The organism is Skermanella stibiiresistens SB22 (assembly GCF_000576635.1).
GTDB classification, from domain to species: domain Bacteria; phylum Pseudomonadota; class Alphaproteobacteria; order Azospirillales; family Azospirillaceae; genus Skermanella; species Skermanella stibiiresistens.
Genome location: NZ_AVFL01000026.1, coordinates 1 through 112826 on the forward strand (window position 1 = coordinate 1; position 112826 = coordinate 112826).

The window sequence follows — 112826 nt, forward strand, 5'->3', positions numbered from 1 at the left end:
GGCTTCGGATCAAGGACGCGACACGACGACAAACACCGTCACAAGTTCTCACAGTCGAAACCCGTCGGGGCCGTCCAGTTTTCTGGACGGCCCCGACGCTATTTCCAGTTCAAGAACCGTGTCGGTACGCGTTGCTCGGTCTAGTCCTCGATCTTCGACATCGCCGCACCAGCTTTCCTCAGGTTCTCGCCAGTCTCATCCGTCAAGTTCAGTCCGGCGCCGATGCTGCAGGTCAACGCGCTGATCTGCTTGACCGTGTCACCCGCGACCTTCGTCGATACCTCGGAAATCCGCAAGTTGCCGTGGTGCAGGGTTTCGATCCCGTTTCTCAGGATGCCGCTCTGGCAGGACAGTAGGGAATCGACCGACCGGCACCGCATGAGCTCCTCGAAAGCGCTCATGTTCTTCTGAGCCGTCGCGCGCGATGTGAGGAGCCACTCCTGAAAAATCGTTTGCCACCCCTCCGTGAGGATGGATCCGCATTTCATCATGACATCCATGTTGCGGGCGACCTGTTTTGTCGCTTGCTCCGAAGCCCGGAGCGAAAATTCAAGCATGCCGCCGAACTGGGCCGATGATTGTTCGACGATCCCAGCCGCCAAACCCGCTGCCGCAGCATCAGCTTTTTTCAAGGAATCGAGGGTCTCCTTGGATGCCTCGATCATTCTCCGCTGCTCGGCTTCCGTGATGTTCACAGCGCCCTCACTGTTCACAGCCATCTCCTCGCTCCTCACTGAATTGTTTAATGAATGATTTTTGGTTCAGCCGTCTCGGCACGCCCGCTTCCGACCTCCGACTGGTTGACGATCACAAGGTAACATGTCCAAAGGAAAGCGGCGGAAGGATTGAACCAGTGACCGTGTGACAAATCAGGTTCAAATGTTAATATATAAATTTGTATCAACCCGCGGATTTGATGTTGAAAACTCAAAATGGCGAGATTTCAACCATATTACTCACGTAATGTCGGGCTTCCAACCAGTCAAATGAGAGGATTAATTACCAATATTTGATTCGATCGATCGCGAGTGCTTTTCCGATCCCACCACCTGAATCACCTGGTTGGCGTCGCCCGTCCGAGCGGGTAGTTTGAGAGGGTCACTCCGCCAAAGGTCCACACCATGTCGACGCGCCGCCCGAGACGTTCCTCCGATCCTGATCAACTGGATCTGCTCGACATTCCCGAGGCGACGGCGGTCATGCTGACATATTCCGGCCGGACGCTGGACCTGGAACTCCCGGATTTCAGCCGCTTCGAGATCGAGGACATCGCCCGGCCCCTGGCGTATCAGTGCCGTTTCGTCGGCAACACCCGCGCGTTCTACAGCGTGGCCCAGCATTGCGTCCTGGCGAGCGAACTGGCGTCCGAAGGTTTTGCCTATGAGGCCCTAATGCACGACAGCGAGGAGGCGTTCACGGGGGATTGGCCCACTCCGTGGAAGGTCAGGATCGGCCGCGATGTCATCAAGGCCGCCATCGAACCGCTCAAGGTGGCGCTCGCGGCGCGTTTTGGCTTCAGCCATCCCCAGCATGACGCTGTCAAACTTGCCGACCAGCGGAGCCTCGCCACCGAGCTGCGGGACCTCTGCGCTCCCCATCGGGTCAACTGGCGCGACCTGCCGGCCCCGGCGCCGGAACCGATCGTTCCACTCGGACCGGATGACGCCATGGCCGCCTTCATCCAGCGATATCACGACCTGCGCTAATCCCAGCATCATAAAACTTGAAGCTTTGGAGACGGAGGAAACAAATCCGGCCCCGTTCCGTTCTTGCCGTTGGTCCGAGCATTGTTGATGACACGAGGAACAAAGGCATGCAGGTGGTGCGGGTTGTGGAACATACCCAGGGACTTGAGAGCCATGGATTGGACCGCTTCAGCGCGGCATACGAGGAAAGGTTGGAGGAGGTCCTGAAAGGGCTGTTCTCCGCCTGCCCCGACTGTTCGAGCGATGCGTGGGAGGAACTGGCCGACGATTTCGACAGGCGGATCGGGCGGTCCGGAGTTGTCGAGTTTTGCCTGGAACGCGGCTACGATGTCCGGCGCCATGGCGACGCCAAACCAGCCGACGCCAGCAAGACTGGTAACGCCAAATCCGGTAATGCCAAGGATGACTTGGTCGGGTGCTGGCGCGACATTGGCATCATGGTGCTCGCCAGGGATCGTGGATTGATCAACGGCTGATGGCGCGCCAACCAACGGGGGAGGGGACGGACCGGCATGAAAATCGACGGCAAACCGTATCGGACGATCTGGCTGGCCAATGATGGCTGGTCGGTGGAAATCATCGACCAGACACTCCTCCCCCATGATTTCGCCATCGCCCGCTTGCGGACGGTGGAGGAGGCGGCCCACGCGATCAGGGCCATGCTGGTGCGGGGCGCGCCCCTGATCGGCGCGGCCGCCGCCTATGGCATGGCGCTGGCGGTTCGCCAGGAGCAGGATGATCAGGCGCTATCGCGCGCCCATGATCTCCTGCTCGCCACCCGCCCGACCGCCATCAACCTGCGTTGGGCCTTGGAGCGGATGCGCCGGCGCCTGATCGAGCTGCCGCCGTCCGAGCGGGCGGCCGCGGCCTATGCCGAGGCCGCCGCACTGTGCGACGAGGATGTCGCGATCAACGAAGCGATCGGCGAGCATGGCGCCGGCTTGATCCGGCGTGCCGCCACCAATCGCGGTGGCGGGACGGTCAACATCCTGACCCACTGCAACGCCGGTTGGCTCGCGACGGTCGATTGGGGAACGGCCCTGTCGCCCATCTACAAGGCGTTCGAGGAGGGCGTCGATCTCCATGTCTGGGTCGACGAGACACGGCCGCGCAACCAGGGCGCCAGCCTGACCGCCTGGGAACTGAACCATCATGGCGTGCCGCACACCATCATCGCCGACAATGTCGGTGGGCATCTTATGCAGCATGGCATGGTCGATCTCTGCATCACCGGCACCGACAGGACGACCGCGACCGGTGATGTCTGCAACAAGATCGGCACCTACCTCAAGGCCTTGGCGGCACACGACAATGGCGTGCCGTTCTACGTCGCGTTGCCATCGCCGACCATCGATTGGACCCTTGAGGATGGGGTGGGGGAGATCCCGATCGAGCAACGCGACGGCGCCGAGGTCTCCGCCCTGACCGGCCGCACGGCCGACGGACGGATTGAAACCGTGACCGTGATCCCGAAGGGTAGCCCGGTCGCCAATTACGCCTTCGACGTGACGCCAGCCCGGCTGATCACGGGCCTGATCACCGAACGCGGCGTTTGTGCCGCCTCCCGCGAGGGCTTGCGCACGCTGTTTTCCGACCGATGAGGACCTGAACCGGGAAGCCGGACGGAGCTTCAGTTGCGGGTGATCGGTCCAAGGTGCTTGGCGGCGGTGTTCAGCGTCGTCTTCACCGTCATCGGCGAATAGGGCTTGTCCATGAAGCCCAGCGGCTGGGCCCCTTCGGCCCGCTCCCGCGTCACCGGGTCGTTGTTGGCGGTCATGAAGATCGAGCCGATGCCGAAGCGCGCCCGGATCTCGCTGGCGGCGGTGATGCCGTCCATTTCGCCGGCCAGCCGGATGTCCATCAGGATGACGTCGGGCAAGACCTCTCCGGCCAAGCGGATCGCGTCCTCCGCCGTCGCGGTCATCGCGCAGACCACATGGCCCAGCCGGCCTACCAGCCGCTTCAACGCCAGGGCGGATATCGCCTCATCCTCCACCACGAGAAGGTTGAGTTTCCGCCGCACGGCCGCGCCCTCGCCGCCGTCATCGTCCCGCCCGGTCACGGAAGGAGGAGCGTCGCCGCCTTGGCCGCTCAATCCGCTGACCAGATAGTGGGTCGTTGACCGCATCACTCAAACCCCCGCGTAAAGCGTGTGGTTGTCAGAAAGGATTTCTTTACCATGTCAGGCCGGTGGCAGGGAAACGGCAAATCGAGCGCCGCCCCGTGTTCCGTTCTTCACCGGTCCATTCGCACCATACGCGAAATTCGCCGACAATTGAAGGCATAGGGAAGTGACAATGGTCATCCCCAAGCCGCCATTCAAGGGCTGGAACCCAGCGGGCAGCCCAACGCCGTCGTCGGCGACGACCAGCAGGTATCCACCATTCTCCTGACGGGTGAACGAGACCTGGATGGTGCCCTCGGCACCCGGCGGGTAGGCGTATTTGAAGGCGTTGGTCACCAGTTCATTGACGATCAAGGCCAGCGGGATCGCCCGATCGGTCGACAACTCGGCCGGATCGGCGGTGACCTCGATCGTGTACTCCTCGCCTTCCGACAGCATGAACTCCGACAGGTCGTCGCACAGCCCGTGCAGATACTGGTCGAACTCGACGCTTTGCAGCTTGTCCGTCTGATATAGGCGCTGATGAAGCTGCGCCACCGTCGACACCCTGTTGTGGGCGTCGGCGAACTGGCGCCGGGTCTCCGGATCATCGATGCCGTCCCCCTGGAGCGACAGCAGGCTGGCGATCATGTGCAGGCTGTTCTTGACGCGGTGGTTGACCTCCCGCATCAGCATGTCCTTCTGGACCAGCAGCACGTCCTTTTCGACCGCCAGTGCCTCGATCTCGCGCAGCTTGCCATTCAGCTCGGCCAACTTCCGCTGATGGCGGACGATAACCTCGTCGATCGCGTGCGCCAGGCTATGGGCGATCTCCAGGGTCCAGGACGGCCACGGCCGCGAATAGCCGCGCATCCGCTCGGTCCAGCGTTCGAACGAGCGGCGCGGCAGGATGCGGGTGCCACCCGCCTCGATGCTGACCGGCTTGTTCGGGTCGCCGCCCCAGGAGATGGTCCGCGTCACCTCCGGCCGGAACCAGATCAGCGCGTCCCGGTGATCCGGGCCGAAGAACACCGCCAGCGCGCCGCTGGCCAAGCCGGAGTGCCCGGCGAATCCCAGCGAGACTCCGGCGAGGTGATCGGTCGCCACGGGGTGACCGCCATCGACCTTCTGGCGCAGGGCCGCCACCATCTCCATGACATCCCCCGCCGACGGGGTTTCGCCGACGAGGTGGACGGAGCCGCCGCGGATCACGGCGGCGCCCCCCGCGTCGAACAGGCCGGCCAGGGTCACCGGACCCCGCGTCAAGGCCCCGACGAAATCATCGGCCCCGGCCATCTGCTCCAGCAATCGGGCGTGGATGTCGACATGTTCCTGCCGTTCGTCCCAGTCCGCCGTGGTTTCCACCTCGGTCAGGCGCATGGCGAAGGCGTCCACCATCAGCGTGACCGCCGTCCGGACACCGGGCGGCACCAGCAAGGGTTCACGGTGATGGCCGATCACCAGTCCCCAAAGCCGGCCATGCTTCATCACCGACACCGACATGGAGCCGTTGACGTTGAGATTCCGGTGGTATTCCAGATGGACCGGGGAGAGCGCCCGCAGCCGGGCGAAGGTCAGGTCGAGCGGCGGCGCCTCGCCGCGCGAACCGAAAGCCATCGCCACCAACGGCACCCGCTCCGCGTCGCGGTCCGGGACGAAACGGCTGTGGTTGCGGGCGTAAAGCTCGCGCGCTTGGCGGGGAATGTCGGACTGGGGGAAATGGAGCCCCAGCAAGGCCGGCTCCAGGTCGGCCAGCTTGTCCTCGGCGATCGCCTCGCCATTCCATTCCGGATCGAAGCGGTAGATCAGCACCCGCTCGTACCCCGTCAGGTGCCGGATCGCCTCGACCGTCAGCCGGCCCAGTTCCGCCAGGGAATCGGCGTCACGCAGCCGCACCATGGTTCGCGGCAGCATGGCGGGCAGGCTTTCCGGCGCGTCGGCGGGCTCGGCCTCGACGATGATCAAACCGCCGTGGCGATGGACAGCGTAATCCAGGCATGAGCCGTTTCCCGGTGCCTCGCCGATGGCGCGGAGCGGGTTGGCGCCGTCCAGATCGTCGGCCTTGGCCGCCTCGCGGATCCGCTCGACCAAGGCGTCGCCCACCAGCTGGCCGAGCGTCCGGCCTCGCAGGTCCCCAAGCGGGATCCCAAGCAGGCCCGGCGCATTGCCGCTGTGGATCACGACCGACAGGGACTCCGGATCGAGTGCCAGCAGAGCTCCATGGGGCTGGGTGGCACCAGGGATATGGATTGGTTCCAACTCGCACGGTGTCAGATCGGCGCCTTGGGAGGATGCCAGCCGCTCCACCAGGGTACGTGCCTGGTCCCGGTTGATCTCGGGGGACGGCTGGCTGGTGGAACCGGAGGCTTCAGTGCGGTGGGGAGAGTACATGCTCGACCGGACAGGGTTGGACGCGATTTACATTAACACGCCCACTAGTACGATGTTCAAGTCCCCCTCACAGTCGAACCAAAGTCCTATGACTCGTATTTGCGTAAATCCTCGATCACCTTGCCATCATTGGTCAGACTGCCCGGCGGCACGATCTCGACTTGGCCCTTGAGCTTGGTGACCGCGACGAGACTGGCCGCCAGCGCCTCCGACAGACCCGCGGCTGGTTCGCTCTCCACCCTCAGCGTCATGCGGTCGGCGCCATCGGCACGGTCGACCACCAGACGGCCGCGCGCGCATTCCGGATGCCGCTTCAGCACCTCGGCGATTTGGCCGGCATGCACGAACATGCCCTTGACCTTGGTCGTCTGGTCGGCCCGGCCCAGCCAACCCCGGATGCGCCGATTGGTCCGTCCGCAGGGGCTGGTGCCGGGCATGAAGGCCGACAGATCGCCGGTGGCGAACCGCACCAGCGGATAATCGCGGTTGAGGATGGTGACGACGATCTCCCCGACTTCCCCCTCCGCGACCGGGTCGCCGGTGCCGGGACGGACGATCTCGACAATCACATGTTCGTCCAGGATCAACCCCTCGCGGGCGGCGCTCTCATAAGCGACGAGACCCAGGTCGGCGGTGCCATAGCTCTGGAACACCTCCAGCCCACGGTCGCGGTAGAAGCTCTTGACGTCCGGCATGAAGGCGCCGCCGGTGACGTGGCCGAACCTCAGGAACGACAGGTCGACGCCCTGCTCGTCGGCCTTTTCCAGGATCACCTTCAGGTAATCGGGTGTTCCGGCGTAGCCCGCCGGTCGGACGCCAGCCATGGCCTGGACCTGCAATTCGGTGTTGCCGGTGCCAGCGGGAAACACGGCGCAGCCCAGCGCCTGGGCCCCACTCTCGAACATCGAGCCCGCTGGGGTGAAGTGGTACGAGAAGCAGTTGTGCAGCACGTCGCCGGCGCGGAAGCCGGTCGCGAACAGCGCCCGCGCGAACCGCCAGTAGTCGCCCCTTCGGGCTTCCGGATCGAAGATCGGCCCCGGCGACGCGAAGATCCGCGCCAGTTCCCCCGGCGCCACCGCGCTGAACCCGCCGAACGGCGGATGCCGTCCCTGCAACTCGGTCAGATCCGCCTTGCGGGTGACCGGAAGGGCGGCCAGGGCTTCCCAGGTGGTCACCGCCATGGCGTCGATGCCGCCCAGGATGCGACCATATGCTGGAGCCCGCCGCTGGGCCAGGTGGATCTGTTCCGGCAAGGCCGCCAGCAGCGACGCCTCCCGTTCGTCCATCGAACGGGTTTCCAGGCTGTCGTAAAACCTGTCTGCCATCGCATTCATCCCTCGTTGGCCGCATCATGTTCACACCGACCGAGCCAGCCGCCGCCCGGCTCCGGGCTGGCACGCTAAAGCCAGCGCTTCCGCCGCTTGTAGCTCTTCAGGTTCTTGAAGCTCCGCCGCTCCTCGCCGCCGCCGCCGAGGTAGAATTCCTTGACGTCCTCGTTGTTCGCCAGTTCCTCGGCGGTGCCGTCCAGCACGACCTTGCCGGACTCCATGATATAGCCATAGCTGGCCGCCTGGAGCGCCATGCGGGCGTTCTGTTCGACCAGCAGGATGGTGACGCCGAGGTCGCGGTTGATCTGACGGATGATCGAGAAGACCTCCTTCACCAGCAGCGGCGACAAGCCCATGGAGGGCTCGTCCATCAGGATCAGCTTGGGCCGGGCCATCAGCGCGCGCCCGATCGCCAGCATCTGCTGCTCGCCGCCCGACAGGTAGCCGGCCAGTCCCGTCCGCTCCTTCAGGCGCGGGAAGTACTCGTAGACCATCTCGATGTCCTGGCGGACTTGATTGTCGCGTCGCGTGAAGGCGCCCAGGCGCAGGTTCTCCAGGCAGGTCATGTCGGAGATGATGCGTCGGCCTTCCATCACCTGGAAGATGCCGCGCCGGACGATCTTGTCCGGATCGATGCCGTTGATCCGCTCGCCGTCGAAGCTGATGTCGCCGCGCGTGACGGCGCCGTCCTCCGTCTTCAGCAGGCCGGAGATCGCCTTCAGGGTGGTCGACTTGCCGGCGCCATTGGCGCCCAGCAGGGCCACGATCTCGCCCTTGGGCACCGTCAGGCTGAGGCCGCGCAGCACCAGGATCACGTCGTTGTAGACGACCTCGATGTTGTTGACCGACAGCAGCGCCGGCTTGGCCGCGGTCGCCGGGGAAGCGGCGTTGGGGGAGGGGGTGTCGATGACGGCGGTCATGGCTTCCATGTCTTCCTTGGTGTCGGAACGGCCGGGGCGGCGGGACCGCCCCGGCGTCGGCCGCTTACCAGCCGAGCCATTCCTTCTTGCGTGGCAGGTCGATGCTGGTGACCTTCTCCAGCTTGATCGTCCCGGCCTTGACCAGATCGTCGACCGAGGCTTCGGTCGCCCCGCCGACCCTGGCGCGGTAGATCGCGACGGTGGTGGTGCCGCGATGGTCGTCCGGCGTCCAGGTCGAGGGAACACAGACGCCTTCCAGCCCGGCCGGCACCCAGTCCTTCTTCTGGTACATGCCCTGCTTGATCCTGGAGCCCGCGATGCCACCGTTCTTCGCCGCCCAGTCCATCGCCTCCTTCATGAAGAAGGCGGAGCAGATGCCGCTGATGTAGTGGACCGGGCGATAGGCCGTGCCGGTGGCGTCGGAGATCTTGGAAACCTCCTTCACCGTTTGCATGCCCGGCGCCTCGCCGCCCCAGACCACTCCCGTGCGGACCGGGAAGACCACGCCATCCGCCGCCTTGCCGGCCGCCTTCATGGCGTTCTCGTCCATGCCCCAGACATTGCCCATGAACTGGACCTTGGCGCCGACCGTGTCGCAGGCCCGCAGCACCGAGATGTTGGACCCCGCCGTATTGCCGAGATAGGCGTAGTTGGCGCCGCTGTCCTTCAGCGTCAGGCATTGCGCGGTGTAGTCGCCGGGCGTCAGCGCGAACTGGACGGCGGGCAGCACGTCGAAGCCCAGCTCCTTCGCCAGCTCCTCGCCGGCCTCCTTGGGCGCGTTGGGGTAGGGGTGGTTGGCGCCCATGTGGACGTATTTCGGCTTGCCCGAGGCGCCCTTGGTCTTCCAGTCCTCGGCCGCCCATTGCAGCATCGCCCGCAGCGAGTCGGAATACGACGGGCCGTAGAAGAAGTTGAACGGCGCCGCCTTGGTCGACTTCTCGCCCGACCCGTTGGGATCGGTCAGCTGGCCGGCGTAGGAGCCGGAGAAATAGGGGATCTCGTCCTTCGCGATGAAGGTGATCAGCGCCTCGGTGTCCGCCGTTCCCCAGCCCTGGATCGCCACCACCTTGTCGCGGCCCGACCACTTCTTGTACTGCGAGATCGCGCGCGGCACCTGATAGCCATAGTCGAAGGTCTCGACCGCCATCTGCGACCCGCCGGCGCCGCCGGTCTTGTTGATATAGGCCAGAGCGTCCGCCACACCCTGGCCGAACGGAACGCCGACATCCGACGTGGCGCCGCTATAATCGGCCAGATGTCCGACCGGCACCTTGGTTTGGGCCAAGGCCCCGCCGCCCATCGCCAGAACCGCCGCAGCGGCCAGCAGCGCGCCCTTCACACTTCTAGAATTCGGACCCATGGGGTTTGCCTCCTCATACTCTTCTTGTGATTGATTTTTCGTTCAGTGGGAGAACGGGTAGAGTTTCCAGTACGCCTTGACCTGCCGCCACCGGTGGGCGAGCCCGTCCGGTTCGAAGATCAAGAACAGGATGATGACGGCGCCGATCGCCATCTCGCGCAGGAACGCCAAGCTGTTGCGGAGGTCCAGCGCCCGGTCGATGGCGCCGCCCGCCAGAGCGTCGGTCAGCCACTGCATGCTTTCCGGCAGCAGCACCATGAAGGCCGTCCCCATCAGCGAGCCCATGATGGAGCCCAAGCCGCCGATGATGATCATGCCGAGGAACTGGATCGAGAACAGGATCGTGAAGCCCTCGACCGAGACGAACTGGAGATAGTGGGCGTAGAGCGCTCCGCCGATGCCGGCGTAGAACGCCGCGATGCCGAACGACAGCGTCCTGTACTTGGTCAGGTTGATGCCCATCATCTCCGCCGACAGGTAGTGGTCGCGCACCGCCACCAGCGCCCGGCCATCGCGGGTCCGCATCAGGTTGGTGCCCAGCACGTACATCACCACGACATAGGCCAGCACGACGTAGAAATACCGCTCGTCGGTGTCGAAGACGAAGCCGAACATCGAGAAGGATTCGGTCAGCGTTCCCGCCACCCCGCCCGAGAACCACGAGGCCCGCGCGAAGAAGTCCTGGAGGATCACCTGCGCCGCCAGCGTCGCGATGGCGAGATAAAGCCCCTTCAGCCGGGCGGCCGGCAAGCCGAACACCATGCCGACCGCCGTGGTCATGACGCCGGCCAGGGGGATCGCGAAGAACACCGGGACGTGGAGGTTCGACACCAGCCAGGCCGAGCTGAACGCGCCGAACCCGAAGAACGCCGCGTGCCCGATCGAGATCTGGCCGGTGAACCCGACCAGGATGTTCAGGCCCAGCGCCGCGATGCCGAGATAGCCGATCTGGATCAGCAGGCTCAGGGGATACTTGTCCATCACCAGCGGCGCCAGGCACAGCGCCACGATGCCGACGATCACCATGTTGCGGCTGGTCGTGGTCGGAAAGATCGTGGTGTCGGCGGAGTAGCCGGTCTTGAAGTCGCCGCAGGGTATCAGCGTGGTCATGGCTTGGCCGCTCCGCTCAGACGCGTTCGATGTCCTTGGTGCCGAACAGCCCGTAGGGCTTCAGCATCAGGATGATGATCAGGACGTAGAAGGGGGCGATCTCGTACATGTTTCCCCAATTGAGGAACTGGCTGTCGAAGAAGTGCGCCACGTTCTCCAGCAGTCCGACGATCAGCCCGCCGACCACCGCGCCGACGATGCTGTCCAATCCTCCCAGGATGACGGCGGGAAAGACCTTGATGCCGAAGAACGACAGGGCGGACGACACGCCGTTGACCGTCCCAACCACCACGCCGGCCACCGCCGACACCATCGCGGAGATCGCCCAGCTCAGCGCGAAGACGGTGCGGACGGAGATGCCGAGCGACTGCGCCACCTGCTGGTCGAAGGCGGTCGCCCGCATCGCCAGCCCCATTTTCGAAAATTTGAAGAACCAGCCGAAGCCCGCCATGATGATCACCGAGATGATCAGGCTCATCAGGTAGACGCTTTGCACCTGGAGCCCGAGGACGCTGACCGTCTGCGTCTCGAAGATCGGCGGGAAGGGCTTGGCGAAGACGCCGAACATCCACTTCATCATCGCCTGGAAGAAGATCGACAGCCCGATCGTGACCATGATCACGGAAATGACCGGCTCGCCGATCATCGGCCGCAGCACGACGATCTGGAGGATCACGCCGAACGCCATCATGAAGGCCAGCGTGATAAGGAAGCCCCAGATGAACGGGATCTGGTAGGTCGTCAGCAGCCACCAGCAAGCCCAGGCGCCGATCAGCAGGAACTCGCCCTGGGCGAAGTTGACCACTTGGCTCGCCTTGTAGATCAGCACGAACGACATGGCGACGACGCCGTACAAGGCGCCGACGATGATGCCATTGACGACGAGCTGGAACAGCAGGTTCCAATTCATGGCGTGTTCGCCTCCCAGGACCGATCTTTGTTGCCGGATTTCTTATTCACGCACGCGAGCGGATATGCCTGCGACACTATCGTCGCGAGAGGCGCATCGGAGAATTCCATCGTATGGGGTATGGTCCGGGTCGCCGGCCGGGGATCAACCCGACCGGCTAACTCAGGAGAGAACGGATGCGAAAGCCATCCATTCTCCTGTGGCTTGAGTTCACGGTCCGGCGAATTTCCGTTCGTCTGACCATTACTCGGGCCTAGGAGGCGCCGGAGGGTGACTGCAACACTCTCCGGCAGCCTCTTTCTACCCCATCCCACCCGAAATCGCAATCCTGTCCCCATCACGCCGCCCGCTTCGGCGAGGCCGGCGCCGTGTTGCCCGGAGCGAGGTCGACCACGGTCAGGACCGTCCGGATGCGCTGCTTGGTGCCGTCCTGGAACGCTATCGTGGTGTCCACGTCGATGCTGGAGCGGTCGGAGTAGAGGGCGTCGATGATCGTCCCGTACTTCTCCGCGACCACGCCGCGGCGGACCTTGCGCGTCCGCGTCAATTCGCCGTCGTCGGCGTCCAGTTCCTTGTAGAGCAGGAGGAATTTTCGGATGCGCTGCGCTTCCGGCAGCGTTTTGTTGACCGTCTCCACTTCGCGCTTGAGTAGCTCGTAGACCTCCGGCCGGCTCGCCAGATCGGTGTAGGTCGTGAAGGAGATGCGGTTCTTCTCGGCGAACTTCGAGACGATGGGAAAGCGGATGCAGATCATCGCCGCCAAGTGTTCGCGCTGATCCCCCAGGATCACCGCTTCGGCGACATAGGGGCTGAACTTCAACTTGTTCTCGATGTATTGCGGCGAGAAGCGGTCGCCTCGGCTGGTGGTCGCGATGTCCTTGATGCGGTCGATCACCACCAGATGCCCGCGCTTGTCGAAGTATCCGGCGTCGCCGGTCCGCATCCAGCCGTCGGTCAGGTCGGCGGATCCGGCTGCCTCGCCTCCGAAATATCCGACGAACATGTTGGGATGGCGGGTGACGATCTCGCCGACGCCGTTATGGTCGGGGTTGTCGATCCGGACTTCGACCCCCGCGTCGAACGGCTTGCCGACGGTGTCGAAATCGACCTCGTCCGCCGTGTGGATGGTATAGGCGCCGAGCGTCTCGGTCTGCCCATAGAGCTGCCGCAGCGGCACGCCCATCGCCATGAAGAAGCGGAAGGTGTCGGGTCCCAACGCGGCGCCGCCGGTCGCCGCCGACCGCAGCCGGGAAAAGCCCAGACGGTCCCTCAGCGCCCGGAACAGCAGCAGGTCGGCCAGCCACGACCGCTTGCCCTTGTCCAGAGCCTCCAGCCCCAGCCTCATCCCCAATTCATAAAGCCGCCGCTTGAGCGGCGAGGCGTCCATGATCCGGGCGCGGACGTCGGCGGCGATCTGCTCCCAGACGCGCGGCGCGAACAGCACGAAGGTCGGCCCGATCTCGCGGAAGTCGTTCATCATCGTCTCGGGTTCCTCGACGAAGTTGACCGTCATCCGGCTCAGCAGCGCCTTTCCCAACACATAGACCTGTTCCATGATCCACGGCAGCGGCAGCACCGAGACATACTCGTCGCGCGGCCCCTTGGCGTCGACGCGGAGATAGCTGGCGCAGTGCCGGATGACGCGGCCAGCCGGCAGCATCGCCAGCTTCGGGTTGGCGGTGGTGCCCGAGGTGGTGCAGAGCACGGCGACATCCTCGCCGCGTCCCGACGCCACCAGCTCGTCCCACAGCGCCGGGAACTCCAGCGCCATCGCGTCGCCGTGGTGGATCAGCTCGGTCACCGAGATCAGCCGGGGGTCGTCGTGTTTCCGCATCCCGCGCGGGTCACTGTAGACGATCAGCCGGACGGAGGCGACGCGCTCACCCAGCCCCAGCAGCTTGTCGACCTGCTCCTCGTCCTCCGCGAACACGGCCTTGGCGTTGGCGTGGTTGATGAGATAGGCCACCTCGTCGTCCAGCGCGTCGCGGTACATGCCCAGGCTCATGGCGCCCAGCGCGTGGGCCGCGATCTCGCCGCAGACCCAGTCCGGCCGGTTGTCGCCGATCAGCCCGACGACGTCGCCGCGCCCGATACCGTAGCGGCGAAGCCCCAACGCGAAGGCCTTGACGCGCGCCAGATACCCAGACCAGGTCAGGCTATGCCAGATGCCCAGGTCCTTGACCCGCAGCGCCACCTCGTCCGGGTGGTTCCGCGCGTTGAGCGCCAGCAGCTTGGGGAACGTGTCGAAGCGCGACAGGTCGGGCGATTGGTTGGAAGTTCCGTCGACGATGCCGGCCGCCATCACGCCACCTTGCCTGTCTTGGCCTCGACGGCGGCCGCCTCGTCATCCTCGTCCATCACGACGTCATCGGCCTCGCCCAGATAGGCGCGCCGGACATGCGCGTTGGCCAGGACCTCCTCCGGGTCGCCCTCGGCGATCTTCTTGCCGAAATCCAGCACCATGATCCGGTGCGAGATGTCCATGACCACGCCCATGTCGTGCTCGATCATCACGACGGTCATGCCGTATTCCTCGTTGAGGTCGACGATGTAGCGGGCCATGTCCTCCTTCTCCTCGAGGTTCATGCCCGCCATCGGCTCGTCCAGCAGGATCAGGTCCGGCTTCAGCGCCATGGCGCGCGCCAGTTCGACGCGTTTCCGCAAGCCATAGGAGAGGGTGCCGGCGATCGACTTCCGGACGTGCTGGATGTCGAGGAAGTCTATGATCTCCTCGATCTCGCGGCGGTGGGCCAGCTCCTCCGTCCGCGCGCCGGTGAACCAGTACAGCGCGCCGCTCAGGAAGTTGTTCCTCATCAGGTGGTGGCGCCCGACCATGATGTTGTCGAGCACGGTCATGTGGCCGAACAGCGCCAAGTTTTGAAAGGTTCGGCCGATGCCGATCTCCGCCCGATGATTGGGCGTCATCCGCGTGACGTCCCGCCCCTTGAACAGGATGCGCCCCTCGGTCGGGCTGTAGCGGCCCGAAACGCAGTTGACCATGGACGTCTTGCCGGCGCCATTCGGACCGATGATCGAGAACAGCTCGCCTTTATCGATGCTGAAGCTCACATCCGTCAACGCGCGCACGCCGCCGAACCTCAGGGATACGTGGCTGGCTTCGAAAATGGGCGTATCGGCTTTCACCGTGCGTCCTCCCCTGAACTTTTATTGTCGGCCATACCATTTTCGCGGTAAGCCCTTGGGCACCAAGGTGCGTCATAAAGTGTTTAAATTCAAGACGAATAGGCCGCAATCAAATTCGCCACACCCGGACGTGGAGTTATGACGCGAGTGCGAAGAGCCAAGCTCCCACAGTCTATGGTGCGCCGCCGCATCGGTTGTCATGCGACGGGTGGAACAACTTGGCCCGGTCTCGCGCCATGCCGCGAAACCTTTGAAAACCATTCGGTTGGTATGACCACTTGCATGATGCGCGTGTTTGCCTACATGCCGATTCTGCGCTACACCACGACGCCATAAGGTTTCGGTCACCTCGCGATCCAAACCTCCGCTGGTTGCAAAGCAATGGAGGAGTCCCCGTGACAACGTTCACCGGTCATGACACGCTCAAGACTCGCCGCACGCTCGACGTGGGCGGCAAGTCGTATGATTACTTCAGCCTCAAGGCGGCCGAACAGGCCGGCCTCGGCGATGTGTCCACGCTGCCGTTCTCGTTGAAGGTCCTGCTGGAAAACCTGCTGCGCTTCGAGGATGGGCGCACGGTCTCGGTGGGCGATGTCAAGGCGCTGGGCCAGTGGCTGAAGGACCGCAAGAGCGACACCGAGATCGCGTACCGTCCCGCCCGCGTCCTGATGCAGGACTTCACCGGCGTTCCCGCCGTGGCCGATCTGGCGGCGATGCGCGAGGCCGTCAAGTCGCTGGGCGGCGAGGTGTCCCGGATCAACCCGCTCTGCGCGGTCGACCTCGTGATCGACCACTCGGTGATGGTTGACGAGTTCGGCACCGGCACCGCCTTCAAGAGGAACGTCGACCTGGAGTTCGAGCGCAACCAGGAACGCTACGCCTTTCTGCGCTGGGGACAGACCGCCTTCAACAACTTCCGCGTCGTGCCGCCCGGCACCGGCATCTGCCATCAGGTCAACGTCGAGTATCTGGCCCAGACCGTTTGGACCGACACCGACCAGGCCACCGGCAAGACGATCGCCTACCCCGACACGCTGGTCGGCACCGACAGCCACACCACCATGGTCAACGGTTTGGCCGTGCTGGGCTGGGGCGTCGGCGGCATCGAGGCGGAGGCGGCCATGCTCGGCCAGCCGATCTCCATGCTGATACCGGAAGTCGTCGGCTTCAAGCTGATCGGCGCGCTGAAGGAAGGCACCACGGCGACCGACCTCGTGCTGACCGTCACCCAGATGCTGCGGAAGCGCGGCGTGGTTGGCAAGTTCGTCGAGTTCTTCGGCCCCGGTCTGGCGGCCCTGCCGCTGGCCGACCGTTCGACCATCGCCAACATGGCCCCGGAATACGGCGCCACCTGCGGCATCTTCCCGATCGACGCCGAGACCATCAAGTTCCTGACCTTCACCGGCCGTGACGCCGAGCGCGTCGCGCTGGTGGAAGCCTACGCCAAGGCCCAGGGCATGTGGGCCGAGCCGGGCTCGCCCGAGCCGGTCTTCACCGACGTGCTGGAACTGGACCTGTCCACGGTCGAGCCCTCGCTCGCCGGCCCGAAGCGCCCGCAGGACAAGGTCCTGCTGTCGGCGATGTCGAGCACCTTCACCAGCGACCTCACCGCCTCGTTCAAGGTTCCGACCGGCGACGAGAGCAAGGAGACCCCAGTCAAGGGCGCCGGCTACAGCCTGAAGCAGGGCGACGTCGTGATCGCCGCGATCACGTCGTGCACCAACACCTCTAACCCCAGCGTGCTGGTGGCGGCCGGCCTCGTCGCCAAGAAGGCGGTCGAGAAGGGCCTGACCTCCAAGCCGTGGGTCAAGACCTCGCTGGCTCCGGGCAGCCAGGTGGTGACCGACTATCTGGCCGCCGCTGGCCTGGACACCTACCTGGACAAGCTGGGCTTCAACCTGGTCGGCTATGGCTGCACCACCTGCATCGGCAACTCCGGCCCGCTGCCGGAGGCGATCTCCGCCGCCGTGGAGGAGGGTGACCTCGTGGTCGCCGCCGTCCTGTCGGGCAACCGGAACTTCGAAGGCCGGGTCAACCCGCACACCCGCGCCAACTACCTCGCGTCGCCGCCGCTCTGCGTCGCCTACGCGCTGGCCGGCAACGTCAAGGTCGATCTGGTCAACGATCCGATCGGCATGGGCAGCGACGGCCAGCCGGTGTTCCTGAAGGACATCTGGCCGAGCAACCAGGAGATCGCCGACACGATCCAGGCGTCCCTGACTCCCGCCATGTTCCGCCAGCGCTACGGCAACGTCTTCGCCGGACCCCCGGAGTGGCAGTCGATCGAGACCGCGACCGGCGACACCTACAAGTGGGTCGACGGCTCGACCTACGTCAAGCTGCCGCCGCTGTTCGAGGACATGAAGCCGGAGCCGGAGGCGGTCTCCGACGTCCATGGCGCCCGCTCGCTGGCGATCCTGGGCGACTCGATCACGACCGACCACATCTCCCCGGCCGGTTCGATCAAGAAGACCAGCCCGGCCGGCGAGTACCTGATGGGCTATCAGGTCCGCCCGGAAGACTTCAACTCCTATGGTGCCCGCCGCGGCAACCATGAGGTCATGATGCGCGGCACCTTCGCCAACATCCGCATCAAGAACGAGATGGTCCCCGGCACCGAGGGCGGCGTCACCAAGCACATCCCGTCGGGCGAGGTGCTGCCGATCTACACCGCCGCCATGCGCTACGCCGACGAGGGCACCCCCCTGGTCATCATCGCCGGCAAGGAGTACGGCACGGGGTCGTCCCGTGACTGGGCCGCCAAGGGCACCCGCCTGCTGGGCGTCAAGGCGGTCCTGGCCGAGAGCTTCGAGCGAATCCACCGCTCCAACCTGATCGGCATGGGCATCCTGGCGCTCCAGTTCAAGGACGGCATGACCCGCCAGTCCCTCAAGCTGGACGGCACGGAAACATTCGACGTCACCGGCGTCGAGTCCGGCCTGACCCCGCGCAAGGACATCGACGTCAGGATCACCCGCGCCGACGGCTCGTCGGAGACGATCAAGGTGATGTTGCGCATCGATACCCTCGACGAGGTCGAGTACTACAAGAACGGCGGCATCCTCCAATACGTGCTTCGCAGCATGATGAAGTCCGCCGCGTGACCCTTCGGCTGAAGCCGAAGCCAGCCTGACCGACCAAGCCCCGCGGTGACGAACCGCGGGGCTTTTTTCGCGTCCGACCCAGTCGAGCCGGGGAACACGGCACACGCGAATTGTCAGGATTGGACAATGGGAGGCACGACCGAGAAATCAGGCGGTGATCGAAGATGCCGCATTGATTCTCCATGAGACGCCCAGCAAAAAACCGGGAGACCAACACACCGCGAACCAGGAGCGACGGTCATGGCCATTCTCGACGGTATGCCGGCGGAGGAGAAGCGCCGCCGCTTCGCCGAAATGATCTCCCAGATGACCGCCGAGCGTTTTCCCGACGCGGAGGACCTTCCCTTCGCCATCGCCGCCGTCGGCGCGCTGTCCGGCAGCCGTTTCTTCGGTGTCCGCTACAAGGCCGAAGCCGCCGGAGCCCGCGCCTGGGTCGCCCGTCCCCATGGCCCCGAGCGCACCGAGGTGTGGGACCTCTCCGCTCCCGACTTCACCTGGAACTACTCCGACACGCTCCCCGGCGGCGCCGCGGCCTTCACTTCCGACGAGGCCGGCATGAAGCGCCTCCACGCGCTGTTCGACGCCAAGGGCACCGCGCTGACGGCGCTTGGCCGCCGCATCCACGCCCTGCTGACCGGAACCGAACCGGACGACGATTGACACCGCTTTATCGTTCCCCATCCTTTGATCGACATGGCATCGAGGTGTCGGCAAGCGGTCAAGGTCGAGGGGAGGAGGGTGAATGGCGGTTCAGCGTGATTTGCCCGGCATCGCGGCGGGCTTGATGATCCTGGCATGGGGATGTTTCGCCCCGGTTGCGGCGGCGCTGGCGGCGAACCCCTCCTTCTCCTGCGCCAAAGCGGCGCCGGGCGGTATCGAAGCGATGATCTGTGGCGATGATGCGTTGTCGAAACTCGACCGCGACTTGGCCGATGCCTATGCCAAAGCCTCCTCGAAGGCGCGGGATCAGCATCCGCCGGTGTTGAAGGTGGAGCAGCGTGGCTGGATCAAGGGGCGTGACGACTGCTGGAAAAGCGACGACAAGCGCCAATGCGTAGCCGACGCCTACCGAACGCGGATCGCCGAGCTGCGAGCGACCTATCGCTTGGTCGTCGGCAACGGACCTGTGGTCTTCAACTGCGATGGCGACCCGGCCAACGAACTGGTCGCCACGTTCTTTGAAACCGACCCACCCACCCTGATCGCGGAGCGCGGCGACAGCGTCTCGCTGATGTATCTTCAGCCATCGGCCTCCGGAGCCCGGTACCAAGGTCGCAACGAGACTTTCTGGGAGCACCACGGTGAAGCCATGGTGACCTGGGGCTACGGCGCCCCCGAGATGCGTTGCGTGAAAGCGGGTTGAATGGGCGGTCGTCATTTTCGATTTGAAGGCAAGAACTGGAGTTCCACGCCGGCTTCCATGGTTCAACTTAGCGGTCATGAAGGCTGATCGCCTGCCGGTGACAGCCAAATCGAACCCACCATCCGGGAGCGACAATGATGACCATGACCTTGGACCCTCCAATGACCGATACCGCCACGGCCACCGTCAACGACCCACGCTGGGCCCGCGTCGTCGCCCGCGACAAGTCCGCCGATGGCGAGTTCTGGTATTCGGTAATGACCACGGGCGTCTACTGCCGCCCATCCTGCCCCTCCCGCGGAGCCAACCCGAGGAACGTCGCGTTCCATGACAGCCTGGAAGCGGCCAAGGCGACCGGCTTCCGGCCCTGCAAGCGGTGCGATCCGGACGGCACCTCGCGGGATGCCGGAAACGCAGAATTGATCGCGAAGGCCTGCCGCCTGATCGAGCGGAGCGAGGACGCGCCGTCGCTGGAAACCCTGGCCGAGGCGGTCGGTCTCAGCGTCAGCCACTTCCACCGGTCGTTCAAGACCCTGACCGGCCTGACACCGAAAGGCTACTCGGCGGCCCATCGGGCGTCCCGCCTCCGCGAGCGCTTGGCGGAGGTTCCCACGGTGACCGAGGCGATTTTTGACGCCGGTTTCAATTCCAGCGGCCGGTTCTACGAGAACTCCGATGGCATCCTTGGCATGAGCCCCACCCGCTATCGCGCCGGCGGAGCCAACGAGGAGATCCGCTTCGCCATCGGCCAGTCCTCGCTTGGAGCCATCCTCGTGGCGTCCAGCGCCAAGGGCGTGGTGGCGATCCTGATCGGCGACGATCCTGGTCGCCTCGCCCGCGATCTCCAGGACCGCTTCCCGAAAGCGCGACTGGTGGGCGGCGACCACGACTACGAGACGCTGGTGGCGTCCGTGGTCGGCCTCGTCGAGGCGCCGGCCCGAGGTCACGACCTGCCGCTCGATATCCGGGGAACCGCCTTCCAGGAGCGCGTCTGGCAGGCGTTGCGCCGCATTCCCGCCGGAACGACGGCTTCCTACGCGGACATCGCGGCCCAACTTGGTCAGCCCAAGGCGGTACGGGCGGTCGCTGGCGCTTGTGCCGCCAACAACATCGCCGTGGCGATCCCCTGTCACCGCGTCGTGCGGAGCGACGGCGCGCTCTCTGGTTATGCCTGGGGCGTCGAGCGCAAGCGGCGGCTGCTCCAGTCGGAGGCCGACGCTTGACCACCGCGCCCGTTGAAGACATCACGGCGCGCATCGCCGCCGTCGACTGGGAAGCGGTCGCCGCCGATCTCGACCAGCAGGGATGGGCGGTGATCCCCGGACTGTTCGCCGGTCCGGAATGCGACGTCATCGCCCGCCTCTACGCCGCGGGTGGCGCCGCTGGCGGCGGAGAGACGTTCCGCAGCCATGTCATCATGGCGCGGCACGGTTTCGGGCAGGGAGAATACTGCTACTTCGCCTATCCCTTGCCGGCCCTGATCCAGGACGCGCGCACCGCGATCTACCCGCGGCTGGCGCCGATCGCCAACCGCTGGAACGAGCGCATGGGCGCCGAGCCGAGGTTCCCCGACAGCCACGCCGAATTCCTCGACCGCTGCCACGCCGCCGGCCAGAAACGGCCGACGCCTCTCCTGCTCCAGTACGGCGCCGGCGATTATAATTGCCTCCACCAGGACCTTTACGGCGAACACGTGTTTCCCTTGCAGGTGGCGGTGCTTCTGTCCCAGCCGAGGGAGGACTTCGACGGCGGCGAGTTCGTGATGACCGAGCAGCGGCCGCGCATGCAGACCCGCCCCATGGTCGTGCCGCTGAACAAGGGCGACGCGGTGGTGTTCGCGGTCAACAGCCGGCCGCACAGGGGCACGCGCGGCGATTATCGCGTCACGCTCCGCCACGGCGTCAGCAAGCTTCGGGAAGGGCGGCGCCATACGCTGGGGATCATCTTCCACGACGCCACTTGAGACGGACATGCCAGGCGACTTCTTCGACGACCAACCCCATGATCAGTCGCTCGCACCCGGCGCGATCATCCTCAGCGGCTTCGCCCGGCCGATCGACAGCGGCCTGCTCACCGCCGTGGCGGAGGTCGCTGAGGCCGCGCCGTTCCGCAACATGACGACTCCCGGTGGTTGGCGGATGTCCGTGGCGATGACCAATTGCGGCGAAGCCGGCTGGGTGACCGACCGGAGCGGCTATCGCTACGACCCGCGCGATCCCGAAACGAAGACACCCTGGCCCGCGATGCCGGCGGTCTTCCGCGATCTGGCGGCGCGGGCGGCCGACCGGGCCGGGTTCCCCGGCTTCCAGCCCGACGCCTGCCTGATCAACCGCTACGCTCCCGGAGCGAAGCTGTCGCTCCACCAGGACAAGGACGAGGCGGATTTCGGCCAGCCGATCGTCTCCGTCTCGCTCGGCCTCCCCGCGACATTCCTCTGGGGCGGCACCACCCGGTCCGAACGCCCCCGTCGCATCCGCCTCACCCATGGCGACATCGCGGTCTGGGGCGGCCCGGCGCGCCTGACCTTCCACGGCGTCGACACGCTCCGCGACGGTGACCACCCCGCGACCGGTCCGTTCCGCTACAATCTGACGTTCAGGCGCGCGCGCTGAAGCGTGCCGAGGCTCGGCATCAAGTGTCGGGAAACCGGAGGCCGGCGCGGTTGGCGATTCGCTGTGCCAGTGCCGCGAACACGTGGTGGGTTTCTTGCGCCGCACGTTGATGGCCGCCAAACGTGCCATCCGCGGGACGCAGATGGAACATCGGTTTATGGGCTTCGCGCGCCATCTCCACGAGAGACTGGTAGTTCTTGATCTGCCCAAGACAGTTCGCGCCATCCGCGAGAGGCCTCCCGCTGGTCACGTGCTCGACGTAGGCCGCCTCGATGGCATCGGCCGTGGACTGGTCATTTGCCGCCGGTCGGTTCCCATACATTGAAATGGGTGACAGCACATAGCCGATGGGACGCGTCTCCCCGCGCGGCATCTCGTTGGCCGGCAATGAAGCCGCGAAGTCATCCGCCATGCCTTTCCATGCCATGCGCCAATCCTTCAAGGCTGGGCCCATGCTTCGCAATCCGAGAACGGAATTGAAATCCGGAATCAACGGAAAGACCACGTCATCCATCGCGGTCAATGCCGCCTGATTGATCGCTCCAAGGTTCGGTGCCAGATCGACCAACGCCACATCCACCTCATAGTGCTGGGCGTGAAGCTGGATCATTCTGTTCATGGCATTCATCCGGTGGAACGCCGATGGATCTGGTGGCTGGGACACGTGGCGGTGCCAAGCGTTCCACAGCAGATTGTCGTATTGAGAAAGACCCAAGTCCCCGGGCAGCAGCACGATGCGTTCCGAGAGGCGTTCACCAATGATCGGCATCGCGTCGTTTCCGTGTTCCTGGACCAGAGGGGCCAGGGCCGACGAAATGGTGGGCGGCGTGGCCTGATGCAGGAGATCCTGGACGCGCTCTTTCCCAAGCGACCAAACGGTCAAGTCCGCCTGCGGGTCCAGGTCAACCATCATCACTCGAAGCCCACGCTCCGCCATCATCCAAGCGAGATGATAGACGAGGGTCGTCTTACCCGTTCTTCCCTGGATACCGAAGAACGCGATTGTCTTCATGGCCGCTGCCGGACGGTGACGTTGACGCCGGTCGCTTGAGCCGAGAACTCGGCCGGTGGGTTGCCGTTCTTCGCCAAGGCCTGCCGGACGATTGCCAGACCGACGCCGAATTTCTCGACATAGCTCAGGTTTTTCAACGCCTCGGCCAGCGTCGGGTTGCGATAGTCGGTGATGCCCGGCGTGCCGAAATTCCCCAGGGTGACTTGGCCGTAGGGGCCGCCGGGGCTCTGGATCTCGATCCGATCGTCGTACCAAGTCAGCCGCACGGGGGCGTTGGACCCCTCATAGGTCCGATGGAGAAGCGCGTTTCGCACGAGTTGCCGCAACGCCGATTCCGGATAGGTTGGCGATGTCTCGCGAACCGGTCCACCGACCACCGCCGGGCGCTCGGTCCACAGTTTCACCAACTCGTCGAGTTGGCGGATCTGATCGGGAACGGTTCCGTCGATGCGTCGCTGATCCCGGATCGGATCGGTCAACTCGGTTCCGCCGATCCGTAGCGCCTGGACAGAGGCACCGGGCAGCCACGCTTGAGGCTCCTTGCCCACGACCAGCAAGGCCGTGGCCGTCGGCCGCCCCTGGGGATCGATCAATCGCAAGGCGCGAAGTTGCTCCTCCCGCGTTAGGCCATTCTCCGCCAAAACGTCCGGGGCCACCGCCGACGGCAGATACTCCAGAACGAAGCGGACAAGGTCCAGATCATCCAGTGCGGCACCACCCACTCCCTTGGCATCGAAAGGCAACGTGCTCCACCGCCGCTTTTCCACCAGGCGCCGCTCCTCGTCGGCCGTGGCGACACGGGTGCTGCGCCCAACGCGCACATAGGTGCGGCCATCCATTCGGACCGGAGGATTATCGTGGGGAGCGACCGCGATGGCGATCAACTCGCAGCCGGAGATAGTCCGAACCTCGACATTGATGATCGGGAACGGCAGGATTGTCCCATCGCCGCGAAGGTTGGTGAGTTGTTCGACGAGCTTATCATCGAGTTTCAGATCACCACAGCTCTTGTCTTCGGCCTGACCCACGAAGAGCAACCCAGGTCGACCGGTTCCCGAGAGATCGTTGGCGAGCGCGCAAATGGCCTTGCGGAGCGCATCCAGATCGGACGCGCTCCTCTTGCGTTCGAGACGGTCTCCCTCGTCCTCCTGGAATCGGTTCTCCACCTCCTCGAAGTCGATCACCGGCGTGTCCTCTCCCGCGTTACGAGGATGATGATTAACCCGGTGGCCCCTCTTTGCCAGAACCTTGCGCCGCCCACCGAGAAGCTGGACAGGGCTTCGCCCTGTTCGATCGATGCTCTTCTCGGGGCGACCATCCGCTCTCCTCGCCCGGCGGCTCCGAAGGCCGCTGAAGCGTTGAGGCGGAAAGCTCGTCGCCTCTAAACGGCTTATGGCTGAAGCTGACCCATCGTGGAACTAATTGCCCCATACCTTCCGCCAAGCGGAGAATTCCGATGGCCTGACACGGTAGCGAGCAAAATTTCCCTCGTGGAGGCTGAGGATTTCTCGTTCCGAAATCTCGCGAAATTGCTCCTGATCCGCTGGGCTGATGTTCGCTTTGGTCCACTCGGCGATATAGTCGACAGCGATCTTTCTGCCCATCTTGCCACGCATGATTTCAGCCATGACGTGACGCAGGTTATCCCGATGCTTCATTCGGAATGGGTCTGGCTCTCCAAGAGACTGTCGCATCGCGGCATAGTGCAGAGCGGAACGCTCGTATGCCCATATGAAAACTTCTTTCAGCAAATCGACTTCGTTGAGTTCGTAGATGCTCAGCATGGCATCGGTATAGTCGGATTTCGGTACATCCGTGAAGGCCAACGGACAAAGGTTTTTCTTGATGAACGGGATGTTGGCGCCCAGCCTGGACACTCTCTTATTCACATCATCGAACGGCTGTAGATACGGCAACTGGATCATCGCGAACAATGACTGCTCGAATGGATCGTCGATGGCTGATGCCGTCGCCAGGATTTGGTCGAAGCATTCCTCGACGATTTGTGGCGCCGCCAGGGGGTGAAAAACAGATCCGTCTATGCCAACGGAAATGCGCCTTAGCCGCCCGACCGCCGCTTCATCTGGAAGAAGGTTGTTCGCGAGCATTCCATGAAGATTCAGGACTGTGTGCCGATTGAAGCCAATCAATTCCGCCTCGTTCACGAGAAATTCGATCGCATCCTTATGGTTCAGGATCATCTGGGCTTCGAGACGATTCCTTCCTTCGGGCTCATCGCCAAACTCGATCAGGCGTCTTGTGTCCAGCAGCGAGTAGGTGTTGCCCTCGAGACGACTGGAATTCCACGATAGATCGATCAGAAGACGGCTCATGATTTGTTTCGCGTAGGTGCCCGCTGGCTGATCCGCGATATCGGGTCGGCCAATCCCGGCAAGATGCCGTCTTTCCGTTTCGGTTAGGTAATAAGTGACGTTGGGTCGGTACTTCTCCAGGAAGTCACGCTTGTAACCCACTGGAGTCCTGGCCGCGATTGGCGCGAGAACGCGGTTGCGGATGCCTGCAGCATGCGGGGAGATCGGGATACTGAACTCGCCGGCACTCGGGGTGAGCGTCTTGGTGAGACTGGGTGAGGTTGATCTCTCGGGTTGGACGCCGTCCGCCGATGGCAGCCTATATCTTGCCCAGCGCCGATCTCCCTCTTTCAAGATACGGCCAGTGTCCGTCAGTTGCTTGAGACGATACTGGAGCGTGCGCATCGGCGGCGCTTTGGAATGAAGGGCGGCGATCTGCTGTACCGTAGCTCCGTCAGGATGGCCGCGCAGGATGTCTTCGATCTCCGCTCGCCCTGCTTCGGAAGCTGTCTTTGGCATGGGAGCCTCTCTACGCAACGGTGTTGTCGCACTCGAACCCTATGCGCAAAGAAATATATTCCATACGCCAAATTTGGCTCTATGCGCAATAAAAACAGACTGTATGCGCAAATGCGGTCACCCATGCGCAAGTCCTTTCACACGTCATCAGCCACGGGAATTCGAACTGGATTGAAAGCGCCCAGTGGCACCGGTCCGCGCCGTCCAGGGCAGCCATGCGGCTGAGGCCAATTGGTAATTTCGTCCGCGCCGTCTATAACAGCCGCATGCCTTCCAATCCCCGCCCCGGTTTCCCAGCCCCAGGTCTCGCCACCCCAGGTTTCGCAGCCATGACGCTGCTGCTCACCGCGATCACGGCGCTGGGCACGTTGACCATGTCCATGTACGCGCCGTCGATGCCCAACATCGCGAGGGCGCTCTCCACCACGCCGGGCATGGTGCAATTGACCTGGAGCGTCTACCTGATCGGCTTCGCGATCGGGCAGTTGGTCTACGGACCGCTCTCCGACCGTTTCGGCCGGCGCCGGGTGCTGATCGCCGGGTTGGTCGTCTTCATCGCCGGATCGGTCGGCTGCGGTCTCGCCAACGACATCGAAAGCCTGATCGGCGCGCGGCTGGTCCAGGCGCTGGGCGCCGCCGTCGGGCCGGTCCTGGGCCGCGCCATGGTGCGCGACATCCACACGCGCGAACAGGCGGCGCGGGTGCTCTCGTTCATCGGCATGGCGCTGGCGGTGGCCCCAGCGGTGGCGCCGGTGCTGGGCGGCTATCTCCAGGTCTGGTTCGACTGGCACGCGATCTTCGCCGTGCTCGGCGGCTTCGGGCTGACGCTGCTGGTGGTGGTCGCATGGCGCCTGCCCGAGACGAACGCCGCCCCCGACCACGACGCGTTGCGCCCGTCCCGGATCCTCGCCAATTACGGTCAGCTGTTCCGGAATCCCGGCTATGTCGGCTACATGGCGATCGGCTCGGTGGCGCTGGGCGGCTTGTTCACCTTCCACGCGGCGGCGCCCTTCGTCTTCATCGGCCTGATCGGACTGACGCCGGAGCAATACGGCTGGACAAGCGGCGTCACCGTCCTGGGATATCTGATCGGCGGCATCTTCGCCAACCGGCTGGTCGAGCGGCTGGGGCTCGACCGCATGATCCTGATCAGCACAACCCTGCTGTTCGGCGGGGCGGTGCTGATGCTGGCTTTCAGCCTCAACCACATCGTCACCATCGCCAGCGTGATCGGTCCGATGGCGCTGTGGACCATGGGCATGGGTATCGCCTTGCCCAACTCCATGGCGGGAGCGCTCAGCCCGTTTCCCCACATCGCCGGAGCGGCGTCCGCCTTGATGGGGTTCATGCAGATGGCGGTCGGGACCGTCGGCAGCGTCATCGTCGCCAATACCGGGGACGGCAGCATGGTGACGCCCGCCGCCATGCTGCTGATCCTCGCCCTGGCCGGGACGACGCTCTACTGGCGGCTAGTCTGGTGCCGGCGTGGCGTGGTGATGCCATGATCAGGACCAAGGTCGCCGCCGCGGCTCCCGCCACCCGCGCCCGTCCCCTGGTGGTCACCGGCCTGCCGGCCGCGGCGCTGGAGATCCGCGAGAGCGCCCGGGCGACCCGCCTGACGCTGCGCGTCGATCCCGGTCGCGACGTGATCCAGGTCGTGGTGCCCTTGGGTGTCAGCGAGACCGAGGCCGCGCGCTTCGTCACCCGTCACGCCGAATGGGTTCGGGGCCGTCTGGCCGCCATGCCGCCGCGCCGGCCCTTCATCGAGGGGGCCGTGGTGCCGGTGCTCGGCGTCGATCACGTGATCCGCCACGCCGCCGGCTATCGGGGTGCTACGCACAGGGCTTCGGGCGAGATCCGGGTCGGCGGCGAGGCCGAGTTCGTCGCCCGCCGGGTCCGCGACTTCCTGATCCAGGAGGCGCGGACGGAACTTGCCATGCGGTCCCGCGCCAAGGCGGCGACGATCGGCAAGCGGGTCGCCGCGGTCAGCGTGCGCGACACACGCAGCCGCTGGGGCAGCTGCGCCTCGTCCGGACGGCTGTCGTTCTCCTGGCGGCTGATCCTGACGCCCGAAGCCGTGTTCGACTATGTCGTGGCCCACGAGGTCGCCCATCTGGTGGAGATGAACCATGGTGGCCGTTTCTGGGCGCTGGTCGCCACCCTGACGCCGCGGGTCGAGGCGCCGCGCGCCTGGCTCAAGGCCAATGGCGCCAGCCTGCTGCGTTTCGGCTGACGCCGCTCCGTCAAAAGTTCAAGGATTCCGGTGAGAAAACCCACCATGCCCCGATCCGATAGCCGTGTGATCGCCGTCCTATTGACCGCGCTGGTCGCCTTCGGGCCGTTGTCCACCGACATCTACCTGCCGTCGCTGCCGACGCTGGTCCGCGTGTTCGACAGCGACATCGCGACCGTCCAGCTGACGCTCAGCGTCTATCTCGTCGGCTTCGCCGTGTCCCAGCTGGTCTATGGGCCGCTGTCCGACCGCTTCGGCCGCCGGCCCATCCTGCTGGTCGGCATCGCGATCTTCGCGGTCGCCAGCGCCGCCTGCGCGATGGCGGGAACGATCGAACAGTTGATCGTGGCGCGCTTCTTCCAGGCCCTGGGGTCGTGCTGCGGTCCCGTGCTGGGCCGTGCCGTCGTCCGCGACGTCCATGGCCGGGAGCGGGCGGCGCAGGTGCTGGCCTACATGGCGATGGCAATGGCGCTGGCTCCGGCGATCGGTCCCGCGATCGGCGGCTACCTGACCGTGCTGTTCGGCTGGCGCGTCACCTTCCTGTTCCTGACCTGCTTCGGCGTCGTGATCCTGGCCGCCGTCTGGCTGATGCTGGCGGAGACCAACCGCCAGCGTGACGCCCTGGCGCTGATGCCCCGGCGGCTCGTCTCCAACTACGCGTCGCTCCTGCGCAGCCGTGCCTTCACCGGCTACACCCTGTGCCTCGCCGCGATCTACAGCGCCATGTTCGCCTTCCTCTCCGGCTCGGCCTTCGTGCTGATCGACCAGTTCGGGCTGACGCCGGAGCGCTACGGCATGGCGTTCGGCGTCATCGTCGTGGGTTATATGATCGGCACCTTCGCCGCCGGAAAGCTGACCCGCAAACTGGGGATCGACCGCCTGATCGGCGTCGGCTCGACGCTGGCGGGCCTGTGCGGCGTCGCCGGGCTGGCGCTGGCCATCGCCAGGGTCGATCACACCGCCGCGATCCTGGCGCCGATGTTCGGCCTGATGATCGGGGCCGGCCTGCTGATGCCCAACGCCCAGGCCGGCGGCTTGGGACCCTTCGCGACCATGGCCGGGGCGGCGTCGGCGATGATGGGCTTCATCCAGATGGGCTTCGCCGCCGCGGCCGGCATCCTGGTCGGCCATCTCCAGGGTGGCACCCAGATCCCGATGATGGCGGTGGTCTGCGCCGGCGCCCTGGCCGCCGCCGCGTCCCATCGCCTGCTGATCGCGCGGCGGACCACTCCGACCGCTTGATCCGACACGGTGGCGTTCCACCCGTCCGATTGGCTACACTGCCGCCCGCCGAACCCCACAGCTATGGAAGACGACGTCATGAGGAAAACCTTGGCCGCCGGCCTGTTCGCCCTCGCCCTGTCCGTTCCGGTGATGGCGGCGCCGGCCGGCGCGCAGACATTGCTGTTCCAGGCGCAGCCGATCATCAAGGCGGCGGTCGAGAACAACTACGACACCATGCGCTCCCTGCTGGTCAAGGGCACCAGCGCCAACACCTCCGACGGCAACGGCAAGACACCCCTGATGTACGCGGCCGCCGCGGCCAACCCCGACATCGTCCAACTGCTGCTGGAGAACAAGGGCAACCCCAACCAGGTCGACCGGAACGGCAATGGTCCGCTGTTCTGGGCCGCCGGACAGGGTGACGCCACGGTGATCGAACTCCTGGTCAAGGGCGGCGCCAAGATCGACATGGAGAACCGGCAGGGCGCCACCGCGCTGATGGAGGCCGCGCGCAGCGGCAAGCTGGAGGCGGTGCAGAAGCTGATCGCCTTGGGTTCCAAGGTGGACAGGCTCGACTATACCGGCCGGAGCGCGCTGGATTGGGCGCTGGAAGGCCGCAGCCAGCGCATCATCGCGGCGCTCAAGCAGGCCGGCGGCTGACGGACTTCGCCGACGACATCCAGCGGAAGACCCGACCCCATGCCGTTCCCGTGGCCCGGCGGCGCCGACCCGCTGCTCCTGCTGCCCCTGGCGCTGGCCCTCGCGGCGCTGGTCGGCGACTTGCCGGTGCTGAACCGGGTGCTCGATTTGCCGCGCAGGCTGGTGCTCCGGGCCGCCGCCTGGTTCGATCGTCGGCTCAACCGCTTCAACCGCGGCGCCACCGTCCGGATGGTCCGGGGAACGATCGTCACCCTGCTGTTCGCCACGCTGGCGCTGGTCGCGGGGTTCGTCCTGACGCTGGCTCTCCCCCCATCGGGGCAGGGCAAGCTGGTGGAACTGCTGATCGTCGTCGGCGCGCTAGCGGTGCGCCGGCCGTGGAACCAGCTTCGCGCCACACTGCGGGCGCTGGAGGGGACCGGTCTCGCCGCCGGACGCGAGGCGGTCGCCGGCTTGACCGAGCGTCAGGCCGACACCCTGGACGAGCACGGCGTCGTCCGCGCCGCGATCGAGGGAGCCGCCCGAGCGCTCGACCGCCATGTCGTGGCGCCCGCCTTCTGGTACGCGCTGGCGGGTCCGCCGGGCATCCTGCTGTGGATCGTGGCGGAAGCGCTGGACCGCGCCATCGGCGACCGGGGTCCCCGGCATGACCGGTTCGGACTGGCGGCGGCCCGGCTCCTCGCGGTGCTCGGCTGGGTGCCCTCGCGCTTGACCGGCGTGCTGATCGTGTTGGCCACGCCGTTCGTACCCCGGACCCAGACGGTGGAGGCGATCCGTACCCTCGCCACGGCGGGACCACCGGCGGAGGCGGCCATGGCGGGCGCGCTCGGCCTGTCGCTGGGCGGTCCCCGGCGCGAGGGCGCCGTGATCATCCGGGCACCCTGGATCGGCGAGGGACGGGCCCGCGCGGTTCCCGCCGACATCAAGCCTGCCCTGGTGATCCATCCCGTCGTCTGCCTGATGCTGGCGGGCTTGGCGGCGGCCGGCGCCATCGGCCTCCGATACCTCTGAGATCCCACATTCAATAGCCGTCTGGCTGGGTCGGAGGCAGGTTGACGCCCATGATCCGCCAGACCGGCCGCTCTCCCGCCACGGGGATGTGGTCGATCCGGGTCACCGACAGCGGGTCGATCTGGAAAGCCAGCGCCGCCGCCGGATCGATGCCGAGCGCCACCGCCAGCGCCGCCCGGATCGAGCCGCCGTGGCAGACCGCCACGATGCCCCGGCCGGCGAACTCCGCCGACCGACGCCCCAGCGTCTCGGCGACCCTGTTCACCACATCGGCGAAACTCTCGCCGCCGGGAGGCCGCGCCGTCGCCGGTGTTCGCCAGAACTCCGCCACGCGACCATCGCCGGACGCCGCCAGCGCGTCATGGCTGAAGCCTTGCCAATCACCGAAATGCTGCTCCAGCAAGCCCGGCTCGACCAAGGGAGTGGGCGAGGCGCCACCGATCGCCTCCAAGGTCAGGCGGGTGCGTGACAGCGGTGTCACCATCCGGATGGCGGCTTCCGGCAGCGAGCCGGCCAGTGCCGTCAGCACCCGCGCGTCCACCCGGTCCACCGCGATCTCGGCCTGTCCGTACAGCAGCTTGTCCGGGTTGATCACCGGCGCGTGGCGCACAAGCCACCAGCGGGTCACGTCGGTCATCGCATCGTCACCAGAAGCAACAGGATCGCGATCTCCACCACCTGCTGGCAGGCGCCCAGCACGTCGCCGGTATGCCCACCGATCTGTCCGCGCGCCAGCTCGGCCATCGCCAGCGCCGCGATGATCGCCGCCGCGAGGACAGGCAGTGCCGCGGCACCCAGCGCCAAGCCGCCCAGGCAAGCTCCAAGCGCCAGCGCCAGGACGATTCGCGGACCCGGCGGCCGGCCCAAGCCCGCCGCCAAGCCATCGGTTCGCGCGGGATCGAGATAGCCGTAGACGGCGGGCACCACGGCGCGGGACAGCGCGCCGGCCGCCGTCAGCGCCAGCGTCACCACCAGCGGGTCGGCCAGGGCCACCAGCGCCGACCAGCGCGATCCGACGGAGAACATCAGCGCCAGCACGCCATAGCTTCCCAGCCGGCTGTCGCGCATGATGGCGAGCTTGGCCATTTTGTCGCGCCCCCCACCGAAACCGTCGGCCACGTCGGCCAAGCCGTCCTCGTGCAGGGCTCCGGTCACCGCGATCTGGACAGCCAGGGCCACCAGCGCCGCCGCCATCGGGGTCAATCCCAACGTCAGGGTTCCGGCGTAAACACCACCCGCCGCCAGCCCGATCAAGGCTCCGACTAGCGGATACCAGCCCAGCGCGCGGCCATGCAGGTCCGCCGGCATCGGCCCGTCGAAACGAACCGGCAGCCGGGTCAGGAAAATAGTCGCCGCCGCGATCTCGTCACGGAGCCGCGCCGACGCCATATCTGGGGAGTTGTTGGCCATCAGTCCCCGTATAGGGCAGGGCAGGTCCGTTCGGAAGGTTTTTGACCGGCTCCGGCTTTCCTGCCAAGGTGCGCGCCTTATCGCCAAGCGACCAATTCCGCACAACCGAGACCATATTATGTCAAGCCCGCCATCCACTCAACAACCCGCCCAGCAGCCCGGCGTCACCTTCGACGAGATCCGCGCCCTGATGCGCGACCTGCCCGGTCCGGACCTGGAGTCCGGCACGGCGGCCGTGGCCCGGCAGAACCAGCTGACCAAGCCGCGCGGCTCGCTCGGCCGCCTGGAGGAACTGGCGCAGTGGATGGCGACGTGGCAGGGCAAGCACCCGCCGGAACTGCGCCGCCCGCGCGTCAGCGTCTTCGCCGGCAACCACGGCATCGCTGCGCGCGGCGTCTCGGCCTATCCCTCCGAGGTCACGGCCCAGATGGTCCAGAACTTCATCGACGGCGGCGGAGCGGTCAACCAGCTGGCCGAGGCCGCCGACGCCGACCTCCGCGTCTACGAGCTCGACCTCGATCATCCGACCCGCGACTTCACCACCGGCCCCGCCATGTCGGAGGAGGGCTGCGCCCGCTCCATGGCATACGGCATGATGGCGGTGGAGCAGGGACTTCACTTGATCTGCCTGGGTGAGATGGGCATCGCCAACACCACGTCGGCCGCCGCCCTGTGCGCGGCGCTGTTCGGCGGCGATCCGGCCGATTGGGTGGGCCCCGGGACCGGGGTCGACGCCAGCGGCATCGCGATCAAGGTGGAAACGGTGGCGGCGGGCCTCGCGGCCAATCCGACAGCCTCCACCGATCCGCTGGAGGCGTTGCGGTGCCTGGGCGGCTATGAACTGGCCGCCATCGCCGGCGCCATCGCGGCGGCCCGCATGGCGCGGACGCCCGTGGTGCTCGACGGTTACGCCTGCACGGCGGCCGCCGCCGTGCTGTGGCGGATGGACAGCCGCGCGCTCGACCACTGCGTCATCGCGCACCGCTCGGCCGAGCCCGGCCACGCCCGCCTGATCGAGAAGCTGGGCATGCGGCCGCTGTTCGACTTCGGCATGCGGCTGGGCGAGGGTTCCGGCGCCGCCTTGGCGATCCCGATCCTCAAGGCGGCGGTCGAATGCCACACCGGCATGGCGACCTTCGACGAGGCCGGGGTCAGCGGGCAGGCGGCATCGCCCACTCCCGGCCAGCTCCATTGATCGGGTTGAGACCGACCGCGCTCTCCGCGGCCCTATGGGTGGCACTGGGAATCGGCCCGGCCGCCGCCGCGGAGCTGAGGGTGACGGTCCGCGGGCTCGAGTCCGTCGCGGGCGACGTCAAGGTCGGTCTCTACGCGACGCCGGAAGCCTTCGACAAGCGGGAGCGGACCTTCGGGGAACTGGTGCCGGCCAAGGTTGGGGAGGTCGTGGTCGTCTTCCGCGACCTCCCCCCCGGGCGCTATGGGGTGGCGGCGATCCACGACCTCAACGGCAACGGCAAGCTGGACACCAACCTGTTGGGATTTCCGACCGAGCCCTATGGGTTCGGCAACGACGCGAAGATCAACTTCGCGCCGCCCGCCTTCGACGACATGGCCGTGACCGTCGGCACCGGCCTCACCGAGACCAAGGTCGACCTGCATAAGTAGTGGGCACAAGTAGGGGCACAGGTGGCGGGTGGGTTCACGCCGCCCGGATGCCCGCCAGGAAGCGCTCGACCTCGCCGCGCAGTAGTTCCGACTGCTGGGACAGCTCTCCTGCGGCGCCCTGGACCTGCGTCGCCGCCGTGCCGGTCTGGGCGGACGCCTCGGTCACCTGGATGATGGTGCTCGACACCTCCTGGGTGCCGGCGGCGGCCTGGGTGACGTTGCGCGAGATCTCGGCGGTGGCGGCGGTCTGCTCCTCGACTGCGGCCGAGATCGCCGTCGTGATCTCGTTGATCGAATTGATCGTGGTGCCGATGCCGCGGATCGCGCCGACGGCGCCGCCGGTGGCCTGCTGCATCGACAAGATCTGGGCTGAGATCTCCTCCGTCGCCTTGCCGGTGCGGGTGGCCAGGCTCTTGACCTCCGAGGCCACCACCGCGAAGCCCTTGCCTGACTCGCCGGCTCGGGCCGCCTCGATCGTCGCGTTCAGCGCCAGCAGGTTGGTCTGGCTGGCGATGTCGGCGATCAGGTCGACAACCTCGCCGATCCGGTTGGCGGCGTCGGCCAAGCCCTGGATGGTGGCGTTGGTCTGCTCCGCCTCGGAGACGGCTTGGTTGGCGATGCCGGTCGAACGGGTCACCTGACGCGAGATCTCGCCAAGCGACCCGCTCATCTCCTCGGCCGCCGCGGCGACGGTCTGGACGTTGACGGAGGTCTGCTCGGCCGCGGCGGCGGACGCGGTCGCCTGCCGGCTGGTCTCCTCGGCGATGGCCCCCATGCTCTGGGCCGTGCTGTCCAGTTCGGTCGCGGCGGACGAGACCGTCCTCAGGATCCCGCTCATGCTCTGGTCGAAGCCGGCGATCAGGCGATCCATCGTCTCCATCCGCTTGAGGCGGGCCGCCAACTCCTCGCGCTCGCGTGCCTCCAGAAGCTTCCGCTGCTCGGCGTTCTCCTTGAACACTTGGACCGCCTTGGCCATGTGCCCGATCTCGTCGCCACGCTCGCGGCCGGCGACCTCGACCGTCAGGTCGTCGGCGGCCAACCGCGTCATGGTTCCGGTGATCCTCATCATGGCGGCGGCGACCGCCTTCTCGAAGAACAGAACCACGCCGACCAGGGCCGCGACGACCAGCGTCAGCACGGAGATCACGATCGCGCGGGAGAAGGCGTAGATCGCGTCACCCTCCTCGCTGGCCTTGGCGCCGTAGCGGGTATCCAGGGTCACCAACTCCAGCAGCGTCTCGGAAAAGGCGTCGAAGTCCCCCTTCGTCGTCCTGAAGGCTTCCGCCGCGGCCTCGTTCTCGTTGCGGCGCGAGAGGGCCAGCATTTCGCCACTCTTCTTGATGTAGTCGCGCCATTCACGCTGCACGCGCGTGATGCCGTCACGCTCGTGGATATCCAGGTCGTATCCGGCGTAGGCGCTCAGACGCTGGTCGATGTCCTTCCCGATCCTATCCAGATCCTGTTCAGCCCGGGCCATCAGCGCGTCGGTGGTCGAGATGATGTGCGTCGCCTCGGCGATGCGATAGTCCGATGTCGCGGTGTTGACCGCGTTCAACAGGTTGGCGCGCGGCATCCAGATTTCGGAGAGGATGGTCGATTGGTCGTTGACCACCGCCATCCGCTCGACGGTGAACACGCCCAAGCCGATGATGAGGACAGCCAAAGCCGCCAAGGCGGCGTGCATCTTGGCGCGCAGTGTCAGATTTCCCATGGGTCACCCACTGTGTCAATGTGTTGACCCTTTCGAAAGCAGGAGTGGTGCCAAGAATGGGCTCATCCATATACCGCTTTCGATGGAATGGAGTGGCGCGATACCTTGGCTTCGTTTGCCCGACCGCCTTTCCCTATGACGTAAGTCCTGTTACCGCTATTCCCCGTCTTTGCGAAACGCCAAGAAGGTTTTCGCAAAACGCGAATCCCTCCCTCAACTTCGGCGGGCCTCCTCCAGCAGCCAGTCCCGGAAAGCCGTCAGCGCCGGCCGGTCGGCCAGATGCCGTGGGCTGACCAGCTGATAGCTGCCCAGCCGCGCCTCCAATTCCGGGAAGGGGACCGCCAGCCGGCCGGCGGCGATGTCGTCCTGGACCAGTGACAGGTCGGCGACCGTGACGCCATGTCCGTCGGCGGCGGCCTGGATCGCCAGATCCTGAGTGTCGAAGATCTGACTGTCGCGGTCGACGTCCAGGTCGGGCAGACCGGCCAGTTCCAGCCACGCCCGCCACTCGTTCTGCTGGGAATCCGGATGCAGGATGGTGCAGCGCGCCAGATCGGCGGGGGTCGCCAGACGGTCAAGCATCGATGGCGCGCACAGGGGCGTCAGCCGCTCCTCGAACAGGGGGTCGGCGCGCAGTCCCGGCCAGGGGCCGACGCCAAACACGATGCCGGCGTCGAAGTCGTCGCGGTCGAAATCGACCCACTCCCAGCCGGTGTTCAGCCTGACCCGGATGTCGGGACGGCTGGTCTGGAAGCGGATCAGCCGGCGCATCAGCCACCGGATGGTGAAGGTCGGCGGCACCTTGACCTGGAGGTCGTGGGCGCGCGCCTCGACCCGGGCGGCGGCCTGCGCGATCCTGTCCAGCCCATCGGTGACTCCGGTCAGCAGCACCTTGCCCTCGACCGTCAGCGCCAAGGCGCGCGGCAGCCGCTGGAACAGGGCGACACCCAGATGGTCCTCCAGCCCCTTGACCGCGCGGCTGACGGCACCCTGGGTGACGTGCAACTCCTCCGCCGCCAGGGTGAAGCTCAGGTGGCGGGCGGCGGCCTCGAACGGGCGGAGTGAATTGAGCGGCGGCAGACGGCGGGACATGACGGCTCACGCATGAGTTTCCCTCATGCGGAACATGAGAACTCATGGTTTGTCCACAAGGGGTGGGGGCCATAGATATACGCTAACGAACGACACCAACCCAGTCCGCCCAACCAGCACGCCAAGGAGGCTGCCATGATCAGAACTCAAACCAGGCATGCGCCGGCGCTGCCCTTCGCCACTCCAGCCGTCTCTTGGTCCCGTCTCGCGGAACTGCCGGCCGTGTGGCGTCGGCGCGCGCTGACCCGCCGCGACCTCTCCCGCATGGATCGTCACATGCTGTCCGATATCGGCCTGACCGAGGGCCAAGCCCTGGACGAGGTCGCCAAGCCGTTCTGGCGGGAGTGATCCTCGGGGCTTCTCACTCCCCCGTCTGGAGCAGCGCTCCCCGGCTCCGGGCGACGTTGAAGAAGTGCAGGAAGATGAACGCCGCCAGGACCATGTAGGCGGCGTTCAGGCCGGCCGCCCAGCCCAGGTGGTCCCAGCGGATGACCCCCTCGAACATCAGCGCCCGCATCCCTTCGAAGACATGCGCCGACGGCAGGGACCACGCCACCGCCTGGAGCCAGCCGGGCAGCACCGAGACGGGGTAGTAGACGGCGCTGACGGGAGCCAGCAGGAAGATCGACACCCAGGCGAGGCTTTCCGCTCCCAAGCCGTGGCGCAGGATCAGCGCCACGATCATCAGGCCCAGCCACCAGCCCATGATGATCAGGTTGGCGAAGAACGCCACCAGCGGCAGCCCCATGTCGAAGATCGAGTAGCCGAAGATCGGGATCGCCAGCAGCCCGGCCGGCAGGGTTCCCAGCAGGGTCCGGATCAGGCTCATCGTCATCAGGGCCACCACCCACTCACCGGGCCGCAGCGGGCTGACGAACAGATGCCCCAGGTTGCGCGACCACATCTCCTCCAGGAACGACAGCGACACGCCAAGCTGTCCCCGGAACAGCACGTCCCACAGCAGCACCGCCGCGATCAGAACGCCGGCCGCTTGGGCCACCCAGGTGCTGTTGGTCGCCATGAACTGGCTGATGAAGCCCCACATGATCATCTGCACGGTCGGCCAGTAGGCCAGTTCCAGCAGGCGTGGCCACGAACCGCGCAGTAGATACCAGTAGCGCAGCACCATGGCGGCGACGCGCCGGGCGGAAGCCCCGATCGTTCGCATCATGTTCGTCATTCCGCCGCATCCCCGACGCGATCCGCCGCGGGCTCGGCGCCGCCACTCCGGCGGTCGCGCGCGATGTCCAGGAAGACGTCCTCCAGGGTATCGCGGCCATAGCGTTCCAGCAGGTCGGCCGGCGTGCCGCGATCGACGATGACGCCGCCGCGCATCATCAGGACCAACCCGCACAGCCGCTCGACCTCCAGCATGTTGTGCGACGCCAGCAGGATGGTCGCCCCGGTCCGGTCGCGGTAGGTTTCGAGATATGTCCTGATCCAGTCGGCGGTGTCGGGGTCAAGCGAGGCGGTCGGCTCGTCCAGCAGCAGCACCTCCGGCTTGTTGAGCAGCGCCTTGGCCAGTGCCACGCGGGTCTTCTGCCCGGCGGAGAGCTGTCCGACCGGCTTCTTGAGAAAGCGCGTGACGTCGAGCGCCTCGGCGATCTCCGCGACCCGTCGCCGCACCCCCGGGATGCCGTAGAGGTGACCGTAGACCGTCAAGTTCTCCGCGACGGTCAATCGATGCGGCAGGTCGACATAGGGTGACGAGAAGTTCATCCGCGTCAGCACCCGGTGCCGGTGGCGCAGCATGTCCTCTCCCAGCATCCGGATGGCGCCGGACGTGGGCAGCAGCAGCCCCAGGAGCATGGAGATGGTGGTGGTCTTGCCGGCGCCGTTGCCGCCAAGCAGGCCGACGACGGTTCCGGCCGGCACCGCGAAACTGATGTCGTTCACGGCGGTGACGGGAGACGCCGCGTCACCGAACCGCTTGGTCAGGTGATCGACTTTGATGACAGGCTGGGACATAAGCAGGCTATATGGCGAACAGATCGCCCGCTGACCAGCCCCGTCTCCTTCCAAAGCCCGGCCTTCCAGTCCCTCTCCCATCCCGCCCGACTTCCGGCAGCCCAACATGATCGAAGCAGCTCCTCCGCCGCGTTCCGGTCCGGTCCATCCGCCCGCCATGACGCCGATCGCCACCGCGATCGACGGGCGGGTGACGCTGCGGACCCTGATCCTGATCCGCTGGATCGCGGTGGTCGGCCAGTTGACCGCCGTGCTGTCCGTCCATTTCGGCTTCGGCTTCAAGCTGCCGCTCGGTCCGGCGCTGGCCGCCATGGGCGCCTCCGTCCTGCTGAACCTGGCGGCGCAAGCCCAGCGCGGCACGCGGCCGCGGCTGGCGGACCGCGACGCCGCCCTCTATCTCGGCTACGACACGCTTCAGCTGACGCTGCTGCTGTACCTGACCGGCGGGCTCCAGAACCCCTTCGCGATCCTGATCCTGGCGCCGCTGACCGTCGCCGGCACCATCCTGTCCAGGGTCAGCGTCATCGCCCTGACCGTGCTGGCGCTGTGCTGCCTGACGGGGCTGGCGCTGTGGCAGTTCCCGCTGCCTTGGGCGAACGGCTCGGTCGGCCTGCCGTCGCTCTACCTGCTCGGCATCTGGCTGTCGCTGTCGCTCTCGGCGATCTTCATCACCGCCTATGTCTGGAGCGTGGCGCAGGAGGCCCGCTCGATCTCCGACGCGCTGGCGGCGAGCCAGATGGCGCTGGAGCGCGAACAGCGGCTCTCGGCGCTGGGAGCCCTGGCGGCGGCGGCCGCGCACGAGCTGGGCACGCCGCTCGGCACCATCCACCTGGTCGCCAAGGAGCTGGCGAGCGAGATCCCGGCCGATAGCCCGCTCGCCGAGGATATCGCGTTGCTGCAAAGCCAGAGCCTCCGCTGCCGCGACATCTTGGCCGAATTGTCGCGGAAGCCGGAGGCGGAGGGCGGCGAGCCGTTCGACCGCCTGACCGTGGCGGCCCTGATCGACGCCGCCGGGGCGCCGCACCGGCTGGGCCACATCAAGTTCCTGCTGGAGACCGAACCGGTGTCCGGCCCGCCCGTCCCGATGATCCGGCGCAGTCCCGAGATCATCCACGGGCTCGGCAACCTGATCCAGAACGCCACTCAATTCGCCCGTTCCACCGTCAAGGTGCGCGCCCGCTGGGACGACGAGGCGCTGACCATCACCGTCAGCGACGATGGTCCCGGCTTTCCCCAGAGCCTGCTCAACCGGATCGGCGAGCCCTATATCTCGACGCGGGTCGAGGGTGGCAGGGCGGAGGGCGGCTCGCACATGGGGCTGGGAATCTTCATCGCCCAAACCCTGCTGGAGCGGACCGGGGCCGAGGTCATGTTCGCCAATAGTCGTGGCGGTGGGGCCCAAGTTGTCGTACGTTGGAATCCACCTATTTTCGACACGAAAGGCTGAGGACGGGAACGCGAATGACTTCCGACATCGGTCCGACCGGCGAGGCCGCCAAACTGACATTTTCCGGTGACGCTTCGCGCAGCCTCCTGGTTGTCGACGACGATCCCCCGTTCCGAAACCGTTTGGCGCGCGCGATGGAGAAGCGCGGCTTCGACGTCGTCGCGGTCGACAGCGTCGCGATGGGCATCGAGGTGGCGCAGGAGTCCGCTCCGGTGTTCGCCGTCGTCGATCTCCGCCTGGGTGACGGCAGTGGCCTGGATGTGGTCGCGGCGCTGCGCGACGCCCGTCCCGAAGCCCGGATCGTGGTGCTGACGGGCTACGGCAACATCGCCACGGCGGTCGCGGCGGTCAAGGCCGGCGCCGTCGACTACCTGCCCAAGCCGGCCGACGCCGACGCGGTGGAGGCGGCGCTGCTGGCCGACGGCCGCCCCCTGCCGCCGCCGCCGGACAACCCGATGTCGGCCGACCGCGTCCGCTGGGAACACATCCAACGGGTCTTCGAGCAATGCGACCGCAACGTGTCCGAAACGGCTCGCCGCCTCAAGATGCACCGCCGCACCCTCCAGCGCATCCTGAACAAGCACGCCCCCCGGGGGTGAGCGCTTTGATGCCCGCGCCGAGCGATGGGAACCAAGTCGGGGCCGCCCGGGTTATTGCCTGAAGGCGGAACCGGCGGAGTTGGACCATGACCAAGGATGAGATCGTCGATACCCTGAATGATCTGATTCAGATCACCGAGGACAGTCACGAAGGGTATCGGAAGTCCGCCGAGGATGCCCAGGAACCTGACTTGAAGACTCTGTTCAACGATCTTTCCGCCCAGCGCGGCGCCATGGTCCGCGATCTCCAGAAGCACGTGGCCGAGCAGGGCGGGGCGCCCGAGGCCAGCGGCACGATCATGGGCGGCGCCCATCGCTTCTTCGTCGATCTCAAGTCTTCCGTGATGGGTCGTGATCGAAACGCCATCATCGAGGAGATCCAGCGCGGCGAGACGGAGGCGGTCCGCCGCTTCGAGCAGGCGCTCGACAAGGATTTGCCGACCCACCTCGCCAGCGTCATCAGCCAGCATCTCGCCCGGTTCCACGCCGACCGCGAACGCCTCGCCAGCGTCAACCCGGGAGCGCGCCAAGCCTCCTGAGACACACAGCCGACAACCTCCCTCACAACAGGAGACAGCCGATGGCGACCAACGCCGAAATCGCCGCCAAACTGCTGAGGGACGCAGCGTCCTTCTTCCGCCATGTCGGAGACCAGAACGATCCGATCAAGGATCAGATGGATACCAACGCCCAGGCCTACGAGACCATCGCCGAACTGGTCGAGACCGAACCGACCGCCGAGTTCGACCTGATCGAGCGAACGCCCAACGCCTAGCGCCGCTCCTCCAGCGCCGCCAGGATGGCGCGGCGCTGGTCGGGAGATGCGACACCCCAGCCCACGATCTCGTCGAGTGTCCGGAGGCATCCGCGGCAATACCCGGATAACGGATCAATCACGCAGACGCGGGTGCAGGGGGATCGGACGTGGTTCTCATCTAAACTCATTCCACAAGATACCATACCCGGTCGAGTTCCGCCCGTTCATCCAGCACCGATCATGCGTTCGGCCAGCGCCAGCCCGCTGAGGAAAGCGCCTTCCACACGGCCGCCGAGACACCAGTCGCCGCAGGCTCCCAAGCCGCGCTCCGGATCGTACAGGCATTCCGTGTCGATGCCGCGGGTCGGTATCGAGAAACGCCAGCGATGGGCCGCGAGGTGGCTGGGCTCCGGAACCGCGGCGCCCGCGATGGCGCGGAACGCCTCCAGCAGGCGGTTGGCGACGTCGCCCGCCTGATCCTCGATATGCGCCTCCGACCACTCCGGCGAGCCATGCAGGACCCAGGTCTCGCCAACTTGTGACGCGCGGCCCGGCTTGGAACTGTCGCGCGCGATCCAGGAGAGCGGTGATCCGACGACGAAGGCTCCGTCGTGGGGAATGTCGAGCGGTCGATCGAAGCGGGCCATCACGGCCCAGCAGCCCGCCATGACCGCGCTCGCCGCCCGATAGGCGAGGTCCGGAGATTCGGCCAGCAGGGGCACCGCCTGGGGTGACGGCACCGCGACCGCCACGCGGTCGTACTCCCCCAAATCGATACCCTTCTCATCGCGAAGCCTCCAGCCGTCCTCGCCCGCCGTGACCTCGGCGACCCGGATGCCGGAGCGGGGCCGAGTCGTGTCGGCCAGCAGGCGGGTCGGACCGCTCATGCCCGGTATGCCGACGAAGCGCTCACCAGGGGAGTGCTCGATCGCGCCATCCCGGGTGAGGCGGACGATCCCGCCGGTCCACGGCGCCGCCGCTCCCACCGCGATCCAGTCGTCGACGCGGGCGCGGAACCGCGGATCGCGCGCGGTGAAGTACTGGGCGCCGTGATCGAACCGCAGGGTGACATCCGCCGCCGAGCCGTTTTCCGTTCCACTCGGTCCCGTTCCGCTGGGTACCGTCACGCGCCGCGTCGCCATCCTGCCGCCGGGACCGCGGCCCTTGTCGAACACCGTCACCGGCCAGCCCTGGGCAAGCAGTCGTTCCGCGCAGGCGAGTCCCGCCATGCCGGCGCCGATGACGGCGACGCGGGGTTGTTTGAACACGTCCTTCATGATCGCCCGCCCTTATTGTCTCATTGTACGGCTGTGAACTAGCCCGGTGCGGCTATTCATCCAGGCCTATTTATGGCCCAAGCCAGATGAGTGATTGTCCGCTACACTAATTTTCTGATAATGCGTGTAAAATACACTGTTAATGGTTCTCTGTATGCTTGGATCGCCACGCGTTGGGTTGGGGGAAGCGCGGCCACGGCTGGTCCGTGACCGTGACCGAGGTCAACTCCCCCGTCAGGATCCCGCCAGCCGTCGGCATTCCAGGCGGATCATGCTGGGATGCGTCATCCTGCTCGGCGTCGCCCTGTCGCTATCGATGTTCCTGGTCGTCCGCAAGCAGACGGCGGGGCAGATTTCCGAAAGCCTCGGCACGCAGGCCGATCGGGCGACCGAGACGATCCAGCGGCGCACGCGCTTGCTCGAGGACACGGTCAGGGCGACCAGTGCCCTATTCAACGCGTCCGGCAACGTGACCCCCCAAGAATTCACCAGCTTCCTGGGGCATATCCTGCCAGCCCGGGATGGCGCCGATCTGATGTTCTGGACGCCCGACGCCGAGGGGCCGGTCGATGTCGCTTATCTGATCGGCAAGATGACCGAGGATAGTTCGGTGTTTTCGCTGGAGACCGATCCCGAACTGCGCGGATTGATCCTGACGGCCTTGTCGGGGCGCCCGACCACAGTCGCGGTGCTCGACAGTTCCGGCGCGATACCGGGGCTGGGCCGCGTGCTGGCCGTGGCATCCCCAACGCGGCGGCGTGTCGATGGTGTCGTCACCGGAGCGGCGGTCGGACTGGTCGGTCTCAACGAATTGTTCCAAATTGCCACCAACGAGCGCGGCGGCGACATGGTGGCTCCGGCGCTTCGCGTCTTCGATCCGGCTGAGCCGGAAACATCCCTGTATGTTCGGGACCACCAGCCGAGCCTGGAACTGACGGCCATGGTCGGGCCGGTCACCCGGCGGACGCGGCTTGCGATCGGCGACCGCATCTGGGTCGCCGAGTTCCGCGCCGTGATGGTCAGCCTGCCGCCAGCCCTCGCCTTGGCGCCGATCGGCACGCTGCTCGGCGGCTTGGTCGTGACCGCGATGCTGGCGGCGTATCTGAACACGGCGCAACGCCGGGCCCACGATGTCGGGGCGCTGGCCAGCCACCTGGAGCGGATCAACCGTGAACTGAAGCTGCGGGTGGACGAGAACGATCGCACCGCCGCCGCCTTGAGCGAGAGCGAGCGGAAGTACCGCGAGATCTACGAGAACGCCGTCGAAGGCATCTTCCAAACCTCGCCCGAAGGCAGGATGCTGAGCGCCAATCCGGCGCTGGCGCGGATCTACGGCTACTCCAATCCGGCGGAGGTGCTGGCGGCGCTCCAGGATATCGGCCTCCAGCTTTACACCGATCCCGGACGGCGGGAGGAGTTCACCTATCTTCTCGACCTGCACGACGCCATCCATGGCTTCGAATCGGAGATCCGTCGCAAGGACGGAACGACCATATGGATCGCGGAGACCGCCCGCGCGGTGCGCGACCCCCGCGGGCGGCTGCTCTATTACGAAGGCAAGGTCGAGGACGTCACCGAGCGTAGGGCCGCCGAGGAGTTGAGCCGGATCGCGCGCGAGGAGGCTGAACTGGCGAACCGGGCGAAGAGCGAGTTCCTGACCAACATGAGTCACGAGTTGCGGACACCGCTGAACGCGGTGATCGGCTTTTCCGAGATGATCATGACGGAGGCCTTCGGCCCGGTCGGTCAGGCCGAATATGTCGACTACGCCCGCGACATCCACGACAGCGGCACGCAGTTGCTGAACCTGATCAACGACATCCTGGACATGTCGAAGATCGAGGCCGGCAAGAAGGAGCTGATGGACACGGTGATCGACATCAGCCGAGTCATGTCGTCCTGCGTCCGGCTGGTCCAGGCGCGCGCCCGATTTGGCGGCATCGGCATCACTGTCGACCTTCCCCCCGACCTGCCTTTCGTCCGCGCGGAGGAGTTGTCGCTGAAGCAGATCCTGACCAATCTGCTGACCAACGCGGTCAAGTTCACCCCGGAGGGTGGCGAGGTGGAGGTTTCGGCCGCGGTGGAGCCGGATGGGACCTTGGCGATCAGTGTCGCCGACACGGGGATCGGCATAGCGCCGGAGGATATCGAGAAAGCCTTCGCGCCGTTCGGCCAAATCGAAAGCTCGCTCAGCACCAAAACCCAGGGTACCGGCCTTGGCCTGCCGCTAGCCCAGTCGCTGGTGGCGCTGCATGGGGGGACATTGACGCTCGATAGCGCGCCGGGCGAGGGGACCACGGTCACCATCCGCCTGCCGGCCGACCGGGTGGTCGACAGGGTTTCCCAACGGGCGTCGTGAAAGCGGTGGATTTCCTGGGAAACGGACAAAAAAAGGCCGCCACGAGGGCGGCCCGAAGTCTAGGGAGGAAACGCCCAAAGAGGCGTCGCAGCATCTCTGCTGCACTGCAATAGATAAGGGCCCCTTCACCGCATTGCAAGCATGATCACAGTCGAAAACATCCTACTTTCGGCTGACGTGGGGGTCAGGCGGCGCGGCGCATCTGGTCGTTGGCGGGCGCTTGGTTACGGCTGCCGGGAACGGTGAGCGCCAGCGGGGCGGTGGAGTCGGTCGCCGTCAGCTTGCGGGTGATCAGGGCCGTGACCAGGATGTGGGCGACCGCGATCAGGGCGAGGAGGACGACGGCTTCGGCGGTGGTTCCAGTCAACATGGTCTTTGCTCCGGATCAGTCAGTGGTTGTGTGTGCGTTGCGATGAATATGCCTCTGAAGGTCTCCAGTGTCAAATACTGTATACGGTATCTTGTATACCAAAGCTGGATGGCAGGATTGCGCCAAGCGGATGCCTCATGTTTCGGCACGTCGCCATGGCGGGTGAACCGGGGGAAGGCCCCAGCGCTCGGATCGACGCCGCGGCCGCGCGGGCGGCGCTGACGAAGGATCGCGTCGCCATTATCCGGGATGCCTTGCGCCGCATGCTCGCGGACGAGGAACAGGTGAAGCGGGTGGCGCGCGCGTCGGGGGATCTGTTAAGGCGCTGAGGTCACGGCGCTGGGTTCAGCCGCTTCAGCGCCCATTCGGCGGCGTCGCGCACCAAATCCGAGCCGTCATGGGTCAGCCGCTCGACCAGTGCCATCTGGCCGCGGTCGCCGCTGTTGCCCAGCGCGGTCAGCACGTTGCGGACGAAGCGGTCGCGCCCGATCCGCTTGATCGGCGAGCCGGAGAAGACTTGGCGGAAGGCCGCGTCGTCCAGTTGGGCGAGGTCGGCCAACCGAGGGGCCGTCAGTTCGGCGCGGGGCAGGAAGGCGGCCTCCCGCGTGCGCTTGGCGAACTTGTTCCAGGGGCAGGCGGCGAGGCAGTCGTCGCAGCCATAGATCCTGTTGCCCATCAGCGGGCGCAGGTCCTCAGGGATGGGGCCCTTGTGCTCGATCGTCAGGTAGGAGACGCAGCGCCGGGCGTCGAGCCGGTAGGGCTCCGGAAAGGCCGCCGTCGGGCAGGCGTCCTGGCAGCGCCGGCAGGAGCCGCAGAGGTCGGCTCCCGGCGGGTCAGGCGGCAGTTCCAAGGCGGTGTAGACCTCGCCGAGGAACAGCCACGAGCCGTGACCGCGCGACACCAGATTGGTGTGCTTGCCCTGCCAGCCCAACCCGGCCCGTTCGGCCAGCGGCTTTTCCATCACCGGGGCGGTGTCGACGAAGACCTTGACCTCGGCGGCGTGGCGCCGGTGGATGAATTGGGCAAGCTGCTTCAGCCGGCTCTTGACGACGTCGTGATAGTCGCGGCCTTGGGCGTAGACCGAGACGACGCCCCGGTCGGGATGGTCGAGCAGCCGTCTCGGGTCCTCGTGCGGGGCGTAGGACATGCCGAGCGCCACGATGGTGCGGGCGTCGGGCCACAGCACCTGGGGATCGCCGCGCCGATCGGCCTTTTCCAGCATCCAACCCATGTCGCCGTGCATCCCCTGGGCGAGGAACTCGCCCAAGCGCGCGCGGGCCTCGGCGGCCAGGGTGGCCGGCGCGAAGCCGACGGCGTCGAAGCCGAGGGCCAGCGCCCGGTCGCGGATCTCCTCCCGGCTCCGCTCGGGTGTTCCAGGTATGGTTGGTTTTGGTTCAGCCGCGGCCACGGTAGGCCGCCACCCCCTGGTCGGGCACCCACACGCCATCGGGAACCGGCCCGGTCTGGTAGAACACGTCGATCGGAATGCCGCCGCGCGGATACCAGTAGCCGCCGATGCGGAGCCAGACCGGTTTCAGCTCCGTCTCCAGACGTTTGGCGATGCCGACGGTGCAGGCCTCGTGGAAGGCTCCGTGGTCGCGGAACGAGGTCAGGTAGAGCTTCAGCGACTTGCTCTCGACCAGCCAGTCACCCGGCACGTAGTCGATCACCAGATGGGCGAAATCGGGTTGGCCGGTGATCGGGCACAGCGACGTGAACTCCGGCGCCGCGAAACGCACCAGATAGCCGGTTCCGGGATGCGGATTGGGCACGCGCTCCAGCACCGCCTCCTCGGGCGAGGCCGGCTGGACGGTGGCGCCGCCAAGCTGCGTCAGGCCTTCATAGATCGATCGCGACACTGGAATCCTCCTCGGACTTGTCCGTCTCAGGTGCGGCTTTAAGGTTCAGCGGGTCGGGCAAAGCCGGATGGTCGCCAAGAGCCAAGCCAGCCTCCAACTCCGCCGCGCGTTGTTCGAAACACCCGTCCTCGATGGCCCGCCGCAGGTCGGCCATGAGGTCCTGGTAATAGGTCAGGTTGTGCCACGTCAGCAGCATGGGGCCCAGCATCTCGCCGGCCCGGAACAGGTGGTGCAGATAGCCCCGGCTGTACTCTCGGCACGCGGGGCAGCGGCAGTCCTCGTCCAGCGGGCGTGGGTCATGGGCGTGCCGGGCGTTGCGGATGTTCAGGACGCCGCGCCGGACGAAGGCCTGTCCGGTGCGTCCCGACCGCGTCGGCATCACGCAGTCGAACATGTCGACGCCACGCCGGACGGCGCCGATGATGTCACCCGGCCGTCCGACGCCCATCAGGTAGCGCGGCCGATCGGCCGCCAGCAGGGGCGTGGTGACGTCGAGCACGTCGAACATCATCTGTTGGCCCTCGCCGACGGCCAGCCCGCCGACCGCGTAGCCGTCGAACCCGATGTCGGTCAGCGCCTTGACCGAGTCGGCCCGTAGGTCGGGGTAGACGCCCCCCTGGACGATGCCGAACAGGCCATAGCCAGGACGCTCGACGAAGGCGTCACGCGACCGCTGGGCCCAGCGCATGCTCATCCTCATCGACTTGTCCGCGACCTCGTGGGTGGCGGGGAAGGGGGTGCATTCGTCCAGGCACATGGTGACGTTGCTGTCCAGCAGGTGCTGGATCCGCATCGACCGTTCGGGGGTCAGGTGATGGCGCCGGCCGTCCAGGTGCGATTTGAAGGTGACGCCGTCCTCGTTCATGGTCCGCAGATCGGACAGCGACATCACTTGGAAGCCGCCGGAGTCGGTCAGGATCGGCCCGCTCCAGTTCATGAACTTGTGCAGCCCGCCGAACTGGGCCACCCGCTCCGCCGTGGGGCGCAGCATCAGGTGATAGGTGTTGCCCAGCAGGATCTGGGCGCCGGTCTCCCTAACCGAACCGGGCATCATGCCCTTGACCGTGCCGACCGTGCCGACCGGCATGAAGGCGGGCGTCTCGACATCGCCATGGGCGGTGGAGAGCCGGCCGCGCCGGGCCATGCCGTCGGTCTTGATCAGGTCGAAACCGAGGCCCGTTGAAGTGGTCGAGGATTCGGTCATTCCTGGGGCACCTTTTCAAGCAGCGAGGTGTCGCCATAGGAATAGAACCGATATTCCGACGCTATGGCATGGGCGTAGGCGGCGCGCATGCGGTCCAGCCCGGCGAAGGCGGAAACCAGCATGAACAGCGTCGAGCGCGGCAGGTGGAAGTTGGTCAGCAGCAGGTCCACGATCTTGAAGCGGTAACCGGGGGTGATGAAGATGTCGGTGTCGCCGCTGAAGGGGGCCAGCGTCCCATCCTCGGCGGCCGCCGTCTCCAGCAGGCGGAGCGAGGTCGTGCCGACCGCGACGATCCTGCCGCCGGCCTTCCGGGTGTCCGCAATGGCCCGGGCGGTGTCCGGGCCGATCTCGCCCCATTCGGAATGCATGCGGTGGTCGCGGATGTCGTCGACCTTGACCGGCAGGAAGGTCCCCGCCCCGACATGCAGCGTCACCGGCATCCGGCGGATGCCACGCGCGTCCAGCCGAGCCAGCAGGTCGGGCGTGAAGTGCAGTCCGGCGGTCGGCGCCGCGACGGCGCCCTCGCGCGCGGCGAACACGGTCTGGTAGTTCCGGTCATCATCGGGCAAGGCGCCGTCGGGCCGGCGGATATAGGGCGGCAGCGGCATCACGCCGTGGCGGTGCAGCGCCGCCATCAGCTCCGATCCGCCTACGGAGAAGCGAAGCTCGACATCGCCGCTCTCGCGCTTGTCGAGAACCTGGGCCGACAGGTCCGGGGCGAAGGCGATGGTGTCGCCGACGCGCAGCCGCTTGCCCGGCTTGCAGAACGCCAGCCACAGGTCGGCGCCCTCGCGCTTGTGGAGGGTCACCTCGACCTTGACCTCGCCGCGCCGGCCGGTCAGGCGGGCCGGGATCACGCGGGTGTCGTTGTAGACCAGCAGGTCACGGGGGTCGAGCAGGTCCGGCAGGTCGCGCGCGCGCATGTCCGCCAGCGTCCGGCCGACATGGAGCAGGCGCGACGCGTCGCGCGGGCTCGCCGGCTGGTCGGCGATCCGGTCAGGCGGCAGTTCGAAATCGAAATCGGCTGTTCTCATGGGGAGCGCTCCTATAATGGATCGCGAGCCGAAGCGAAAGCCGAATGATTCCGCGGGGATTTGAGCGAATTGCCCGTCCTGCCAAAAGCCCTCAGCGCAGGCGGATCGGCAGCGTCGTCGTCATGGCCAAGCTTTCCGGCGAACTGGCGGCCAAGCTTCCATCGGGCCGGGCGGACAGGATCACGTATTGCCGGGCCGACCCGCGCTCGATCCGCGCCGCGACGTCCTCCCGCCCATCGCCGGAGAAACTGCCGGACGCCAGGATCGTCATCGTCCACGACCCATCGGGCGACGAGACCTTGAACGCGGTCTCGTCGATCACGAAGCGGCGGTGGCGGAGGGTTGGCGGCTCGAACCCCTCCGGCAGGGTGGTCAGGTCGAGCCGTTCCGCGACGGTTTCCGCCAGATGCGACAGCGGTGCCAAGTATTCGGACGGTTGACGCGCCTGCCGCAGCAGCGTCAGCAACGGGCAGTTCAGATAGGCGTCCAGCGCCTCGGTCGGTTCGCCCGGCGCCGTCCGTACGCCCTGGTCCAGCAGCTTCATGTAGTCGGAGCAGTTGGCGACGGTCCGCGTGCCTTGCGGCGTGGCGGCCGTGAAGGCGAAGCGCGGCTCGTGCAGCGAGGCGCCGTAGTCGCTCAGCGCGATGCGCAGGGCCGGATCGAAGATGGCGGCCTTGGGCAGGGGATCGTTCGGCGGAATCAGCGCCCGCCAGATCGTGCTGAGTCCAAGCGCCAGGACGAGTCCAGCGACGGCGATGCCGCTGAGGAACAAGAAGGTCCTGAAATCGTCCGTTCTTTCCCGATCCCGCATCCGCCCCACACCGCCGGTCACCATCGCCGCACCGCATGATGGCATATGTGGCTTTAGCCTTGCACGGGTTTTGGCTTCGCGCGACATCAGGATGGGCCTTAAGTAGGAAAGCGTCTCGCGGCATCGGGTCGACCTTCATGCCCAGTGACGTCAACGCCGCCGCCGCTCCGGTGGACACCCGTGCTTGGCCGGCCTAGTTTAGGGTGACCGACCGTAGCCGCATCAGGCCGAAATCCATGTCCGACACCGAGATGACCCAGTTCACCCGCACGCGGAAGCTGGGGGAGCGGGAGACCGTTCGATCGCTGCTGCCTTACCTGTGGCCGCGCGGCGAGAGCGAGTTGCGGTTCCGGGTCGTCGTCGCGATGGTCTGCCTGATCATCGCCAAGCTGGCCAACGTCTATGTCCCGATCCTGTACAAGCACGCGATCGACGCGCTGGGCACCACGGCCGGAACGGCGGTGGTGTTGCCGATCGGCCTGATCCTGGCCTATGGGCTGGCGCGCGTGCTGTCGCTGGCGTTCGGCGAGTTGCGCGACGCGATCTTCGCCAAGGTGGCCCAGCGGTCGATCCGGGCGGTGGCGCTGAACGTCTTCCGGCACCTGCACGCGCTGTCGCTGCGCTTCCACCTGGAGCGGCAGACCGGCGGGCTGTCGCGCTCGATCGAGCGGGGCACGCGCGCGATCCAGACGCTGCTGTCGTTCATGCTGTTCAACATCCTGCCGACGCTGCTGGAGATCCTGCTGGTCTGCGCGATCCTGTGGGGAATGTTCAACATCTGGTTCGCGCTGGCGACCTTCGTCACGGTCGTCGCCTACATCGCCTACACCCTGATGGTCACCGAGTGGCGGATGAAGTTCCGCCGCGAGATGAACGAGATGGACAACCAGGCCAACACCAAGGCGATCGACAGCCTGCTGAACTACGAGACGGTCAAGTATTTCGGCAACGAGGACCACGAGGCCCGGCGCTACGACGGCGCGCTGAAGTCCTACGAGACGGCGGCGGTGCGCAGCCAGACCAGCTTGGCGCTGCTCAACGTCGGGCAGGCGGCCATCATCTCGGTCGGATTGACCGTCGTCATGTGGATGGCGGCGCGCGGCATCATCGCCGGGACCATGACGCTGGGCGACTTCGTCCTGGTCAACACTTACCTGCTGCAACTGTACCAGCCGCTCAACTTCTTCGGTTTCGTGTATCGCGAGATCAAGCAGAGCCTTGCCGACATGGAGAAGATGTTCGAGCTGCTGGAGATCGACCGCGAGATCGCCGACGCGCCGGACGCCAAGCCGCTGGACGTGGCGGGCGCCACCGTGGCGTTCGAGGATGTCGAGTTCGGCTATGATCCCCGCCGGCCGATCCTGAAGGGCGTCTCCTTGTCGGTGCCCGCCGGCAAGACCGTCGCGATCGTCGGTCCCAGCGGGGCCGGCAAATCGACCATCAGCCGGCTGCTGTTCCGGTTCTACGATCCCAACTCCGGCCGCATCCTGATCGATGGGCAGGACATCTCCGGCATCACGCAGTCGTCGCTGCGCGCCGCGATCGGCATCGTCCCGCAGGACACCGTCCTGTTCAACGACACCATCTTCTACAACATCGCCTATGGGCGTCCCGGCGCCAGCGTCGAGGAGGTCGAGCAGGCGGCCCGGCTGGCCCACATCCACGATTTCGTCAACCGGCTGCCCGACGGCTACAAGACCATGGTCGGCGAGCGCGGATTGAAGCTGTCGGGTGGCGAGAAGCAGCGCGTCGCGATCGCCCGCACCATCCTGAAGCAGCCGGCCATCCTGCTGTTCGACGAGGCGACCTCGGCGCTCGACACCCACACCGAGCGGGAGATCCAGGCGAACCTGCGCGAGGTCAGCCGCGGCCGCACCACATTGGTGATCGCGCATAGGCTGTCCACGGTGATCGACGCCGACGAGATCATCGTGCTGGAGGATGGCCGGATCGTCGAACGCGGCCGTCACGCCGACCTGCTGGCCCGGCGCGGCGCCTATGCCGCCATGTGGACCCGGCAGCAGGAAGCGGCCGGCGAGAAGGCGATCGAGCGCCTTCCCGTGAGTTATTGACGACCTCGCCAGGGACCTTAGGCAGCGTCAACTTGCCCCGTTCAAGACCGGGGTTTTGACTGTGCGGCCGAACTCTTCATCCTGTACCCTTGTTTCATGGTTGAAATCTTGCCCACGCACACACCGCCCCTTGGGCCCTCCTTCGATCGGCCGCCGCTGGTTTCCGTTGAAACGGTGACGTCCCGGATGCGGGAGCGCACTTGGCCCGTGCATGAGAGATTGCATCTGCATCCCGTGCTGCGCCCGCTGACGATGCGCCGGCCGCAAATGGCCGGATATCTGGGCGCCGTTCGCGCGCTGTACGGCTTCGTGATCCCAATGGAGCCCCGGCTGGGCGACGAGGCCGCCGGCCGCGCCGCGCGGGCGCCGCTGCTGGCGGCCGACCTGCGGTGCCTGACGTCGGAAGGAGACGGCTCGTCGTCGGAACCTCCGCTCGCCGAGGAGCTGCCGGAACTGGCCTCCCCCGCCGCCAGACTGGGTTGCCGCTGGGTGCTCGACGGATCGGCGCAGGGTGGCCGGGCGATGCTGGGCCACCTCCAGCGGAGCCTGGGCGTCGGGCCGGACCGCGGCGCCGCCTATTTCGCCTCCGCCGCCGTGGATCTCGCGGCGGAACGTCTGTCGCTGCGGGATCACCTGGAGCGGCACGTCACCACCGAAGAAACCTGCCGCGAAGCGGTCGAGGCGGCCGAAGCCACCTTCGCGGCGCTCGAGCGCTGGCTCGACCAGCTTCACCGCCCATCCCGGACGCCCGACCATGACCAACGACCACACGCGTCAGGCCCCGGCGCCTGACGCGCCATCCCTGGACGACTGCGCGCGGGAACCGATCCACATTCCAGGATCGATCCAGCCGCATGGCACGCTGATGGTCTTGTCGGAAACGGACCTGACCGTCACCCACGCCGCCGCCAACCTGGCGCGGTATGTCGGTGTCCCGGTGGCGGAGGCGCTGGGGGCTCCGTTGGAGGTGAGCTGCCCGGCGGGAGCGGCCAACCTGCGGGCGGCGCTGGCGGCTTCGGACGACGGTGGCGGCGCAGGTGGCGGCGAGGACCGGGTGACGCGCTTCGGCTTCGAGGTGCCCGGCGGTTCCGTCCTGGACGCGGGCTTCCATCGTCACGATGGCCGCTTGCTGCTCGAGATCGAAGCGCCGGAGGCTGACGTGGTGGACGGCGCCGCGGAATTGGCGGCGTTCGCGCAGCGTCTCGAAGGGGCCGAGACCCGGTACGACATCGCCCGCTGGACCGTGGAACTGGTGGCACGGCTGACCGGGTTCGATCGGGTCATGGTTTATCGGTTCCTGCCGGACTGGAGTGGCGAGGTGATCGCCGAAATTCGTCCAGACGGGCGGCAGTCGTATCTGGGGTTGCATTTTCCGGCAACCGACATTCCGGCGCAGGCGCGCGAGCTTTATCGGGTCAACCAGTCGCGCGACATCGCCAATGTCCATGGCGAGGCGGTGCCGCTGCTCGCCATGGCTGGCGGGCGGGATGGGCGGCCGGTCGACCTCGCGCACAGCCATTTGCGGGCGGTCTCGCCGATCCACTTGGAATACCTGCGCAACATGGGTGTCGGCGCCACGCTGCTGGCGTCGCTTATTGTCCGGGACCGGCTGTGGGGCCTGATCTCCTGCCATCACCCGGGGCCGCGGCGGACCGGTTCGGCCCAGCGCGGCTTGGTTTCCCGAATCGCGGCCATCGCGTCCGGCGCGCTCGACCGCGGCGTCGCCCGCGACGAGGCACAGGCTCGCCAGCGTCGCGAGGTTCGGCTGGCGGCGCTGGCGTCCGCGTTCGACGGGGAGGCGGACAGCATCGCGGCTCTGCTGTGCGCCAGCCGCGGCTTGCGCGACCTGGCACTGGCCGACGGTGTGGCGCTTTATGTCGATGGCGCGGTCGCGGCCTTCGGCCACGCGCCGGATACCCACGAGATCCGTCATCTGGTGGAGCGTCATGACGCCGTCGCTGGCGAGGTGGCGGTCACCGACCATCTGGGCGAGCTGGAGCCCCAGGCCACCGGCTTCGACGACACGGTCGCCGGCCTGCTGATGGTCGAGCTGATGGCGCGGCCCCGGCTGGTGGCGTTGGCGTTCCGGCGCGAGGTGGTCCAGGAGATCTTTTGGGGCGGCGATCCGCACAAGCCGGTGCCGGTGGAGGCTGGTGGCAGGATCAGCCCGCGCAAGAGCTTCGAGCGGTGGCGGCAGACCGTGTCCGGCCGCTCGGCGCCATGGCCGGTCGAGGTGATCGACGGCTGGCGTGAGCTGCCCGCGCGATTGGTCGCGGCGGCTGGCGGCGAATCGGCGCTGGGGACGCGCCTGCACCACGATATCCACCGCTTCCACGCCTGGACCCGCTTCGACGAACCCGCCGTACAGGGGCTGATCGACGTCCTGCCTGGGGCGGTGCTGGTGGCGCGCCGGGCGGCCGGTGATTCGATCTATCGCGCCTTGACCATGAACCGCGAGTTCCAGCGCATCTTCGACATCATGCCCGACGAGGTCGCCGGCCAGCGGATCGACGAGGTGCTGAGCCTGCTCGGCGTTCCTCCCGCCATCCGCGCCATGGTCCCGGGCGGCACCGTCGAGACGGCGTTGACGGCACCGGGCGCCGGCGAGCGGACGGTCTCGATCAGCAGGCGGTCGCTGCTCAAGATCGACACCGACGAGGACGGCACCGCCCTGACCGCCTGGGTGTTCCAGGACATCACCAGTCACCGCAGAACCGAAGAGGCATTGAGGACGGCGCGCGATCAGGCGTTGGTCGCCAGCCGGTCGAAATCGACCTTCCTCGCCAATATGAGCCACGAACTGCGGACGCCGCTGAACGCGATCATCGGCTTCTCCGAACTGCTGGCGGACGAGATGTTCGGGCCGCTGGGCGACTCCAAGTACAAGGAATACGTCAACGACATCCGTCACGCCGGGGAACACCTGCTGGCGCTGATCAGCGATCTGCTCGACATCTCGAAGATCGAGGCCGGGCGGCGCACCGTCAACGAGGACGTGATCGATCTGGCGGCACTGGTGACCCGCTGCGTGTCCATGATGTCCGACCTGGCGCGCCGGGGCGACGTGGCGCTGGACTGCGTGATCGCGACTCCGGCGCCCAATCTCACCGCCGATCACCGCGCGGTGCTGCAGATCGTCGTCAACCTGCTGTCAAACGCCGTCAAGTTCACGCCCGCCGGTGGCACCGTCACCTGCGGGATCGTGACCTTGGCCGATGGCGGCGTCGCGATCGAGGTCAGGGACACCGGCATCGGGATTTCGGAGGAGGATCTGGACCGCGTGCTCGAGCCGTTCTATCAGGTGGATAACAGCCTGACGCGCCATCGGACCGGCACTGGCCTGGGGTTGTCGCTGGTCAACGCCATCGCCAGCCTGCATGACGGGCGGCTGGTGATGAAAAGCGGGGTCGGCAACGGGACGACCGTTCGGGTCGAGTTCCCGGCGTGGCGGACCGTCGCGGCTTCCGGCGCCACGGCCGAGGAGATCGCCCCTGCCGCTTGAGCCCGGTTGCTTGAGGCCAGTTGCTTGAGCCCAGTTGCTTGAGACTGGCGGGATGGGCCTGTAGGGTCGTCCCCCGACGCCAAGTCCCAGACGAAAGCCGGAGCGCCATGACCGCCAGTCCCTCCCAAGCATCCGGTACCGGTTCACGCGCCGTCCCGTCCACCGCCGAGACCGCCGCCGCGATCCGCGCGGGGGACCGGCGAGCCCTGGCCCGCGCCATCACGATGATCGAATCGACCCGGCCCGACCACCGCGCGTGGGCGGAGGACTTGATGGCGGAACTGCTGCCCCATACCGGCAAGTCGGTCCGGATCGGCATTTCGGGCGTGCCAGGCGTCGGCAAATCGACCTTCATCGAGACGTTCGGGCTTCACGTGATCGGCCAGGGGCACCGGATCGCCGTGCTGGCGGTCGATCCGTCGTCGCAACGGACGGGCGGCTCGATCCTGGGCGACAAGACCCGGATGGAGGAATTGACCCGCAACCATTCCGCCTTCATCCGGCCATCGCCGAGCGGCGGCACGCTGGGTGGGGTTGCGCGCCGGACGCGGGAGGCCATGCTGGCCTGCGAGGCGGCGGGCTACGACGTGGTGGTGGTCGAGACGGTCGGCGTCGGCCAGTCGGAAACCGCCGTGTCCGACATGGTCGACCTGTTCATGCTGCTGCTGCTGCCGGGCGGCGGCGACGAGTTGCAGGGGATCAAGAAGGGCATCGTCGAGTTGGCCGACCTGATCGTCGTCAACAAGGCGGATGGGGCGCTGGTCGACGCCGCCCGCCACGCGGTCGCCGAGTACAGGCACGCGCTGGCGCTGCTGCGCCAGCCGTCGAAGGACTGGAAGGTGCCGGTGCTGACCTGCTCCGCAGCGACCGGTGTGGGCGTGCCGGAGGTCTGGGAGACCGTCGGCCGCTACCGCGCGACGTTGGCGGCATCCGGAGCCTTGGACGCGCGCCGGGTCGAGCAGGCGCGGGCGTGGATGTGGAGCGAGATCGCGGAGACGCTGACCGACGCGTTCCGCCGTCACCCGGCCGTGCGCGCCGACCTACCCGGTGCCGAGCGGGCGGTGACACGGGGCGACGCCACCCCGACCGCCGCCGCCCGCGGCTTGCTGGAGAAATTCCTGGGGAACCGGACGGACGGCTGAGCGGCCGTCCATCCATCATTCCACCAGCCGTCGTTCAGACGATCCGGCGCGGTTCGACCGGGAAGGATACCAGCCGGTCCATGTCGGCGAAGTTGGCGACGTCGTCGAGCGCCACCTTGCCCTCCGGCGAGCCCAGGCCCGCGTTCATGGCTTCGGCGCTGTCGAAGGTCAGCAGGGCGATGCCGTCCACCGCCGTCTTGCCCTCCGAGTCGGGCTGGACGTGGTTCTGCACATAGCCGCGCAGGCCGGGGATCTTGGCCGCGATTGGACCATGGGTGTCGTGCCAGTAGCTCTGGTATTGCTCGATCGACGTGCCGGGCTTCCGGTACAGCAGCAGGGCCAGCGTGAACATTTTCATAGTCCTCCCAACATGTTGTTCGTTGCCGTCACGGTGACGACACCCGTGACGGCTGTCAATCGGGACAATGGCGGCATCGCCTCCCGGCTTTGGGCGGAGGGGGTCACCAGACCTCGGACTTGAGCGCTCCCGGCATCAGCGCGTTGCCGCGCGCCGCGAACTGCGGCACGCCGCGGTTCTCCGCCGCCTCGTAATCCTCCAACGTCGCGATGGCCCATTTCGACAGCAGCAGGATCGCTCCCAGGTTGACCAGCGCCATCAGGCCCATCGCGACGTCGGCCAGGGCCCAGATGGTCGGAAGCTCGCCGATCGAGCCGCCCACCACCGCCAGGATCGCCACGACGCGGAAGATGTTGAGGACGTTGGCCCGCGCACCCAGGAAGGTCATGTTGCCGTCGGCGTAGGCGTAGTTGCCGATGATCGAGGAGAAGGCGAACAGGAAGATCACGAAGGTCATGAACAGGCCGCCGACGGTGCCGAACTCCTCGCCGATCACCGACTGGGTCAGGCTGGCGCCCGCCATCTCGGTGGCTCCGGTCGGATCGTACTGGTTGGAGAGCAGGATGATGAAGGCGGTCGCCGAGCAGATCACGATGGTGTCGACGAAGACGCCGAGCGCCTGGATGAAGCCCTGGGTCGCCGGGTGCGGCGTTGTGGCGGTGGCCGCCATGTTGGGGGCGCTGCCCATGCCCGCCTCGTTGGAGAACAGCCCGCGCTTGGCGCCGTTCATCAGGGCGACGGTCAAGCCGCCGAAGGCCCCCGCCGCCGCCTGGTCCAACCCGAACGCCGAGCGCACGATCAGCATGAACATGTCGGGCACGCGGTCGGCGTGGATCACCAGGATGGCGAAGGCCAGCATGATGTAGGCCAGCGCCATGATCGGCATCATCCATTCCGCGACCCGCGCGACCGAGCGGATGCCGCCGAAGAAGATCGGCGCGCAGACCAGGGCCAGCGCCACGCCGGTCACCCAGGTCGGCAGGCCGAAGCTCTCGCCCAGCACGTCGGCGATGGTGTTCGCCTGGACCGCGTTGAAGGCGAGCCCGAAGGTGAAGATCAGCAGTACCGCGAAGACGATGCCCCAGCCGCGCGAGCCCAAACCGCGCTGGATGTAATAGGCGGGACCGCCCCGGAACGTGCCGTCCTCCTGCGGGACCTTGTAGAGCTGGGCCAGCGTCGCCTCGATGAAGGCGGTCGCCATGCCGACCAAGGCCACGCACCACATCCAGAAGACGGCGCCCGGGCCGCCCAGGGTCAGGGCGATCGCCACTCCGGCGATGTTGCCGGTGCCGACCCGGCTCGCCATGCTGACGCAGAACGCCTGGAACGGGGAGATGCCGCCTCCCTCGCAGGAGCGCGAACCCGCCATCACGCCGAAAAGATGGGGAAACCTTCGGATCTGCACGAACCTCGTCTTCACGGTGAAATAGATGCCGGCACCGATCAGCACGTAGATCAGCAGATAGCCCCAGATGATGGTGTTGAGAGTGCCTAAGACGGCGTCGAGACTTTCCATGGCACGCCTTTCCAGAAAGAATGGACCGGTTTTCCAGTCCAGGAATTTCGGTCGCGGAGCGGTGGAGGGATGTTCTTGAATTCCGGCGGGGAAGTCGGGCAGATAAAGACCGGGGTAAACACCCTCATGATCTACCGCCGGCACGTCCCAAGGGGAAACACGATTATGGCGATGAAGACCACACTGCTTGGATTGTCACTCGCGGCGACGCTCGGCACGACGGCCATGACCAGCGTCGCCGGAGCGGCGGACTATCGGCTGCGCGTCCTGCACGTCAACGATGTCCACGCACGCTACGACCAAGTGACATCCACGGGTGGCTTCTGCACTCCCAAGGACGAGGCGGCCGCCAAATGCGTCGGCGGGGCGGCTCGGCTCCAGACCAAGCTGCTGGAACTGCGCGGCGACAACGCCCTGTTCCTCGACGCCGGAGACCAGTTCCAGGGCACGCTGTTCTATACCCAATACAAGCATGGCGCGGTTCAGACCGTGCTCGGCATGCTGGGCCCCGATGTCCAGACCCTTGGCAACCACGAGTTCGACGATGGCCCCTCCGGATTGCGGCCCTATCTGGACGCCGTGTCCTGGCCGGTGTTGAGCGCCAACCTGGACGCCTCGCGCGAGCCGAAGCTGAAGGGCAGGGTCAAGCCATACACCATCATCCAGAAGGACGGTCAGCGGATCGGCGTCGTCGGTCTGACCACCCATGACACCCCGATCACGTCCAGCCCCGGTCCCACCGTGGCCTTCCGCGACGAGACCGCCGTGCTGGGGAAGGCCGTCGCGGAGTTGAAGGCGCGCGGCGTCGACAAGATCATCGCCTTGACCCATATCGGCTATTCCGAGGACCAGGCGCTGGCCGCGACGGTCGATGGCGTCGACGTCTATGTCGGCGGCCACAGCCACACCTTCCTGGAGACCGGCAACGACAAGGCCGCCGGGCCCTATCCGACCGTCGTCAGGACGCCGTCGGGCGCCCCGGCCCTCGTGGTCCAGGTGGGGGCCTATGGCACGCATCTGGGCCAGCTGGATGTCACTTTCGACGGTGCCGGCGTCGCCACCGCGTGGGAGGGGCGGCCGATCGCGCTGTCAAGTGACGTGCCGCGCGATCCCGCGGTCCAGGAGAAGATCACCCAGCTCAGCGCCCCGCTGGCCCAGCTTCGGCGCCAGCCCGTCGGACAGGCCACCGTCGAGCTGGTCGGCACCAGCGACGCCTGCCGCTTCGACGAATGCAACCTGGGCAACCTGATCGCCGACGCGATGCTGTGGGCGACGCGGGACCAGGGAACCCGGATCGCCATCCAGAACGGTGGCGGCATCCGCACCGGCATCCCCGCCGGACAGGTGACGATGGGCCAGATCCTGGAGGTGCTGCCGTTCTCCAATACCTTGGCGACCTTCTCGATCACCGGCGCCGATCTCTGGACCAGCCTGGAGAGCGGCGTCTCGAAGGCCCATGACAAGACCACGTCCGGGACCGGCCGGTTCCCGCAGGTGGCGGGCCTGCGCTATGTCTACGATCCCACCAAGCCGGAGGGCTCGCGCATCGTGTCGGTGGACGTGCGGGAGCCGGACGGCGGCTTCCGGCCGCTCGACCGAGCCGCCACGTACAAGGCCGCGACCAACAACTTCATGCGCGCCGGCGGCGATGGCTATGCCCTGTTCGCCAAGGCCGCGGACGCCTATGACTATGGCCCCAACCTGGAGATGGTGGTCGCGGAATACATCAAGGCGACCGGTCCCGTCACCCAGGGCGTCGAGGGGCGGGTAAAGCGCGCCCCCTAGGAATTTGGCGGGAGCGTTGGATCAGTCGGCGGCGGACGCGGCGAGCAGCCGCTCCATCGCCATGCTCAGCTGCCGTGACGTGATCGGCTTGTGAGCGACGCTGAAGCCATAGGCCGCGGCGTCCTGAACGCATTCGGGGCCGGTCTCCCCGGTCAGGATGACGCCTGGGATGTCGGTGCCGAACAACTCGCGGATCTTCAGGATGGCCTCGGTCCCGATCCTGCCGCCGCGCAGGCGGTAGTCGGCCACGATGATGTCGGGCTTGCGGCGCCCCGTGCCGAGGCCGGCCAGCGCCTGCTCGGTCGAGCCGGCCGCCAGCACGTCGTAGCCCCAGTCGCGGAGGATGCTCTGCAGGCCCAGCAGGACGATCGCGTCGTCGTCAACCAGGACCGCGTAGCGGCCCTTGGCCTTGACCAGAGCCGGGACTTGGACCGGGTCGGAGGCGGGAGCCGCCGTCTTGACCGGTTCGGGTGCCGCGAGGGCCAGGGACGCTCCTGTCGCGGCGGGGATCTCGACGCTGAAGACGGAGCCCCGGCCCAGCGCCGAGCGGACCTCGACGCGGTAGCCAAGCAGCTTGGCGATACGGTCGACGATCGCGAGGCCCAGGCCAAGCCCCCTGTTGCGGTCGCGCTCGGGGTTGCCGACTTGGTGGAACTCCTTCCAGATGTCCTCCATGTGCTCGGTCGGGATACCGATGCCGGTATCCTGCACCTCGACCGTGACGATCTCGCCGAACTGTCGGCAGTCGATCCGGATGCGGCCGGTGTTGGTGTAGTGGACCGCGTTGTCCAGCAGATTGCCCAGGATGCGGCCCAGCAGCGCCCGGTCGCTCCGCACCACCTCGCCGTGCTCGTGGATCTCGAACGCCAAGCCCTTGGCCGTCGCGACCTTGGCGTAGGCGACGCCGATCTGGTCGAACAACAGCTTTAGGGGAAACTCCTCCAGCGTGGGTTCGACCGTCTCGGCGTCCAGCCTGGAGACATCGAGCAAGCCGTCGAGCAGGACCTTGAGCGCGTCCAGCCCGCGCCGGAGGTGCAGCAGTTTCTCGTGGCCCTCGCCGTCCCCGACGTGCTGTTCCAGGCTATCGGCGAACAGGAACAGCGACTGCATCGGCTGGCGCAGGTCGTGGCTGGCGGCGGCGAGGAAACGGCTTTTGGCGGCATCGGCCCGCTCGGCGGCGCTTCGCGCTCGTTCCGCCTCGTCACGCGCCGCCTGGAGCGTCTCCTGATACAGTTTTTGGTCGTGGATATCCGTCGAGGTGCCGAACCATTTGAGCGGTTGGCCGGTTTCGTCCAGCATCGGCAGGGCGCGCGCGAGATGCCAGCGGTACATGCCGTCGTGACGGAGGAAGCGATGCTGGTGCTCGTAGACGTCGAGGTTCGCCAGGGCCGACCGCCAAGCCTCGAGCGTGCCTTCGACATCGTCCGGATGCATGGTCTCCAGCCACCTCCAGCCGTCGACGAACTGCTCGCTGCGCGGACCCAGGTAGGCCCGCAGCCGCCCATTGACATAGTCGACACCGCCGTCGCCGGTCGCGGTCCAGACGATCTGGGGGATGCTCTCGGCCAGGAACCGGTATTGGCGCTCGCTTTCCGCCAAGGCGTCGCGGGCGCGTCGTCCTTCCGTGACGTCCTGGAAATAGACCGCGATGCCGCCATCGGACAGGGGGCCGTCGGGCAGGGGGAACGCCCGGACATAGAACCACATGCCCAGCGCCGGGTAGTATTCCTCGAACTCGACCGGAACGCGGTCGGCGGCGACGCGGTGGTATTCATGCCAGAACGCCGTGGTGTCGGCGTCGGGCAGCACATCCCAAAGCAGGCTGCCGGTCACGTCGACGCCCTCCGCCAGAAGGTTGCGGGCCCGTTGGTTGATGAAGATGACGCGCCACTTCGGATCGACCTCGAAGACACCATCCGTGGTGCTCTCCAGGATCGCCGTGGTGCGCTCATTCGCGCGTTGCGCCAGTTCCAGCTGAAGCAGGCGGCGTTCGGCGGCGCTCCGTTCCATCAGGAAGCGCGCCAGGAGCCAGCCGATGCCGAGCGCCACGCCGATGGCCAGGACGCCGCCGCCGATCACGGCGGACAGGGTCCGCTGGGCCGGCAGGTCGATCAGTGAGGACGGCATCCCCAGGGCCACGGTCCAGCCGGTGATGGGCGAACTGGCGGAGGCGACGTACAGGCTCTCGCCCAATTGGTTGGTGGCGTGGAACATCGCCGAACCCCGCCGCAACCCGTCGATCAGCGACGGGTCCGGATACGATCCGATACCGGCGTCCCGCCAATCCTCGGACAGGGTCCGGGCGATCAGCCTCTCCTGGTCATCCAGGACGCCGATCCGCCAGCCTGGAGTCATGCCTTGGTCGCGCAAGGCCTGATTGATGGCCCAGGCGCGGACGAAGGCGGTCAGCACGTATTCGACCCCAGCCCGCCCGAACACCGGGACGCTGACCGCGACCATCGGCTCGTCCGTGTGTGGAGCCTTCGCCGCGGTATCCTCGGTGGGGCTGATCAAAATGCCGCTGAATTGGGCCTCGCCGTATTGGAAGACGGCGTCGATGCCCGATCCCTTTTCCGCCCCGTCGGGCACCGAGAAGCCGTCGCGCCCCACCTGCGTCGCCCCGTCACGCGCCGTCAGGCGCAACGCCATCCAGTCCGGCCGCAACGCCAGCACGCGGTGCGCCTGCTCCTTGAAACCCTCGTAACCGTCACGGCGCTCATCGAAGAGAAGCCCCGAGGTCGCCAGGGTTTCCAGAGCGATGCGGATCGTCGTCACGCGCTCGTCCACGGTCGCGAGGGCGGCACCCGTGGACTGGCGCATGAAGGCTTCCCAGGACCGGGTCTGCTGCTGGTCGAACAGCACCATCATGGCCGCCGCGAAGACGACGATGGGCAGCGAGGCCGCGAGAAGCAGATAGGGAAGTCGGACGCGCTTCATCGGCTGCGGCCTGTTCCTGTGTGGTGAGGGGTCGACGGTGGGGCGGTCGCGCCGTTTTGACGGTGAGGCAACCGCACGGTGGCGCATCCATCCATGAAGGGACTATCATACCAGTGTCAAGCACCCTTAAATTGTGGGGATTAACCATGATGGAATGGTGCCGGGCCGGTGTGGCGCGATTTATCGGCCACCTGATGGTCCGGTTGGCGCCCAACGCGGTGGTGATCCCGCTGATGGTGGCCCCGCTGATTATTGGCATCTCGATCTGCGGCTCGATACAGGCTCACGCCGGCGAGACGCTGGACCGGATCACGCGGACGCGGATGGTTCGGATCGGCTACGCGCCCGAACCACCCTACGCCTATCGATCGCCGGATGGCCGCGTCACCGGAGAGGCTCCGGAGATCGCCCGGCGGATCTTCGCGCGCATGGGAATACGCGAGATCCAGGCGGTGGAAACCGAGTTCGGCGCCCTGATCCGGGACCTGACGAATGGCCGTTTCGATGTCATCGCCACCGGCATGTACATCCTGCGGGAGCGTTGCGGCCAGATCGCGTTCTCCGAACCCACATATCGGGCGGCCAATGGCCTCGGGCCTGGCCTTGGCGTCCGCGTCGGCAATCCGCGTGGCCTCCACGGCTACGACGACATCGCCGCCGACCGTTCGGTCCGGCTGGGTGTCGTGGCCGGAACGTTCGAGCATATCCTGGCCCAAAGAGCCGGCGTGCGGGACAGCCAGATGGCGTTGTTCCCCAACGTCGTCGCGGCGGCGAGGGGGGTCGTCAGCGGTCGGGTCGACGCCTTCGCCGCCACGTCGGCCTCGGTCGAGGCCATGGTGGAGCGCAACCAGCGGATCCTCGAGAAGGTCGGCCATTTCCGGGGCCATCCCGAAGGCGGGACACCGCGGGTGGAGCATGGTGGCTTCGGATTCCGGAAGCAGGACGATGATCTGCGCCGCGCCTTCGACGCGGAGTTGAGGAAGTTCGTGGGAACGCCTGAGCACCTTGACGTGGTGGCGCGGTTCGGCGTCACCCGGATGGAGTTGCCGACCGCCACGGCCGCCGAGTTGTGCGCCCGCTGATGTTTGGCCCCGTGACGACGAGGCCGGTGCCGTGGTATTTGGCCACGAGCCGGAACAAAGACGCGACTACCTCATTCGTTTAGGGGATTGGGCGCGAAATAGCGTCCCGCGACGGCCTGCTGGCCCGATTTCGGATGGAGTGGAATGACGGCTGCTATCAGGCGGAACGGAACGCCGGGCGATGATCCAGGTAAAGGCCCCGGCGATGGTGCGGCGCACGCGCTCGAAACGCGGGTTGGCGCCGATGGACGCCTGACGCTGGCCTTGTCCGGCGACTGGCGCGTCCGTCATGGGCTCGCCACCACGTCGGCGGTCGATGCCGTGCTCGATCGGGATGGATCGATCCGCTTGGTCGTCTGCGAGGATGGTGGGCTGCGGTCCTGGGACAGCGCGCTGGTCGGTTATCTGCTGAGGGTCAAGGACCTGTGCGCCGACCGCGGCATCGCTTTCGACACCGGAAACCTGCCGGCCGGCGTGGCGCGGCTGATGGCCCTGGCCCGCGCGGTTCCCGTCAAGGAGGACGCGGCGCGTGGCGATACCGCCCGATCGTTGCCGGAGCGGCTGGGGCAAGCGGTGCTGGATGGCTGGCGGGAGCTGGATCAGGCGGTCTCCTTCCTGGGTGAGATCGTGCTGGGGCTGGGCCGGATGATGGTCGGCCGGGCGCGTTTCCGGCGGGTCGATTTCCTGATGGCGGTGGAGGACGCCGGGGCTCGCGGGCTGCCGATCATCACGATCGTCTCGCTGCTGGTCGGCCTGACCGTCGCTTTCGTCGGCGCCATCCAGCTGAAGCAGTTCGGCGCCGACATCTATGTCGCCAATCTGGTCGGGCTGGCGATGACGCGGGAGATGGCGTCGCTGATGACCGCCATCGTGCTGGCCGGACGGACCGGCGCCGCCTACGCCGCGCAACTCGGCACCATGCAGGGCAACGAGGAGATCGACGCGCTGTCGACCATCGGCATCTCGCCGATCGACTTCCTGGTGCTGCCGCGCGTGCTGGCGCTGGCGCTGATGATGCCCCTGCTGTTCGTCTATTCCTGCTTCCTGGGGTTGCTCGGCGGCTATATCGTCGGGACCTCGATGCTGGGCCTGTCGGGGCCGGCCTATGTGCTCCAGACCCAGTACGCTTTGACCATGAACGATTTCTGGGTCGGCTTCGTGAAGAGCATCGTGTTCGGCATGCTGGTCGCCTACGCGGGTGCCTATCGCGGCATGCGGGCGGGCCGCAGCGCCCAGGCGGTCGGCGTCGCCGCCACCTCGGCGGTGGTGACCTCGATCGTCCTGATCATCGTGGTCGACGCCCTGTTCGCGGTGATGACCAACCTGCTGGGAATTTGACGTGAGCGATCCCACGAGAGCGGAGCCCCGGACCGCGCCCAGGGACTCGCCCCGGATCGAGGTCGACGGCCTGACCATGGCGTTCGACGATTTCGTCGTGCAGCGCGATGTCAGCTTCCAGGTTCCAACGGGCGACATCTTCGTGATCATGGGCGCCAGCGGCTGCGGCAAGAGCACGCTGTTGAAGCACATGATCGGGCTGGTCGAACCGGCGGCCGGCGACATCCTCTATGATGGAAAAAGCTTCACCGCCGCCGACGCCGAAGGCCGGGCCGTGATGAGCAGGCGCTTCGGCGTGCTGTTCCAGAGCGGCGCGCTGTGGAGTTCGATGACGCTGGCCGAGAACGTCTCGGTGCCGCTGTCGCAATACACCAGACTGACGCGGGACGAGATCGCCGAGCTGGTGTCGCTGAAGCTGGCGCTGGTCGGGCTCGCCGGATTCGAGGACTATTACCCGTCGGAGATCAGCGGTGGCATGCGGAAGCGCGCCGGCCTGGCGCGCGCCATAGCCCTGGATCCGGACATCCTGTTCTTCGACGAGCCATCGGCTGGGCTGGACCCGCTCAGCTCGCGCCGGCTGGACGACCTGATCCTGGAACTGCGCGACAGCCTGGGCGCCACCGTGGTCATCGTCAGCCACGAACTGGCCAGCATCTTCGCCATAGCCGACAACTCCGTCTTCCTGGACGCGGAAAGCCGCACCGCGATCGACGGCGGCGATCCCAAGAGCCTTCGTGACCACAGCGCGCACCCGGCGGTACGCGAGTTCCTGACCAGAGGAGAGCCAAGAACATGAAGCCCCGCCTTGGCCACTCGGAGACTTCCATGAGGAACCCATGAGGAACAAGGCCAACCCGCGCCTGATCGGCCTGTTCGTGCTTGGCGCCATCGCGTTGTTCGTGACGGCGCTGGTGGCGCTGGGCAGCGGCTTCCTGAGCCGTGAGCAGCCGCCGGCGGTCGTCTTCTTCGACGGATCGGTCAACGGTCTTTATGTCGGGGCGCCGGTCAACTTCCGGGGCGTCCGGGTCGGATCGGTGACCAGGGTCGACTTGGTGATCGACAGCAAGGACCTGACCGCCCGCATCCCAACCTATATCCGGTTCGATCCCGACCGGACCAAATGGGTTGGGCTGCCGGACGGCAAGGCGCCGGACATCAGCTATAGCGCGATGGTCGAGCGCGGACTGCGGGCCCAGCTGGTCTATCAAAGCTATGTAACCCAGCAATTGATGGTGGAACTGGACCTGCTGCCTGGCACCCCCGCGACGCTGGTCGGCGGCGACCCGAACGTGGAGGAGATTCCGGCGATCCCTTCGACGCTGGACGTGGTCCGCCGCAATCTGGAGAAGCTGCCGATCCAGGATATGGTCGGCACCGCCTTGAACACCCTGAACAACGTCGACAAGCTGCTGTCCTCGCCCGAGATCCCGGCGGCGCTGGCGGCCTTGGCGAAAGGCATGGGCGAGTTCGAGACGACCATGGCCGCGGCCAGGGGAACCATGACCACCGGAACGAACACGCTCACCCAGGTCCAGGGCGAGTTGCGCGCGACCATGGCCGATTTGAGGGGCCTGATCGGCACCGCCAATTAGGAGGTGGGGCCTCTGATCGCCTCGCTCCGAACCACGTCGCAATCGGTCGAACAGGCGGTGGCCCAAGCCCAGGCGGTGCTCGGCAACACCAACGATCTCGTCTCGCGGAACTCGCCGTTGCGCGTCAACCTGGAGGACTCGCTCCGAAACCTGTCGCTGGCGTCCCGCTCGATGCGCGGCTTCGCGGAGACTTTGGAGCGCAGCCCCAACGCCCTGCTGCTGGGGAAATAGGCCAAGGGGTGAATTGGTCGCATTCGCATGGCCAATCCCCTTAACGGGCGATTAACGGCGCCATGTTAAGAGAATGGCGCCGTCGGCGGTCCGCGCCATGGCTGTGTCAGGCCCCGTAGCAGGACGGCGTGGGGAGATGAGCGAAGAGACGGCGACCCTGAAGCCTTGGAAGAAGCGGCTGATCGCCTGGTGGGAAGGTTATGACCTGCCCACCGGGAAGGCCGATGCCGAGTCCGGACCGGCGTCTGGATCGGCGGGCGGGCACGGATCGGGCTCGGCGGATACCCCGGCGGCCAAACCGGTGCTGCCCGGCACCAATTCCCGCTTCGGCAAACCACTGTGGTCGGCCAGCCGCATCCAGGTGGTGGAAAAGCTCTGGGGCGAAGGGTTCACCTCTCCCGGCGGCGAAGATTACATTCCCGAACTGGTCAAGCCGTTGGGGTTGAACCCAGCCATGAGCGTGCTCGATCTGGCGGCGGGACTGGGCGGCGCCGCGCGCAAGATGGCGGCGCAGTATGGCTGCTGGGTGACGGGGCTGGAGCCTTCTCCCGTCCTTGCCAAGGAGGGCATGGAGCGGTCGGTCAAGGCCGGCATGGCGAAGCAGGCGACGATCACCCACTACGACGCCGAGAACTTCCGTCATCCCAAGCGATTCGACTGCATCTTCTCCAAGGAGGCGTTCTTCTGCGTCAAGGACCGCGAGAATTTGGCGGACGGCATCGAGATGAGCCTGAAGCCGCGCGGTCAGCTGCTGTTCACCGATTATGTCTTCGAGAAGGAGGAGCCGCGCTCGTCCGTCATCAAGGACTGGCTGGCCCGCGAGCCGGTCGAGCCGTTCCCGCTGACGGTCGACAAGACGGTCACCTCGCTCCAGCAGCGCAACCTGGACATCCGCATCACCGAGGACGTCACCGATGCCCACCGGCTGCTGATCGTGGCCGCCATCCAGTCTTTGACCGAGTTCCTGGAGAAGCACAGCATGGACCACGACACCAAGCTGGCCGTGGTCGATGAGGTGGAGCATTGGGCGCGCCGTGTGGCGGCGCTGCAAAGCGGGTTGCGCATGTACCGTTTCTTCGCGCTCAAACTGCCCGACGGGACGGAAGGTTGAGTCGAAAACGCCGCTGGAATAACGTCGCGGGAATACAGGCGCTTGTTGACATTGAACGCTTGGCTCCATATTTTCCGCCGCTCTTGTGACTTACCCTCCTGGGACTTTGAACCATGAAGATCGTGAACTCGCTGAAATCCATGAAGACCCGGCACAAGGCTTGCCGCGTGATCCGCCGCAAGGGCCGCGTCTACGTCATCAACAAGCAGAACCCCCGCTTCAAGGCTCGCCAGGGCTGAGCGTGCCAAGGGGGAGAGCCCGTATCTCCGGGAGGTGACCGCGCCGCTGTTTCGGCGCGGTTTTGCTTTTTGGGGCTTGGTTTTCCCGAGGGACCGACTGGTTGTCCGATCACCTCTTGTTCCATGAAGTGGTGATACCACTTTACATCAACGTCACATTTTTCCAATGTACGTGCGATGTGATGGAACGCCGCCGGGGCGCGGCCAAACGGGACGAGTGACGCGCGTGGCTGTTGCCGCCGTACGTTCAGCGGACCGAATGAGGAGGAAACACGGCATGAGGATGCCCACGCCAGACGCTTCGGTGCTCGCCCGCCGGGCTGAGATCGTCAACGCGCTGCGAGCCATCGTGCCGGGCGAAGGCGTCATCGCCGAACGCGACGAGATGCGCGTCTACGAGACCGACGCCCTGACCGCCTATCGCCAGCTTCCCATGGTCGTCGTGCTGCCGAACACGACCGAGCAGGTCTCCCAGGTTCTGAAATACTGCAACGAGGTCGGGATCAAGGTCGTTCCGCGCGGGGCGGGCACGTCCCTGTCCGGTGGCGCCCTGCCGCTGGCCGACGGCATCATCCTGGGTCTGGGCAAGTTCAACAAGATCGTCGACATCGACTACGCCAACCGGACCGTGACGGCGCAGCCCGGCGTCACCAACCTGGGCATCACCAACGCGGTGGCGCACGAGGGCTTCTATTACGCGCCGGACCCCAGCAGCCAGATCGCCTGCACCATCGGCGGCAACATCGCCGAGAACTCCGGTGGGGTCCACTGCCTCAAATATGGTCTGACCACCAACAACGTGCTCGGCATCGAGATGGTGCTGATGAACGGCGACATCATCAGGCTGGGCGGCAAGCACCTGGACTCGGACGGCTATGACCTGCTGGGCGTCATGACCGGGTCCGAAGGCCTGCTGGGCGTGGTGACCGAGGTGACCGTCCGCATCCTGCGGAAGCCGGAAACCCTGCGGGCGCTGCTGATCGGCTTTCCCAGCAGCGAGAGCGGCGGCGACTGCGTGGCCGCGATCATCGCGGCGGGCATCATTCCCGGCGGCATGGAGATGATGGACAAACCGGCGATCCACGCGGCGGAGGAGTTCGTCCACGCCGGATACCCGATGGACGTCGAGGCCCTGCTGATCGTCGAACTGGACGGGCCGGAGGCGGAGGTCCACCACCTGATCGGCGAGGTCGAGAAGATCGCGCTCACCTGCGGCGCCGTGTCGATCCGGATCAGCGAGTCGGAGGACGAGCGCATGGTCTTCTGGGCCGGGCGCAAGGCGGCCTTCCCCGCCGTGGGCCGGATCAGCCCGGATTACCTGTGCATGGACGGTACGATCCCGCGCAAGCAGCTGCCGCTGGTGCTGACCCGGATGGCCGAGATGTCGGTCAAGCACGGGCTGCGCGTCGCCAACGTCTTCCACGCCGGTGACGGCAACCTGCATCCGCTGATCCTGTACGACGCCAACAAACCGGGCGAGCTGCAGGCTGCGGAGGACTTCGGCGCCGATATCCTCAAGCTGTGCGTCGAGGTCGGCGGCGTGCTGACCGGCGAGCATGGCGTGGGCGTCGAAAAGCGCGACCTGATGAACCACCAGTTCACCGAGGTCGACCTGAACCAGCAGCAGCGGGTGAAATGCGCCTTCGATCCCGAGGCGCTGCTGAACCCCGGCAAGGTCTTTCCGCAGCTTCACCGCTGCGCCGAGTTGGGCCGCATGCATATCCACCGCGGGCAGCTCCCGTTTCCCGACCTCCCGCGCTTCTAAGGCCCCGGCATGACGACACATTCCAACAAGTCGGTGTTGAAACCCGCGGATGCCGATCAGGCGCTGGAGGCCGTTCGCTGGGCGATCTCCGAGGAGACCCCGCTGGAGCTGGTCGGCAAGGGCAGCAAGCGGAAACTTGGCCGGCCGTTCCAGGCGACCCACACGCTCGACCTGTCGGATCTGACCGGCGTCACCCTGTACGAGCCGGAGGAGCTGGTCCTGTCGGCTCGGGCCGGCACGCCACTGGCGGAGCTGGAGGCCTTGCTGGCGGAGAACCGGCAGCAGTTCGCCTTCGAGCCGACCGACTTCGGCCCCTTGCTGGGTGGCGAGGCCGGCAAGCAGACGATCGGCGGCGTCGTCTCGTGCAACCTGGCGGGACCGCGCCGGGTCAAGGCGGGTGCTGCGCGCGACCACTTCCTGGGTTTCCAGGCGATCAGCGGCCGCGGCGAGGCTTTCAAGGCTGGCGGCAGGGTGGTCAAGAACGTCACCGGCTATGATCTGTCCAAGCTGATCGCCGGATCCTACGGCACGCTGACGGTGCTGACCGAGGTGACGCTGAAGGTGCTGCCGGCGCCGGAGGACACGCGGACGGTGCTGATCCGGGCGCTGGACGACGCGACCGCGATCCGGGTGATGGCGCTGGCGCTGCAAAGCCCCTACGAGGTCGCGGGCGCCGCCCACGTGCCGGCGTCCCTGGCGGGAGCCTTGGGCGTCGAAGAGGTGGCCGGTGGTGCCGCGACGGCGATCCGGCTGGAGGGCTTCGGCCCCTCGATCGAATACCGCGCCGGCAAGCTGCGCGACCTGCTCGGCGGGTTCGGCACTGTCGAGTTCCTGGATCGCCAGCCCTCGCTGGTGTTCTGGGCGGCGCTTCGGGACGTGAAGCCGTTCGTTTCGACGCCGGAACGGCTGGTCTGGCGCCTGTCCGTGCCGCCCGCCGACGGCGCGCGGGTGGTGGCCGACATCAAGGGCAGGCTGCCCGGCGCCGAAGCCTATTTCGACTGGGGCGGCGGCCTCGTCTGGCTCGCCATCGAACCCGGAGCGGATGGGGCGGGGCAGGCGGCGATCCGTGGCGCCATCGGATTGAGCGGTGGCCACGCCACCCTGGTCCGGGCTCCGGACACCATCCGCGCCTCGGCCGACGTGTTCCAACCCCAGCAGGCTCCGTTGGCGGCCCTGTCCGCCCGCGTCAAAGAAACCCTGGACCCCAAGCGCATCTTCAATCCCGGCCGCATGTACGCCGGGGTCTGACGCGGAGAACCGCCTTGCAGACCAACTTCTCGCTAGCCCAACTCGCCGACGCCGATGTCCGCGAGTCCGAAAAGATCCTCAGGGCCTGCGTCCATTGCGGATTTTGTACCGCGACCTGCCCGACGTATACCCTGTTGGGTGACGAGTTGGACAGTCCGCGGGGACGGATCTACCTGATCAAGGACATGCTGGAGAACGACAAGCCGGCGACAGAGCAGGTGGTCAAGCATATCGACCGCTGCCTGTCGTGCCTGTCCTGCATGACGACCTGTCCGTCCGGCGTGCATTACATGCATCTGGTCGATCATGGCCGCGCCCATATCGAGAAGACCTATCGCCGCCCCGCGGCGGAACGGCTGATGCGGAAGATGCTGTCGACCGTCCTGCCGCGTCCGGGCCTGTTCCGCTGGGCGCTGATGGCGGCCAAGGCCGGCCGGCCGGTCGCGGGCATCCTGCCGGAAAAGCTGAAGGGCATGCTGGCGCTGGCCCCGCGGAACATCCCAAGCCCCAGCCATGTCGACAAGCCGCAGGTGATCCCGGCGGAGGGAACCAGGCGGAAGCGCGTCGCGATCCTGAACGGTTGCGCCCAGCAGGTGCTGAACACCGCGATCAACGAGTCGACCGTGCGCCTGCTGACCCGGCATGGCGTCGAGGTGGTGGTGGCCAAGGGGGCCGGGTGCTGCGGCGCCCTGAACCACCACATGGGCATGACCGACAGCAGCCACGGTTATGCCCGCGCCAACATCCTGGCGTGGACGCGGGAGATCGAGCGCGGGGGCTTGGACGCGATCGTGATCAACACGTCCGGCTGCGGAACGACCGTCAAGGACTATGGCTTCATGTTCCGCGAGGACAAGGAATTGGCGGACAAGGCGGCGCGGATCTCGGCGCTGGCCAAGGACGTCACCGAATTCATGGACGAGTTGGGACTGGGCGAAACGGTGGTCGAGACGGGGCAGGTGGTGGCCTATCATTCCGCCTGTTCCATGCAGCATGGCCAGAAGATCAAGACGCCGCCGCGCGCCTTGCTGGGAGCGGCCGGTTTCCAGATCCGCGAGGTGCCGGAGGGTCATCTGTGCTGTGGTTCGGCCGGAACCTACAACCTGCTCCAACCGGAGATCGCCGTGCGGCTCCGCGACCGCAAGGTCAACAACATCGAGAGCACCAAGCCGCAGGTGATCGCCGCCGGCAACATCGGCTGCATGACCCAGATCGGCTCCGGAACCGCGATCCCGATCGTCCACACGGTCGAACTGCTGGATTGGGCCACCGGCGGACCCTTGCCGGAGTCGCTGAAGGGAAACCCGGCTTTCGTCACGCGACCGAAGGCGGCCCGGGTGCTGGCGGCGGAGTGATCCGCCGCTCCATGATGAGATGGGCGGAGTGATCCGCCGCTCCATGATGAGATGGGCGGAGTGATCCGCCGCGCCTATGGCTTTTGAGAAGCCGGCTTCAACTTATGGTATCAGCGCACGTGGGGTGAGAAGGCACTAAGCTCCGGGAGTCGCATCCACCGTGGCGGTCCCATGCGTGTTCTCGTGGTTCTCGTGTGCTGTCTCTCCGTCTACACGGTGGCGGCGCTGTCCATCTCAAGCGCTTGGGCCCAGCAACCCGTGGGCCAAATCAAAACCATTTCGGGAACCGCGACGGTTATTCGCGGCGGCCAATCGCTGGAAGCCGCGGTCGGTTTGTTCCTATACGGTGCGGACAGTATACAGACTAGTTCATCTAGTAGCCTTGGAATCACCTTCAGGGACGGAACGCAGGTATCTCTGGGCGAGTACAGCGACTTCGCGATCCAGGACTTCGTTTTCGAACCGCAACAGGGAAGACTGTCGTTCATCATCTCCCTTTTGCGTGGATCCCTGGTCTATATCTCGGGCCGGATCGCGGCCCTGGCGCCTGAGACCGTGGTCATCAAAACCGTCAATGGAACGATCGGTGTCCGCGGCACGCGTTTCGCCGTCAGGGTTCCCGTGGAGACGGTACCATGAACGCCGCTACCAAAAGTTGGTTGGTGTCGGCGGTGGTGCTGGCCTCCGCCCTTGGCGGCTGCGCTGGAGTGCCCACTCCGGGATCCATGGAAGATGCCGACCAGGAGTTCCTGACCGCCTTGGCGCCCGCCTACGAGGCTTTGAGTGCCGACGAGGCCAGGCAATACGACTGGCTGGACAGCTGGTGGTATGGCCGGCGCGCCAGCGCGGCGGCGGCGGGGACGCTGGTCGAGCCGGAGGATCCGTCGAACCGGGACCTGACCGAACCGGCGCTCCAGCGGCTCGTCCCGGCGCGCGCGAACCTGATGTCCGTCCTGGTGTCCGGCGGCCGGATCCTGGCGCCCGGCTCGTCCGCCTGGGCGCAGGCCGCGTTCGACTGCTGGGTCGAGCAGGAGGAGGAAGGCTGGCAGACCGCCGATATCGATCGGTGCCGGAATGACTTCGTCCAGGCCTTGGGCGAGGCGCGGGTGGTCGCCCGGAGCGAGTTGACCGTCCTGCTCCCCGGCGGCAACGGTGCCGGGGCGATCGTGGTCCGGACCGGCTCTGGTACCCAGGCGCTCGACCAGCCCTATGCCGCCAGCCTCGTCAGCGATCCGGCGGCGCCTCCCGCCGGACGGGCTCCCTTGGCACCCGCGGCGGTGTCGGGACTGTTCGGCGCGGCGCTGGTGGCGGTGCCACCGGCACCCTCGAGCTTCGCCCTCTATTTCCAGGCGGGCGGGTCCGAATTGACCGAGGAGTCCAAGGCCACGCTGGCTGATTTGGTGGCGGATATCCGCCAGCGGCGAATTCCGGATATCTCTGTGATCGGGCACACCGATCGAGCCGGAACGGCAACCGCGAATGAACGGCTGGCCCGGACACGGGCCGAGGGTATCGGCGCCCTGATCCAAGCCGAGGGAATTCCGGCCGAAGCCATCGAGGTGAAGTCCTTCGGGGAAACCGACATGTTGGTGCGGACGCCGGATGGCGTGGCCGAGCCCCGCAACCGCCGCGTGGAGATCCTGGTGCGCTGAGCGTGAAGGAGATCGTTCCCAGCGTTTGGCGGCATGCCGTCCCACGTGCCGGCGCCCTCCGGATGCGGCTGCTGTTGGTCGGCGCCCTCGCGCTGTGCCTGCTGGGCTTGCGATGGATCGATCCCGCTCCCCTGGAGTTGATGCGGCTGCGCGCGTTCGATCTGGGAACCGCGTTCTGCCAGCCGGCGGATGGTTTCGATGGCGTCGTCGCGGTCGACATCGATGACCGGAGCCTCGCGGTCATGGGACAGTGGCCGTGGCCTCGCGATGTCCTGGCCCGTTTGGTGGATCGGATGGTCGAGCTTGGCGCCGGTGCGGTCGTCTTCACGATCGTCTTCGCCGAGCGTGACCGGGACCAGCCGGCGTCCGACCGGATCTTCGCCGAAGCGTTGCGGCGGGTTCCCACCGTGCTGGTTCAAATCCCGTGGGAACCGGAAGCGGCGCCCGGGCTCCCCCAACCCGTGACGCTCCAGGGCCGTTTCGCGCTGCTGGGAGAAACCGGCGCGTTCCGGATGCCCGCCCAGCCCGGTGTGGTCGGCAACCTGCCCGACTTGGTGGACGCGGCGGCGGGATTGGGCATGGCTCGGGTGGCCGTGGATACCGATGGGATCATACGCCGCGTCACGGCTCTTGCCCAAGCCGGCGGCGTGCCGCTGCCTGGGCTGGCGCTGGAGGCGCTCAGGGTCGTCGACCAGCGCTCCGGTTTCATGGTCGAGGTTGGCCCGACCGGGCTGGAGGCGTTGCGCGTCGGGCCGCGGCGGCTGCCGGTGGATGCGGATGGATGGTTCCGCCCCAGGTTGTGCGGGGTGGACCGCGTGCCGGTGATCCCGGCGGTGGACTTGCTGCGGGAGGGGGGCGATGTCGAGTCGATGCGCGGGCGCGTCGCGGTGGTCGGCGTGTCGGCGCGGGGAGTGGGAAGGCTGTGGCGCGTGGCGTCCAGCGAACGCGGGGTTTCCGCCGCGGCGCTCGAAGCCGGGGTGATCGGCGATCTGCTCCAAGGCCGCTGGCTACACAGGCCACCCTTCGCCACCTTGCTGGAAGTGCTGGCGCTGCTCGGGGGAACCTTTTGCATCGGGGGGCTCGATGGCCGGCACGCGCGCATCGTCCTGGCGCTCGTCCTGGGCGTGGCCGGGGCCGGTTTGGCGTCACTGGCGTTCTGGATCGACGGTTCCCTGTTCGACTGGACGCTGCCGATCCTGGGTTTCATCCTGGCGCCCTTGGTGGCGGGCATGGCGGAGCGTGGATACGAACGGGCGGCGCAGCGCCAGCGCGACCGCTTCATGCGGCAGGTCGTCGACGCCAGCCCGGATCCCATCCTGACGGTGGCGGCCGATGGCACGATCCTGTCCTGCAACGAGGCCGCCGTGTCGATGTCGCTCTGTGATCCGGATGGGCTGATCGGGCGCGAAGCCGGTCCCTTGTTCGGGCTTGCCCTGGCGGAGATGCGCGCCCTGATCCGCCGCCGTCTCGATGGCGCGCCGATCCCACCGGTCGAGGTCACGGTGGATTTGGCCGGCCGCGAGCCCATCCACCTGGAACTGGTGATCGGCGTGCTGGACGCCTCGTCCGTCATCCTGATCGGCCGCGACATCACTCGGCGCAAGCTGGCCCAGGTGGGTCTGGCGCGGGCGCTCGCCACCAACGAGGCGCTGCTGCGCGAGATCCATCACCGCGTCCGGAACAACCTGCAAGGCATCTGGGGCGTGATCGCGCTGGAGAAGGCGGGTGTCAAGGATGCCAAGGCGCTCGAGCGGATGTCGGCGATCCAGGACCGGCTGCTGGTGCTGGGCCGCATCCACGAGCAATTGGCGTTGTCCGGCGATCTGGCGCGGATCGACGTCGCGGTCCAGATCGACCAGTTGGCGCAGGGGCTCATCGGACCTCGACTGGACGATGGGCGGATCACCATTCACACGCGGGCCGAGCCGCTGCACTGCCATATCGAGATCGCCATGCCGCTGGGGCTGATCATCAACGAACTGGTGGGCAATTGCCTGAAGTTCGCCTTTCCGGACAACCGCGCGGGGATGATCCGGGTTCGCTTGGAGCGGTGCCGTGGAAGGGTCGTCCTGGAGGTCGCCGACGATGGTGTCGGCCTGCCCAGGGGCGAAGCCGCCGTGTCGGACGCGGCCGGCGAGGGTATGGGCATCGGCAAGACCCTGCTGCAGGCCCTGGCGGCCCAACTGGACGCGACGGTCGAGTTGGCCGGGCCGCCTGGCCACGTGGTTCGGGTGGTCATGCCGGGTGGGCTGTTCGATTGAGGTCTCGATCCTTCGGCTTGGTTGCGCTGGCGGGCGCCGCGCCGTACACACGGAGCACGGGACTTCAGAAAGGCGGGGCGGCTTTGGACGGGGATCACCGGCGGCGGAAGGCGATGGAGGAGACGGGCGGCGCGGGCGTGAACCCGGTTCAGGCGTTGAGCCGGTCACTGGACCTGCTGGAGGCCATCGCGGCGGCGGAGGATGGCGTCGGCTCGGCGGATCTGGCCCGGCTGACCGGCCAGCCGGCGACGACGGTCCACCGCCTGCTGAAGAGCCTGGAACAGCGGAGCTATGTCAGCTTCGACGAGGATTGCCAGCGCTGGTTCATTGGTGTGCGGGCCTTCACCGTCGGCGGCGCCTTCCTGCGCCGGCGCAATCCGACGCTGGTCGCCCGCCCGATCATGCGGCGCCTGATGGAGCGGGTGGGTGAGACCGCCAGCCTGGCGATCGAGGACGGTGGCGAGGTCGTCATCCTGACCCAGATCGAATGCCGCGAGATGATGCGGGCGCTGTCGCGGCCGGGCACCCGCGTGCCGCTGTACTGCTCCGGCGTCGGCAAGGCCCTGCTCGCGGCATTGCCGGAGGGCGAGGCCACGCCCCTGCTGGAGAAGCTGCCCCTGGCGCGGATCACCGACAGGACCCTGACCGGCATCGAAGACCTCAGGCGCGATCTGGCCGACAGCCGGGCGCGCGGCTTCGCCATCGATGACGAGGAGCATTCGGTCGGTCTCCGCTGCGTGGCGGCGGCCGTGCTGGACGAGCATGGCGGGCCGCTCTGCGCGCTGTCGGTCTCCGGTCCCGCCGTCCGGATTCCCGATGGCCGGCTGGCCGAACTGGGCGCCCTGGTCGTGCGGGCGGCCGAGGAGATCACCCTGGCCGTGGGGGGCGGCCCGCGCCGCTGAGGCTGGGCATCAGCTTGCCTGGATGTCGGCCGCCGGGACTTCGGGCGCTGGGACATCGGCCGATTCCCGCCGGCGGCGGGCGGCGTGGTAGTGGTCGAGCACCCAGGTCAGGTGGGCGGTCATGGCGGCGGCGGCGGCGTCGGGATCGCGCCGGTCGATGGCCCGGTGGATCGCGCGGTGCTGCGCCAGCACGATCTTGTCCTCCGCCCGGTCGAACAACTCGTGGCGGTGGAACTCCAGCATCTGGGTCAGCGTGTCGCGGATCACCGACAGGATGTGCATGTAGACGGGGCTGCCCGCCGCCTTGCCGATCGCGATGTGGAAATCGACGTCGTCGTTCGCCCGCAGCTTGCCGCGCGACGGCTGCGCCATGGCGACCACGGTGCGGCCGATCTCGGCCACCTGCTCGGGTGTCGCGTTGATCGCGGCGCGGCGGGCCGCCCAGGATTCCAGGATGACGCGGATGTCCGCCAGATCATAGAGGTTGTCGAACTTGACCCGGATCATCTCGCTGAGGGCGCCGTCCATGTCGCCCGCCGTGGAGAGCACCCGCGTGCCGCCGCCCTGGACCGCCGCGAGGAACCCCTGGGTCTTCAGCTGCTGAAGGGCGGCCCGGACGGAAACCCGGCTGACGCCCATCTGCTCGGCCAGCTGGCGCTCTCCCGGAAGCCGCTGGCCGGGCGTCAGCTCTCCCTTGGCGATCCTATCCAGCAGCTTGGTCGCGACCCGGTCGGAAACCCGATCCGTGCCCGCCTTGGCGACGGGTTCGGCCGCTGCGCTCGTCTCGGTCACTGGCGGCGTCCTCCGGTCTGTTTCTTCGTTCGGCGGGGTCTTGTCGTCATTCAGGGCGTCCATGGTAATACCAGGGGGGCGGTTTCGCCAGAGCGATGACGGACAGCTCACCGGCTGCCGCGCCGGGCCATGAAGATGCCGGCGAGGACGATCGCGGCGCCCAGCGCCTGCAGGAGGCTGAGCGGCTCGTCCAGCAGCATCCAGGCGAAGACGCCGGCCGCGGCGGGCTGGAGGAGCAGGCTGACGGAGGAGAAGGCCGGGGGCAGGTGGGCCAGGGCGTAGGCGATCAGGCTCTGGCCGCCGGCGTGACTGATGACGCCCAGCCCGGCCAGGATGATCCAGCCGTGGAGAGTCGGGGCGATCAGGCTCTCGCCCGACAGCAGGGTGATCGGCAGCAGGGTCACGCCGGTGACCACGCCGGTCCAGGTCATGATCGTGGCGGTCGAGAACTCGGCCCGCAGGCGGCCGACCGACAGGATGTAGCCGGCGTAGAACATGGCGGTGACGACGCCCAGCGCGTCGCCGAACAGGTGGCTGGCGCTGAAGCTGAGGCTTTCGCCCATCAGCACCACGGCGCCACCGATGGCCAGCGCCAACCCGCCGACGAAGACGCGCGAGAAGCGTTCCTTGAAGACGGCCCAAGCGACCAGCGTCACGAAGATCGGCGCGAAATTGGCGAGCAGGGTCGAGTTGGCGACCGAGGTGAACTGGATCGACCAGTGCCACACCGCGAGGTCGCCCGCGAAGAACAAGCCGGCCCAGGTCAGCCTCAGGTAGTCCCGCCGGGTCGAGGGACGGCGCGGCGCGTCGGTGCCGCGCCCCTCCAGGGCCAGCCAGACCAGCAGCACCGGCATCGCGAACCCGATCCGCCAAAACGCCGTCGCGACCGGCCCGATCTCGCTCAGCCGGACGAAGATCGGCGACAGGGCGATTCCGAGGGCTCCGGCGAGCAGGGCGATCAGGGCGATCCGGGCCCTGCGGTCGGCGGCGAGGGCCGCGGCCGGGGAGATGGTGGTCTGGTTGGCGGCCGGATGGGCGTTGGGTGTGCTGGGCATGGGTTGCTTTTCGGGGACGCCGTGTGTTGGGGACGGGTAAGGGGTAGGGGCCGCTTCGGCATGGACACCCGCCGGCGCTGTCGATGCAAGTTCCGAATGCATGCGTTGGACGCGGTGCGGTCATTTGGAAGCCGTTGCTGGACGTGAGGCATCGACGTCATCGATCGCGCGGCGCTTCAGGGCGACACATCCCGCCCGCGCCCAAGTCAGGGAAGCTCTCCTTCCTCAGTAGCGCCAGCGGATCCCGGCCGTCAGGGAGTTGGCGCCGCCGGCGTCGCCCATCAGGCCGAACGCCGGGGAGCGGTGATGCAGCCGGGCCACCGCGCTCCACGGCTGGGCGGGTGGCCCGACTTCGGCTTCGATCACCCAGTAGATCAGCCAGCGCTCGGTGGAACCGTTCATCGCCACCTCCTCCACCGGCTTCCGCGTCGCGTAGGACAGGCCCAGTCCGTAGGCGATCCCCGTATGCACCGACTCGCTCCAGGGGAACCTGAGCCAGCGGGCGACCGGCAGGGCATTGAACTCCCAGTGCCGCTCGTCGCCGAAATGACGGACGACCTGACCTTCGATGTCGATCTCGGCATGGCGTCCGAACTCCCACACCCGCCGCGATGCCGCGATCCCCATCAGATAGGAGTCGCGCCAAGTCAGATCCTCCGCCGTCAGCAATTCCCCGGAGGTGTTGTCGGTCATCCGGGCGCCGAACAAGGTCAGGGCGTCGGGTGGCCGCGGATCCTCGCGCGCCGCCGCATGGGCGGGCGCGAGCGATAGCATCGAAATCAGCGTGGCGCGCGCCAGGGCTGTGGGAATGGTCATCGTATCGTCTTTCGCGGCGAAAAAGCAGCGTCCGCATATTGATCGACCGCCGTACCGCGCAAGGACCCGCCCGCGAACACGTTCTTATCAGGGGATTTCGGTTCCACGGGGCATTTCGCCGCGCGTCGTTTCGGGTATAGTGAGGGACATGTCTTCTCCGTCAGCCGTTCCCAATCCGCCCGCCTCCCCCAGCCCCTCGGCTCCCCGCCCCTCGGCGATGCCGCCGCTGCTCGGACCCGATGATCCGCCGCCGGTGACGGTCCACAACCGCGAGGGCAAGTCGCCCGTCCTGCTGGTGTGCGACCACGCCTCGCGCGCGATCCCGAAGTCGATGGGAACGCTTGGGCTCGACGAGACGGCGCTGTCCCGCCACATCGCCTATGACATCGGCGCCGCCGAGGTGACCCGGCACCTGATCGAACGCTACGACGCGGCGGCGGTCATGTCCGGCTATTCGCGCCTGATCGTCGATCTGAACCGCGATCTGGAGGACCCGACGCTGATCCCGGTGATCAGCGACGGCGTCGTGGTTCCGGCCAACCGCTCGCTCGACCCGGCCGATGTCGCAACCAGGCTGGACGCGCTGTTCTGGCCATACCACACGACCGTCGCCGCCGAGATCGCCCGGCTGCTGGAGCGTGGGCAGGTGCCGGCCATGGTCTCGATCCACAGCTTCACCCCGGTGATGAACGGCTTCGAACGGCCCTGGCATATCGGCGTGCTGTGGGACCGCGACCCCCGCCTGGCGGTGCCGGTGATCGAGAACCTGCGGGCGGATGGACGGTTCGAGATCGGCGACAACGAGCCCTATACCGGGCATGACTGCGACGGCTCGACCATCGACCGCCACGCGGTCGCCCAAGGACTGCCCCATCTGCTGGTGGAGATCCGCCAAGACCTGATCGACACGCGCCGGGGCGCCGCCGAATGGGCCGGCATCCTGGGGGCGGCGCTTGACCCCGTGCTGGCCGACCCCATGCTCTATCGCGTCCAACACCACTGATTTAATCAAAACAGCACCCCCGAGGATCATGGCCGCCCCAGCACCCAGCTTCACGCTCGGCATCGAAGAGGAATATCTGCTGGTGGACCGGCAAACCCGGGACATCGTTCCAGATCCGCCGGAGGAGATGCTCCAGGCCTGCGCGGCGGTGGCCCCGGATCAGGTCCATCCGGAATTCCTGCGCTGCCAGATCGAGATCGGCACCCGCGTCTGCGGCGACCTGACGGAGGCCCGGAAGGAACTGGTGTGGCTGCGCCGCTCGGTCGCCGAGGTGGCCGACCGCTATGGGCTGGCGCCGATCGCGGCCTCCACCCATCCCTTCGCGGTCTGGCTCCCCCAGAAGCACACCAACCGCGACCGCTACAACATGCTGGCCCGCGACATCGGCGCCCCGGCGCGGCGGCTGATGATCTGCGGCATGCATGTCCACGCCGGCATCGAGGACGAGAACCTGCGGATCGACCTGATGAACCAGGTCCGCTACTTCCTGCCCCACCTGCTGGCGCTGTCGACCTCTTCGCCGTTCTGGCAGGGGCAGGACAGCGGGCTTAAGAGCTATCGGCTGGCGGTGTGGAACGAGCTGCCCCGCACGGGCATGCCGGAGGAATACCATAGCTTCGGCGAGTACCAGCAGCAGGTGGGCGCGCTGGTCGAGGCCGGGGTGATCGAGGACGCCACCAAGCTGTGGTGGGATATCCGGCCGTCCAGCCGATTCCCCACGCTGGAGATGCGGATCAGTGACATCTGCACCCGGCTGGACGACACGCTGACGGTGGCGGCCTTCTATGTCTGCCTGCTGCGCATGCTGTGGCGGCTGCGCCGGGGCAACGTCGCGTGGCGGCGCTACCGCAACCTGCTGCTGGAGGAAAACCGCTGGCGGGCGCAGCGCTATGGCTTCGACGGCGGCCTGATCGACTTCGGCCGGGGCGAGATCGTGCCCTACGATGAATTGCTGAACGAGCTGATCGGCCTGCTGCGCGAGGACGCCGAGGCGCTGGGCTGCGTCGACGCGATCGAGAACGCCCGCGACATCGTCCGGCGCGGCACCAGCGCGCACCGGCAGGTCGCTGTTTACCAGGAGGCGGTGGACGCGGGCGCCACGCCCGAGGAGGCGCTTCGGCGGGTGGTCGACTGGCTGATCGAGGAGACACTGTTCGGGCTGGAACCGGCGTGAGGCGGGGCGGCAGGAATGACCTGCCGGCTCGGGTTGGTCCTTTTTTTCCGGTGAAAGGTCATCAAAGGTCATCATGCGGTTCGGTGTCAGGCATGGCACACCGTTGTTAAGGAATTATATCCTGTTTCGGGGCGGGTGATCAAGGGTCGGGAAGGCGTGGCGGATTGTCCGACACCGAGCCGAACGGAGATCGCGTGAATTCCAGGGAGGACTGTGGCGCAGGATGAAAACCCCTTCTCATCACCCGCCCCGTTGCGGCGGAGGCCGCGCGGTGCCATGTGAGGCCGAGGGCTTCCGGTTGGAACGGGGGCGACCAAGTTGGGGAGTGGACGACGATGACCGAATTGGACGAACGCACGCGCACCGAGCTGGAGGCCGCGGCTTTCCGGACACTGGTCCAGCACCTGCGCGACCGCACCGACGTGCAGAACATCGATCTGATGAACCTCGCCGGGTTCTGCCGCAACTGCCTGTCGAAGTGGTACCGGGCCGCCGCCGAGGGCAAGGGGCTGGAGATGAGCTACGACGACGCCCGCGAGATCATCTACGGCATGCCCTATGAGGAGTGGAAGAACAAGCACCAAGCCGAGGCCTCGGTCGAGCAGAAGCAGTCCTTCGCCGCGGCCCAAACCCGGGCGGATCACTGATCCCATAACGATGTCCCGGGCGCCGACGAAACGTCGGGTGTGAAAAGTTGGGATGGGGCGTCACCGGGGGTGCCCTCGGCTGTCGGATTGGCTATGGTGCCCCTCGACTGGTCGATTCAGGTGACGAGGATTTCATGACTGACACTTCAGTTGCCGCGCGGGCCGATGCGGGCCCGACGAGCGATGTCGGCGGCATCGCCGCCGATCGCCTGCGCTCCTTCGTGGAGCGCATCGAGCGACTCGAGGAGGAGAAGAAGGGCATTTCGGACGACATCAAGGATGTCTATCTGGAAGCCAAGGGGACCGGCTTCGACGTGAAGATCATCCGCGCGATCATCCGGCTCCGCAAGCAGGCCAAGGAGGAGCGCCAGGAGGAGGAGGAGTTGATCGAACTCTACAAGATGGCGCTTGGAATGGAGTGAGCCTCGGAGCCGGGCCGGGCGGCGGCTAAGCGCCGCCATGACTCGGCGGCGTTCCGGTAGAGGGTGAGGTCGCCGGTCAGGCGGCCGAGCCAGCCATCGGTTTGGGGTGAGGCTCCGCAGTCCTTGCGGCGGCGGGAGATCCCAAACCGGGCATCGGCGGCCAGCCGGCGGAAGACGCGCTGGGCCGCCGCGATCTGGTGGAAGTCGCGAATGGCGACGCCGCCGAGAAGCGCCGCCGATAGGGCGGCGCGGGGTGGGGGCCCGGAATGGGTTCGGTAAAGGTCATCCATCATGCCTTGATGTGACCACAAACCCACGCTCGGGTAAAGGAATTTATTCCAGAGATATCCGATTATTCCAACTGTGGCAGGCGATTGGTTCGCCGGGACCTTACTGGCTCGCCCAGACGATGCGGGCCATCCAGGTGATCTCCGCCGGGCTGAGTGTCCGGAGCGGGTGGGCCGGGTTGATCGACTGGAGCTCGATCCTATTGGCGGTCGAGCGGAGCAGTTGCTTCGCCATGACCTCGCCGCCGGTCGTCTTGACCACGACGCGGTCACCCCGCCTGAGGCTGGCGGAGGGCGAGACGATGATGATGTCGCCGTCGCGATAGACCGGCTCCATGCTGTCGCCGCTGATCTCCAGCGCGTAGGCCTGCGGATCGCCGACATGGGGGAACTGCAGCTCGTCCCAGCCGGTGCCGACGGGATAGCCCGCGTCGTCGAAGAAGCCCTGGGCTCCCGCCTGCGCGTACCCGATCACCGGGATCCGCTGCATCGTGCCCTTGACCGTCTCGTTGTCGACCAGCCCGACGAAGTCGCTGAACGAACTGGCGGTCGCCTCCAGCACCTTCGACAGGCTCTCGGTCGACGGCCAGCGAAGCTTGCCCTCGTTGGTGGTCCGCTTGCTCTTGTTGAACGTCGTCGGGTCCAGTCCAGCCCGCCGCGCGAGGCCAGAGGCCGACAGCCCGTTTTGGGCCGCGAGGCGATCGATCGCCTGCCAGATATCGGAATGTTTAAGCATGGGAACAATTTCACATATTCTGGTCCTCGTGTCCCTAGGAACGTTTTCATAAAAAGCTTGACGTAGGAATTAAAACGGAACATAACGGGAACATCAAGGGCGTTGTTCCCGTTTGGCGACGCTCCTCCCCCAAAATCGTTCGTCCAGGAGGTGCCGCGTTGTCCGGCCACCAACCCATCCCAGCCATTCCCGTCCACCGCTCGATCCCGCTCCGGAGCCCCGGATTTCCTTGCGGCGCTCCGGATCCCGAGGATTTCTCGGTTCCGTTCGACACCACCGAGGAGGCGTGGTTCTGGTTCGTCCAGGCCCAGGAGGCCCGGTCTTCCGGCGCCCGCATCGTCGCGGGGCGCGGCACCGTGCCGCGGCCCTGCGAACCCGTGGATCTGCTCCGCGTGGTCGATCGGTTGTACCGCCAGCGAAAACTGGTTCGCGACCACCTGCACGTGCTGGTTCATTACGGCAAGCGCCTGATGGCGCCCGACCCGGACCGGCGGCTGGAGGTTCGCGCCGCGGCGCTGTGGCGCGAGGCGCTGGCCTTCCTGGACCCCGTTCTGCGGGAGAAGGGCATCGTCGGCGGGGGCGCCGCGTCCGCCGCGGCCGCCTTGGGATGAGTGGCACCTTGTCGCCCGCCGCCCCGCCGCGCGCCGAGCCGCGCGCCTGGGTGGTGTTCTGTGGCGATGCCGATCTGTGGTGGCTGCGGCTGCTGCGGCCGGGGTTTCGCCACTGCTTCGTGACGTTGAACGACGGCACCCACTGGATCACGGTCGATCCGCTGTCGCCGCATTTGGAGGTGGCGGTCCAGCCGGTCGCCGCCGGGTTCGATCTGGTCGGCTGGTTCGCCGAGCGCGGCCACGCCGTCGTGGCGGCCCCCGTCCGGCGCGATTTGGAGACGCCGGCGCCGTGGGGGCCCCTGACCTGCGTCGAGGTCACCAAGCGGGTGCTGGGACTGCACGACCCCTGGGTGCTGACGCCCTGGCAGCTTTACCGGCGCTTGCTGAACCCGGCACCGCCGATCGGAGCCCCGGAGGCTCCCGCCGCTTCCCTGGCTTGTTCCTGAAGGAGACTTTGGTCCCATGGCGAAGATGTTCTCTCCCCCCAAGGCGCCGGTCGTGACCGCCGCGGCAACGGTCACGACACCGACCGTCGTGACCCCCACCCCGGTGGTGACGAAGCCGGTCGAGGTCGAGCCCGTGGTCACGCCGGTGGTCGCCCCGGTGGTCGAGGAGACCAAGACGACTCCTCCGGTGGTGACGCCCACCCCGACGCCAACCACCACCACGCCGACCCCGGCGGAGACCGACGCCGTGGCGGCGGCGGAGCGGGCCCTTGCCAAGCGGGACCGCAGCCTGACCGGCACCGTCCTGACCTCGTGGCGCGGTGTGCTCCAGCAGGCCGGTTCCGGCTCGGCTCCCATCCGCAAGCGCCTGCTGGGGGAATAGGCGATGGACGCCTCGGCGCTGCTTCAGCGTTACGGCGCCGCCAAGGCGCGGCGGAGCGTGTGGGAAGCCCATTGGCAGGAGTGTTACGACCACGCCCTGCCGCATGGCGGCGGATTCGGAACCGGAGGATCGGGCGGCAATCCGGGATCGCGCAAGATCGACCGGCTGTTCGACGGCACCGCCGCCGACGCGGTCGAGCAGTTGGCCGCCAGCCTGCTGGCCCAGCTGACGCCGCCGTGGTCGCGCTGGTTCGGCTTGACCCCCGGCCCCGACCTGACCGAGCCGGAGCGGGACGCGGCGGCCCCCGTGCTGGAGATGGTGGCGGCCACGCTGCAATCCCATTTCGATCGCTCCAACTTCGCGGTCGAGATGCACCAGTGCTACCTGGATCTGGTGACGGCCGGCACCGCCTGTCTGCTGTTCGAGGAGGCGGCTCCGGGGGATTATTCCGGCTTCCGCTTCACGGCGGTGCCGCTGTGCGAGGCGGTGCTGGAGGAGGGGGCGGACGGCAGGCTGGACGGCACGTTCCGGCGGAGCGAGCTGACCTTGGCGCAACTGCGGCTGCGCTTTCCCGACGCCGCCATCCCGGAACCGCTTGAACGGTCGGCGGCACAGGACCCGCAAGACCGGTTCGCGGTGGTCGAGGCGGTCCTGAAGGACGGGCCGGCCTATCGCTACACCGTGATCCTGGACAGCGGGCTGGCCGAGGCCGCGATCCTGGCGGAAGGCCGCTTCGCCCGGTCGCCCTTCATCAATTTCCGCTGGCTGAAGGCGCCGGGCGAGACCTATGGCCGCTCGCCGGTCATGAAGACGCTGCCCGACATCAAGACCGCCAACAAGGTGGTTGAACTGGTGCTGAAGAACGCCTCGATCGCCGTCACCGGCATCTGGCAGGCCGATGACGACGGGGTGCTGAACCCCGGCACGATCCGACTGGTGCCGGGAACCATCATTCCCAAGGCGGTTGGCTCGGCCGGTTTGACGCCGCTGGCGACACCCGGCCGGTTCGACGTGTCGCAGCTGGTGCTCGACGATCTGCGGCGGCGCATCCGGCACGCGCTGCTGGTCGACCGGCTGGGACAGGTGAAGGACGGCAGGATGACCGCCACCGAGGTGCTGGAGCGGGCGGCGGAGATGTCGCGGCTGCTCGGCGCCACCTATGGCCGGCTGCAATCGGAACTGCTGACGCCGCTGATGATGCGGGCGGTCGCCATCCTCCGCCGGCGCGGCGAGATCCCCGACATCGCGGTCGATGGCCGGACGGTCGAGCTTCAATACCGCTCGCCCCTGGCGCAGGCGCAGGCGCAGCGCGACGTCCAGGCCACCCTCCACTGGCTGGAGGTCGCGGCCGGCCTGGGCAAGGACGGCGAGGCGGTGGTCGATCAGGCGGCGGCCGCCCGCTGGCTGGCGCGGTCCTTCGGCGTGCCGGCCGAACTGGTCCGGGCGGTCGCGGTTCCGGACTGATGCCAACAGCATCGAATACTGACCGGTCAAAATGTTGATTCTGTAGGTCGGGTAGAGCGCAGCGGCACCCGACAAGCAGGCGAGTTGGTGTCGGGTGCCGCTGCGCTCTACCCGACCTACAGCTTTTGAAACCCCATCTTTATAGAACGAGGATCACGAACCATGAGCGACTCCCTGCTGATCGACCCGACGGCTCCCGCCGTTTCCACCCCGGTCCCGGCGATCCCGGGGGATGTGCCCGACCGCGCGGCGCTGCTGCGGCTGCTGGGCGTGCCGGATGCTCCGGACGGCTACTGCATCAAGTGCGACCACGGCTTGTTCGAATCCGATCCGGAGATGAACAGCCGGCTCCACGCCGCCGGTTTCACGCCCGAACAGGCGCAGCTCCTCTATGATCTGGCGGCCGAGCGGTTGGTGCCGATGATCCGGCAGGTCGCCTTCGAGTACGAGGCGGAACGCGAGGTCATGCGGCTGGTCAGCCATTTCGGCGGCGAGGACGCGTGGCGCGAGATGTCGCGGCAGCTGCTGGCCTGGGCCAAGAAGAACCTGCCGGCGGCGGCCCTGGACGGGTTGACCACCAGCTATGACGGCGTGGTCGCCCTCCACCGCATGATGACCGCATCCGAACCGGCGGCGCTGCGCTCCGCCGGGACCTCCCAGCCGGCGGGCGACGAGGCCGACCTGCACAAGATGATGCGCGATCCGCGCTACTGGCGAGACCGCGACCCGGCGTTGCTCTCCAAGGTGACGGAGGGCTTCCGCCAACTCTATCCCGACCGGGGATGAGGGGCGCGCGATCGTCATCACCCTGAAAAAGTCGCGGCGACGGCGAATAACGCTTGACTGAAAAGGAATAAAATCCTACATTTTTAGTCGTCAACACCTGAACTCCGTCAGCGGCGACGGTAGGGTGGGTTCAACGGCGGGGCCGGTTTCCGGCGCGCTCCTTCGAGGGGTGCGGCGGGGCCGGCCTTTTTTATTGTCCGCGATTTCGCGAAACCTCCTGGAAAGGGCCAGTCTCCATGTCCACCACCATCGACAAGGCTTTCGTCAAGCAGTTCGAACGCGAGGTTCACGAGAGCTTCCAACGGATGGGTTCCAAGCTGCGCGCCACCGTCCGCAGCAAGGGCGACGTCAAGGCCGCCTCGACGATCTTCCAGAAGGTCGGCAAGGGTGTCGCGTCGCCGAAGGCTCGGCACGGCAAGATCCCGGTGATGAACGTCGATCACACCCCGGTCGAATGCATCCTGACCGACTTCTACGCCGGCGACTGGGTCGACCGGCTGGACGAGCTGAAGACCAACATCGACGAGCGCGCGGTCATCACCAACGCCGGCGCCTACGCGCTGGGCCGCAAGACCGACGAGCTGATCATCGCTCAGCTCGACACCTCGACCAACTACGCCGGGCTCAACACCGACGGCATGACCAAGGCCAAGGTGCTGACCGCGTTCGAGAAGATGGGCATGGCCGACGTGCCCGACGACGGCCAGCGCTACGCCATCGTCGGCTGGAAGCAGTGGAGCCAGCTGCTCGGCATCGACGAGTTCGCCAGCGCCGACTATGTCGGGGCGGATGAGCTGCCGTGGCGCGGCACCCAGGCCAAGCGCTGGCTCGGCACGCTGTGGATCCCGCATTCCGGCACGACGCTGAACGGCAATGTCCGGTCGTGCCACTGGTACCACAAGACCGCCATCGGCCACGCCGCCGGCGCCGACGTCACCACCGACGTGACGTGGCACGGCGACCGCGCGTCGCACTTCGTCAACAACATTAAGATCCTATTAATTATATCTGTGTTATCAATTGCTTACAAGGGTGCATTGACTTTCACAAGTGTCCACAAGCTTAATGTTGCCAATAGGTTCTAACCCTCGAATGCACGGATCCTACACAAAATCTCATGCACAACGAACCCTCAGAAGTAATCCTACACGTTGAACGTGCAGGTGAAATCGTTCTTTATAAACGTAGTGGACCCAGCATTTACTATCGGATCAGGGTCACTGGCGAAGCTAACTTCTACGAGCGTAAGAGCACGCGAACGGCCTCTCTGGAGGAAGCCAAACTGGTCGCGCAGAAGCGGCATGCCGACCTGCTTAGCAGGCAGCGCAGCGGCCTATCAGTGCGCGTTCCCAGCTTTGAAGAAGCAGCTATGAACTGGCTGAATACACTACCCTACAGGGTTGAGGTCGGAAAGCTCAGCAAGCTTCGGGAGAGATTGGCCCGCGATGCCGTAACGAAGAGGCTGATCCCGTACTTCAAGGGGCGTGACCTTAACGAACTTACGCCACCGGTCATTAGACGGTTTCATGCTCACCAGCGCAAAGTCGCGTTGGAAGCAGTACAAGCCGGACCGCAGAGGGTTAGCGAAATCCGCGATGGGCGGCGGGTAACATGGAGCACGATGCCGCGTCTCTATACCCCTTCTGCTGAAGAAATGATGTGTAGCTGGATCAGACAGATATTCCAACAGGCTGTTGATGATGATCTCCTACAGCAGCGCGAGGTGCCACACCTGCCGACGATCAAGCATGAGAGGAAGAAGCGTGGCACGTTGACACGTGAGCAGTGGGCAAAGCTCATCGCGTACCTAATCCCCTGGCGCGACAAGGTTAATGATGTGCGGGTGAAGTTTCATCGCGCGATGTTCATCGAGTACGTGCATTTCATGTCGAGCAGTGGGCTCCGTGTTGGCGAGGCGCGGCAACTCAAATGGGGGCACATTTCGACATTCGAAAGCGAAGATGGCCAAAAGCAGATCTCACTGCGTACAGCCGCTGGCAAAACTGGAAAGCGGGTCTGTGTTCCTCAGCCGAGAGTTATTGCAACGATCGAACGAATTCGTGCAATGCATCCCGATCCATCACCAAAGAACCATGTCTTCGTTGACTGGAGAGGCGAGCCTAACGGTAGCTTCCACAGTACTTGGAGTAGGGTAGTTAAACAGCTGGAAATTGATGAGGATATCGAAGGTCAACCGATTACCCTTTACAGCCTGCGGCATTTCTATGTCACGGAGCGGCTGAGATCAGGTGTGGATATATACATGTTGGCGAAAAACTGTGGAACTTCAGTCAGACAAATTGAGCGCACCTATAGCCATGTTATTCCAGAAACGATAGCCTTGCACTTGACCAAGGTGCAGAAGCTCACTGAAGATCAGGAAATCCGACAGCAGTATCTCGACTTTATGTAATGGTAAATTACATTACGAACACTGCTATTATGGATAGTCAAACAGGTTGTAGCACTCACTGAGAGTAAGGGAGAAAAGTGCTATAAATATACGTCTTGGCACATGTGACCGATATCAATTTTTCAGAGAGTTTATTGTGGCTTTTTATTCCTGGGAACGCTCGACAAAGTATACTACTAGCAGGTAGTTGAACGGTAGCAGATCGCTAAAACTTTCTCGGGTATCTGAACCGGAAGCGTGTCGAGGGGAACAGTTTCACCTCCCACTTTGAGTGAGGAATGACATCATTGTTAATGATGTTAACGGTTTGTTAAAACTTCGGCTGTATAAGTGGCTTGTCGCGGTTTCATAGCTGCGGCTGCGGTCTGTATGGCTCCGACAGGCAGTAAGATCGGACTGGATGGTCGGTTCGCCGTGGCAACTCCACGGAACAGCATCCAACTGGAGCCCAACATGACGGACGTTACTACAACCAAGACTAGTGCTACGACTGAGGTTTACTCTCATGGTGTCTCAATCGGGCAGGACGAACTCACTGAAGCGGACGCTGCCCATACGGTAGCCGATGCCAACAGCACCGAGGCTCTTCTGGCCTCCATCAAACGGGAGAAAGAGGCTCTTACGTCCAAAGTGGACAGCTTGGAGCAACGGTTAGACCGCTTGCAGAAGGTCCAGAAGGAGCGCAGCACGTACGACGATTGGGGCCATAAACGCACTTATCGTCTGCTACAGCTAGCTTATGATGACTGCCTTTATATCATGAGCGAGCAAGGTAGGCACGAGTTCGCTCAGGCCGCAACCAAGCGGCAAGTACCTGTTGGCCAGGGCGGGAATTCATTTCTGCCTATGGTTAAGGTGATGTGGGGAGAGTTCGACTATTCAGTGCCGAGCGTAAAGTTTGAAGGCTCTGATAACTTGGTCAAATGGCGGCATAACCGAAGTGCTGAAAAGTATGCGAACGTATTTCGTTACTTGCACGATAATGAGGTTGCAGTTGAAGCTGTAGCTTTATTCATCGAAAACTTCCGGAGCAAGGAATATGGAGACAAACTGAACGGCATTGTTGCTGCTGATCAAGCTGCAAATGCCGTTTCCCCGAAAGTCAAAGCAAGCCCGGATGAAGGACGGGCAGCCTTGTCTGATAGGAGCTTAACCAACGCCATTGCGACAATTCCGAGACCTTCTTCAATCAACCAGACCGAGGGCTTGGTAATCATCGTTGCACGGGCAGTTGGTGACGAATTGGACCTCCTAGGCGAAGTTAACATTGAGCAGAAAGTGCTTGATGACGAGCTGCCGAAAATAGCCAAACGATGCGGCTATGTATCGGTCAACGTGCCTGCGAAGATGGAGGAAAAACTTCGTAAGCAGTTTGCTAAGGTGCCTCTACTGCTGAGCACCGGTCCATAAGCGCCTAGTTCCATGCCAGAGCGGGTGGTCAAGCCACCCGCTCTCACTTTGAGTGGACCCCCATGACTGACAAATTCAGCGGCATCTACGCAGCCCGTTTGCAGCTGTGGTTGCAGAGGCTCGAACACAGCCCCAAGGCCGCTATCGCTAAGGAGAGCCTAGCTGGGCTTTTAACGGACGATGAAATCAGGCATTACGAGCACTGTCTTTCTGAGCTGCGTGCTGAGAAGCGGAAGCTGGCAGGTAGCGGACCAGATTTAGCTGGCGATGCCGCTGCATACTGGAAACTTGCGAGTGCTCTACTCAAGCGGGTTAGGTCAGCTACCAACAAAGAGACAATAAAGCAGATCAACCGAGATGCCGAACGCCTTCAAGAGCGGTTCGATCAGCTGTCTGCCCAAGAGCAAGCCCGATTTTGCAAGCCTGAAAGCATCAAGGCCTTGAAGTTATATGGAAATGTCCTCGAGTACGAGTTGCCGCTACCAGTGATGGAACGGGATTTTCGCCCGGATCTCGTAAATCCAGTCAACACGGCACAGCGGGAAATCATTGTCATCGCGATGGCGCGGCTGGAGCCTTCCAAAGAGGTAGCAGCTTTACCAGACTGGAAAACCTTGATACGATTAGCTGGAAACGATTGATACCAACGGCGGATGATCAGTTCCAATGAGAGGCCGGCTTTTCGCTGCATTCTGTCGCGGATAATGGAAGTGATCAGCCGCCGTTAGTATGACTGTCATCACAAAACCTCTACGGCTGCACGCATCATCTCATCGTTCACATCAATATACCGCTGGGTCGTAGTGAGATGTTTATGGCCTGCAAGGGTCATTATGACCTTGGGGCTGACACCACTATGGGCTAGGCGAGTGATGAACCAGCGTCGCCCGCTGTGACTGCTGGCCCCGTCAATGCCTGCCTGCTCATATAGCTGAGCGAACAGCTGACAAAGAGTGTTAGGGCTGAATGCAGTACGCTTTTGTGTCAATAGCAAGGGCTTTTCCGGAGTTGGTAGCCTACCCTCGAAACTCATTCTATAGCGTTCCAGTTCCCGGCGCAGCTTGTCCCCGACGAACACCGTACGGGCATGCCCACCCTTTGTGATCTCACTGCTGAGCCTAATCTGGTCACGAATGCCGCCATCGATGTCCAACAGGTCTCCCCATGTCAGTTGGGCGATCTCACCCACACGCATTCCTGCGTACATGGACAGCATGAGCGCAAGCCGATTGCGAGCTGCATGACGCTCTTGCTGGACAAGGGCGAGTAGGCGTTTGATCTCCTGGTCTGTAGGGACTTTGGCCTGCTTCATTGGAGAACCTCATAAAAAGTTGTGCTTGCTAACTTTCATGATGTTGTCTTCAGGCGCGCAGAGCGACCGGAGATTGAAGCCCAATGTTTGTGCGGGTTTTGCGCGAAACCTCATAAAATGTGTATTGTGTGACGTTAGTGTCGTCAGGCAGCTACGTGAGATCAGCATCATGAAGGTTTAATCACTCGAACATTGCATGCCTTTGACCTTGTCTGAGGCGAGCTTCTACTTGATACTACCCGCCTAACAACGTTTCACGATGTTTTTACTCAGTCACTGCAAGCAGGTTGGCTCGACTAAGAGCGTGCAATGGCAGCCCACGAGTTCAAAAACTGCTCCATTTCACAGCGGGAAATGCAACCGATTGGCGACTGAGGCGGGAACCTACAGAACTGAGGAATTGACCCCAAACCGCCTGACGTGTCGGCAGGGCGTGAGGCGCCTGGAATGCTGCAACGGGCCGCGACATAGTATGTCCGAGAGCCGGCGACTACAGTAGAAAACAAGATGTTGACGAATGCCACACCCGTCGTACAATGGGTGGTGGATTTGTCTCTCTTAATGAATGCGCACCTAACCTCAAGAGCCCAGAAACCAGATGCCTCCTGACCAGTTGTCGTTTATCTCCCTCTTCTCAGGAGGAATGGGATTGGATCTCGGGTTAGAAAAGGCCGGCTTTGCCCCCCTTCTAGCAGCCGAAAACGATCCGGCAGCGGTTGCAACCATTCAGCGCAACAGACCGTCCCTACCAATTTATAACGGCGATGTCAGACACCTCACCAAATCTATCATTTGGGATCTAGTCGGCCCTAGAGCGGTAGACGTTGACCTTCTGTCTGGCGGCCCACCCTGTCAGAGCTTCAGCACCGCCGGAAAAAGGCGCGGTGGCTCCGACGAAAAGAACGGGCCGCTAGTTTTCGAGTTCATCCGTCTTGTTGATGAGATTAGACCTAAAGCATTTCTGATGGAGAACGTAAAGGGTATACTTTCAGCCTCAGTTCAATGGCGCGAACTACCATACAACAACAATGGAAAAATTATTGACAAACATCATGGCAGCTTATTGCGAGAGATGTTGTCCAGATTTTGCCAGCTTGGCTATTCAGTCTCCTACCAAGTGATGAACGCCGCTGATTATGGCGTCCCGCAAGCCAGGACGCGTGTCTTCTTTGTTGGATATCGAGACGGATCATCCCCCACTTTCCCGGCACCAACGCATTCGCGCGAAGGAGGTCTACTTTTCCCATCTTGGCGGAAGATTGGCGCCGCTATCCGCGACACTGGGGAGGATAATTCCTATTGCGCGCGCTTCAGCGAAAGGAAGCTCAAGTACCTTAGAATGGTTCCCGCTGGAGGAAACTGGCGGGATCTTCCCATAGAAGTGCAGAAAGAAAGTATGGGAAGAGCTTTTTATGCAAAGGGTGGTCGCACTGGCTACTGGCGTCGCCTGTCTTTTGACGAAACCGCCCCAACTATCTTAACAGAGCCGCAGAACGCCAGTACAGCTCTGTGCCACCCGACCGAGGATCGCCCGATTTCGGTCCGGGAATGCGCCAGGATACAGACATTTCCTGATGACTGGACTTTCTGCGGGCGAGGAGCCGAGCAGTATCGACTGGTCGGGAATGCAGTTCCAGTGTTGTTGGCAGCCGCCGTGGGCAGACACATCGCCCAGGCGCTGCTAAAAGCATCTAGCCTTGAGCAACGACCCGAGAAAGCTATAGCGAACTCTAGATATTGATGGCGCGGAAGAGCTTTCTATAGCTCAGCGTCCCATCAGGATTTCCAATGATGGGGATAGCGGCATTTGTCAAATCTGCTATCAGCTGGGGAATTAGCTTTTCCTGCACCTCGCAGCGAAATTCAGAGCAAAGCATTCCACAGACTTCTCCAACCTTTACATCGTAGTCTGTGTCCCCATTACCAACCCTCTGCCAAAACTCACGACTGCGCATCGAAATATATTTTTGACCTTTTGGCATGGTGGTTGTAGCTTTCCCGTAGCATGGCGCAAATATTCCCTCAAACTGCCGCCCCATCGTAGCGTAATGCTCTGTTAAATTAAAAATTGTGTTTGATAGGTTTTTTCTTGTGCTCATGGGCATGCAGTCCCAACTCATTTTTACCTGATAAGCAGATATTTTGTTCGCGCTGACAACTTGATAGTCAAAATCGTCCGGCAACTCTGGTGGCGTCGCATTTGGATGACAATTTTTTGCAATCATCTCAAGCAAATGACCAACGGCCTCCTCTTCCGAAGCAAATAACGCACTCTGAATTTGAAATGATGCCCATTCGCTTACGCTACGAACAGATCTTATGCTTACTAAAAACGGATTTGTTCTCTTTAACCGCTCTCTAACCTTTAGTTCGGAAAACCGTTCCTGCATCCTATTCTTGTAGAGGCGTTCAGCTTCAGAAACGATATGGCTCGCTTTTTCTCTGTCAATACTTAATAGATCGGACACTTGAGTTATAAGCGCCGCTTGCACGCTTGGGTCGATTTTGGTTTCTTCGATTGCTTTATTGACTTCCAAACCGAGGTCAAGATCATTGCACATGAAGGTTTTCCACATATCTTCCATTCACACTTGCGATGGAGTAAGCCAGAAAGTTGCGGAACTTGGCAAGCTAAAAATCGAGATCTGATCGAGACCGGCTTTGCCTCGCCAGATCGGCCGGGGAGTAAGCGTGCTACAACGGATTGCATTAAATCTGGATCGCTTCGGACCAGTGATGTCGCCCAGCAATGCGGGGTCACCAGTATAGGCACTTCAGATATAACGCACGGCGCAGTAGCCATTTCGATGACGGATCTGACGAAGAAGACGCGCCGGCTGTCTGGCTGGATGAGCCTAGTGAGCCGTTGAGCAGTGTCGCTCAGGCACTCAATGTGGCCGCGACACAGGTGAAGACCTGACGGCTGGAACAACAAGTGGCCGAGTTGCAGCAGCTGCGCCGTGACAACAAGCGCCTCCAGGAGGAGAACGGGATCCTGCGGAACACCTCAGTTGTTTTCGCCAAGTGGGCGAAGAAAATATGAAAGCCAAGCTCGCCTTCATCTTCGAGCACATATTCAGGTAGAATGTTTGATGTGATCGCAAGTCCCTCATGCCAACGTACGTTATAAGCCCTGCACAGCTCACGACCAGACTGGCGCCATATGTCCTTGAAATATCAAGACATTTTTTCGTGTTTCTCGGGATTAAGCATGCACCCAGGCAGGCTGGGATGATGAGGTAAGCGCCCCGTGATTGTTCCGTTTCGGACTGCTTGTTGGTTATGTGCCTCGCTGAGCGTCCTCGGATAGTCTGTCTGGGCCTCGGCGGTTACCGTATACCACTTGGATATATTCGGAACGTCGCGGTGCCCCTGAACCGCAAGCCCTCCAGCGGTTAGCTCCCTAATCAATAGATCAGAATGGCTGTTTCGAATTTTCTCGGCGATGCCTTCACTGACAATCTCAAGGCATGTCGTATCGTCTTCAGCATCTACGTAGTTATTATATATGTAATGATCTCTAGTTCCTCTCTCTACTGACTCAGACATTCCGCTGAAAGAAGCATCGTCTACTTGATTCTCTTCTAATTTCATTTCAGTAACCTGATTGCTTTCTGCTTCTTCATTCTTAATCCGCTCGTCATGTGCGTAGACCGAGAACCTCAAGGCTTCCCAACCGCTACGTTTACTTCCTAGCCAGTCCGCTAGTTCCCTAATGTCTTCTTTGTCCCACCACACCAATTCGCCATTCGGATCTTTTCGACGAATATCAACCTTCATGTGATAGCGCAGCGTACACGCGAGGTTCTTGGTTGCGGCCTTGGTTCGGTAGAATGGTTGAACCTTTACCTGATATGCGCCTGCATAGCCAACCCCCTTGAGCGCCTTCTTGAACTCCTGAGGTGTGATCTCGCCCAAAGACACTATGGCATGGAGATGCGGTAACCAAACCGTACTCCGGTTCGTCAACACCGGCATATCCAGATCCTCCAAGGTCTGTTGCCGCATTCCGCTGAACGTTGACCATTCCCCCACTTTAAGTGGTTCCACCTCCCAGAAGCCACGAAGGCTCACACGATCCCATCGGGCATCTTGCCGACGCTGTCTTTTTAGAAAATTGCGGAGCCGGTCTTTGGCACGTTTGATCGTCTCATTTAGTTGGTCGTCACCCAAGTGGGAAATCACAGGCAATAGGAGGGTGAGCTGCGCCAACTGTTTGTTCGGGATGCCATCGAAGAACTCCCCGGTAAGCTTCTTCTCCTGCTTGAACTTGGATTTACGGCAGCGTAGGCAGAACGCGCTGTTGCAGCGTCGATGATTGTTCCAGATATCCAGTTCACGGCAATGCGCCATGCGTTGAGCCTCAGGATGGTTGATAGGCAGGACATAGCGAGCATAGGCTGCGCTATCGACCATCTTTCTCCGCAGTAGTTCCTGTTTTAATTCCTGTATACTATCCATAATGGAGATACCTCTGAATGTTAGTGTGCTCGTATTTATTATCCAAGCTCCTGGACAATCGGATAAATACGAAGACGAAAACAAAATAAATGAGGAACAAATATGCTTATGAGGTTCGCACTCGAGACGCTTAAGGCGCTCAAAATTACTAGTAATAATTCCACATTCTCACGAGACTTCCTAGGATACAGTCCGCGTTATTACGATTATCTGACCTGTTCAGGAGCCCAGCCCAGCATAAATGCTCTCACGGCCCTTGCGGTGCGGATCAATCGCATCGCCAATGCATTGGAAACCTGCCCGAAATCACAGGAAGATGCCAAGACGCTTGGCCTCCTTAGAGATCAACTCTGGGCAGAGGTCGAGCGACGCAGTATCATTCGTCTTCCAGTGCTACGTCAGCGCCGCACAACCGGTAACAAGGTCCGGGATGTGCATTCAGTGGATGGCATGGTTCGAGATGGGATTGGTGGCTGATGCATTCTCGGCATTCTCAAACATAGCAGATCACGAGCGAAGGTTGTATTTGCAGACGCCACATCCTGATGGTTTCTCAACATAATGGGACAGGCAGCTGGAGCCTCCAGCACCAAAAATAATTCGCACGCGTCGAGAAGGGGAATTTTGTCGGTTCTGGCAATTGGCATGAATTATGAATTTTTCGGGTTGTGTTTGCCTGCAATGCCACTCGATTTTCTTGCGGGCTGGAGCCATAAACTACGCGTCTAAAGAATTTTACTCCTCACAACCCCGCAGGTGCGCGAGAGCAGCGGCAAAGCCGCCCGCGCGCATCATGTGCTTTATTTCCTTCCATTGCCCTCACAGGGCTTCTGTGGGCTTGCTTGCTGCTACGTTCGTAGCATGAATGGCTGCCAGAGCTCGCTTTATGCGATCTTGGATGTGCTGATGTTCAGCAGCAGAAAGTTTGCGTAGTGGGATTGTTGGCTTGGTTGGCAGTGCGTTCAACATATTCGATCTCCTCGATGTTAGGGGGTTAACATGCATATTTATCCCTGCGGATAAATTCCCTCTTTGGTTGCTATTCGGTAGACGCGCAGAACGACGATGTTATCGTTGCGATATCGGAACAAACCAGGAATGGAGAACAACATGTCGCTGCTCAAGAACCTGAAGCTTACTGCTGCCAAGCCCACTCCCATTGCCTCCGACGCCAAGGCGAATGCCCGTGCGAAGCTGGTCCGTTACCTGGGGGAGCAGAAAGCTCTTGTGACCGCGCAGTTGGAAGGGAAGCTGTTCCAGGCAACAAAGATGGTTTATCGGACCAACGAGGCCGGTGAGCGCGTTCGCGGAGAAGCTTCTCGCCATGTGCGGCGCGGTTGGATTGATGGAGCTAACGGTGTGGTGTTCTTCCAGGCCCGCTACGGCAGCAAGCCCCTTGAGTTCAGCAAGGGTGTGAACGCCGTGGAAGCATCTAAGCTGGACGAGTTGCCCGGGATCATCGACACGCTGATCCAAGTGGTGCAGGCTGGCGAACTGGATGCTCAACTCGCGGCGGCGGTTGCCGAGCGGAAGAAGAACTTTCGGCGCAAAGGTGGCGAGAAGGTAGCCTAATGCCGTATTTGAGCTTGCGTCGCCTAAGTCCCCAGTTGTGCCTCGCGCTAGAGCACTATCTCGCCACGGGCTACGACGTTTGAGGCATCGATCTTGGTCAGTACCGCTTTATTCGTGAGCTCGTTCGATATGGCAGGATAGAGGCCAAGATCACCTTAGATCGTTCGAACCAAAAGGCTTTTGGTTTAGCGAGGCTTCTGCAGCGCCTCCGAGGCGCAAGCAAGATCTCCTAGCCCTGAGCTACAATTTGGGTCGTATTTTTTGAGGTTCACCGGACATGCTAACATCTTTCGATAGCTATTTCCTTGGTACACTCCTTCAACGCGAAACGACAATATGCATTGACCGTCTATGTACTTCCTACTCCAGTCCCAGTTCCCGGCGTGTATAAGACGATTGATGCCTTCTGAAATGGGTGTTCCGTATGTCATGCTGAGGGATGCGCAAGATGTTGCCCAGGCATATCCTAAGGATTTAATGTTCTTGCACTTGATTTCATCATTGGATGTCATAGCCTCACTCTGAGTGGCTATCCGCTCTGGCGCTATTTTATTTTGATTACCATTTACGGAGCCGTTCTTTGACGTCGTGTCTGGGATCGTCACACGTGCTTCTGGTAGAGTTCCCTCATTCTTCTCACGCAAAGTCCCTGTTGTAGAGAAGCCTTTCTCGACCTTGGCTTCTTTCAATAGCAGAATGCTCCCTGCGGCTCCCCCGCCGACCAATACAGATCCCCAAAGAAGCATTCCAACAACTTTTATGGTTTCCATTAGTTCATCACGCCTCTGAGTTGCTCTGCTGAGATTTAGGATCAAAAAAGTTAATAGAAAACTACCATCGCGCTGCTACAGAGTTCATGGCTTAGAGGAAGTCCCAAACTGGTCAAGTTTGTTGCGTTTCAATTGGTTAATGTTTGAACACCAGGGTTTTGCTAGGAATTCTTATCGAGGGCAAAGCCTTTGATAGCTAATGAATAAGCTTTCGATGAGTAGAAGCTAACGTGATGCGCGACAGAGCGCCTTATAGGGTGGTTTTCGCTGTAAGTGTTACCCTGGCGCGCTTGCATCGTTGAGTAACCTTATTGGCCCTTGCAGGGCGAATGCGCACAACTACGCAGAGAGCTTCGACGTGTAGCCGAACTCACCAAAGAAACCCTGCGTGAGACATAATTGGCTTGCACAAAACCTACACAGCAAGAAAACTGCGCTATAAGGCCTTGATATAGTATTAAAAATTGGGCTGCGCATTACGTCAACAACATGATGAGCCAGGGCGCCTGCCTGATCGACACCACCGGCGTCGTCACCATGCGCTGCCTCGAGAGCTGAGCGGCGCCAAAGCGAGCCCGCGTTCTTCCAACATCCTTCGGAGTATTTCGCGATGGCATTCAAGACCAAGGACCTGAGTGTCCTGGCATACGCCAATGGCTTCACCCTTTGGCATTTCACCACGATCGATCCCGCGGCCGATGTGGACACCTCCGGGTACTTCAGCGGCGCCTCGGACATGCTGCGGGTTGGCGACATGATCATGGCGAACCTGGATACCGACGGGACGCCGCAGGCCGGCATCCTGCTGGTGGCGTCCAATGGCGGTGGCACCGTCGATGTCGCCAACCTGACCCAGGTCGGCGCCACCAACGGCGACTGACGGCCGGCCTGCCGGGCCATCACGACGACAGGAGATCATCTAGATGGCGCTGACCCCGATCGGTTTGTGCGGCAGGGCCCTGATCAAGATCGGGGCCTCCGCCATCACCAGCTTCACCGACGGCACCGCCGAGGCGGAGGTCGCCGACGCCCTCTACGCCTCGACGCGCGACGCGCTGCTCTCGGCCAACGCCTGGAGCTTCGCGACGGTCCAGGCGACGCTGGCCCTGCTGGCCGAGCCTCCGCTGGGCGACTACGACTTCGCCCACGCCCTGCCGGTCGATTTCCTGCGGGCGCTGTCCGCCGGGATGCCGGGCCAGGGCAGGGGCATCGGCTACCGCATCATGGGGACGACGCTCCAGTCCGACGCCGACCAGGTCACGCTGACCTATGTCTGCCGTCCGCTGGAGACGGCGTTCCCGCCGTTCTTCGACCAGGCCCTGATCGCGCGGCTGGCGGCCGAGTTCTGCCTGCCGCTGACCGAGAACACCAGCCGGGCGGAGGCGCTGACCCGGCTGGCCGAGGTCGAGTTCCGCCGGGCGCGCCTGATCGACGTCCAACAGGACACCCAGCCGGGGTTCGAGGACTTCACCCTGATCGAGGCGCGGAACGGATGACCCGCGTCCGTTCCCACAAGACAAACTTCACCACCGGCGAGATCTCCCGCCTGCTGCTGGGGCGGGGCGATCTGCGCGCCTATGACAACGGCGCGCTGACGCTCCGCAACCTGCTGATCCACCCGACCGGCGGCATCACGCGGCGGCCGGGCATGGCGTTCAGCGCCGCAGCGCGGGGGGCGGGGCGGCTGGTCGCGTTCGAGTTCAGCATCGACCAGACCTATCTGCTCGCCTTCTCGGAATACCGGATCGACGTCCACCATGACGACGCCGTCGTCGCGACGGTCGACTCGCCCTGGACGGCGGCGCAGCTCGGTCAGATCACCTGGACGCAGAGCGGCGACACCCTGCTGGTCTGCCATCCCGACGTGGCGCCCCGCAAGCTGAAGCGGACGGGCGAGACCGCGTGGTCGCTCGAGGAATGGCAATTCCTGGTCGAGGGCGAGGCGATCCGGCATCCCTGGTACCGCTTCGCGCCGGTCGGCGTGACGCTGACGCCCAGCGCCACGACGGGAACCGTCACGCTGACCGCCTCGGCCGCCGTGTTCCAGGCAGGGCACGCGGGCGTCAGGCTGCGGGTGGCGGGCCGGCAGGTCACCGTGACCGACGTGCTGTCGGCCACGCAGGTCAAGGCCGTCGTGGCGGAGACCCTGCTGGGAACCACCGCCGCCGCGGTGTGGGACGAGCAGGCGTTCTCCGCCTTGCGGGGCTATCCCGTGTCGGCGGCGTTCCACCAGGACAGGCTCGTGATCGGCGGCTCGCGGGAGCTGCCCAACCGGCTGTGGCTGTCGCGTTCCGCCGATATCTGGAACTTCGACCTGGGCACCGGGCTGGACGACGAGGCGATCGAGTTCGGCATCCTGTCGGACCAGATCAACGCGATCCGGGCGGTGTTCTCGGGGCGGCACCTGCAGGTCTTCACGTCCGGGGCCGAATGGATGGTGACGGGCGAGCCGCTGACGCCCGCGACCATCCAGCTCAACCGGCAGACCCGGATCGGCTCGCCGACCGACCGGTCGGTGGCACCGCGCGATGTCGACGGGGCGACCCTGTTCGTCTCGCGGAACGGGCGGGAGATCCGCGAGTTCCTCTACGCCGACACCGAGGAGGCCTATCAGGCGACCGATCTGGCCCTGCTCGCCCGGCATCTGGTGGTTCGGCCGATCGACCAGGACTACGACCAGGTCCGCCGTCTGATGCTGGTGGTCATGGCCGATGGCGGCTTGGGGGCGCTGAGGCTGTTCCGCGCCGAGGAGGTCACCGCCTGGACCCTGATCGACACCACCGGGACGATCCACTCGGTCGCCGTGGTCGGCGACGACGTCTATCTGCTGGTCCAGCGGCCGGAAGGCTTCTCGACCCGCTGGAACATCGAGCGGCTGGACGACGCGCTCCACCTCGACGCCGGGCTGTATGGCGAGAGCGCCACCGCGGCCGCGGCGTGGTCGGGGCTGGATCACCTGGAGGGCCAGTCGGTCGCGGTGGTGGCCGACGGGGTGCTCCGGCTGAACGCCACGGTGTCGGGCGGGACCATCACGCTCGACCCGCCGGCCAAGGTGGTGGAGGCGGGCCTCCCCTTCACCCACGTGGTCGAGCCGCTGCCGCCGAACCCGCTGGCGGCGGGCGGCGGGCGGGGTCCCGCGCACCGGCTGGTCCAGGTGGTCTTCCAACTGGAGGACACGGCGGCGCTGCGGGCCGATGTCGGCGCCGGGCTGACCGACTTTCCCCTGCGCCGACTGGGTGCCGGGACCTTGGGGGACGGCCCGCCGCCCCGGGTCAGCGGCGATGCGCGGCTGCGCTCGCTGGGGTGGGCGCGGGACCGGACCAAACCCTTGTGGCGGATCGAGCAGGATGCGCCCCTGCCTTTCACGCTGCTCTCCGTAACCATGGAATTGAAGGTGAACGACTGATGGGTGGTGTCGCGAACATGGCCTTGCAGGCCCTCCCGGTGATCGCCAGCGCGCAGCGGGTGGTCACGGATTTGTCCAACGCCTCGGACGCCCGCAGGGCGGCCCAGGCGGAAGCCCAGGCGAAGGCCGATGAACTGGCCTTCGAGAAGCAGAAGGAGGCCAACCGGATCCAGGAGCTGGCCGATCAGAAACAGCACGCGGCGGAGGTCCTGGCCGAGACGCACGCGCTCCAGAAGCGCCAGCTGACGCAGGATCAGGAGGCGGCGACCACCGCGCAGGCCGCCGACATCGCGACGCGCCAGGCGCAGATCGACGCCAGCGCCGCCGCCGACGAGGCGGCCCGGCGCGACGCGCTGCGCCGGGCGGTTGGCCGGACCAAGGCCAATCTGGGCGCGCGGGGCGGCGGCACGTCGGACGGGTCCGGCGAGGCGGTCCTGCTGGGGCTGGTCAACACGACCGACGCCGCCACGCGTCAGGCGACCGCGGTCGATCAGCTGAGGACCCAGGCGCTGGCGGGGGAGGTCACCGACACCCGCAAGCGCAACCTGCTGGACCAGACCCAGCTGGCCGAGCGCCAGCGGCTCGAGCTGTTCAACGCCGCCTATTGAGACCGCGATGGGGGAACGGAGATGGACACGTCATGACCGAACACATCAAGATCGGCGCGGTCCCGCCGCGCCGGCACTTCATCGCGGACGGGATCCAGCGGGCCTTCGCCTATCCGTTCCCGATCTTCGCGACGGAGGACATGGAGGTCCACCTCGACGCCGCCCTGCAAACGGGCGGCTTCGCCGTGACCGGGAGCGGATCCAGCGCCGGCGGGACCGTAATCTTCGATTTGGCCCCGGCGGAGGGCGTCCAGGTCACCCTGCTGCGCCGGCTGCCCTACGAAAGGGTGACCGACTTCCTGGAGAGCGGCGCGCTGCCGGCCCGCGCGCTGAACGACGAGTACGACTACCTGACCGCCTGCGTCCAGCAATTGGCCGACGACGCCTCGCTGACGCTGCGCTACGCCGCGACCGACCTGCCGGCGTCGTCCCTGCTGCCGGGCAGGGCGGCTCGTGCGAACCAGTTGCTGGCGTTCGACGGCGGCGGCAACCCGACGGTGACGCCGGCGATCGACAGCGAGGCACTGGGCAGCTTCGTGGCACCGGGAGCCGGCGCCGTGCGGCGGTCGATCCGGGACAAGCTGGCGGATGTCGCGTCGGTCAAGGACTTCGGCGCCACCGGCGATGGCATCGCCGACGACACCCTTGCGATCCAGGCCGCCTTGACGGCGGCGACGGCGGTGTTCGTGCCGCCCGGGCTCTACCGGGTGACCGCGACGTTGCCGGTCGGGTACGGACAAACGCTCCACGGGTCGGGGGCGGGGTCGATCATCCGGGCGGACGGGGCTGGGTTTCCGGTGATCCTGTTGCCCGACAGCTACGCCTGCCTGCATCACCTGCGGATCGAGGGAGGCACGGTCGGCGTCAAGCTGACCGGGCGCGACGGACCGTGCGTGCAGAACGCCGTCCACGACCTGACCATCTGGGACACCGAAACCGGCGTCGTGCTGGACGGCGGCGACAGTCCGGACCGGCCCTGCTACTGGAACAACCTAGCCCGCGTGCTGGTGGTGCGGCATCTGCTGCACGGCATCCATCTGGTCCGCACGGGGGCGGGCGATACGCCGAACGCCAACAAGTTCCACTGCTGCCGGGTCTACTCGCTGGGGGTGCCCAGCACCGGATCGGGCTTCCACGTCCAGCACGGCCGCTACAACAACGCCTTCGTCGATTGCGAGGCGAACCTGTCGACGACGGCCCATTCCTGCTTCCGGATCGGGCCGGACACCGACAAGACCCTGCTGGTCAATCTCTACACCGAGTCGGTGGGCGGCGTGCCCAACGTGTACCTGGAGGCGGGGTCGATCGAGACCTCGATCACCAACCTGTTCTCGGCCAGCGGCGGGCCGGCGATCTGGGACCAGTCGGGCGGCGAGTTCACCGCCTACAACGCCGGATACCCGGCCAAGAACCGCTTCAAGCGAAGTCAGGTGACCGACCTGACGGTGGAGGCGATGCGGTACGAGACCCGCTTCGTCGATCCCGTCGCGGGTGGCGTCGTGACGCCCGACATGACGCGCTCGGTCCATCTGGTCAGCGCCTTCAACGGCGCCGTCGAGTTCCGCCTGCCGGCTCCCGGCGCCGCCGAGGGGCGGTCGCTCACCATCAAGAAGATGGACCAGAGCGGCAACGTGGTGATGGTGACCGACGCCACCGGCTCCGGCCCCGACGGCAGGCCGTTCCCGCTCGGTGGCCGCCACGACTTCGTCACCGTGGTGTCGAACGGCGCGGCGTGGTGGATCACGGCGGCCCACCTGGTTCCCGGCAACGCCGGGTTCCTGGAGGGAGCCCCCCTGTTCGAACCGGACCTGAGCCGGAGCGTCTATCTGGTCAGCGCCTTCGGCGGGGCGACCGAGGTCCGGCTGCCAGCGCCGTCGGCGACCCTGGCGGTCGGCCGCACGGTGACGATCAAGAAATCCGACATCAGCGGCAACGCCGTCACCGTCACCCAGGGCGGCGGCGGCGGGCCCGACGGCGAGGCGATCGTCCTGGCCGGGAAGGGGCACGCGGTGACCGCGATGTCGAACGGCGCCGCCTGGCACATCCTGGCGCGCAACCCATGAGGAAAGGAGCGAGGATCAAATGCTTGATCAAGAGCGGGAGGCGCGGCTCAACCTGCTGACCTCCGACCTGCCGGCGGCGGTCAGGCGGGCGGTGGACGCCTACGCCGCATTCTCCGAGACCGAGGCGCCGGCGGAGGCGAAGGAGTTCACCGCGTTCCAGAACGCCTGCAAGTCCGCGATCGGCCACCTGACCGCGCTGTTCCAGTTCCAGAAGCTGGTCGCGGCGGTGCTGGCCCCGAAGGACGAGGCCGCCCCTCGGGAGGACCCCTTCGCCGATGTCTACGAACGGGCGAAACGGACCTTGGATGCCATGGGGGACGCCATGGGGGACGCCTTGGACGACGCGGATGGGTCGGACGAGGACTGAATGGTGGGCAGGGAATTCAAGAGCTTCAAGGAATTCCTGGTGATCTGGAACTCGCACCAACTGCTGCCATCGCCCGAACATCACGTCAGGATCGCCGAGTGGCTGACCCGGGAGTGGCGCGGGGGCGACCGGCGCCTGCTGCTGATGGCGTTCCGCAACAGCGGGAAATCGACGGTGGTCGGGCTGTTCGCGGCGTGGCTGCTCAAGACGGACCCGTCCCTCCGGATCCTGGTGCTGGCGGCGGATCTGGCGCTCGCGAAGAAAATGGTCCGCACGGTCAAGCGGATCATCGAGCGTCATCCGCAGACCCAGCACTTGAGACCGGACAAGGCCGACCAGTGGGCCAGCGACCAGTTCACCATCAACAGGCCGATGGAGCTGCGCGATCCGAGCATGCTGGCGCGCGGGATCGGGGCCAACCTGACCGGCAGCCGGGCCGATGTCGTGATCTGCGACGACGTCGAGGTGCCGCGCACCTGCGACACCGCGCCGAAACGGGAGGATCTGCGCGATCGGCTGGGCGAGATCGACTACATCATGGTGCCGGGCGGCATGCAGCTCTACATCGGCACGCCGCACAGCTACTACACCATCTACGCCGACCAGCCGCGCCGGGAGGTCGGCGAGACCGTCCCGTTCCTGGCGGAGTTCAAGCGGCTGCTCATCCCTGTGCGGGACGAGGCCGGCGCCAGCGCGTGGCCCGGCCGCTTCCCGGACGAGGTGATCGACCGGATCCGGCGCGCGACCGGACCCAACAAGTTCGAAAGCCAGATGATGTTGCGGCCGGTCAGCGTCGCCCAGGGCCGGCTCGACCCCGATAAGCTTCGCTCCTACGAGGCCGAACTGGACTACAGGGAAGCCGGCGGCATGCCGGTCCTGACCCTGGAGGGCCGCCGCATGGTGTCGGCGACCTGCTGGTGGGACCCCGCCTATGGCGCGGGCGCTCCGGAGGGGGCGCCGCGCGAGGGCGGGGTTGGCGATGGCAGCGTCGTCGCCGCCGTCTTCTCCGACGCCGAGGGCGGCTTCTGGCTGCACCGGGTCCGTTACCTGTCGGTGGATCCCGACGACCCCGACGACGAGGCGACCCAGCAGTGCCGGCAGGTCGCGGGCTTCCTCCGCGATTTCCACCTGCCGGCGGTGTCGCTGGAGATCAACGGCGTCGGCCGCTTCCTGCCGAGCATCCTGCGGCGGGAACTGGGCAAGGCCGGCGTCGCCGCCTCGGTGCTGGAGAAGTCGTCCTCGGTGCCGAAGGAGCGCCGCATCCTGGAGGCGTTCGACGCCGTGCTGGCGGCGGGCGCGCTCCACGCCCACCGGAGCGTATGGGACACCGCCTTCATCCGCGAGATGCGCGAGTGGCGTCCCGGCGGCCGCCACAAGGGCCATGACGACGGCTTGGACGCCGTCGCCGGCTGCCTGCTGGCGGAGCCGATCCGCTTCGGTTCGTCCGCGAGGCCCGGCCGCGACGCCGATTGGCGGGGCGGTCCCGTGACCCGGGTCGCGAGCGACTTCAGGGTCTGAGAAGACGGGCGGACCCTGAGCGATCAAACAAGGCCGCCCCATTCGGAGGCGGCCATTTTTCTGTCCCGAGTTGGAGAAAACAAATGCCCGAAGCGACCGGCATCAATCTTTCCTGGTGGATCACCGTGGTCGAGCTGCCCATGCTGGCCGCCCTGTTCTGGCTGATCTGGCATGTCCGCCAGGAGTCCGAGGAGGCGCTCGACCGCCTTCACCACCTGTCCGAGACGGCCCTGACCCAGATGCGGGAAAGCCTGTCCGCCTATAAGCTGGAGGTCGCCAAGACCTATGTCTCGGTGGGCTATCTCAAGGATATCGAGCGCCGGCTGACCGATCACCTGCTGCGGATCGACGCCAAGCTGGATGGCGCCGCGCTGATCCAGGCCGAGCGCGCCGGGGACCGGCGATGAGCCGGCGGCGGCTGGTTCCCGTGGCGACGCCGACTCCCGTGGCGGAAGCCGCCGGCGCCGACGCCGGGACGATCGACATCCTGGCGCGGACCTTGTGGGGCGAGGCGCGGACCGAAACCCTGCGTGGGATCGAGGCGGTGGCGGCGGTCGTCCTGAACAGGGCGGCGCTGGCGCCGGGCGTTCCGCTGGCGGCGATTTGCCGCCTCTTTCCCTGCTGGGGCGCCGAATATCCCGATCGTCTCAAGCTCGCCACGATCCAGCCGGCGGGCCGGGGAGCGCCGGGCTCGACCGACGCGCTGCTGTTCGCAACCTGCCTGCGGATCGCGCGGCGGGCGGCGGCCGGCCTGCTCGACGATCCGACCGGAGGCGCCACGCGCTATCACGAAAGTTCCATCCTGCCGGACTGGACCGCCGGGCTGTCCGTTCGCGCGGAGATCGGCGACCGCCTGTTCTACCGGGACGAGGCGACCGGCGTTACCGGGTGGCCGGCATGAGCGGGACTGGCGCGGGTTTGGCCAGCGAGGACGCCTATGTTCGGCGGATGAGGCCGACATTCGGGTATGTCATGGCGCTGACCTGGCTCGCCCAGATGGGGGCCATCGCCTGGGTGATCGTCACCGACCCAGCGCAGGCCATCCAGATCATCGCCGCGATGGCGTCGCTCGGTACGATCTGGACCGTCGGATTGGGTGTTCTTGGCGTCTACGTCTACCGACGGTCGGGAGAAAAACGAGCTTCCCAGGGCGGCGCGCCGAAGCCGTCATATTGAGGGGTCGGGATCCGACGGTGGACTGGCGGCTCCAAGGGCCGTCGAGCCACCGTCATCCTGAAAACGTCATCCCGATACCGTCGAGAGGCTCGCACGGGGTCTCAGCCCTCCTCGTTGATCATCGCCTGGTAGATCTTCCAGGCGGTCTCGACGCTGACATGGCCGGACTTGGCGCCCGCCGTGAGCATGGCGGTGGTCGGCTTGATCGGAACGTTGACGAGGCCAGTGTCGCCCATCGCCTCGACGACGTTGAGGGCGTAGTTCATCGCGCTGCTGGTTGGGCGTTTCTCGTCGATTTGATAATGCAGTCGATTGTCCATGATTTCCTCCTGGTGGCGGCTTGGTATAGGCAAGATCGATGCCAATTTTTGGTCGTTCGATCGTTACCTCTAGGACGAAATAAAAAAACATGAGGAAACAGGGACTTATCGCCTTTGATCGTCCGCTGGACCGATTGTTAGGCACGATGAAGTTGGTTTGCGATATGTGAATGAGTGTTTCAGCTTTGCAATTTGCCGTTCGGTTCGCGGTTCGGCTCTCGCATTCTGCGAAAAACGCGTGTCAGTCCGCGTGTCCACGACACGCCCCGCGCTTTGCAGCGCGGCATGTTTCGGCTAGTGTCCGGACATGACCAGCGACACCGTCATCCATCATATGTGCCGGGCCGAGGAATGGGCGGCGGCCGAGCGGGCCGGCCACTATTCCGGATCGTCCCAGGATGTGGCCGACGGCTTCATCCACTTCTCCACCGCGTCCCAGGTCGTCAAGAGCGCCGCCCGCCATCGGGGCGGGCAGGCGGGGCTCGTCCTGCTCAGCGTGCGGACCGACCGGCTGGGATCCGCGCTGAAGTGGGAGCCGTCGCGCGGCGGCCAGCTGTTTCCGCACCTGTATGGCATCCTGCCGCTCGACGCCGTCGTCGCCGTCGACCCCTTGCCACTGGGTCCGGACGGACGCCATCAATTTCCACCAGCCCTTTCGCCAACCCCGTTGGGCGACATTTCCCGGGATCGCTGAGACTTGATCGACCTTTATCCCCTCGTGGGGCCGTTGCTCCGCCGGCTCGACCCGGAAACCGCCCATGGCGCCACCATCGCGGCGTTGAAGAGCGGGCTCGTGCCCAAGGCGCGTGGCGCCGACGATCCGATCCTGGCGTGCCGGCTATGGGGCCTGGACTTCCCCAATCCGGTTGGTCTCGCGGCGGGGTTCGACAAGAACGCGGAGGTCGCCGACGCGATGCTGGCCCAAGGCTTCGGCTTCGTCGAGATCGGCAGCGTGACGCCCCGCCCGCAGGTCGGCAATCCGCGTCCGCGCGTGTTCCGGCTGCCCGAGCAGCGCGCGATGATCAACCGCTACGGCTTCAACAACGACGGACTGGACGCGGTCGCCGGCCGGCTGGAGGCTCGCCTGAAGGGTGCCGGCGGCAAGCCGGGACTGGTCGGCGCCAATGTCGGCAAGAACAAGGAGACGGTCGACGCGGCCGCCGATTACGAGATCGGGATCCGCCGCCTGACCCCGCTGGCTGGCTACCTCGTGATCAATGTCTCGTCGCCCAACACGCCGGGGCTGCGGGCGCTCCAGGGCCGCGAACCGCTGGCCGAACTGCTTGGCCGGGCGCTGGCCGCGCGGGCGGAGGCGACTCCGGCGGGCGGTCCGCCGCCGCCCCTGCTGCTGAAGATCGCCCCCGACCTGACCACCGAGGACAAGCGCGACGTCGCGGAGGTGGCGCTGGCCAGCGGGATCGACGGGCTGATCGTCTCCAACACCACCATCACCCGGCCGGCGGGACTGCCCCCCGCGATAGCCGCCGAGGCGGGTGGCTTCAGCGGCGCTCCGCTGATGGCGGCGTCCACAGCGATGCTGGCCGAGATGTACCGGCTGACCGAGGGACGCCTGCCGCTGATCGGATGCGGCGGCATCTCGTCCGGCCGCGACGCCTATGCCAAGATCCGGGCCGGCGCGTCGCTCGTGCAGCTTTACACGGCGCTGGTCTATCGTGGCCCGGCCCTGGTCGGGGCGATCAAGCGGGACTTGGCGGCGGCCTTGCGCGCCGATGGTTTCGCGTCGCTCCAGGCGGCGGTCGGGGCCGATCACCGGCTCGATCCATCCGTTTCCCCCGCAGCTTGAAGAGCGATATGCACCCCGAAGAAAACCCAGCACCGGTGCCGGTCCACCCCGGGATCTCCGCCGTGGCCGACCGCTACGACGGCTACATCCTTGATCTCTGGGGCGTCCTGCACAATGGTGTCGAGCCTTATGCCGGCGTCATCGATTGCCTGGAACGTCTGAAGGCGGCCGGCAAGCGCGTCTGCCTGCTGTCCAACGCGCCACGCCGCCGCGCCGGCGTCGTGGCGAAGCTGGAGGGCATGGGCATCACGTCCGGCCACTACGATCACCTGATGACCTCCGGCGAGGCGACCCACGACGCCTTGGCCGATCCACCCGACGCGTGGCACGCCGCCCTTGGGCGCCGCTGCCTGCATATCGGGCCGCCCCGTGATCA

Annotated in this window: 111 protein-coding genes (1 of these 111 running past the window's edge); 71 read left to right on the top strand and 40 right to left on the bottom strand. The window is 65.4% G+C overall.

Going from position 1 to position 112826, the window contains the following annotated elements:
- Nucleotides 1-140: 140 nt before the first annotated feature.
- Nucleotides 141-719 (bottom strand): phasin family protein, encoded by a 579-nt coding sequence (locus N825_RS26730; RefSeq protein ID WP_157619561.1) that lies wholly within the window; start codon nt 717-719, stop codon nt 141-143.
- 402 nt (nt 720-1121) lie between these two features.
- Between N825_RS26730 and N825_RS26735 the strand changes: the two genes are divergently transcribed.
- The 3 genes from N825_RS26735 to mtnA all read left to right on the top strand — a co-directional run bounded on the left by N825_RS26735 (nt 1122) and on the right by mtnA (nt 3307).
- Complete coding sequence (locus tag N825_RS26735; RefSeq protein WP_051513204.1) at nt 1122-1706, top strand: transcriptional regulator; 585 nt, start codon at nt 1122-1124, stop codon at nt 1704-1706.
- Nucleotides 1707-1813: 107 nt separating this feature from the next.
- Nucleotides 1814-2182, top strand: coding sequence for a hypothetical protein (locus N825_RS26740; RefSeq protein ID WP_037458812.1), 369 nt, complete (start codon nt 1814-1816; stop codon nt 2180-2182).
- 36 nt (nt 2183-2218) lie between these two features.
- Nucleotides 2219-3307, top strand: a complete 1089-nt coding sequence (gene mtnA, locus N825_RS26745; RefSeq protein ID WP_037458814.1) for an S-methyl-5-thioribose-1-phosphate isomerase — start codon at nt 2219-2221, stop codon at nt 3305-3307.
- Nucleotides 3308-3336: 29 nt separating this feature from the next.
- On the opposite strand, the gene N825_RS26750 is transcribed toward mtnA, so the two are convergent.
- The 9 genes from N825_RS26750 to N825_RS26790 all read right to left on the bottom strand — a co-directional run bounded on the left by N825_RS26750 (nt 3337) and on the right by N825_RS26790 (nt 14973).
- The gene (locus N825_RS26750; protein WP_051513206.1) at nt 3337-3834 is read right to left on the bottom strand and encodes a response regulator; all 498 of its coding nucleotides are present in this window, start codon (nt 3832-3834) and stop codon (nt 3337-3339) included.
- Nucleotides 3835-3888: 54 nt separating this feature from the next.
- Nucleotides 3889-6201 carry a histidine kinase dimerization/phosphoacceptor domain -containing protein gene (locus N825_RS26755; RefSeq protein WP_084165092.1) on the bottom strand — a complete coding sequence of 771 codons (2313 nt, stop codon included), beginning with the start codon at nt 6199-6201 and terminating at the stop codon, nt 3889-3891.
- Between the two features lie 86 nt (nt 6202-6287).
- Nucleotides 6288-7526, bottom strand: a complete 1239-nt coding sequence (locus N825_RS26760) for a phenylacetate--CoA ligase family protein (RefSeq protein WP_037458815.1) — start codon at nt 7524-7526, stop codon at nt 6288-6290.
- A gap of 74 nt (nt 7527-7600) precedes the next feature.
- Entirely contained in the window at nt 7601-8458 is an 858-nt protein-coding gene (locus N825_RS26765) for an ABC transporter ATP-binding protein (RefSeq protein ID WP_037458816.1), read from the bottom strand.
- 55 nt (nt 8459-8513) lie between these two features.
- Nucleotides 8514-9809 (bottom strand): ABC transporter substrate-binding protein, encoded by a 1296-nt coding sequence (locus tag N825_RS26770; protein ID WP_051513210.1) that lies wholly within the window; start codon nt 9807-9809, stop codon nt 8514-8516.
- Nucleotides 9810-9851: 42 nt separating this feature from the next.
- Entirely contained in the window at nt 9852-10919 is a 1068-nt protein-coding gene (locus tag N825_RS26775; protein ID WP_037458818.1) for a branched-chain amino acid ABC transporter permease, read from the bottom strand.
- A gap of 16 nt (nt 10920-10935) precedes the next feature.
- Complete coding sequence (locus tag N825_RS26780) at nt 10936-11829, bottom strand: branched-chain amino acid ABC transporter permease (RefSeq protein ID WP_037458819.1); 894 nt, start codon at nt 11827-11829, stop codon at nt 10936-10938.
- A 337-nt stretch (nt 11830-12166) separates the two neighbouring features.
- Entirely contained in the window at nt 12167-14131 is a 1965-nt protein-coding gene (locus N825_RS26785) for a long-chain fatty acid--CoA ligase (RefSeq protein WP_037458820.1), read from the bottom strand.
- A complete protein-coding gene (locus N825_RS26790) occupies nt 14131-14973 on the bottom strand; it encodes an ABC transporter ATP-binding protein (RefSeq protein ID WP_198038911.1) in 843 nt (280 codons plus the stop codon). Before N825_RS26790 ends, N825_RS26785 begins: the two co-directional genes overlap by 1 nt.
- 395 nt (nt 14974-15368) lie before the next feature.
- Between N825_RS26790 and acnA the strand changes: the two genes are divergently transcribed.
- The 6 genes from acnA (at nt 15369) to alkB (ending at nt 22052) form a co-directional block, all read left to right on the top strand.
- Nucleotides 15369-18077, top strand: coding sequence for an aconitate hydratase AcnA (acnA, locus tag N825_RS26795; RefSeq protein WP_037458822.1), 2709 nt, complete (start codon nt 15369-15371; stop codon nt 18075-18077).
- Nucleotides 18078-18317: 240 nt separating this feature from the next.
- The gene (locus N825_RS39180; RefSeq protein ID WP_157619562.1) at nt 18318-18737 is read left to right on the top strand and encodes a hypothetical protein; all 420 of its coding nucleotides are present in this window, start codon (nt 18318-18320) and stop codon (nt 18735-18737) included.
- 82 nt (nt 18738-18819) lie between these two features.
- The gene (locus N825_RS39185; protein ID WP_037458824.1) at nt 18820-19440 is read left to right on the top strand and encodes an MliC family protein; all 621 of its coding nucleotides are present in this window, start codon (nt 18820-18822) and stop codon (nt 19438-19440) included.
- Between the two features lie 161 nt (nt 19441-19601).
- The gene (gene ada / locus N825_RS26810) at nt 19602-20663 is read left to right on the top strand and encodes a bifunctional DNA-binding transcriptional regulator/O6-methylguanine-DNA methyltransferase Ada (protein WP_037458931.1); all 1062 of its coding nucleotides are present in this window, start codon (nt 19602-19604) and stop codon (nt 20661-20663) included.
- Entirely contained in the window at nt 20660-21403 is a 744-nt protein-coding gene (locus tag N825_RS26815; protein ID WP_037458826.1) for a 2OG-Fe(II) oxygenase, read from the top strand. Before ada ends, N825_RS26815 begins: the two co-directional genes overlap by 4 nt.
- A gap of 7 nt (nt 21404-21410) precedes the next feature.
- The gene (gene alkB / locus N825_RS26820) at nt 21411-22052 is read left to right on the top strand and encodes a DNA oxidative demethylase AlkB (RefSeq protein WP_037458827.1); all 642 of its coding nucleotides are present in this window, start codon (nt 21411-21413) and stop codon (nt 22050-22052) included.
- 19 nt (nt 22053-22071) lie between these two features.
- Here alkB and N825_RS26825 read toward each other — a convergent pair whose 3' ends face one another.
- From N825_RS26825 to N825_RS26835, 3 genes are all read right to left on the bottom strand, one after another.
- On the bottom strand, nt 22072-23064 hold the full coding sequence (locus N825_RS26825) for a ParA family protein (RefSeq protein WP_037458829.1): 993 nt from the start codon (nt 23062-23064) through the stop codon (nt 22072-22074).
- Nucleotides 23061-24248 carry an ATP-binding protein gene (locus tag N825_RS26830; protein WP_051513212.1) on the bottom strand — a complete coding sequence of 396 codons (1188 nt, stop codon included), beginning with the start codon at nt 24246-24248 and terminating at the stop codon, nt 23061-23063. Before N825_RS26830 ends, N825_RS26825 begins: the two co-directional genes overlap by 4 nt.
- 234 nt (nt 24249-24482) lie before the next feature.
- The gene (locus tag N825_RS26835; RefSeq protein ID WP_037458831.1) at nt 24483-25895 is read right to left on the bottom strand and encodes a Fic family protein; all 1413 of its coding nucleotides are present in this window, start codon (nt 25893-25895) and stop codon (nt 24483-24485) included.
- Nucleotides 25896-26224: 329 nt separating this feature from the next.
- Between N825_RS26835 and N825_RS26840 the strand changes: the two genes are divergently transcribed.
- The 5 genes from N825_RS26840 to N825_RS26860 all read left to right on the top strand — a co-directional run bounded on the left by N825_RS26840 (nt 26225) and on the right by N825_RS26860 (nt 31020).
- Entirely contained in the window at nt 26225-27400 is a 1176-nt protein-coding gene (locus N825_RS26840) for a multidrug effflux MFS transporter (RefSeq protein ID WP_037458833.1), read from the top strand.
- On the top strand, nt 27397-28128 hold the full coding sequence (locus N825_RS26845; protein WP_051513214.1) for a M48 family metallopeptidase: 732 nt from the start codon (nt 27397-27399) through the stop codon (nt 28126-28128). Before N825_RS26840 ends, N825_RS26845 begins: the two co-directional genes overlap by 4 nt.
- 45 nt (nt 28129-28173) lie before the next feature.
- Nucleotides 28174-29370, top strand: coding sequence for a multidrug effflux MFS transporter (locus N825_RS26850; protein WP_037458835.1), 1197 nt, complete (start codon nt 28174-28176; stop codon nt 29368-29370).
- A 78-nt stretch (nt 29371-29448) separates the two neighbouring features.
- Entirely contained in the window at nt 29449-30012 is a 564-nt protein-coding gene (locus N825_RS26855) for an ankyrin repeat domain-containing protein (RefSeq protein WP_037458935.1), read from the top strand.
- A gap of 39 nt (nt 30013-30051) precedes the next feature.
- The gene (locus N825_RS26860) at nt 30052-31020 is read left to right on the top strand and encodes a cobalamin biosynthesis protein CobD/CbiB (RefSeq protein ID WP_037458836.1); all 969 of its coding nucleotides are present in this window, start codon (nt 30052-30054) and stop codon (nt 31018-31020) included.
- A 10-nt stretch (nt 31021-31030) separates the two neighbouring features.
- On the opposite strand, the gene N825_RS26865 is transcribed toward N825_RS26860, so the two are convergent.
- Nucleotides 31031-31657, bottom strand: a complete 627-nt coding sequence (locus N825_RS26865) for a histidine phosphatase family protein (RefSeq protein WP_037458837.1) — start codon at nt 31655-31657, stop codon at nt 31031-31033.
- Nucleotides 31654-32430: an adenosylcobinamide-GDP ribazoletransferase gene (gene cobS, locus N825_RS26870; RefSeq protein WP_084165094.1), complete on the bottom strand. Its 777-nt coding sequence runs from the start codon at nt 32428-32430 to the stop codon at nt 31654-31656. The genes N825_RS26865 and cobS overlap by 4 nt, the downstream gene beginning before the upstream one ends.
- A gap of 118 nt (nt 32431-32548) precedes the next feature.
- Between cobS and cobT the strand changes: the two genes are divergently transcribed.
- On the top strand, nt 32549-33625 hold the full coding sequence (gene cobT / locus N825_RS26875) for a nicotinate-nucleotide--dimethylbenzimidazole phosphoribosyltransferase (protein WP_037458839.1): 1077 nt from the start codon (nt 32549-32551) through the stop codon (nt 33623-33625).
- Between the two features lie 38 nt (nt 33626-33663).
- Nucleotides 33664-34053 (top strand): DUF2141 domain-containing protein, encoded by a 390-nt coding sequence (locus tag N825_RS26880; protein WP_198038912.1) that lies wholly within the window; start codon nt 33664-33666, stop codon nt 34051-34053.
- A 34-nt stretch (nt 34054-34087) separates the two neighbouring features.
- Here N825_RS26880 and N825_RS26885 read toward each other — a convergent pair whose 3' ends face one another.
- Nucleotides 34088-35764, bottom strand: coding sequence for a methyl-accepting chemotaxis protein (locus tag N825_RS26885; RefSeq protein WP_037458840.1), 1677 nt, complete (start codon nt 35762-35764; stop codon nt 34088-34090).
- Between the two features lie 213 nt (nt 35765-35977).
- Nucleotides 35978-36856 carry a transcriptional regulator GcvA gene (gcvA, locus tag N825_RS26890; RefSeq protein WP_037458841.1) on the bottom strand — a complete coding sequence of 293 codons (879 nt, stop codon included), beginning with the start codon at nt 36854-36856 and terminating at the stop codon, nt 35978-35980.
- A gap of 135 nt (nt 36857-36991) precedes the next feature.
- Here gcvA and N825_RS37570 point away from each other — a divergent pair, with 135 nt between their 5' ends.
- Nucleotides 36992-37204 (top strand): DUF1127 domain-containing protein, encoded by a 213-nt coding sequence (locus N825_RS37570; protein ID WP_037458842.1) that lies wholly within the window; start codon nt 36992-36994, stop codon nt 37202-37204.
- A gap of 13 nt (nt 37205-37217) precedes the next feature.
- Here the strand turns inward: N825_RS37570 and N825_RS26900 are convergent, their stop codons facing one another.
- Together N825_RS26900 and N825_RS26905 are read right to left on the bottom strand one after the other, a co-directional pair.
- Complete coding sequence (locus N825_RS26900) at nt 37218-38036, bottom strand: ABC transporter permease (protein WP_198038913.1); 819 nt, start codon at nt 38034-38036, stop codon at nt 37218-37220.
- The gene (locus N825_RS26905; RefSeq protein ID WP_037458843.1) at nt 38033-38824 is read right to left on the bottom strand and encodes an ABC transporter ATP-binding protein; all 792 of its coding nucleotides are present in this window, start codon (nt 38822-38824) and stop codon (nt 38033-38035) included. The genes N825_RS26900 and N825_RS26905 overlap by 4 nt, the downstream gene beginning before the upstream one ends.
- A gap of 106 nt (nt 38825-38930) precedes the next feature.
- Here N825_RS26905 and N825_RS26910 point away from each other — a divergent pair, with 106 nt between their 5' ends.
- From N825_RS26910 to N825_RS26925, 4 genes are all read left to right on the top strand, one after another.
- A complete protein-coding gene (locus N825_RS26910; RefSeq protein ID WP_245613241.1) occupies nt 38931-40271 on the top strand; it encodes an ActS/PrrB/RegB family redox-sensitive histidine kinase in 1341 nt (446 codons plus the stop codon).
- Between the two features lie 14 nt (nt 40272-40285).
- Nucleotides 40286-40870 carry an ActR/PrrA/RegA family redox response regulator transcription factor gene (locus tag N825_RS26915; RefSeq protein WP_051513220.1) on the top strand — a complete coding sequence of 195 codons (585 nt, stop codon included), beginning with the start codon at nt 40286-40288 and terminating at the stop codon, nt 40868-40870.
- A gap of 86 nt (nt 40871-40956) precedes the next feature.
- Nucleotides 40957-41409, top strand: a complete 453-nt coding sequence (locus tag N825_RS26920) for a ferritin-like domain-containing protein (RefSeq protein WP_037458844.1) — start codon at nt 40957-40959, stop codon at nt 41407-41409.
- Nucleotides 41410-41450: 41 nt separating this feature from the next.
- Nucleotides 41451-41645: a hypothetical protein gene (locus N825_RS26925; protein ID WP_037458845.1), complete on the top strand. Its 195-nt coding sequence runs from the start codon at nt 41451-41453 to the stop codon at nt 41643-41645.
- Here N825_RS26925 and N825_RS38120 read toward each other — a convergent pair.
- Both N825_RS38120 and N825_RS26930 read right to left on the bottom strand, forming a co-directional pair.
- Nucleotides 41642-41815: a DUF1289 domain-containing protein gene (locus N825_RS38120; RefSeq protein WP_084165096.1), complete on the bottom strand. Its 174-nt coding sequence runs from the start codon at nt 41813-41815 to the stop codon at nt 41642-41644. The genes N825_RS26925 and N825_RS38120 overlap by 4 nt on opposite strands.
- 36 nt (nt 41816-41851) lie before the next feature.
- Nucleotides 41852-42904, bottom strand: coding sequence for an NAD(P)/FAD-dependent oxidoreductase (locus tag N825_RS26930; RefSeq protein WP_037458846.1), 1053 nt, complete (start codon nt 42902-42904; stop codon nt 41852-41854).
- A gap of 271 nt (nt 42905-43175) precedes the next feature.
- Between N825_RS26930 and N825_RS38125 the strand changes: the two genes are divergently transcribed.
- A complete protein-coding gene (locus tag N825_RS38125; protein ID WP_051513222.1) occupies nt 43176-45263 on the top strand; it encodes an ATP-binding protein in 2088 nt (695 codons plus the stop codon).
- Nucleotides 45264-45447: 184 nt separating this feature from the next.
- On the opposite strand, the gene N825_RS26940 is transcribed toward N825_RS38125, so the two are convergent.
- Nucleotides 45448-45633, bottom strand: a complete 186-nt coding sequence (locus tag N825_RS26940) for a hypothetical protein (RefSeq protein ID WP_037458847.1) — start codon at nt 45631-45633, stop codon at nt 45448-45450.
- Between the two features lie 137 nt (nt 45634-45770).
- Between N825_RS26940 and N825_RS26945 the strand changes: the two genes are divergently transcribed.
- A complete protein-coding gene (locus N825_RS26945; RefSeq protein WP_037458848.1) occupies nt 45771-45962 on the top strand; it encodes a hypothetical protein in 192 nt (63 codons plus the stop codon).
- A gap of 2 nt (nt 45963-45964) precedes the next feature.
- On the opposite strand, the gene queG is transcribed toward N825_RS26945, so the two are convergent.
- The 5 genes from queG to N825_RS26970 form a co-directional block, all read right to left on the bottom strand.
- The gene (gene queG / locus N825_RS26950) at nt 45965-47041 is read right to left on the bottom strand and encodes a tRNA epoxyqueuosine(34) reductase QueG (protein WP_245613242.1); all 1077 of its coding nucleotides are present in this window, start codon (nt 47039-47041) and stop codon (nt 45965-45967) included.
- Nucleotides 47028-47492, bottom strand: coding sequence for a preQ(1) synthase (gene queF, locus N825_RS26955; RefSeq protein ID WP_037458849.1), 465 nt, complete (start codon nt 47490-47492; stop codon nt 47028-47030). Before queF ends, queG begins: the two co-directional genes overlap by 14 nt.
- On the bottom strand, nt 47473-48696 hold the full coding sequence (gene tgt / locus N825_RS26960) for a tRNA guanosine(34) transglycosylase Tgt (RefSeq protein WP_037458851.1): 1224 nt from the start codon (nt 48694-48696) through the stop codon (nt 47473-47475). Before tgt ends, queF begins: the two co-directional genes overlap by 20 nt.
- Entirely contained in the window at nt 48693-49730 is a 1038-nt protein-coding gene (gene queA, locus N825_RS26965; RefSeq protein WP_037458852.1) for a tRNA preQ1(34) S-adenosylmethionine ribosyltransferase-isomerase QueA, read from the bottom strand. The genes tgt and queA overlap by 4 nt, the downstream gene beginning before the upstream one ends.
- Before the next feature lie 91 nt (nt 49731-49821).
- Complete coding sequence (locus tag N825_RS26970) at nt 49822-50586, bottom strand: hypothetical protein (RefSeq protein WP_157619563.1); 765 nt, start codon at nt 50584-50586, stop codon at nt 49822-49824.
- 191 nt (nt 50587-50777) lie between these two features.
- Between N825_RS26970 and N825_RS26975 the strand changes: the two genes are divergently transcribed.
- The 4 genes from N825_RS26975 to meaB all read left to right on the top strand — a co-directional run bounded on the left by N825_RS26975 (nt 50778) and on the right by meaB (nt 57257).
- Nucleotides 50778-52613, top strand: coding sequence for an ABCB family ABC transporter ATP-binding protein/permease (locus N825_RS26975; protein ID WP_245613243.1), 1836 nt, complete (start codon nt 50778-50780; stop codon nt 52611-52613).
- A 207-nt stretch (nt 52614-52820) separates the two neighbouring features.
- On the top strand, nt 52821-53405 hold the full coding sequence (locus N825_RS26980; RefSeq protein ID WP_157619564.1) for a biliverdin-producing heme oxygenase: 585 nt from the start codon (nt 52821-52823) through the stop codon (nt 53403-53405).
- Nucleotides 53368-56115, top strand: coding sequence for an ATP-binding protein (locus N825_RS36985; protein WP_051513225.1), 2748 nt, complete (start codon nt 53368-53370; stop codon nt 56113-56115). The genes N825_RS26980 and N825_RS36985 overlap by 38 nt, the downstream gene beginning before the upstream one ends.
- Nucleotides 56116-56222: 107 nt before the next feature.
- Nucleotides 56223-57257, top strand: a complete 1035-nt coding sequence (meaB, locus tag N825_RS26990; protein ID WP_037458855.1) for a methylmalonyl Co-A mutase-associated GTPase MeaB — start codon at nt 56223-56225, stop codon at nt 57255-57257.
- Nucleotides 57258-57291: 34 nt separating this feature from the next.
- Here meaB and N825_RS26995 read toward each other — a convergent pair whose 3' ends face one another.
- Both N825_RS26995 and N825_RS27000 read right to left on the bottom strand, forming a co-directional pair.
- On the bottom strand, nt 57292-57615 hold the full coding sequence (locus tag N825_RS26995) for an EthD family reductase (protein WP_037458856.1): 324 nt from the start codon (nt 57613-57615) through the stop codon (nt 57292-57294).
- Between the two features lie 103 nt (nt 57616-57718).
- On the bottom strand, nt 57719-59131 hold the full coding sequence (locus tag N825_RS27000) for an alanine/glycine:cation symporter family protein (RefSeq protein ID WP_051513229.1): 1413 nt from the start codon (nt 59129-59131) through the stop codon (nt 57719-57721).
- Nucleotides 59132-59296: 165 nt separating this feature from the next.
- On the opposite strand from N825_RS27000, the gene N825_RS27005 reads away from it, so the two are divergent.
- The gene (locus N825_RS27005; RefSeq protein ID WP_051513231.1) at nt 59297-60916 is read left to right on the top strand and encodes a bifunctional metallophosphatase/5'-nucleotidase; all 1620 of its coding nucleotides are present in this window, start codon (nt 59297-59299) and stop codon (nt 60914-60916) included.
- Nucleotides 60917-60937: 21 nt separating this feature from the next.
- Here N825_RS27005 and N825_RS38130 read toward each other — a convergent pair whose 3' ends face one another.
- Nucleotides 60938-63853, bottom strand: coding sequence for a hybrid sensor histidine kinase/response regulator (locus N825_RS38130; protein ID WP_084165100.1), 2916 nt, complete (start codon nt 63851-63853; stop codon nt 60938-60940).
- A 146-nt stretch (nt 63854-63999) separates the two neighbouring features.
- Here N825_RS38130 and ehuB point away from each other — a divergent pair, with 146 nt between their 5' ends.
- The 14 genes from ehuB (at nt 64000) to N825_RS27080 (ending at nt 78629) form a co-directional block, all read left to right on the top strand.
- The gene (gene ehuB / locus N825_RS27015; protein WP_084165101.1) at nt 64000-64935 is read left to right on the top strand and encodes an ectoine/hydroxyectoine ABC transporter substrate-binding protein EhuB; all 936 of its coding nucleotides are present in this window, start codon (nt 64000-64002) and stop codon (nt 64933-64935) included.
- A gap of 144 nt (nt 64936-65079) precedes the next feature.
- Complete coding sequence (locus N825_RS27020) at nt 65080-66273, top strand: MlaE family ABC transporter permease (protein WP_084165102.1); 1194 nt, start codon at nt 65080-65082, stop codon at nt 66271-66273.
- Nucleotide 66274: 1 nt separating this feature from the next.
- The gene (locus N825_RS27025; protein WP_037458860.1) at nt 66275-67069 is read left to right on the top strand and encodes an ABC transporter ATP-binding protein; all 795 of its coding nucleotides are present in this window, start codon (nt 66275-66277) and stop codon (nt 67067-67069) included.
- Nucleotides 67070-67109: 40 nt separating this feature from the next.
- On the top strand, nt 67110-67865 hold the full coding sequence (locus N825_RS27030; protein WP_051513233.1) for an MlaD family protein: 756 nt from the start codon (nt 67110-67112) through the stop codon (nt 67863-67865).
- Between the two features lie 3 nt (nt 67866-67868).
- A complete protein-coding gene (locus N825_RS27035) occupies nt 67869-68096 on the top strand; it encodes a hypothetical protein (RefSeq protein ID WP_037458862.1) in 228 nt (75 codons plus the stop codon).
- Nucleotides 68097-68232: 136 nt separating this feature from the next.
- The gene (locus N825_RS27040) at nt 68233-69207 is read left to right on the top strand and encodes a methyltransferase domain-containing protein (protein WP_037458864.1); all 975 of its coding nucleotides are present in this window, start codon (nt 68233-68235) and stop codon (nt 69205-69207) included.
- Between the two features lie 113 nt (nt 69208-69320).
- Nucleotides 69321-69446 (top strand): type B 50S ribosomal protein L36, encoded by a 126-nt coding sequence (ykgO, locus tag N825_RS27045; protein WP_012973122.1) that lies wholly within the window; start codon nt 69321-69323, stop codon nt 69444-69446.
- Between the two features lie 277 nt (nt 69447-69723).
- The gene (locus N825_RS27050) at nt 69724-71211 is read left to right on the top strand and encodes an FAD-linked oxidase C-terminal domain-containing protein (RefSeq protein ID WP_037458870.1); all 1488 of its coding nucleotides are present in this window, start codon (nt 69724-69726) and stop codon (nt 71209-71211) included.
- Between the two features lie 9 nt (nt 71212-71220).
- Entirely contained in the window at nt 71221-72459 is a 1239-nt protein-coding gene (gene glcE, locus N825_RS27055) for a glycolate oxidase subunit GlcE (RefSeq protein WP_037458871.1), read from the top strand.
- Between the two features lie 14 nt (nt 72460-72473).
- On the top strand, nt 72474-73814 hold the full coding sequence (gene glcF / locus N825_RS27060) for a glycolate oxidase subunit GlcF (RefSeq protein WP_037458873.1): 1341 nt from the start codon (nt 72474-72476) through the stop codon (nt 73812-73814).
- Between the two features lie 171 nt (nt 73815-73985).
- On the top strand, nt 73986-74453 hold the full coding sequence (locus N825_RS27065; protein ID WP_051513234.1) for a FecR family protein: 468 nt from the start codon (nt 73986-73988) through the stop codon (nt 74451-74453).
- The gene (locus N825_RS36990) at nt 74450-75466 is read left to right on the top strand and encodes an OmpA family protein (protein WP_051513236.1); all 1017 of its coding nucleotides are present in this window, start codon (nt 74450-74452) and stop codon (nt 75464-75466) included. The genes N825_RS27065 and N825_RS36990 overlap by 4 nt, the downstream gene beginning before the upstream one ends.
- Before the next feature lie 2 nt (nt 75467-75468).
- Nucleotides 75469-77727 carry a CHASE2 domain-containing protein gene (locus tag N825_RS27075; protein WP_157619565.1) on the top strand — a complete coding sequence of 753 codons (2259 nt, stop codon included), beginning with the start codon at nt 75469-75471 and terminating at the stop codon, nt 77725-77727.
- 83 nt (nt 77728-77810) lie between these two features.
- Nucleotides 77811-78629 (top strand): IclR family transcriptional regulator, encoded by an 819-nt coding sequence (locus tag N825_RS27080; RefSeq protein ID WP_245613244.1) that lies wholly within the window; start codon nt 77811-77813, stop codon nt 78627-78629.
- A 9-nt stretch (nt 78630-78638) separates the two neighbouring features.
- Here the strand turns inward: N825_RS27080 and N825_RS27085 are convergent, their stop codons facing one another.
- The 3 genes from N825_RS27085 to N825_RS27095 form a co-directional block, all read right to left on the bottom strand.
- Complete coding sequence (locus tag N825_RS27085) at nt 78639-79421, bottom strand: FadR/GntR family transcriptional regulator (RefSeq protein ID WP_051513263.1); 783 nt, start codon at nt 79419-79421, stop codon at nt 78639-78641.
- A gap of 107 nt (nt 79422-79528) precedes the next feature.
- On the bottom strand, nt 79529-80476 hold the full coding sequence (locus N825_RS27090; protein ID WP_084165104.1) for a DMT family transporter: 948 nt from the start codon (nt 80474-80476) through the stop codon (nt 79529-79531).
- Nucleotides 80477-80701: 225 nt separating this feature from the next.
- On the bottom strand, nt 80702-81292 hold the full coding sequence (locus tag N825_RS27095; RefSeq protein WP_037458879.1) for a hypothetical protein: 591 nt from the start codon (nt 81290-81292) through the stop codon (nt 80702-80704).
- Nucleotides 81293-81440: 148 nt separating this feature from the next.
- Between N825_RS27095 and N825_RS27100 the strand changes: the two genes are divergently transcribed.
- From N825_RS27100 to N825_RS27115, 4 genes are all read left to right on the top strand, one after another.
- Nucleotides 81441-82295: an N-formylglutamate amidohydrolase gene (locus N825_RS27100; protein ID WP_037458882.1), complete on the top strand. Its 855-nt coding sequence runs from the start codon at nt 81441-81443 to the stop codon at nt 82293-82295.
- Nucleotides 82296-82323: 28 nt separating this feature from the next.
- On the top strand, nt 82324-83469 hold the full coding sequence (locus N825_RS27105; protein ID WP_037458884.1) for a carboxylate-amine ligase: 1146 nt from the start codon (nt 82324-82326) through the stop codon (nt 83467-83469).
- Between the two features lie 335 nt (nt 83470-83804).
- A complete protein-coding gene (locus N825_RS27110; protein ID WP_037458885.1) occupies nt 83805-84116 on the top strand; it encodes a DUF1244 domain-containing protein in 312 nt (103 codons plus the stop codon).
- A gap of 134 nt (nt 84117-84250) precedes the next feature.
- On the top strand, nt 84251-84538 hold the full coding sequence (locus N825_RS27115) for a DUF2312 domain-containing protein (RefSeq protein WP_051513238.1): 288 nt from the start codon (nt 84251-84253) through the stop codon (nt 84536-84538).
- Here N825_RS27115 and N825_RS27120 read toward each other — a convergent pair.
- Together N825_RS27120 and N825_RS27125 are read right to left on the bottom strand one after the other, a co-directional pair.
- Nucleotides 84511-84831, bottom strand: coding sequence for a hypothetical protein (locus N825_RS27120; protein ID WP_051513240.1), 321 nt, complete (start codon nt 84829-84831; stop codon nt 84511-84513). The two genes, N825_RS27115 and N825_RS27120, sit on opposite strands and share 28 nt — an antisense overlap.
- Before the next feature lie 97 nt (nt 84832-84928).
- Entirely contained in the window at nt 84929-85561 is a 633-nt protein-coding gene (locus N825_RS27125; protein ID WP_037458887.1) for a LexA family transcriptional regulator, read from the bottom strand.
- 158 nt (nt 85562-85719) lie between these two features.
- On the opposite strand from N825_RS27125, the gene N825_RS27130 reads away from it, so the two are divergent.
- The 9 genes from N825_RS27130 (at nt 85720) to N825_RS27170 (ending at nt 93714) form a co-directional block, all read left to right on the top strand.
- Nucleotides 85720-86172 (top strand): hypothetical protein, encoded by a 453-nt coding sequence (locus N825_RS27130; RefSeq protein ID WP_245613245.1) that lies wholly within the window; start codon nt 85720-85722, stop codon nt 86170-86172.
- The gene (locus N825_RS27135) at nt 86169-86618 is read left to right on the top strand and encodes a hypothetical protein (RefSeq protein WP_037458889.1); all 450 of its coding nucleotides are present in this window, start codon (nt 86169-86171) and stop codon (nt 86616-86618) included. The genes N825_RS27130 and N825_RS27135 overlap by 4 nt, the downstream gene beginning before the upstream one ends.
- A gap of 16 nt (nt 86619-86634) precedes the next feature.
- Entirely contained in the window at nt 86635-87000 is a 366-nt protein-coding gene (locus N825_RS27140) for a hypothetical protein (protein WP_037458891.1), read from the top strand.
- A gap of 3 nt (nt 87001-87003) precedes the next feature.
- Nucleotides 87004-88464: a portal protein gene (locus tag N825_RS27145; protein WP_051513242.1), complete on the top strand. Its 1461-nt coding sequence runs from the start codon at nt 87004-87006 to the stop codon at nt 88462-88464.
- A 162-nt stretch (nt 88465-88626) separates the two neighbouring features.
- Entirely contained in the window at nt 88627-89250 is a 624-nt protein-coding gene (locus tag N825_RS27150) for a capsid assembly protein (RefSeq protein ID WP_037458893.1), read from the top strand.
- 236 nt (nt 89251-89486) lie between these two features.
- The gene (locus tag N825_RS27155) at nt 89487-90335 is read left to right on the top strand and encodes a phage capsid protein (protein WP_245613246.1); all 849 of its coding nucleotides are present in this window, start codon (nt 89487-89489) and stop codon (nt 90333-90335) included.
- Between the two features lie 32 nt (nt 90336-90367).
- Nucleotides 90368-91663: a tyrosine-type recombinase/integrase gene (locus N825_RS27160; RefSeq protein ID WP_084165105.1), complete on the top strand. Its 1296-nt coding sequence runs from the start codon at nt 90368-90370 to the stop codon at nt 91661-91663.
- A gap of 453 nt (nt 91664-92116) precedes the next feature.
- The gene (locus tag N825_RS27165; protein ID WP_157619566.1) at nt 92117-93073 is read left to right on the top strand and encodes a hypothetical protein; all 957 of its coding nucleotides are present in this window, start codon (nt 92117-92119) and stop codon (nt 93071-93073) included.
- A gap of 62 nt (nt 93074-93135) precedes the next feature.
- Entirely contained in the window at nt 93136-93714 is a 579-nt protein-coding gene (locus tag N825_RS27170; protein WP_037458898.1) for a hypothetical protein, read from the top strand.
- A 98-nt stretch (nt 93715-93812) separates the two neighbouring features.
- On the opposite strand, the gene N825_RS27175 is transcribed toward N825_RS27170, so the two are convergent.
- Nucleotides 93813-94385: a tyrosine-type recombinase/integrase gene (locus N825_RS27175; protein WP_037458900.1), complete on the bottom strand. Its 573-nt coding sequence runs from the start codon at nt 94383-94385 to the stop codon at nt 93813-93815.
- A 598-nt stretch (nt 94386-94983) separates the two neighbouring features.
- Here N825_RS27175 and N825_RS37580 point away from each other — a divergent pair.
- A complete protein-coding gene (locus tag N825_RS37580; RefSeq protein ID WP_037458902.1) occupies nt 94984-96126 on the top strand; it encodes a DNA cytosine methyltransferase in 1143 nt (380 codons plus the stop codon).
- Here N825_RS37580 and N825_RS38135 read toward each other — a convergent pair.
- Entirely contained in the window at nt 96116-96946 is an 831-nt protein-coding gene (locus N825_RS38135; RefSeq protein ID WP_198038914.1) for a PmeII family type II restriction endonuclease, read from the bottom strand. The genes N825_RS37580 and N825_RS38135 overlap by 11 nt on opposite strands.
- Before the next feature lie 616 nt (nt 96947-97562).
- Entirely contained in the window at nt 97563-98801 is a 1239-nt protein-coding gene (locus N825_RS39190) for a hypothetical protein (protein WP_157619567.1), read from the bottom strand.
- Nucleotides 98802-98954: 153 nt separating this feature from the next.
- Between N825_RS39190 and N825_RS39195 the strand changes: the two genes are divergently transcribed.
- Nucleotides 98955-99323, top strand: a complete 369-nt coding sequence (locus N825_RS39195; protein WP_157619568.1) for a DUF6626 family protein — start codon at nt 98955-98957, stop codon at nt 99321-99323.
- 633 nt (nt 99324-99956) lie between these two features.
- Nucleotides 99957-100418 (top strand): hypothetical protein, encoded by a 462-nt coding sequence (locus N825_RS27185; protein ID WP_037458980.1) that lies wholly within the window; start codon nt 99957-99959, stop codon nt 100416-100418.
- 185 nt (nt 100419-100603) lie between these two features.
- Here N825_RS27185 and N825_RS39200 read toward each other — a convergent pair whose 3' ends face one another.
- A complete protein-coding gene (locus N825_RS39200; protein ID WP_157619569.1) occupies nt 100604-101188 on the bottom strand; it encodes a hypothetical protein in 585 nt (194 codons plus the stop codon).
- A 610-nt stretch (nt 101189-101798) separates the two neighbouring features.
- On the opposite strand from N825_RS39200, the gene N825_RS27190 reads away from it, so the two are divergent.
- From N825_RS27190 to N825_RS27235, 10 genes are all read left to right on the top strand, one after another.
- Nucleotides 101799-102068 carry a hypothetical protein gene (locus tag N825_RS27190; protein WP_037458904.1) on the top strand — a complete coding sequence of 90 codons (270 nt, stop codon included), beginning with the start codon at nt 101799-101801 and terminating at the stop codon, nt 102066-102068.
- A gap of 43 nt (nt 102069-102111) precedes the next feature.
- On the top strand, nt 102112-102684 hold the full coding sequence (locus N825_RS27195) for a phage connector family protein (RefSeq protein WP_037458905.1): 573 nt from the start codon (nt 102112-102114) through the stop codon (nt 102682-102684).
- Nucleotides 102681-104594 carry a phage tail protein gene (locus tag N825_RS27200; protein WP_037458906.1) on the top strand — a complete coding sequence of 638 codons (1914 nt, stop codon included), beginning with the start codon at nt 102681-102683 and terminating at the stop codon, nt 104592-104594. The genes N825_RS27195 and N825_RS27200 overlap by 4 nt, the downstream gene beginning before the upstream one ends.
- Nucleotides 104594-105202: a hypothetical protein gene (locus N825_RS36995; RefSeq protein WP_051513244.1), complete on the top strand. Its 609-nt coding sequence runs from the start codon at nt 104594-104596 to the stop codon at nt 105200-105202. Before N825_RS27200 ends, N825_RS36995 begins: the two co-directional genes overlap by 1 nt.
- Before the next feature lie 32 nt (nt 105203-105234).
- Nucleotides 105235-107265 carry a glycosyl hydrolase family 28-related protein gene (locus N825_RS27210; RefSeq protein WP_037458907.1) on the top strand — a complete coding sequence of 677 codons (2031 nt, stop codon included), beginning with the start codon at nt 105235-105237 and terminating at the stop codon, nt 107263-107265.
- 19 nt (nt 107266-107284) lie between these two features.
- On the top strand, nt 107285-107632 hold the full coding sequence (locus N825_RS27215; protein WP_037458908.1) for a hypothetical protein: 348 nt from the start codon (nt 107285-107287) through the stop codon (nt 107630-107632).
- A complete protein-coding gene (terL, locus tag N825_RS27220) occupies nt 107633-109150 on the top strand; it encodes a phage terminase large subunit (RefSeq protein ID WP_037458909.1) in 1518 nt (505 codons plus the stop codon).
- 83 nt (nt 109151-109233) lie between these two features.
- A complete protein-coding gene (locus N825_RS27225) occupies nt 109234-109557 on the top strand; it encodes a hypothetical protein (RefSeq protein ID WP_037458910.1) in 324 nt (107 codons plus the stop codon).
- On the top strand, nt 109554-110051 hold the full coding sequence (locus tag N825_RS27230; protein WP_051513246.1) for a cell wall hydrolase: 498 nt from the start codon (nt 109554-109556) through the stop codon (nt 110049-110051). Before N825_RS27225 ends, N825_RS27230 begins: the two co-directional genes overlap by 4 nt.
- The gene (locus N825_RS27235) at nt 110048-110326 is read left to right on the top strand and encodes a 3TM-type holin (protein WP_084165110.1); all 279 of its coding nucleotides are present in this window, start codon (nt 110048-110050) and stop codon (nt 110324-110326) included. The genes N825_RS27230 and N825_RS27235 overlap by 4 nt, the downstream gene beginning before the upstream one ends.
- A gap of 101 nt (nt 110327-110427) precedes the next feature.
- Here the strand turns inward: N825_RS27235 and N825_RS27240 are convergent, their stop codons facing one another.
- Nucleotides 110428-110646 (bottom strand): hypothetical protein, encoded by a 219-nt coding sequence (locus N825_RS27240; protein WP_037458912.1) that lies wholly within the window; start codon nt 110644-110646, stop codon nt 110428-110430.
- Nucleotides 110647-110953: 307 nt separating this feature from the next.
- Between N825_RS27240 and N825_RS27245 the strand changes: the two genes are divergently transcribed.
- The 3 genes in view from N825_RS27245 to N825_RS27255 are tightly spaced (at most 8 nt apart) and all read left to right on the top strand, a layout consistent with a single transcriptional unit that may run on beyond the window.
- Nucleotides 110954-111340, top strand: a complete 387-nt coding sequence (locus N825_RS27245) for a DUF952 domain-containing protein (RefSeq protein WP_037458914.1) — start codon at nt 110954-110956, stop codon at nt 111338-111340.
- Nucleotides 111341-111343: 3 nt separating this feature from the next.
- The gene (locus N825_RS27250; RefSeq protein WP_037458915.1) at nt 111344-112450 is read left to right on the top strand and encodes a quinone-dependent dihydroorotate dehydrogenase; all 1107 of its coding nucleotides are present in this window, start codon (nt 111344-111346) and stop codon (nt 112448-112450) included.
- An 8-nt stretch (nt 112451-112458) separates the two neighbouring features.
- Nucleotides 112459-112826, top strand: the 5' portion of a protein-coding gene (locus tag N825_RS27255; RefSeq protein WP_051513249.1) for a TIGR01459 family HAD-type hydrolase. It continues 526 nt past the right edge of the window; the window shows 368 of its 894 coding nt (coding positions 1-368); it begins with the start codon at nt 112459-112461; the stop codon falls past the right edge of the window.

What these genes read in the sequence shown, in the direction of transcription:
- N825_RS38135 (WP_198038914.1), bottom strand. Translation starts at nt 96,946, where the DNA reads ATGTGCAATGATCTTGACCTCGGTTTGGAAGTCAATAAAGCAATCGAA.
- N825_RS38125 (WP_051513222.1), top strand. Translation starts at nt 43,176, where the DNA reads ATGCTGGGATGCGTCATCCTGCTCGGCGTCGCCCTGTCGCTATCGATG.
- N825_RS26860 (WP_037458836.1), top strand. Translation starts at nt 30,052, where the DNA reads ATGCCGTTCCCGTGGCCCGGCGGCGCCGACCCGCTGCTCCTGCTGCCC.
- N825_RS27125 (WP_037458887.1), bottom strand. Translation starts at nt 85,561, where the DNA reads ATGCTTAAACATTCCGATATCTGGCAGGCGATCGATCGCCTCGCGGCC.
- N825_RS27190 (WP_037458904.1), top strand. Translation starts at nt 101,799, where the DNA reads ATGGCATTCAAGACCAAGGACCTGAGTGTCCTGGCATACGCCAATGGC.
- N825_RS27065 (WP_051513234.1), top strand. Translation starts at nt 73,986, where the DNA reads ATGCGTGTTCTCGTGGTTCTCGTGTGCTGTCTCTCCGTCTACACGGTG.
- N825_RS27150 (WP_037458893.1), top strand. Translation starts at nt 88,627, where the DNA reads ATGAGCGACTCCCTGCTGATCGACCCGACGGCTCCCGCCGTTTCCACC.
- N825_RS39200 (WP_157619569.1), bottom strand. Translation starts at nt 101,188, where the DNA reads ATGGAAACCATAAAAGTTGTTGGAATGCTTCTTTGGGGATCTGTATTG.
- N825_RS27155 (WP_245613246.1), top strand. Translation starts at nt 89,487, where the DNA reads ATGTCCACCACCATCGACAAGGCTTTCGTCAAGCAGTTCGAACGCGAG.
- N825_RS27115 (WP_051513238.1), top strand. Translation starts at nt 84,251, where the DNA reads ATGACTGACACTTCAGTTGCCGCGCGGGCCGATGCGGGCCCGACGAGC.
- N825_RS26905 (WP_037458843.1), bottom strand. Translation starts at nt 38,824, where the DNA reads ATGTCCCAGCCTGTCATCAAAGTCGATCACCTGACCAAGCGGTTCGGT.
- N825_RS37580 (WP_037458902.1), top strand. Translation starts at nt 94,984, where the DNA reads ATGCCTCCTGACCAGTTGTCGTTTATCTCCCTCTTCTCAGGAGGAATG.
- N825_RS26735 (WP_051513204.1), top strand. Translation starts at nt 1,122, where the DNA reads ATGTCGACGCGCCGCCCGAGACGTTCCTCCGATCCTGATCAACTGGAT.
- N825_RS37570 (WP_037458842.1), top strand. Translation starts at nt 36,992, where the DNA reads ATGATCAGAACTCAAACCAGGCATGCGCCGGCGCTGCCCTTCGCCACT.
- N825_RS38130 (WP_084165100.1), bottom strand. Translation starts at nt 63,853, where the DNA reads ATGAAGCGCGTCCGACTTCCCTATCTGCTTCTCGCGGCCTCGCTGCCC.
- N825_RS36985 (WP_051513225.1), top strand. Translation starts at nt 53,368, where the DNA reads ATGACCAACGACCACACGCGTCAGGCCCCGGCGCCTGACGCGCCATCC.
- N825_RS26885 (WP_037458840.1), bottom strand. Translation starts at nt 35,764, where the DNA reads ATGGGAAATCTGACACTGCGCGCCAAGATGCACGCCGCCTTGGCGGCT.
- N825_RS27030 (WP_051513233.1), top strand. Translation starts at nt 67,110, where the DNA reads ATGAGGAACAAGGCCAACCCGCGCCTGATCGGCCTGTTCGTGCTTGGC.
- ykgO (WP_012973122.1), top strand. Translation starts at nt 69,321, where the DNA reads ATGAAGATCGTGAACTCGCTGAAATCCATGAAGACCCGGCACAAGGCT.
- N825_RS27210 (WP_037458907.1), top strand. Translation starts at nt 105,235, where the DNA reads ATGACCGAACACATCAAGATCGGCGCGGTCCCGCCGCGCCGGCACTTC.
- N825_RS27235 (WP_084165110.1), top strand. Translation starts at nt 110,048, where the DNA reads ATGAGCGGGACTGGCGCGGGTTTGGCCAGCGAGGACGCCTATGTTCGG.
- N825_RS26825 (WP_037458829.1), bottom strand. Translation starts at nt 23,064, where the DNA reads ATGAAGACAATCGCGTTCTTCGGTATCCAGGGAAGAACGGGTAAGACG.
- N825_RS27185 (WP_037458980.1), top strand. Translation starts at nt 99,957, where the DNA reads ATGTCGCTGCTCAAGAACCTGAAGCTTACTGCTGCCAAGCCCACTCCC.
- N825_RS26975 (WP_245613243.1), top strand. Translation starts at nt 50,778, where the DNA reads ATGTCCGACACCGAGATGACCCAGTTCACCCGCACGCGGAAGCTGGGG.
- N825_RS27200 (WP_037458906.1), top strand. Translation starts at nt 102,681, where the DNA reads ATGACCCGCGTCCGTTCCCACAAGACAAACTTCACCACCGGCGAGATC.
- gcvA (WP_037458841.1), bottom strand. Translation starts at nt 36,856, where the DNA reads ATGTCCCGCCGTCTGCCGCCGCTCAATTCACTCCGCCCGTTCGAGGCC.
- N825_RS27090 (WP_084165104.1), bottom strand. Translation starts at nt 80,476, where the DNA reads ATGCCCAGCACACCCAACGCCCATCCGGCCGCCAACCAGACCACCATC.
- N825_RS26970 (WP_157619563.1), bottom strand. Translation starts at nt 50,586, where the DNA reads ATGCCATCATGCGGTGCGGCGATGGTGACCGGCGGTGTGGGGCGGATG.
- N825_RS36990 (WP_051513236.1), top strand. Translation starts at nt 74,450, where the DNA reads ATGAACGCCGCTACCAAAAGTTGGTTGGTGTCGGCGGTGGTGCTGGCC.
- N825_RS26915 (WP_051513220.1), top strand. Translation starts at nt 40,286, where the DNA reads ATGACTTCCGACATCGGTCCGACCGGCGAGGCCGCCAAACTGACATTT.
- N825_RS26925 (WP_037458845.1), top strand. Translation starts at nt 41,451, where the DNA reads ATGGCGACCAACGCCGAAATCGCCGCCAAACTGCTGAGGGACGCAGCG.
- N825_RS27215 (WP_037458908.1), top strand. Translation starts at nt 107,285, where the DNA reads ATGCTTGATCAAGAGCGGGAGGCGCGGCTCAACCTGCTGACCTCCGAC.
- N825_RS26765 (WP_037458816.1), bottom strand. Translation starts at nt 8,458, where the DNA reads ATGGAAGCCATGACCGCCGTCATCGACACCCCCTCCCCCAACGCCGCT.
- N825_RS27135 (WP_037458889.1), top strand. Translation starts at nt 86,169, where the DNA reads ATGAGTGGCACCTTGTCGCCCGCCGCCCCGCCGCGCGCCGAGCCGCGC.
- N825_RS26770 (WP_051513210.1), bottom strand. Translation starts at nt 9,809, where the DNA reads ATGGGTCCGAATTCTAGAAGTGTGAAGGGCGCGCTGCTGGCCGCTGCG.
- N825_RS26995 (WP_037458856.1), bottom strand. Translation starts at nt 57,615, where the DNA reads ATGAAAATGTTCACGCTGGCCCTGCTGCTGTACCGGAAGCCCGGCACG.
- N825_RS26835 (WP_037458831.1), bottom strand. Translation starts at nt 25,895, where the DNA reads ATGCCAAAGACAGCTTCCGAAGCAGGGCGAGCGGAGATCGAAGACATC.
- N825_RS26910 (WP_245613241.1), top strand. Translation starts at nt 38,931, where the DNA reads ATGATCGAAGCAGCTCCTCCGCCGCGTTCCGGTCCGGTCCATCCGCCC.
- N825_RS36995 (WP_051513244.1), top strand. Translation starts at nt 104,594, where the DNA reads ATGGGTGGTGTCGCGAACATGGCCTTGCAGGCCCTCCCGGTGATCGCC.
- N825_RS39180 (WP_157619562.1), top strand. Translation starts at nt 18,318, where the DNA reads ATGGCCATTCTCGACGGTATGCCGGCGGAGGAGAAGCGCCGCCGCTTC.
- tgt (WP_037458851.1), bottom strand. Translation starts at nt 48,696, where the DNA reads ATGACCGAATCCTCGACCACTTCAACGGGCCTCGGTTTCGACCTGATC.
- N825_RS39190 (WP_157619567.1), bottom strand. Translation starts at nt 98,801, where the DNA reads ATGGTCGATAGCGCAGCCTATGCTCGCTATGTCCTGCCTATCAACCAT.
- N825_RS27105 (WP_037458884.1), top strand. Translation starts at nt 82,324, where the DNA reads ATGGCCGCCCCAGCACCCAGCTTCACGCTCGGCATCGAAGAGGAATAT.
- N825_RS26755 (WP_084165092.1), bottom strand. Translation starts at nt 6,201, where the DNA reads ATGTACTCTCCCCACCGCACTGAAGCCTCCGGTTCCACCAGCCAGCCG.
- glcE (WP_037458871.1), top strand. Translation starts at nt 71,221, where the DNA reads ATGACGACACATTCCAACAAGTCGGTGTTGAAACCCGCGGATGCCGAT.
- N825_RS27120 (WP_051513240.1), bottom strand. Translation starts at nt 84,831, where the DNA reads ATGATGGATGACCTTTACCGAACCCATTCCGGGCCCCCACCCCGCGCC.
- N825_RS27005 (WP_051513231.1), top strand. Translation starts at nt 59,297, where the DNA reads ATGGCGATGAAGACCACACTGCTTGGATTGTCACTCGCGGCGACGCTC.
- N825_RS27050 (WP_037458870.1), top strand. Translation starts at nt 69,724, where the DNA reads ATGAGGATGCCCACGCCAGACGCTTCGGTGCTCGCCCGCCGGGCTGAG.
- ada (WP_037458931.1), top strand. Translation starts at nt 19,602, where the DNA reads ATGACCGATACCGCCACGGCCACCGTCAACGACCCACGCTGGGCCCGC.
- alkB (WP_037458827.1), top strand. Translation starts at nt 21,411, where the DNA reads ATGCCAGGCGACTTCTTCGACGACCAACCCCATGATCAGTCGCTCGCA.
- N825_RS27195 (WP_037458905.1), top strand. Translation starts at nt 102,112, where the DNA reads ATGGCGCTGACCCCGATCGGTTTGTGCGGCAGGGCCCTGATCAAGATC.
- N825_RS27140 (WP_037458891.1), top strand. Translation starts at nt 86,635, where the DNA reads ATGGCGAAGATGTTCTCTCCCCCCAAGGCGCCGGTCGTGACCGCCGCG.
- N825_RS27245 (WP_037458914.1), top strand. Translation starts at nt 110,954, where the DNA reads ATGACCAGCGACACCGTCATCCATCATATGTGCCGGGCCGAGGAATGG.
- N825_RS26845 (WP_051513214.1), top strand. Translation starts at nt 27,397, where the DNA reads ATGATCAGGACCAAGGTCGCCGCCGCGGCTCCCGCCACCCGCGCCCGT.
- cobS (WP_084165094.1), bottom strand. Translation starts at nt 32,430, where the DNA reads ATGGCCAACAACTCCCCAGATATGGCGTCGGCGCGGCTCCGTGACGAG.
- N825_RS27170 (WP_037458898.1), top strand. Translation starts at nt 93,136, where the DNA reads ATGACTGACAAATTCAGCGGCATCTACGCAGCCCGTTTGCAGCTGTGG.
- N825_RS27160 (WP_084165105.1), top strand. Translation starts at nt 90,368, where the DNA reads ATGCACAACGAACCCTCAGAAGTAATCCTACACGTTGAACGTGCAGGT.
- mtnA (WP_037458814.1), top strand. Translation starts at nt 2,219, where the DNA reads ATGAAAATCGACGGCAAACCGTATCGGACGATCTGGCTGGCCAATGAT.
- N825_RS26760 (WP_037458815.1), bottom strand. Translation starts at nt 7,526, where the DNA reads ATGGCAGACAGGTTTTACGACAGCCTGGAAACCCGTTCGATGGACGAA.
- queA (WP_037458852.1), bottom strand. Translation starts at nt 49,730, where the DNA reads ATGAGAACAGCCGATTTCGATTTCGAACTGCCGCCTGACCGGATCGCC.
- N825_RS26940 (WP_037458847.1), bottom strand. Translation starts at nt 45,633, where the DNA reads ATGTTGACTGGAACCACCGCCGAAGCCGTCGTCCTCCTCGCCCTGATC.
- N825_RS26840 (WP_037458833.1), top strand. Translation starts at nt 26,225, where the DNA reads ATGACGCTGCTGCTCACCGCGATCACGGCGCTGGGCACGTTGACCATG.
- N825_RS39185 (WP_037458824.1), top strand. Translation starts at nt 18,820, where the DNA reads ATGGCGGTTCAGCGTGATTTGCCCGGCATCGCGGCGGGCTTGATGATC.
- meaB (WP_037458855.1), top strand. Translation starts at nt 56,223, where the DNA reads ATGACCGCCAGTCCCTCCCAAGCATCCGGTACCGGTTCACGCGCCGTC.
- N825_RS27165 (WP_157619566.1), top strand. Translation starts at nt 92,117, where the DNA reads ATGACGGACGTTACTACAACCAAGACTAGTGCTACGACTGAGGTTTAC.
- N825_RS39195 (WP_157619568.1), top strand. Translation starts at nt 98,955, where the DNA reads ATGAGGTTCGCACTCGAGACGCTTAAGGCGCTCAAAATTACTAGTAAT.
- cobT (WP_037458839.1), top strand. Translation starts at nt 32,549, where the DNA reads ATGTCAAGCCCGCCATCCACTCAACAACCCGCCCAGCAGCCCGGCGTC.
- N825_RS26785 (WP_037458820.1), bottom strand. Translation starts at nt 14,131, where the DNA reads ATGGCGGCCGGCATCGTCGACGGAACTTCCAACCAATCGCCCGACCTG.
- N825_RS26930 (WP_037458846.1), bottom strand. Translation starts at nt 42,904, where the DNA reads ATGAAGGACGTGTTCAAACAACCCCGCGTCGCCGTCATCGGCGCCGGC.
- N825_RS26780 (WP_037458819.1), bottom strand. Translation starts at nt 11,829, where the DNA reads ATGAATTGGAACCTGCTGTTCCAGCTCGTCGTCAATGGCATCATCGTC.
- terL (WP_037458909.1), top strand. Translation starts at nt 107,633, where the DNA reads ATGGTGGGCAGGGAATTCAAGAGCTTCAAGGAATTCCTGGTGATCTGG.
- N825_RS26865 (WP_037458837.1), bottom strand. Translation starts at nt 31,657, where the DNA reads ATGACCGACGTGACCCGCTGGTGGCTTGTGCGCCACGCGCCGGTGATC.
- N825_RS27230 (WP_051513246.1), top strand. Translation starts at nt 109,554, where the DNA reads ATGAGCCGGCGGCGGCTGGTTCCCGTGGCGACGCCGACTCCCGTGGCG.
- N825_RS26740 (WP_037458812.1), top strand. Translation starts at nt 1,814, where the DNA reads ATGCAGGTGGTGCGGGTTGTGGAACATACCCAGGGACTTGAGAGCCAT.
- N825_RS27020 (WP_084165102.1), top strand. Translation starts at nt 65,080, where the DNA reads ATGACGGCTGCTATCAGGCGGAACGGAACGCCGGGCGATGATCCAGGT.
- N825_RS38120 (WP_084165096.1), bottom strand. Translation starts at nt 41,815, where the DNA reads ATGAGTTTAGATGAGAACCACGTCCGATCCCCCTGCACCCGCGTCTGC.
- N825_RS26750 (WP_051513206.1), bottom strand. Translation starts at nt 3,834, where the DNA reads ATGCGGTCAACGACCCACTATCTGGTCAGCGGATTGAGCGGCCAAGGC.
- N825_RS27095 (WP_037458879.1), bottom strand. Translation starts at nt 81,292, where the DNA reads ATGACCATTCCCACAGCCCTGGCGCGCGCCACGCTGATTTCGATGCTA.
- N825_RS26850 (WP_037458835.1), top strand. Translation starts at nt 28,174, where the DNA reads ATGCCCCGATCCGATAGCCGTGTGATCGCCGTCCTATTGACCGCGCTG.
- N825_RS27145 (WP_051513242.1), top strand. Translation starts at nt 87,004, where the DNA reads ATGGACGCCTCGGCGCTGCTTCAGCGTTACGGCGCCGCCAAGGCGCGG.
- N825_RS27110 (WP_037458885.1), top strand. Translation starts at nt 83,805, where the DNA reads ATGACCGAATTGGACGAACGCACGCGCACCGAGCTGGAGGCCGCGGCT.
- N825_RS27040 (WP_037458864.1), top strand. Translation starts at nt 68,233, where the DNA reads ATGAGCGAAGAGACGGCGACCCTGAAGCCTTGGAAGAAGCGGCTGATC.
- ehuB (WP_084165101.1), top strand. Translation starts at nt 64,000, where the DNA reads ATGATGGAATGGTGCCGGGCCGGTGTGGCGCGATTTATCGGCCACCTG.
- N825_RS27240 (WP_037458912.1), bottom strand. Translation starts at nt 110,646, where the DNA reads ATGGACAATCGACTGCATTATCAAATCGACGAGAAACGCCCAACCAGC.
- N825_RS26855 (WP_037458935.1), top strand. Translation starts at nt 29,449, where the DNA reads ATGAGGAAAACCTTGGCCGCCGGCCTGTTCGCCCTCGCCCTGTCCGTT.
- N825_RS27225 (WP_037458910.1), top strand. Translation starts at nt 109,234, where the DNA reads ATGCCCGAAGCGACCGGCATCAATCTTTCCTGGTGGATCACCGTGGTC.
- N825_RS26920 (WP_037458844.1), top strand. Translation starts at nt 40,957, where the DNA reads ATGACCAAGGATGAGATCGTCGATACCCTGAATGATCTGATTCAGATC.
- N825_RS26730 (WP_157619561.1), bottom strand. Translation starts at nt 719, where the DNA reads ATGGCTGTGAACAGTGAGGGCGCTGTGAACATCACGGAAGCCGAGCAG.
- N825_RS27175 (WP_037458900.1), bottom strand. Translation starts at nt 94,385, where the DNA reads ATGAAGCAGGCCAAAGTCCCTACAGACCAGGAGATCAAACGCCTACTC.
- N825_RS26945 (WP_037458848.1), top strand. Translation starts at nt 45,771, where the DNA reads ATGTTTCGGCACGTCGCCATGGCGGGTGAACCGGGGGAAGGCCCCAGC.
- N825_RS27000 (WP_051513229.1), bottom strand. Translation starts at nt 59,131, where the DNA reads ATGGAAAGTCTCGACGCCGTCTTAGGCACTCTCAACACCATCATCTGG.
- N825_RS26775 (WP_037458818.1), bottom strand. Translation starts at nt 10,919, where the DNA reads ATGACCACGCTGATACCCTGCGGCGACTTCAAGACCGGCTACTCCGCC.
- N825_RS27100 (WP_037458882.1), top strand. Translation starts at nt 81,441, where the DNA reads ATGTCTTCTCCGTCAGCCGTTCCCAATCCGCCCGCCTCCCCCAGCCCC.
- N825_RS26900 (WP_198038913.1), bottom strand. Translation starts at nt 38,036, where the DNA reads ATGACGAACATGATGCGAACGATCGGGGCTTCCGCCCGGCGCGTCGCC.